This window comes from Mycobacterium sp. smrl_JER01, assembly GCF_048513595.2.
Taxonomy (GTDB): Bacteria; Actinomycetota; Actinomycetes; order Mycobacteriales; family Mycobacteriaceae; genus Mycobacterium.
This window is the reverse complement of the sequence record NZ_JBLXXK020000001.1, coordinates 4,914,900-5,026,241: the sequence shown is the minus strand read 5'-3', so window position 1 is coordinate 5,026,241 and position 111,342 is coordinate 4,914,900. Positions and strand designations below refer to the sequence as shown.

The 111,342-nt window shown below is 67.0% G+C and carries 115 protein-coding genes and 5 tRNA genes (2 of these 120 running past the window's edge); 64 read left to right on the top strand and 56 right to left on the bottom strand.

Annotated elements, in window-relative coordinates:
- Positions 1-74, bottom strand: partial view of a hypothetical protein gene (locus tag ACNUDN_RS23590; RefSeq protein ID WP_014817721.1) — the 5' portion only. It extends 91 nt beyond the left edge of the window; only the first 74 of its 165 coding nucleotides appear in the window; its start codon is at positions 72-74; the stop codon falls past the left edge of the window.
- A gap of 160 nt (positions 75-234) precedes the next feature.
- Between ACNUDN_RS23590 and ACNUDN_RS23585 the strand changes: the two genes are divergently transcribed.
- Complete coding sequence (locus ACNUDN_RS23585) at positions 235-1,077, top strand: SDR family oxidoreductase (protein WP_419124147.1); 843 nt, start codon at positions 235-237, stop codon at positions 1,075-1,077.
- 25 nt (positions 1,078-1,102) lie between these two features.
- Here the strand turns inward: ACNUDN_RS23585 and ACNUDN_RS23580 are convergent, their stop codons facing one another.
- Together ACNUDN_RS23580 and ACNUDN_RS23575 are read right to left on the bottom strand one after the other, a co-directional pair.
- Entirely contained in the window at positions 1,103-1,996 is an 894-nt protein-coding gene (locus tag ACNUDN_RS23580; protein ID WP_431960731.1) for an NAD(P)-dependent oxidoreductase, read from the bottom strand.
- A 78-nt stretch (positions 1,997-2,074) separates the two neighbouring features.
- Positions 2,075-3,196 (bottom strand): XdhC family protein, encoded by a 1,122-nt coding sequence (locus ACNUDN_RS23575; protein ID WP_419124146.1) that lies wholly within the window; start codon positions 3,194-3,196, stop codon positions 2,075-2,077.
- A gap of 28 nt (positions 3,197-3,224) precedes the next feature.
- Here ACNUDN_RS23575 and ACNUDN_RS23570 point away from each other — a divergent pair, with 28 nt between their 5' ends.
- Together ACNUDN_RS23570 and ACNUDN_RS23565 are read left to right on the top strand one after the other, a co-directional pair.
- Positions 3,225-3,890: a M15 family metallopeptidase gene (locus ACNUDN_RS23570; protein WP_419124145.1), complete on the top strand. Its 666-nt coding sequence runs from the start codon at positions 3,225-3,227 to the stop codon at positions 3,888-3,890.
- Between the two features lie 16 nt (positions 3,891-3,906).
- A complete protein-coding gene (locus ACNUDN_RS23565) occupies positions 3,907-4,800 on the top strand; it encodes a DKNYY domain-containing protein (protein ID WP_419124144.1) in 894 nt (297 codons plus the stop codon).
- A gap of 12 nt (positions 4,801-4,812) precedes the next feature.
- On the opposite strand, the gene ACNUDN_RS23560 is transcribed toward ACNUDN_RS23565, so the two are convergent.
- The 6 genes from ACNUDN_RS23560 to ACNUDN_RS23535 form a co-directional block, all read right to left on the bottom strand.
- Entirely contained in the window at positions 4,813-7,047 is a 2,235-nt protein-coding gene (locus tag ACNUDN_RS23560) for a DUF5005 domain-containing protein (RefSeq protein WP_419124143.1), read from the bottom strand.
- Positions 7,048-7,224: 177 nt separating this feature from the next.
- Positions 7,225-7,581 carry a hypothetical protein gene (locus ACNUDN_RS23555; protein ID WP_419124142.1) on the bottom strand — a complete coding sequence of 119 codons (357 nt, stop codon included), beginning with the start codon at positions 7,579-7,581 and terminating at the stop codon, positions 7,225-7,227.
- 90 nt (positions 7,582-7,671) lie between these two features.
- Positions 7,672-9,930: a maltose alpha-D-glucosyltransferase gene (treS, locus tag ACNUDN_RS23550; protein ID WP_419124141.1), complete on the bottom strand. Its 2,259-nt coding sequence runs from the start codon at positions 9,928-9,930 to the stop codon at positions 7,672-7,674.
- Between the two features lie 204 nt (positions 9,931-10,134).
- A complete protein-coding gene (locus ACNUDN_RS23545) occupies positions 10,135-10,542 on the bottom strand; it encodes an HNH endonuclease (RefSeq protein ID WP_419124140.1) in 408 nt (135 codons plus the stop codon).
- A 52-nt stretch (positions 10,543-10,594) separates the two neighbouring features.
- Positions 10,595-10,666, bottom strand: a tRNA-Thr gene (locus ACNUDN_RS23540).
- A 32-nt stretch (positions 10,667-10,698) separates the two neighbouring features.
- The gene (locus ACNUDN_RS23535) at positions 10,699-11,430 is read right to left on the bottom strand and encodes a hypothetical protein (RefSeq protein WP_419124139.1); all 732 of its coding nucleotides are present in this window, start codon (positions 11,428-11,430) and stop codon (positions 10,699-10,701) included.
- Between the two features lie 95 nt (positions 11,431-11,525).
- On the opposite strand from ACNUDN_RS23535, the gene ACNUDN_RS23530 reads away from it, so the two are divergent.
- Positions 11,526-12,242, top strand: coding sequence for a response regulator transcription factor (locus tag ACNUDN_RS23530; protein WP_419124138.1), 717 nt, complete (start codon positions 11,526-11,528; stop codon positions 12,240-12,242).
- A gap of 74 nt (positions 12,243-12,316) precedes the next feature.
- Positions 12,317-13,783: a sensor histidine kinase gene (locus ACNUDN_RS23525; RefSeq protein ID WP_419124137.1), complete on the top strand. Its 1,467-nt coding sequence runs from the start codon at positions 12,317-12,319 to the stop codon at positions 13,781-13,783.
- Here ACNUDN_RS23525 and ACNUDN_RS23520 read toward each other — a convergent pair.
- Complete coding sequence (locus ACNUDN_RS23520; protein WP_419124136.1) at positions 13,766-14,170, bottom strand: HIT family protein; 405 nt, start codon at positions 14,168-14,170, stop codon at positions 13,766-13,768. The genes ACNUDN_RS23525 and ACNUDN_RS23520 overlap by 18 nt on opposite strands.
- A gap of 87 nt (positions 14,171-14,257) precedes the next feature.
- On the opposite strand from ACNUDN_RS23520, the gene ACNUDN_RS23515 reads away from it, so the two are divergent.
- Positions 14,258-15,901: a long-chain-fatty-acid--CoA ligase gene (locus tag ACNUDN_RS23515; protein WP_419124135.1), complete on the top strand. Its 1,644-nt coding sequence runs from the start codon at positions 14,258-14,260 to the stop codon at positions 15,899-15,901.
- Positions 15,902-15,924: 23 nt separating this feature from the next.
- Here ACNUDN_RS23515 and ACNUDN_RS23510 read toward each other — a convergent pair whose 3' ends face one another.
- From ACNUDN_RS23510 to ACNUDN_RS23470, 9 genes are all read right to left on the bottom strand, one after another.
- Entirely contained in the window at positions 15,925-16,749 is an 825-nt protein-coding gene (locus tag ACNUDN_RS23510; protein WP_419125279.1) for an SDR family NAD(P)-dependent oxidoreductase, read from the bottom strand.
- Between the two features lie 25 nt (positions 16,750-16,774).
- Entirely contained in the window at positions 16,775-17,212 is a 438-nt protein-coding gene (locus tag ACNUDN_RS23505) for a nuclear transport factor 2 family protein (RefSeq protein ID WP_419124134.1), read from the bottom strand.
- 6 nt (positions 17,213-17,218) lie between these two features.
- Positions 17,219-18,352: an NDMA-dependent alcohol dehydrogenase gene (locus tag ACNUDN_RS23500; RefSeq protein WP_419124133.1), complete on the bottom strand. Its 1,134-nt coding sequence runs from the start codon at positions 18,350-18,352 to the stop codon at positions 17,219-17,221.
- A 93-nt stretch (positions 18,353-18,445) separates the two neighbouring features.
- Positions 18,446-18,985: a nuclear transport factor 2-like protein gene (locus ACNUDN_RS23495; RefSeq protein ID WP_419124132.1), complete on the bottom strand. Its 540-nt coding sequence runs from the start codon at positions 18,983-18,985 to the stop codon at positions 18,446-18,448.
- Positions 18,986-18,988: 3 nt separating this feature from the next.
- Positions 18,989-19,195 carry a ferredoxin gene (locus ACNUDN_RS23490; protein WP_419124131.1) on the bottom strand — a complete coding sequence of 69 codons (207 nt, stop codon included), beginning with the start codon at positions 19,193-19,195 and terminating at the stop codon, positions 18,989-18,991.
- Positions 19,196-19,200: 5 nt separating this feature from the next.
- The gene (gene cyp51, locus ACNUDN_RS23485; RefSeq protein WP_419124130.1) at positions 19,201-20,562 is read right to left on the bottom strand and encodes a lanosterol 14-alpha demethylase; all 1,362 of its coding nucleotides are present in this window, start codon (positions 20,560-20,562) and stop codon (positions 19,201-19,203) included.
- Positions 20,559-21,386 (bottom strand): SDR family oxidoreductase, encoded by an 828-nt coding sequence (locus ACNUDN_RS23480; protein ID WP_419124129.1) that lies wholly within the window; start codon positions 21,384-21,386, stop codon positions 20,559-20,561. Before ACNUDN_RS23480 ends, cyp51 begins: the two co-directional genes overlap by 4 nt.
- Positions 21,387-21,478: 92 nt before the next feature.
- The gene (locus ACNUDN_RS23475; protein ID WP_419124128.1) at positions 21,479-22,684 is read right to left on the bottom strand and encodes a cytochrome P450; all 1,206 of its coding nucleotides are present in this window, start codon (positions 22,682-22,684) and stop codon (positions 21,479-21,481) included.
- Positions 22,685-22,706: 22 nt separating this feature from the next.
- Positions 22,707-23,303 carry a TetR family transcriptional regulator gene (locus ACNUDN_RS23470; RefSeq protein ID WP_419124127.1) on the bottom strand — a complete coding sequence of 199 codons (597 nt, stop codon included), beginning with the start codon at positions 23,301-23,303 and terminating at the stop codon, positions 22,707-22,709.
- Positions 23,304-23,478: 175 nt separating this feature from the next.
- Here ACNUDN_RS23470 and ACNUDN_RS23465 point away from each other — a divergent pair, with 175 nt between their 5' ends.
- The 5 genes from ACNUDN_RS23465 to ACNUDN_RS23445 all read left to right on the top strand — a co-directional run bounded on the left by ACNUDN_RS23465 (position 23,479) and on the right by ACNUDN_RS23445 (position 28,459).
- Complete coding sequence (locus ACNUDN_RS23465) at positions 23,479-24,945, top strand: aldehyde dehydrogenase (protein ID WP_419124126.1); 1,467 nt, start codon at positions 23,479-23,481, stop codon at positions 24,943-24,945.
- 50 nt (positions 24,946-24,995) lie between these two features.
- Positions 24,996-25,757, top strand: a complete 762-nt coding sequence (locus tag ACNUDN_RS23460) for an SDR family oxidoreductase (protein WP_419124125.1) — start codon at positions 24,996-24,998, stop codon at positions 25,755-25,757.
- A gap of 159 nt (positions 25,758-25,916) precedes the next feature.
- Positions 25,917-26,795, top strand: a complete 879-nt coding sequence (locus ACNUDN_RS23455; protein WP_419124124.1) for an NAD(P)-dependent oxidoreductase — start codon at positions 25,917-25,919, stop codon at positions 26,793-26,795.
- A complete protein-coding gene (locus ACNUDN_RS23450) occupies positions 26,785-27,243 on the top strand; it encodes a carboxymuconolactone decarboxylase family protein (RefSeq protein WP_419124123.1) in 459 nt (152 codons plus the stop codon). Before ACNUDN_RS23455 ends, ACNUDN_RS23450 begins: the two co-directional genes overlap by 11 nt.
- The gene (locus ACNUDN_RS23445; protein WP_419125278.1) at positions 27,233-28,459 is read left to right on the top strand and encodes a hypothetical protein; all 1,227 of its coding nucleotides are present in this window, start codon (positions 27,233-27,235) and stop codon (positions 28,457-28,459) included. Before ACNUDN_RS23450 ends, ACNUDN_RS23445 begins: the two co-directional genes overlap by 11 nt.
- An 8-nt stretch (positions 28,460-28,467) precedes the next feature.
- Here ACNUDN_RS23445 and ACNUDN_RS23440 read toward each other — a convergent pair whose 3' ends face one another.
- Both ACNUDN_RS23440 and ACNUDN_RS23435 read right to left on the bottom strand, forming a co-directional pair.
- Entirely contained in the window at positions 28,468-29,061 is a 594-nt protein-coding gene (locus tag ACNUDN_RS23440) for a TetR/AcrR family transcriptional regulator (RefSeq protein ID WP_419124122.1), read from the bottom strand.
- A gap of 106 nt (positions 29,062-29,167) precedes the next feature.
- Positions 29,168-30,400 (bottom strand): cytochrome P450, encoded by a 1,233-nt coding sequence (locus ACNUDN_RS23435; protein WP_419124121.1) that lies wholly within the window; start codon positions 30,398-30,400, stop codon positions 29,168-29,170.
- 117 nt (positions 30,401-30,517) lie between these two features.
- On the opposite strand from ACNUDN_RS23435, the gene purD reads away from it, so the two are divergent.
- Positions 30,518-31,786 carry a phosphoribosylamine--glycine ligase gene (purD, locus tag ACNUDN_RS23430; RefSeq protein ID WP_419124120.1) on the top strand — a complete coding sequence of 423 codons (1,269 nt, stop codon included), beginning with the start codon at positions 30,518-30,520 and terminating at the stop codon, positions 31,784-31,786.
- 25 nt (positions 31,787-31,811) lie between these two features.
- Here purD and ACNUDN_RS23425 read toward each other — a convergent pair whose 3' ends face one another.
- Positions 31,812-32,642 carry an alpha/beta hydrolase gene (locus tag ACNUDN_RS23425; RefSeq protein WP_419124119.1) on the bottom strand — a complete coding sequence of 277 codons (831 nt, stop codon included), beginning with the start codon at positions 32,640-32,642 and terminating at the stop codon, positions 31,812-31,814.
- A gap of 104 nt (positions 32,643-32,746) precedes the next feature.
- On the opposite strand from ACNUDN_RS23425, the gene ACNUDN_RS23420 reads away from it, so the two are divergent.
- Both ACNUDN_RS23420 and ACNUDN_RS23415 read left to right on the top strand, forming a co-directional pair.
- Positions 32,747-33,346, top strand: coding sequence for a TetR/AcrR family transcriptional regulator (locus ACNUDN_RS23420; RefSeq protein WP_419124118.1), 600 nt, complete (start codon positions 32,747-32,749; stop codon positions 33,344-33,346).
- Positions 33,347-33,467: 121 nt separating this feature from the next.
- Positions 33,468-34,907, top strand: a complete 1,440-nt coding sequence (locus ACNUDN_RS23415; protein ID WP_419124117.1) for an APC family permease — start codon at positions 33,468-33,470, stop codon at positions 34,905-34,907.
- On the opposite strand, the gene relZ is transcribed toward ACNUDN_RS23415, so the two are convergent.
- Positions 34,904-36,625: a bifunctional ribonuclease/(p)ppGpp synthase gene (relZ, locus tag ACNUDN_RS23410; protein WP_419124116.1), complete on the bottom strand. Its 1,722-nt coding sequence runs from the start codon at positions 36,623-36,625 to the stop codon at positions 34,904-34,906. The genes ACNUDN_RS23415 and relZ overlap by 4 nt on opposite strands.
- Positions 36,626-36,657: 32 nt before the next feature.
- Here relZ and purB point away from each other — a divergent pair, with 32 nt between their 5' ends.
- Genes purB through ACNUDN_RS23390 form a run of 4 tightly spaced genes read left to right on the top strand, consistent with a single transcriptional unit; the run spans position 36,658 to position 40,401 of the window.
- Positions 36,658-38,076, top strand: a complete 1,419-nt coding sequence (gene purB / locus ACNUDN_RS23405) for an adenylosuccinate lyase (RefSeq protein WP_419124115.1) — start codon at positions 36,658-36,660, stop codon at positions 38,074-38,076.
- On the top strand, positions 38,076-39,317 hold the full coding sequence (locus tag ACNUDN_RS23400) for a cytochrome P450 (RefSeq protein ID WP_419124114.1): 1,242 nt from the start codon (positions 38,076-38,078) through the stop codon (positions 39,315-39,317). The genes purB and ACNUDN_RS23400 overlap by 1 nt, the downstream gene beginning before the upstream one ends.
- A gap of 11 nt (positions 39,318-39,328) precedes the next feature.
- Positions 39,329-39,901, top strand: a complete 573-nt coding sequence (locus ACNUDN_RS23395; protein WP_419124113.1) for a DUF1707 SHOCT-like domain-containing protein — start codon at positions 39,329-39,331, stop codon at positions 39,899-39,901.
- Positions 39,902-39,918: 17 nt separating this feature from the next.
- Positions 39,919-40,401, top strand: a complete 483-nt coding sequence (locus tag ACNUDN_RS23390) for a DinB family protein (RefSeq protein ID WP_419124112.1) — start codon at positions 39,919-39,921, stop codon at positions 40,399-40,401.
- 11 nt (positions 40,402-40,412) lie between these two features.
- Here ACNUDN_RS23390 and ACNUDN_RS23385 read toward each other — a convergent pair whose 3' ends face one another.
- Positions 40,413-41,045: a hypothetical protein gene (locus tag ACNUDN_RS23385; protein ID WP_419124111.1), complete on the bottom strand. Its 633-nt coding sequence runs from the start codon at positions 41,043-41,045 to the stop codon at positions 40,413-40,415.
- 52 nt (positions 41,046-41,097) lie between these two features.
- Between ACNUDN_RS23385 and ACNUDN_RS23380 the strand changes: the two genes are divergently transcribed.
- From ACNUDN_RS23380 to ACNUDN_RS23355, 6 genes are all read left to right on the top strand, one after another.
- A complete protein-coding gene (locus ACNUDN_RS23380; protein ID WP_419124110.1) occupies positions 41,098-42,003 on the top strand; it encodes a phosphoribosylaminoimidazolesuccinocarboxamide synthase in 906 nt (301 codons plus the stop codon).
- The gene (locus ACNUDN_RS23375; protein WP_419124109.1) at positions 42,000-44,135 is read left to right on the top strand and encodes a S9 family peptidase; all 2,136 of its coding nucleotides are present in this window, start codon (positions 42,000-42,002) and stop codon (positions 44,133-44,135) included. Before ACNUDN_RS23380 ends, ACNUDN_RS23375 begins: the two co-directional genes overlap by 4 nt.
- A gap of 56 nt (positions 44,136-44,191) precedes the next feature.
- Entirely contained in the window at positions 44,192-44,770 is a 579-nt protein-coding gene (locus ACNUDN_RS23370; protein ID WP_419124108.1) for a TetR/AcrR family transcriptional regulator, read from the top strand.
- Positions 44,767-45,264, top strand: coding sequence for a glutathione peroxidase (locus ACNUDN_RS23365; protein ID WP_419124107.1), 498 nt, complete (start codon positions 44,767-44,769; stop codon positions 45,262-45,264). The genes ACNUDN_RS23370 and ACNUDN_RS23365 overlap by 4 nt, the downstream gene beginning before the upstream one ends.
- A gap of 67 nt (positions 45,265-45,331) precedes the next feature.
- Positions 45,332-46,036, top strand: coding sequence for a DUF2334 domain-containing protein (locus tag ACNUDN_RS23360; RefSeq protein ID WP_419124106.1), 705 nt, complete (start codon positions 45,332-45,334; stop codon positions 46,034-46,036).
- A 26-nt stretch (positions 46,037-46,062) separates the two neighbouring features.
- Positions 46,063-47,730, top strand: coding sequence for an FAD-binding dehydrogenase (locus ACNUDN_RS23355; protein ID WP_419124105.1), 1,668 nt, complete (start codon positions 46,063-46,065; stop codon positions 47,728-47,730).
- 58 nt (positions 47,731-47,788) lie between these two features.
- Here the strand turns inward: ACNUDN_RS23355 and ACNUDN_RS23350 are convergent, their stop codons facing one another.
- On the bottom strand, positions 47,789-48,442 hold the full coding sequence (locus ACNUDN_RS23350) for an MBL fold metallo-hydrolase (protein WP_419124104.1): 654 nt from the start codon (positions 48,440-48,442) through the stop codon (positions 47,789-47,791).
- 75 nt (positions 48,443-48,517) lie between these two features.
- Between ACNUDN_RS23350 and ACNUDN_RS23345 the strand changes: the two genes are divergently transcribed.
- Genes ACNUDN_RS23345 through purQ form a run of 3 tightly spaced genes read left to right on the top strand, consistent with a single transcriptional unit; the run spans position 48,518 to position 50,127 of the window.
- Positions 48,518-49,177 carry an ATPase gene (locus ACNUDN_RS23345; protein ID WP_419124103.1) on the top strand — a complete coding sequence of 220 codons (660 nt, stop codon included), beginning with the start codon at positions 48,518-48,520 and terminating at the stop codon, positions 49,175-49,177.
- A 36-nt stretch (positions 49,178-49,213) separates the two neighbouring features.
- On the top strand, positions 49,214-49,456 hold the full coding sequence (gene purS, locus ACNUDN_RS23340; RefSeq protein WP_419124102.1) for a phosphoribosylformylglycinamidine synthase subunit PurS: 243 nt from the start codon (positions 49,214-49,216) through the stop codon (positions 49,454-49,456).
- On the top strand, positions 49,453-50,127 hold the full coding sequence (purQ, locus tag ACNUDN_RS23335) for a phosphoribosylformylglycinamidine synthase subunit PurQ (RefSeq protein ID WP_419124101.1): 675 nt from the start codon (positions 49,453-49,455) through the stop codon (positions 50,125-50,127). The genes purS and purQ overlap by 4 nt, the downstream gene beginning before the upstream one ends.
- Positions 50,128-50,218: 91 nt before the next feature.
- Here the strand turns inward: purQ and ACNUDN_RS23330 are convergent, their stop codons facing one another.
- The 4 genes from ACNUDN_RS23330 to ACNUDN_RS23315 form a co-directional block, all read right to left on the bottom strand.
- Positions 50,219-50,821, bottom strand: coding sequence for an acyl-CoA-like ligand-binding transcription factor (locus ACNUDN_RS23330; protein WP_419124100.1), 603 nt, complete (start codon positions 50,819-50,821; stop codon positions 50,219-50,221).
- A gap of 13 nt (positions 50,822-50,834) precedes the next feature.
- On the bottom strand, positions 50,835-52,016 hold the full coding sequence (locus ACNUDN_RS23325; protein WP_419124099.1) for an FAD-dependent monooxygenase: 1,182 nt from the start codon (positions 52,014-52,016) through the stop codon (positions 50,835-50,837).
- A 185-nt stretch (positions 52,017-52,201) separates the two neighbouring features.
- Positions 52,202-52,999, bottom strand: coding sequence for a family 1 encapsulin nanocompartment shell protein (locus ACNUDN_RS23320; protein WP_419124098.1), 798 nt, complete (start codon positions 52,997-52,999; stop codon positions 52,202-52,204).
- The gene (locus ACNUDN_RS23315) at positions 52,996-54,021 is read right to left on the bottom strand and encodes a Dyp-type peroxidase (RefSeq protein ID WP_419124097.1); all 1,026 of its coding nucleotides are present in this window, start codon (positions 54,019-54,021) and stop codon (positions 52,996-52,998) included. Before ACNUDN_RS23315 ends, ACNUDN_RS23320 begins: the two co-directional genes overlap by 4 nt.
- Before the next feature lie 50 nt (positions 54,022-54,071).
- On the opposite strand from ACNUDN_RS23315, the gene ACNUDN_RS23310 reads away from it, so the two are divergent.
- The 5 genes from ACNUDN_RS23310 to ACNUDN_RS23290 all read left to right on the top strand — a co-directional run bounded on the left by ACNUDN_RS23310 (position 54,072) and on the right by ACNUDN_RS23290 (position 60,640).
- Entirely contained in the window at positions 54,072-55,334 is a 1,263-nt protein-coding gene (locus tag ACNUDN_RS23310) for a M18 family aminopeptidase (RefSeq protein WP_419124096.1), read from the top strand.
- A 14-nt stretch (positions 55,335-55,348) separates the two neighbouring features.
- Complete coding sequence (locus ACNUDN_RS23305; RefSeq protein WP_419124095.1) at positions 55,349-55,696, top strand: VOC family protein; 348 nt, start codon at positions 55,349-55,351, stop codon at positions 55,694-55,696.
- Positions 55,697-55,930: 234 nt separating this feature from the next.
- Positions 55,931-58,231 (top strand): phosphoribosylformylglycinamidine synthase subunit PurL, encoded by a 2,301-nt coding sequence (purL, locus tag ACNUDN_RS23300; RefSeq protein ID WP_419125277.1) that lies wholly within the window; start codon positions 55,931-55,933, stop codon positions 58,229-58,231.
- 16 nt (positions 58,232-58,247) lie between these two features.
- A complete protein-coding gene (locus ACNUDN_RS23295; RefSeq protein WP_419124094.1) occupies positions 58,248-59,969 on the top strand; it encodes an alpha/beta hydrolase in 1,722 nt (573 codons plus the stop codon).
- Positions 59,969-60,640 carry an Rv0804 family intramembrane glutamic endopeptidase gene (locus ACNUDN_RS23290; protein WP_419124093.1) on the top strand — a complete coding sequence of 224 codons (672 nt, stop codon included), beginning with the start codon at positions 59,969-59,971 and terminating at the stop codon, positions 60,638-60,640. The genes ACNUDN_RS23295 and ACNUDN_RS23290 overlap by 1 nt, the downstream gene beginning before the upstream one ends.
- Here the strand turns inward: ACNUDN_RS23290 and ACNUDN_RS23285 are convergent.
- Positions 60,534-60,965: a PPOX class F420-dependent oxidoreductase gene (locus ACNUDN_RS23285; protein WP_419124092.1), complete on the bottom strand. Its 432-nt coding sequence runs from the start codon at positions 60,963-60,965 to the stop codon at positions 60,534-60,536. The genes ACNUDN_RS23290 and ACNUDN_RS23285 overlap by 107 nt on opposite strands.
- 56 nt (positions 60,966-61,021) lie before the next feature.
- The gene (locus tag ACNUDN_RS23280; protein ID WP_419124091.1) at positions 61,022-62,227 is read right to left on the bottom strand and encodes an MCE family protein; all 1,206 of its coding nucleotides are present in this window, start codon (positions 62,225-62,227) and stop codon (positions 61,022-61,024) included.
- 16 nt (positions 62,228-62,243) lie between these two features.
- On the opposite strand from ACNUDN_RS23280, the gene ACNUDN_RS23275 reads away from it, so the two are divergent.
- The gene (locus ACNUDN_RS23275; protein ID WP_419124090.1) at positions 62,244-62,636 is read left to right on the top strand and encodes a sterol carrier family protein; all 393 of its coding nucleotides are present in this window, start codon (positions 62,244-62,246) and stop codon (positions 62,634-62,636) included.
- Positions 62,637-62,769: 133 nt separating this feature from the next.
- Positions 62,770-64,302, top strand: coding sequence for an amidophosphoribosyltransferase (gene purF, locus ACNUDN_RS23270; RefSeq protein ID WP_419124089.1), 1,533 nt, complete (start codon positions 62,770-62,772; stop codon positions 64,300-64,302).
- A 3-nt stretch (positions 64,303-64,305) separates the two neighbouring features.
- On the opposite strand, the gene ACNUDN_RS23265 is transcribed toward purF, so the two are convergent.
- Complete coding sequence (locus ACNUDN_RS23265; RefSeq protein ID WP_419124088.1) at positions 64,306-65,286, bottom strand: NAD(P)H-binding protein; 981 nt, start codon at positions 65,284-65,286, stop codon at positions 64,306-64,308.
- Positions 65,287-65,401: 115 nt separating this feature from the next.
- Between ACNUDN_RS23265 and purM the strand changes: the two genes are divergently transcribed.
- The gene (purM, locus tag ACNUDN_RS23260; RefSeq protein WP_419124087.1) at positions 65,402-66,475 is read left to right on the top strand and encodes a phosphoribosylformylglycinamidine cyclo-ligase; all 1,074 of its coding nucleotides are present in this window, start codon (positions 65,402-65,404) and stop codon (positions 66,473-66,475) included.
- A gap of 24 nt (positions 66,476-66,499) precedes the next feature.
- Here the strand turns inward: purM and ACNUDN_RS23255 are convergent, their stop codons facing one another.
- Both ACNUDN_RS23255 and ygfZ read right to left on the bottom strand, forming a co-directional pair.
- Complete coding sequence (locus tag ACNUDN_RS23255; protein WP_419124086.1) at positions 66,500-66,685, bottom strand: DUF3073 domain-containing protein; 186 nt, start codon at positions 66,683-66,685, stop codon at positions 66,500-66,502.
- 145 nt (positions 66,686-66,830) lie between these two features.
- A complete protein-coding gene (gene ygfZ, locus ACNUDN_RS23250) occupies positions 66,831-67,919 on the bottom strand; it encodes a CAF17-like 4Fe-4S cluster assembly/insertion protein YgfZ (RefSeq protein ID WP_419124085.1) in 1,089 nt (362 codons plus the stop codon).
- Positions 67,920-67,970: 51 nt separating this feature from the next.
- Between ygfZ and ACNUDN_RS23245 the strand changes: the two genes are divergently transcribed.
- Both ACNUDN_RS23245 and ACNUDN_RS23240 read left to right on the top strand, forming a co-directional pair.
- Positions 67,971-68,852, top strand: a complete 882-nt coding sequence (locus tag ACNUDN_RS23245; RefSeq protein ID WP_419124084.1) for an aminodeoxychorismate lyase — start codon at positions 67,971-67,973, stop codon at positions 68,850-68,852.
- A 273-nt stretch (positions 68,853-69,125) separates the two neighbouring features.
- Positions 69,126-69,986 carry an ABC transporter substrate-binding protein gene (locus ACNUDN_RS23240; RefSeq protein WP_419124083.1) on the top strand — a complete coding sequence of 287 codons (861 nt, stop codon included), beginning with the start codon at positions 69,126-69,128 and terminating at the stop codon, positions 69,984-69,986.
- 23 nt (positions 69,987-70,009) lie between these two features.
- Here the strand turns inward: ACNUDN_RS23240 and ACNUDN_RS23235 are convergent, their stop codons facing one another.
- From ACNUDN_RS23235 to lmeA, 9 genes are all read right to left on the bottom strand, one after another.
- Positions 70,010-70,264, bottom strand: a complete 255-nt coding sequence (locus ACNUDN_RS23235; protein WP_419124082.1) for a hypothetical protein — start codon at positions 70,262-70,264, stop codon at positions 70,010-70,012.
- A gap of 8 nt (positions 70,265-70,272) precedes the next feature.
- Positions 70,273-70,902 (bottom strand): heme-binding beta-barrel domain-containing protein, encoded by a 630-nt coding sequence (locus tag ACNUDN_RS23230; protein WP_419124081.1) that lies wholly within the window; start codon positions 70,900-70,902, stop codon positions 70,273-70,275.
- A gap of 154 nt (positions 70,903-71,056) precedes the next feature.
- Positions 71,057-71,377: a DUF732 domain-containing protein gene (locus ACNUDN_RS23225; protein ID WP_419124080.1), complete on the bottom strand. Its 321-nt coding sequence runs from the start codon at positions 71,375-71,377 to the stop codon at positions 71,057-71,059.
- A gap of 252 nt (positions 71,378-71,629) precedes the next feature.
- Positions 71,630-71,932 carry a DUF1416 domain-containing protein gene (locus ACNUDN_RS23220; protein ID WP_029110402.1) on the bottom strand — a complete coding sequence of 101 codons (303 nt, stop codon included), beginning with the start codon at positions 71,930-71,932 and terminating at the stop codon, positions 71,630-71,632.
- A gap of 1 nt (position 71,933) precedes the next feature.
- Positions 71,934-72,767 (bottom strand): sulfurtransferase, encoded by an 834-nt coding sequence (locus ACNUDN_RS23215; protein WP_419124079.1) that lies wholly within the window; start codon positions 72,765-72,767, stop codon positions 71,934-71,936.
- 19 nt (positions 72,768-72,786) lie between these two features.
- Positions 72,787-73,266 (bottom strand): DUF4395 domain-containing protein, encoded by a 480-nt coding sequence (locus tag ACNUDN_RS23210; RefSeq protein WP_419124078.1) that lies wholly within the window; start codon positions 73,264-73,266, stop codon positions 72,787-72,789.
- An 88-nt stretch (positions 73,267-73,354) separates the two neighbouring features.
- The gene (locus ACNUDN_RS23205) at positions 73,355-73,447 is read right to left on the bottom strand and encodes an Ms5788A family Cys-rich leader peptide (protein ID WP_396888426.1); all 93 of its coding nucleotides are present in this window, start codon (positions 73,445-73,447) and stop codon (positions 73,355-73,357) included.
- 29 nt (positions 73,448-73,476) lie between these two features.
- Entirely contained in the window at positions 73,477-73,932 is a 456-nt protein-coding gene (locus ACNUDN_RS23200) for a thioredoxin family protein (RefSeq protein ID WP_419124077.1), read from the bottom strand.
- On the bottom strand, positions 73,929-74,723 hold the full coding sequence (lmeA, locus tag ACNUDN_RS23195) for a mannan chain length control protein LmeA (protein ID WP_431960707.1): 795 nt from the start codon (positions 74,721-74,723) through the stop codon (positions 73,929-73,931). The genes ACNUDN_RS23200 and lmeA overlap by 4 nt, the downstream gene beginning before the upstream one ends.
- Positions 74,724-74,901: 178 nt before the next feature.
- On the opposite strand from lmeA, the gene ACNUDN_RS23190 reads away from it, so the two are divergent.
- Complete coding sequence (locus ACNUDN_RS23190) at positions 74,902-75,702, top strand: winged helix-turn-helix transcriptional regulator (protein ID WP_419124076.1); 801 nt, start codon at positions 74,902-74,904, stop codon at positions 75,700-75,702.
- Positions 75,699-76,616 (top strand): mycothiol synthase, encoded by a 918-nt coding sequence (mshD, locus tag ACNUDN_RS23185; protein WP_419124075.1) that lies wholly within the window; start codon positions 75,699-75,701, stop codon positions 76,614-76,616. Before ACNUDN_RS23190 ends, mshD begins: the two co-directional genes overlap by 4 nt.
- Positions 76,617-76,729: 113 nt before the next feature.
- Here mshD and ACNUDN_RS23180 read toward each other — a convergent pair whose 3' ends face one another.
- A complete protein-coding gene (locus ACNUDN_RS23180) occupies positions 76,730-77,407 on the bottom strand; it encodes an arsenate reductase ArsC (protein ID WP_419124074.1) in 678 nt (225 codons plus the stop codon).
- 392 nt (positions 77,408-77,799) lie between these two features.
- Here ACNUDN_RS23180 and pstS point away from each other — a divergent pair, with 392 nt between their 5' ends.
- The 4 genes from pstS to pstB are packed head-to-tail and all read left to right on the top strand — an operon-like array spanning position 77,800 to position 81,673.
- Complete coding sequence (pstS, locus tag ACNUDN_RS23175; RefSeq protein ID WP_419124073.1) at positions 77,800-78,930, top strand: phosphate ABC transporter substrate-binding protein PstS; 1,131 nt, start codon at positions 77,800-77,802, stop codon at positions 78,928-78,930.
- A 13-nt stretch (positions 78,931-78,943) separates the two neighbouring features.
- Positions 78,944-79,996, top strand: coding sequence for a phosphate ABC transporter permease subunit PstC (gene pstC, locus ACNUDN_RS23170; protein ID WP_431960703.1), 1,053 nt, complete (start codon positions 78,944-78,946; stop codon positions 79,994-79,996).
- Positions 79,993-80,895 (top strand): phosphate ABC transporter permease PstA, encoded by a 903-nt coding sequence (gene pstA / locus ACNUDN_RS23165; RefSeq protein WP_419124071.1) that lies wholly within the window; start codon positions 79,993-79,995, stop codon positions 80,893-80,895. The genes pstC and pstA overlap by 4 nt, the downstream gene beginning before the upstream one ends.
- 7 nt (positions 80,896-80,902) lie before the next feature.
- A complete protein-coding gene (gene pstB, locus ACNUDN_RS23160; protein ID WP_419124070.1) occupies positions 80,903-81,673 on the top strand; it encodes a phosphate ABC transporter ATP-binding protein PstB in 771 nt (256 codons plus the stop codon).
- Between the two features lie 189 nt (positions 81,674-81,862).
- Here pstB and phoU read toward each other — a convergent pair whose 3' ends face one another.
- From phoU to ACNUDN_RS23135, 5 genes are all read right to left on the bottom strand, one after another.
- On the bottom strand, positions 81,863-82,531 hold the full coding sequence (gene phoU / locus ACNUDN_RS23155) for a phosphate signaling complex protein PhoU (RefSeq protein WP_419124069.1): 669 nt from the start codon (positions 82,529-82,531) through the stop codon (positions 81,863-81,865).
- A gap of 89 nt (positions 82,532-82,620) precedes the next feature.
- Positions 82,621-84,735: an LCP family protein gene (locus ACNUDN_RS23150; protein WP_419124068.1), complete on the bottom strand. Its 2,115-nt coding sequence runs from the start codon at positions 84,733-84,735 to the stop codon at positions 82,621-82,623.
- Between the two features lie 219 nt (positions 84,736-84,954).
- Positions 84,955-86,133, bottom strand: coding sequence for a tRNA dihydrouridine synthase DusB (gene dusB / locus ACNUDN_RS23145; protein WP_419125276.1), 1,179 nt, complete (start codon positions 86,131-86,133; stop codon positions 84,955-84,957).
- Positions 86,118-87,125: an acyl-ACP desaturase gene (locus ACNUDN_RS23140; protein ID WP_419124067.1), complete on the bottom strand. Its 1,008-nt coding sequence runs from the start codon at positions 87,123-87,125 to the stop codon at positions 86,118-86,120. Before ACNUDN_RS23140 ends, dusB begins: the two co-directional genes overlap by 16 nt.
- A gap of 106 nt (positions 87,126-87,231) precedes the next feature.
- The gene (locus ACNUDN_RS23135) at positions 87,232-87,813 is read right to left on the bottom strand and encodes a TetR/AcrR family transcriptional regulator (protein ID WP_419124066.1); all 582 of its coding nucleotides are present in this window, start codon (positions 87,811-87,813) and stop codon (positions 87,232-87,234) included.
- Positions 87,814-87,882: 69 nt separating this feature from the next.
- On the opposite strand from ACNUDN_RS23135, the gene ACNUDN_RS23130 reads away from it, so the two are divergent.
- From ACNUDN_RS23130 to ACNUDN_RS23115, 4 genes are all read left to right on the top strand, one after another.
- Positions 87,883-88,899, top strand: coding sequence for an oxygenase MpaB family protein (locus ACNUDN_RS23130; RefSeq protein WP_419124065.1), 1,017 nt, complete (start codon positions 87,883-87,885; stop codon positions 88,897-88,899).
- Positions 88,900-89,054: 155 nt separating this feature from the next.
- Positions 89,055-89,921, top strand: a complete 867-nt coding sequence (locus tag ACNUDN_RS23125) for an SPFH domain-containing protein (RefSeq protein ID WP_419124064.1) — start codon at positions 89,055-89,057, stop codon at positions 89,919-89,921.
- A gap of 35 nt (positions 89,922-89,956) precedes the next feature.
- A complete protein-coding gene (locus ACNUDN_RS23120; RefSeq protein ID WP_419124063.1) occupies positions 89,957-90,811 on the top strand; it encodes a serine/threonine-protein kinase in 855 nt (284 codons plus the stop codon).
- A gap of 167 nt (positions 90,812-90,978) precedes the next feature.
- Positions 90,979-91,671 carry a VldE C-terminal domain-containing protein gene (locus ACNUDN_RS23115; protein ID WP_419124062.1) on the top strand — a complete coding sequence of 231 codons (693 nt, stop codon included), beginning with the start codon at positions 90,979-90,981 and terminating at the stop codon, positions 91,669-91,671.
- Positions 91,672-91,694: 23 nt separating this feature from the next.
- Here the strand turns inward: ACNUDN_RS23115 and ACNUDN_RS23110 are convergent.
- Positions 91,695-91,767 (bottom strand) — tRNA-Lys (locus ACNUDN_RS23110).
- Between the two features lie 126 nt (positions 91,768-91,893).
- Here ACNUDN_RS23110 and ACNUDN_RS23105 point away from each other — a divergent pair.
- From ACNUDN_RS23105 to ACNUDN_RS23080, 6 genes are all read left to right on the top strand, one after another.
- A tRNA-Glu gene (locus ACNUDN_RS23105) sits at positions 91,894-91,966 on the top strand.
- 39 nt (positions 91,967-92,005) lie between these two features.
- A tRNA-Asp gene (locus tag ACNUDN_RS23100) sits at positions 92,006-92,082 on the top strand.
- Between the two features lie 41 nt (positions 92,083-92,123).
- A tRNA-Phe gene (locus tag ACNUDN_RS23095) sits at positions 92,124-92,197 on the top strand.
- A gap of 52 nt (positions 92,198-92,249) precedes the next feature.
- A complete protein-coding gene (locus tag ACNUDN_RS23090; RefSeq protein WP_419124061.1) occupies positions 92,250-92,807 on the top strand; it encodes a chorismate mutase in 558 nt (185 codons plus the stop codon).
- A 22-nt stretch (positions 92,808-92,829) separates the two neighbouring features.
- The gene (locus tag ACNUDN_RS23085) at positions 92,830-93,402 is read left to right on the top strand and encodes a TetR/AcrR family transcriptional regulator (RefSeq protein ID WP_419125275.1); all 573 of its coding nucleotides are present in this window, start codon (positions 92,830-92,832) and stop codon (positions 93,400-93,402) included.
- Positions 93,402-94,757, top strand: coding sequence for a cytochrome P450 (locus ACNUDN_RS23080; RefSeq protein WP_419124060.1), 1,356 nt, complete (start codon positions 93,402-93,404; stop codon positions 94,755-94,757). The genes ACNUDN_RS23085 and ACNUDN_RS23080 overlap by 1 nt, the downstream gene beginning before the upstream one ends.
- On the opposite strand, the gene ACNUDN_RS23075 is transcribed toward ACNUDN_RS23080, so the two are convergent.
- Positions 94,724-95,518: an MBL fold metallo-hydrolase gene (locus ACNUDN_RS23075; RefSeq protein WP_419124059.1), complete on the bottom strand. Its 795-nt coding sequence runs from the start codon at positions 95,516-95,518 to the stop codon at positions 94,724-94,726. The two genes, ACNUDN_RS23080 and ACNUDN_RS23075, sit on opposite strands and share 34 nt — an antisense overlap.
- Positions 95,519-95,739: 221 nt before the next feature.
- On the opposite strand from ACNUDN_RS23075, the gene ACNUDN_RS23070 reads away from it, so the two are divergent.
- A complete protein-coding gene (locus ACNUDN_RS23070) occupies positions 95,740-96,342 on the top strand; it encodes a TetR/AcrR family transcriptional regulator (protein ID WP_419124058.1) in 603 nt (200 codons plus the stop codon).
- Between the two features lie 63 nt (positions 96,343-96,405).
- Entirely contained in the window at positions 96,406-97,971 is a 1,566-nt protein-coding gene (locus ACNUDN_RS23065) for a phytoene desaturase family protein (protein WP_419124057.1), read from the top strand.
- A gap of 1 nt (position 97,972) precedes the next feature.
- On the opposite strand, the gene ACNUDN_RS23060 is transcribed toward ACNUDN_RS23065, so the two are convergent.
- Together ACNUDN_RS23060 and ACNUDN_RS23055 are read right to left on the bottom strand one after the other, a co-directional pair.
- Positions 97,973-98,134, bottom strand: coding sequence for a hypothetical protein (locus tag ACNUDN_RS23060; RefSeq protein ID WP_419124056.1), 162 nt, complete (start codon positions 98,132-98,134; stop codon positions 97,973-97,975).
- 33 nt (positions 98,135-98,167) lie between these two features.
- A complete protein-coding gene (locus ACNUDN_RS23055) occupies positions 98,168-98,533 on the bottom strand; it encodes a UBP-type zinc finger domain-containing protein (RefSeq protein WP_419124055.1) in 366 nt (121 codons plus the stop codon).
- Between the two features lie 70 nt (positions 98,534-98,603).
- Here ACNUDN_RS23055 and ACNUDN_RS23050 point away from each other — a divergent pair, with 70 nt between their 5' ends.
- The 4 genes from ACNUDN_RS23050 to ACNUDN_RS23035 all read left to right on the top strand — a co-directional run bounded on the left by ACNUDN_RS23050 (position 98,604) and on the right by ACNUDN_RS23035 (position 101,640).
- Positions 98,604-99,044 carry an SRPBCC family protein gene (locus tag ACNUDN_RS23050; RefSeq protein ID WP_419124054.1) on the top strand — a complete coding sequence of 147 codons (441 nt, stop codon included), beginning with the start codon at positions 98,604-98,606 and terminating at the stop codon, positions 99,042-99,044.
- Complete coding sequence (locus tag ACNUDN_RS23045; RefSeq protein WP_419124053.1) at positions 99,041-100,117, top strand: CaiB/BaiF CoA transferase family protein; 1,077 nt, start codon at positions 99,041-99,043, stop codon at positions 100,115-100,117. The genes ACNUDN_RS23050 and ACNUDN_RS23045 overlap by 4 nt, the downstream gene beginning before the upstream one ends.
- A 59-nt stretch (positions 100,118-100,176) precedes the next feature.
- On the top strand, positions 100,177-100,617 hold the full coding sequence (locus ACNUDN_RS23040) for an SRPBCC family protein (RefSeq protein ID WP_419124052.1): 441 nt from the start codon (positions 100,177-100,179) through the stop codon (positions 100,615-100,617).
- A 111-nt stretch (positions 100,618-100,728) separates the two neighbouring features.
- Complete coding sequence (locus ACNUDN_RS23035; RefSeq protein ID WP_419124051.1) at positions 100,729-101,640, top strand: LLM class F420-dependent oxidoreductase; 912 nt, start codon at positions 100,729-100,731, stop codon at positions 101,638-101,640.
- A gap of 16 nt (positions 101,641-101,656) precedes the next feature.
- On the opposite strand, the gene ACNUDN_RS23030 is transcribed toward ACNUDN_RS23035, so the two are convergent.
- The gene (locus tag ACNUDN_RS23030) at positions 101,657-102,835 is read right to left on the bottom strand and encodes a pyridoxal phosphate-dependent aminotransferase (RefSeq protein WP_419124050.1); all 1,179 of its coding nucleotides are present in this window, start codon (positions 102,833-102,835) and stop codon (positions 101,657-101,659) included.
- 198 nt (positions 102,836-103,033) lie between these two features.
- On the opposite strand from ACNUDN_RS23030, the gene ACNUDN_RS23025 reads away from it, so the two are divergent.
- Positions 103,034-104,056 (top strand): LacI family DNA-binding transcriptional regulator, encoded by a 1,023-nt coding sequence (locus ACNUDN_RS23025; protein WP_419124049.1) that lies wholly within the window; start codon positions 103,034-103,036, stop codon positions 104,054-104,056.
- Between the two features lie 21 nt (positions 104,057-104,077).
- On the top strand, positions 104,078-104,974 hold the full coding sequence (locus ACNUDN_RS23020; RefSeq protein WP_419124048.1) for a substrate-binding domain-containing protein: 897 nt from the start codon (positions 104,078-104,080) through the stop codon (positions 104,972-104,974).
- A gap of 26 nt (positions 104,975-105,000) precedes the next feature.
- Here ACNUDN_RS23020 and ACNUDN_RS23015 read toward each other — a convergent pair whose 3' ends face one another.
- Both ACNUDN_RS23015 and ACNUDN_RS23010 read right to left on the bottom strand, forming a co-directional pair.
- A complete protein-coding gene (locus ACNUDN_RS23015) occupies positions 105,001-106,128 on the bottom strand; it encodes an MFS transporter (RefSeq protein WP_419124047.1) in 1,128 nt (375 codons plus the stop codon).
- A 42-nt stretch (positions 106,129-106,170) separates the two neighbouring features.
- Entirely contained in the window at positions 106,171-107,682 is a 1,512-nt protein-coding gene (locus ACNUDN_RS23010; protein ID WP_419124046.1) for an aldehyde dehydrogenase family protein, read from the bottom strand.
- A gap of 252 nt (positions 107,683-107,934) precedes the next feature.
- On the opposite strand from ACNUDN_RS23010, the gene ACNUDN_RS23005 reads away from it, so the two are divergent.
- The 3 genes in view from ACNUDN_RS23005 to ACNUDN_RS22995 are tightly spaced (at most 37 nt apart) and all read left to right on the top strand, a layout consistent with a single transcriptional unit that may run on beyond the window.
- Positions 107,935-109,146 (top strand): amino acid ABC transporter substrate-binding protein, encoded by a 1,212-nt coding sequence (locus ACNUDN_RS23005; protein ID WP_419124045.1) that lies wholly within the window; start codon positions 107,935-107,937, stop codon positions 109,144-109,146.
- Between the two features lie 37 nt (positions 109,147-109,183).
- On the top strand, positions 109,184-110,065 hold the full coding sequence (locus ACNUDN_RS23000) for a branched-chain amino acid ABC transporter permease (RefSeq protein ID WP_419124044.1): 882 nt from the start codon (positions 109,184-109,186) through the stop codon (positions 110,063-110,065).
- Positions 110,062-111,342 carry the 5' portion of a branched-chain amino acid ABC transporter ATP-binding protein/permease gene (locus ACNUDN_RS22995; RefSeq protein WP_419124043.1) on the top strand. The gene runs 585 nt beyond the window's last position, so the window shows 1,281 of its 1,866 coding nt (coding positions 1-1,281); its start codon is at positions 110,062-110,064; its stop codon lies beyond the right edge, outside the window. The genes ACNUDN_RS23000 and ACNUDN_RS22995 overlap by 4 nt, the downstream gene beginning before the upstream one ends.

Here is a 111,342-nt window from a genome sequence, read left to right as displayed (position 1 = left end):
CGCGCCTGACGTTCGGTGCTGTCGGCGATCGGCTCGACGTCGCCGATCTCTGCGGGATCTGATTTTGCAGGCATGGAACAACTGTAGCCAACTGCCTGTTCGCTGCCGGTCCGCTGCCACCGGACCGGGCCAACCGGGCGCGCCGAAGGACTCCCGCCGCGACGAACCGTAACGTATAACTGGAACCTGTTCTAGTTAGACGTGCTTCCATATCCGGTGTCGGAGGGATTTCACATGCTGCTGTCGTTGGCGGATCGCACCTACCTGGTCACCGGCGGTGGCAGTGGGATCGGCAAGGGGGTTGCGGCCGCGGTGGTCGCCTCCGGCGGACACGTGATGCTGGCCGGCCGTAACGTCGACAAGCTGGCGGCCGCCGCCGAGGAACTCAAGTCGGTCTCGGGCAACGGTGCCGGGCAGATCAGCTATGAGCCGGGGGATGTGACCGACGAGGACCAGGCGGCGCGGTTGGTGCAGGCGGCGACCGCATGGCACGGACGACTCGACGGTGTGGTGCACAGTGCCGGCGGGTCGGAGACCATCGGGCCGCTCACCCAGATCGATTCCGCGGCCTGGCGCAATACCGTGGATCTCAACGTCAACGGCACCATGTACGTGCTCAAGCACGCGGCACGGGAGATGGTCCGCGGCGGCGGGGGATGCTTCATCGGCATTTCGTCGATCGCCTCGAGCAACACCCACCGCTGGTTCGGTGCCTACGGGCCGAGCAAGGCCGCGCTCGACCATTTGATGATGGTTGCCGCCGACGAACTCGGGCCGTCCTCGGTGCGGGTCAACGGCATCCGTCCAGGGCTCACCCGCACCGACATGGTGGCGCCGATCATGGAGTCACCCGCGATCAGCGAGGACTATGCCGCCTGCACGCCGCTGCCGCGGGTCGGCGAGGTCGCCGACATCGCGAATCTGGCGGTGTTCCTGCTCAGCGACGCGGCAAGCTTCATCACCGGCCAGATCGTCAACGTCGACGGTGGCCATGGCCTGCGGCGTGGACCCGACCTGTCCGGAATGCTGGAGCCGCTCTTCGGCGCCGACGGTCTGCGCGGGGTCGTGGCGCAGTAGCGTCGCACCCGCGGTTCCGACCGAATCAGGCCGGCTCGGGTTTCGGTCCGCCGGCTTCCCACGCGGCAAGTGCGCCCAGCGCCGACCAGTCCAGGTCACGGCCCCCGGAGGCGAGCAGGGTGAGGAAGCGGTCCCGAATCAGACTGGCGACCGGCAGCGGGACCTCGAGTTCTTCGCCGGCAGCCAGGACCAACCGGACGTCCTTGAGCCCGAGATGGGCGGCGAACCCGGCCGGCTCGAACTCCCTGCGCGCCAACAGTCCGCCGTAAGTCTGGTAGGCCGGGGCGGCGAACAACGTCGACGTCAACAGCTCCAGATAGGCCGACTTGTCCACGCCCGCCTCCTCGACCAAGGCCATCGCCTCACCGAGGGACTCGATGACCGATGCGATGAGGAAGTTGCCCGACAGTTTCACCAGGTTGGCCACCTTCGGCTGGTCCGAGACCACGAAGGTGCGCTGCCCGAGCGCGTCGAACACCACCTGCAGTGGCTGCACGGAATCGGCGGGACCCGCGGCGACGACGAACAGCGTGCCCGCGGCGGCGGCCTCGGGCCTGCCGAACACCGGAGCAGAGACGAAGACCTGCCCGGCGTCGGCGTGCGCGGCGGTCAGGCGTTCGGCAAGCGCCACGCTGATGGTGCCGGCCGAGACGTGCGTCGCCCCAGCAGGCAAAGACGCCACAATTCCCGCGTCGCCGAAGGTCACCGACTCGGTGGCCGCGTCGTCGGCGAGCATCGAGATCACCAGGTCTGCGTCACAGGCCGCGGCGACCGTCGTCGCGGGGGTCGCACCGCGCTCGGCGAGCGCGGTCACCTTGTCCGCCGACCTGTTGTAGGCGATGACCTCGTGACCGGCGGCCAACAGGTTGGCGGCCATGCCCGACCCCATGTTGCCCAGACCAATGAACCCGATTCTCATACGATTCCTCCCGTTCGTCGACACCGGAACTCAGCGATACCCGGGCAGGCGGTGCACAAGCCCGGCGAACATGACGCATCAGCTGTCGTGATGGATGCGACCGTCGGTCTGGGTCAGCGGGCTTCCGCCTCCGCCCCACCGCCGAGCGATGATCTCCGCGGCGATCGAGACCGCGGTTTCCTCGGGTGTCCGCGCGCCCAGATCCAGGCCGATCGGACTGGATAGCCCGGCCAGCTCACCGTCGGTCAGGCCGGCCTCGCGCAACCGGCGCAATCGGTCGTGGTGGGTGCGCCGCGACCCCATCACACCGATGTAGCCGACCTCGGGTAATCGCAGCGCGACGTCGAGGACCGGGACGTCGAACTTCGGGTCGTGGGTCAGCACGCAGATGGCGGTCCGGGAATCGATGTCACCGGACTCGGCCTGAGCGCGCAGGTAGCGGTCGGGCCAGTCCACCACGACCTCCTCGGCGGCGGGGAACCGTGCAGCGGTCGCGAACACCGGTCGGGCGTCGCACACCGTCACCCGGTAGCCCAGAAACGCAGCCTGGGTGGACAGGGCGGCGGCGAAGTCGATGGCGCCGAACACCAACATGCGCGGCCGAGGGGCGAAGCTGGAGACGAAGACCTCCATCCCGGACTCCTGGCGCTGGCCGTCCGGACCATAGGACAACACCGAGGACCTGCCGGCCAGGAGCAGTCCGCGGGCGTCGTCGGCGACCGTATCGTCGACCCGCGACGAGCCCAGCGACCCGTGCCGCGCATCGCGGTCGACGACCAGTCGCAGACCGAGTCGCTCGGGGTCCGGGTGGGCGATCACCGTGGCCACCGCGACCGCCCGGTGCGCGGCGAGGTCGTCGGCGATCTGCTGTAGCTGTGGGAACGTCGCGCGCGACACCGGCTCGGTGAAGATGTCGATGATGCCGCCGCAGGTCAGACCGACAGCGAACGCGTCGTCGTCACTGACCCCGTAGCGCTGCAGCTGAGGCGAACCATCGGCGACCACGGCGTTGGCGGCGTCGTAGACGGCGGCTTCCACGCAACCACCGGACACCGAACCGGTCACGGTGCCGTCCGGCGAGACCACCATCGCCGCACCCGGTGGGCGAGGTGCCGACCGCATCGTGCGCACCACGGTGGACAGTCCCGCCGTGCCACCGGCCTGCCACACCCGCAGCAGCTCCTCGAGGACGTCGCGCACCAGCGCAGTGTATGCCTACCCTGACCAGATGAACGTTGTCGCGCTGCGGTGCTTGATCATTGGGGCCCTGACCGCGGTGGCCGCGGTCGGGTCGTCGGCCACCGGCACGGCCTCACCGGTGCCGCCGCTGTCCGAGGCGGCGCGGGCGGCCGGGCTCGTCGATGTGCGCAGCGTCGTACCCGACGCGGTGATCGACCTGCGGTACGCGACTGAGGACAACTTCGTCGGTATTGCGCTCTACCCGGCGGCAGCGCGCTGTCTGGTGCACGAGTCGCTCGCGCCCGGCCTGCGCATCGCGGCAAACCTGCTGAGGCCAGGCGGCGAGCGCCTGGTGTTCTGGGACTGCTACCGCCCGCACGCGGTCCAGGTCAGGATGTTCGAGGCCGTACCCGACCCGGCCTGGGTCGCACGCCCGGGGCCGTATGCCCGCAGTCATGTCGCGGGACGCTCGGTGGACGTGACACTGGCCGGTGCCGGGGGTCTGCTCGACATGGGCACCGGATTCGACGATTTCTCGTCCCGCAGCCTGGCTTATGCCGTCGACGGAGTCAGCGCGGCCGCGCAGGCGAACCGGGCCAGGCTGCGTGATGCGATGACCGCGGGCGGGTTCACCGTCTATGACGGTGAATGGTGGCATTTCGACGGACCCGGCGCTGCGGTGGAACGCCCGATTCTCGATGTGCCGCTCGATTAGGTGCTTCGATGGACGCATGCGCAGAGCGACCACGGCGGCCAGAGCGGTGGCCCTGGCGGTGGCCGTCGCGCTCGCTGTTGTGCTGTCGGTCGGGTGCAGCCGCAGCGATGAGCCGAACTCATTGTTCGACGACCCTGGCTATCATGTCCGTGACGGCATCGTTTACTATCTGAACCCATTCCCGGGCAAAGCTTTTCGGGTCGACGACGCGGAGGCGTCGACATTCGAGGCGTTCGATCGTACCTACGCCCGTGACCGGGAGCAGGTGTTCATCAACGGGCACCTCCTGGAGGGGGCGAACGCCGAGTCCTTCGAGCTGCTGGATCGCCCCGGCTTCTCCAGGGATCACCGGCGCGTCTATCAACACGACACCCCGATCAGCGTCGACCCCGACAATTTCGAGCTGCTGGACAACAATCTGGCCAGAGACAGCACCAACGTGTACTGGACCGACGGCTCTGTATTGTCCGGTGATGCAGCGAATTTCGTGATCGTCTCGGATGCCGATCACTACCTCTACGCCAAGGACGCCAGCACGGTCTACGTCAACGGCAACCCGATCGCGGGTGCCGCACCGGCGACCTTCGAGGTGCTGCACGGCGCCTACTCGCGTGACGCCGACAGCGCGTTCTACTTCGACAGCCGCATCGACGGTGCTGACGTCGGCACATTCCGGACGCTGCAGGGGACATACGCCGTCGACGCCGAGCGGGCCTACTGGATGGGTAAGGCCGTCGACGGTGCCGATCCCGCGACGTTCGAGGTGCTCAACGTCAACTTCGAATGTTCCGCCGACCGTCACCGGGCGTTCTACCGTCAGCGCGTGATCGCCGATGCAGATCCCGCCACGTTCCCGGCCGGCCGTCAGGTCACGGGCTGCTCTGAGTCGATGATCTCGTTCGGCGACTGAGGGATCCGCCGGTCAGAGTTTCGTGAGATCGGTACGCATCAGCATGATGTTGTATTCCGACCACAACGAGAGGTTCCAGTACAGCTCCGAACCGGTGCCCTGCGTCGAGGGGGACCACGGATGCAGCATGGGGGCGTAGATCCCGCCGTTCTGCTGACCCATCAGCACCGTGGCATCCGACCAGGCGCCCTGCGGCGTGTCGGAGGTGCGCATGACGATGTTGTTGAACTGGTCGCCGTAGAGCACGATGTACTTCTGCAGATACTGGTTGTACTGCACCGACATCTCGCTCACGGTGTACCCCGGTTTGGTGGATCCGCACGCACCGCCGGTCTTACCGATGACCGCAGATGCCGAGGACGGACTGCCCTTGACCCACTTGGCTTCCGAACTACCGAACCATCCCGACGAGGCGGCCTTGTAATACTCGTACTTGGAGACGTCGAGAATGTTCTCGTTGGTGACCCGGGCCACGTAGGCTGCGCCCTGGCGCCCGTTCGGTGTGCCGTAGACGTACACGTAGCCGTCGTCGCCCTTGACGAACGCGGACTGTTGGAAGTTGCGGTTTCCGCTCAGGAACGAGTTGTAGCGCACGCTTTGCGGTGCGACGGTGAAGTTCTCGCCGTTGTCTGTCGAGTATGCGATGGCCGAGTAGTTGGTGTTCCAGCGTCCGGCCTGTCCCCACTTGGACACCGACATGAAGCTGACGTACTGGATGGTGCCGAACGGTGTCTCGTCGGTGACCTCGGTCTGCAGCGCGACGCCCGCGGTCGGGATGAGCGTGACCGAATTGGGCAGCCAGGAGGGCCGGTTGATGATCGGCCGGGCCTCCTTCGGGCCGGACAGCGGCGCACCGCCGAACATGTTGCCGTTGAACCACTCTCCGTCCGGGATCGTCATACCGTCGGACAGGTCGGTGTCCGAACTGCGGAACAGCGTGTTGTAGATCCACCTACCGCTCATGTTGGCTGAGCCGAACGTGTCGCCCACGGCGATGAGCACCTGGTTCTCGTTCCACGGGGTGCTCGGATCATCGACCATGCCGTTGTCCCACATGACGCCGACGTCGGTGCCGTACACGCCGAACCGGCCCAGCGTGTTGGCCAGGGTTGTGTCGCCGTACACCGTCTTTCCGGTGACCCAGCTGATGAACCGGGTCGACGGGCTGACCTGCGGGTTGAGCCAGGGGGAGTACGACGGGATCACCGCGGCGGCGGCGAGGTCGTCGCCGAGCGCGAGGCTGGTGGGTGTCACCGCAGTGGTGCGTGGTGCGTTGGTGGTGCTGCGCGCGGCAAACAGGTTGTCCAGCTCGCGGCGTGCGAACGCCAGCAGCGCCCACAGGAAAGGTGGCTGCGGGGCGTCGCCGGGCTTGGCGTCGGCCTTCTGGCGGGCCCAGTCCAACATGCTGGTGACGACGTTGACCACAGCGGTGATCAGGGTCGGTTTCCTGGCCGCAGCCGCCTCGTCCTGCGCAGTGGCGAGCATCGCTGCCACAGTGGGTGAGATCGGGGTGGTACCGGACCCGGCGAGCGTGGAGGCCGCGGCGAACACCGCAACCTTTGTGGGCTGCTGCGGGAGGGCCGCGGGGTCGTCGGGAGCCTGGTCGGTTCCGGCAGTGGTCGTTTCGCCGGCCGTTTCGCCGGTTGCTTCGGCGGGATCCGGCGCACGCGGGGTTGTCTGGGGCGGGGTTTCGGGCTCGGTTTCGGGCTGGGTCGGAGCGCCGTCGGTGTCGGTGCCCGCCTGGCTGTTGGTGTCGGTGCCCGCTGTCGGGTCCCCGTCCGGGTCCCCCTCTGCAGGATCCCCGTCGTTGGGATTCTCGACCGCAGGAGCTCCGGTGTCTGGATTCTCGACGTCGGTGTCCTCGGTGTCCTCGGTGTCCTCGGGGTCGGTCTCGGCGGCGTCGTCGGTGTCGTCGGTGTCGTCGGTGTCGGTTTCGGCGGGATCGTCACCGTCTGGATCGTCGCCGTCTGGATCGTCACCGTCTTTGGGATCGTCACCGTCGGTCTCCGAGGCGTCATCCTTCGAGGCGTCGTCCTTCGATCCGGTGTCATCGGTGTCGCGCTGCGTACCGGCAGCCTTCCGCGGATTCGTGGGACCTCGGTCCGACGTTGCTGAGTTCGACGATCCGGAAGTCGAGGAATCGCCGTCGTCCGCCCAGGCCACTCCCTGGCCGGCAAAGACCGCCGACCCGACGCCCAGCGCGACGGCGAGCGCGCCTACCCGACCGACATGCGCAGCGGCACCCATGAAACCCCTCAATCCAGCATTGAACCGTCCCCGTCGTGGTGATCATTGAATCGCATGACTATGGGACCAGCGAGCAAAAGGTTAAATCGTCACAGATTTCGTTTCGTTACCGTGACCATGTGCATTTCGCGGCCGCCAAGGCGATTGGGGTGCTCGGGGCAAACGTGAGGCTGCGCTTCAGTCGAGGTTCTCCAGTGCCTTTTCGTAGAGGCTGACCGCTTCGGCTATTCCTTCGCCGAGCCAGGCGTCAGCCACACCGACCTGATCGGCGACCATCTGCACGCGGGTGAGCCACAGCTCGAAGTCGTGGTCGCGGCGAAGTTCGTCGACCTGGCGTTTGGAGCCTCGGATCAGGATGAAGCCGCCGAGCTCGATGCTTTGCGGTTTGAGGACCACTCGGTCGAAGCCCTCGATGCGACCCTGCGCCTGCAGACCCGAGAGGTAGCTCCCCGTCTCGACCAGCAGATCGAGGGCATTGCGTTCGCGACCGCGCGTCGGTACACCCCATGCCACCCACAAACCCGCTTCGGCCATACACCCGACGCTACTGGACCGTCGATTGATCCGAGTCCACGAGACGCCCAACTCGCGACCAGGTGGGCAGCGGATCGCGGCGGCCTGGTGTCAGGCAGGCGCCTCGTCGGAGGTGTCCGGAGCCTCGACCAGCAGCGACAATCCCTGGTGCGCATAGAGTTCGACGCCGAAGCTGTGCAGATCGTCGACGGTCGCCAGTGCCTTGCCGGAGAACATGTCCGACACCTCGCTGCCGGGCGGCAACTGCAGGGAGCGCACGGTCCCCGCGACGTCCTCGTTGGCGAAGTTCAGCACGGTCAGCTGATATTTGCCCTCGTCGGCGAGCTGATGGACGAGAACGAGCATTCCGCGGTGCGACACCTCAGGGATGTCGACCTGCCGGCTGGTCGCGATGCCGTAGTGAGATCGGACCTTCAAGATGGCCTGCAGCTGACGCAGGAAGCTGGTGTCGTCGCCCAGCTGTTCCGGGATGGAGCCGTAGAGACTGCGTCCCCTCGGCATTCCCGCGGGCGACTGAGTCGCCTGCGGATTGACGCCCATCAGATCGTGGGCGGCGCGGTGTATCCAGCGAGTGTCACCGCCGCGCAGCAACTCGGTGATCTGCGACGGCGGGAGGGTCAACATGCCGCATACGTCCCAGCCGGACAGCGCGAAGACTCCGGGCTGCAGCGCGTTGAACATGGCCAACAGCAGGTGAGCCCTGCGGATACGGTCGATCTGCTCGTCGTCGGTGATCTCGTCCAGGGATGGCACACCGAGGACGGCGGCGATCACCGTCGCGGTGGTGCAGGCGATACCGTTCGTGGTGAACACCAGGTTGTAGGGCGCGTTCTCGCCCGTGAGTTTCTCGCTGAGGTCGCTGCGGACCGTCTCGCCGAGGACCTCTCCGGTGACCTCTTCGCCCTTGTAGGTGTACACATCGTCGCGGTGGCCGGTCGACCAGTGCACCAGCTCATAGGTCAGCTCGTCGTGATTCTGCAGCGCATGGACCAGCGACGCGGGGTCGACGCCGAGCTCGAGAGTGGTGCGCAAAGTCAGGCGTAGGAACTCGGTATCGGCGGTGGCCAGCGCGTGGTGGGCTGCGGGGCGGGTGATGAAGTCGTAAGACAGGTCGGCGCCGGCCTCGCCGATCTCGCGGATGTCGTCGATGGTCAGGTTGAGCTCCTGGAAGGTGAACCCACCCACCTTGCGGACCATGCTGGCGATCAGGTGGTTGGCCGCCTCCGACAGCGGATGGCCCTCCGACCACGCGGCGCTGTCCTCGGCCGCGGTCTTCTCCGCGCCCAGAAACCCGTTGGCGTCCAACCGGAGTCCGCCCGTTCCCAGATCGGCCAGCGAATGCAACGCATCCCCGATGACCAGGCGCATCCCGGCAAAGGACGGGTCGAGCCAGTTGATGGAGGGCTGACCGTCCTTGAAGTAGTGCAGGTACACCCAACGCCGTTCGACGCCGTCGATGCCCACGACAGGACGGGTCACGCTCCAGTTGGTCTCCTTGATTCCCTCGGCGTAGAAGATGACGCGTTGCAGCCGCCCGATGATGTAGCCGGCCTTGTCCAGCCACTCCTCGGTGGCGGGATCGATGTTGACCGAATCGGCGCCGGGTGGCACATCGGGCAGGTACTCCCAGTCGCGGGGGTCGATCTCGACCATGTGGTAGATGCCCGGATAGTCCGCGTACTTCATCTCGGCGAGCCGGAAATCGGCGCCCTTGCCGGTATGTCCGGGCACGATGTCGTCGATGATCGTGCCGCCGTACCAGTTCGCCGTGCCGCACATCGCGCGGAACTCGTCCTCGGTGCCGAACGCCGGATCGATCTCGGTGCTGATCCGGTCGAAGTGACCGTCGACACTCGGGGTCAGCTCCCAGCCCGAGATCCCACCGGCGCGCTTGACCGGCCCGGTGTGCACGGCCTCGATCCCGATCTCGGCGAACGCCTTCCACATGTCGGCGTCGGCCATCGCCTTCAGGAACGACTCGTTGGACCGGGTGATCAGTGACAACGGGTAGGCGGTGAACCACACCGAGGCGGTCTCGACGGCGCCGCGCGGGCTCGGTGTGGCGTACGGGTTTTGCCACATCGAGCCCTGCCCGGAGAACTGCTGGCTGATCTGGTTGGCGTCGGCCAGCATGGACTGACTTATCAGCCAGGACACGTAAGCCGGGTTGTCGCCGGTTGGGGAACCGTCGCGGGCCAGCGAGCGGCGGGTGAACGGCTGACGGACTCGCGGACGGAAGCGCAGCGACCGCGGTCGTGCCGGGTGCAGGTGTTCGTCGAACGTCAACTCGGGCGACTCTGAAGAATCACTGCCCTGGTCTTCGGGTTCCGACTCCACGGCTTGGGACAAAATTCCGCCTTCGCAAGGTTGGGTTCGTAGCGACCGCTATCGAGTATTGCCGTGTCGAGGCCGGGTTGAAACTGCGAGCGAGAATCCGGGGGGCGGTCGAACTCACCGTCGGCTTGTCTTGGAGCGGTAGCCGGGTGCGACGAACGAGGACCCGCGCGTATCGTGACCGTCTGTATCGGTGCGAATAAGTCAGTGGTACATCAGTCAGTGGGACAGTCCGTTGGTGTAGCGCTCCCGACGGTAAAACCGTCCCTTGCCACGGTTCCGGCTCTTGTACGTCGGCAGCTGTGAGTCACAGTTGGGGCAGATCAGACGCAAGTTTTCCCGCTGGTTGTTCGACGGGTTGCCATCGATGTGGTCCAGCACGAGCGCCAGTGGGAGCTCCATCCACACGGCGGCACCGTCACAGATCGCGCAGCGACCCGACTGAGCTTTCGCGAGGTGCTGCCTGATGTAATGCCCCCGACGGCCATCCACCCACGCCGCCTCGCCAGACTCCAGCCAACGTTGCGTACTGGCGTCGCGCCGCGCCGACGCCTGACACGCGTTACTGCAGTAGACCTTCTGGCTGCGTTTGGATAGCGCCGAACCGCAGGCGCAGCACTGCCTCATATTTGCGACGCTACGACCGGGCACCGACAGGTGGGCGCGCGCCCATCAGCGGAGCCCCCTGTCAGGATTGAACTGACGACCTGCCGCTTACAAGGCGGCTGCTCTACCACTGAGCTAAGGAGGCGTGTCCCGTCGGGACGGCCGAATCCTATCGGCTCAGTCCTCGGCTTCGATAATCCGCTGCGACGTCACCGGACGCGAGGTCGGACGGGGGCGCATGCGCCGCCCGGGTAGTGGGATGCGGTCGGCGATGTTGCTCAGTGGATTGACCACCTGGCTCAGCACGATCACGGCTTCGCGCAACGCTTCGATCGTCGGCTCCAGGGCTTCCAGTCCGGGTGCCAACCGGTTCAAAGTATCCGCAACCGTGGCGAGTTGCTCAAGCGGCCCGTGGCGGGCGGTCAGTGTGTCGACGACGCCCCCTTCGGCGAACAGCCGGTCGGCGACTCCGTCCTCGGCCAGCAGTCGGTCGACCAGACCGTCCTCGGCCAGCAACTGGTCGACCAGTCCACCGGGTTCGAGGGTGCGCATCAGCCCACCCTCGTCCTCGGTCAGCCGGTCGAGGACACCGCCCGGCGCGGTGAGGCGGTCGACGACTCCGCCGGGGCGCAACAGCCGGTCGAGCGGGCCGTCGGGTGCCAGCGCACGACCGAGCGGTTGATCCTCGTCCATCAACCGGGCCAGCCGATTGGCACGTTCGACTGCGTCCTGCACTCCGAGCATCGAGGCGAACGACGTCGGCTTCCGGACCCCTTCGGTGCTGTCGCCGAGCGTGCGATGGGCGACGTCCAGTGCGCCGGAGGCCATGCCCAGGCCGGCTTCGGCAACGGCCAGCCCCGCACGCACCGGCGCGAACGCGAGATCGGTCAGGGACTTGCCGAGGTTCATCCGCCCAGTCTATGGACACCGCAAGTCAAACTCACAGGAAGTGCACAGCTCGTGCGCAGCACATTTCCAAGCGAACCGGTGAACAGTTGGGGGCTATGGCCATGCCGGTACCGGAGAACATTCCCGAGGCGCGCGTGCTCGTCGTCGACGACGAGGCGAATATCGTCGAATTGCTCTCGGTGAGTCTGAAATTCCAGGGATTCGAGGTCCACACCGCATCCAACGGTGCCGCCGCACTGGACAAGGCGCGGGAGGTGCGACCGGACGCGATCATCCTCGACGTGATGATGCCCGGGATGGACGGTTTCGCCCTGTTGCGCCGCCTGCGGGCCGACGGCGTCGACGCTCCGGCGCTGTTCCTGACCGCCCGCGACTCGCTGCAGGACAAGATCGCCGGTCTGACCCTCGGCGGCGACGACTACGTGACGAAACCGTTCAGCCTCGAAGAGGTGGTCGCCAGGCTGCGGGTGATTCTGCGCCGGTCCGGCCGCGGAAACGAGGAGCCCCGCACATCGCGGCTGACCTTCGCCGACATCGAGCTCGACGAGGACACCCACGAGGTGTGGAAGGCCGGCGAGCCGGTGTCGCTGTCGCCGACCGAGTTCACCCTGCTGCGCTACTTCATCATCAACGCCGGCACCGTGCTGTCGAAGCCCAAGATCCTCGACCACGTGTGGCGCTACGATTTCGGCGGCGACGTCAACGTCGTCGAGTCGTATGTGTCCTACCTGCGCCGCAAGGTGGATACCGGCGATAAGCGCCTGCTGCACACGCTGCGCGGGGTGGGCTATGTCCTCCGGGAGCCGCGATGAGCCGAGGGTTGCGATGAGCGCGTGCGCGAAGAGCCATGTATGGGGATGAGCACTCGACCCTGAACAATGGCGGTATGCCGGGCCGCATGAGCCGGGGCGTACCGCTTCGGGTTGGACTTGTCGCCGCCACCCTCCTGCTGGTGGCGTGTGGTCTGCTGGCGTCGGGTATCGCGGTGACCACGATCATGCAGCACAGTTTGATGAACCGCGTCGACGACACTCTGCTCGACGCATCGCGCGGATGGGCGCAGGTGCCCCGACGGTTGTCGACCGTCGAGGTCGACGTCCCGAATCCGGCGCGGCCACCGTCGGATTTCTACGTGCGGGGCGTCGATCCCGACGGGCACGTCTGGATGACGATCAACGACCGCATCGCCGAACCGGCGTTGCCCCCGGACAACGACGTGGGCCCGGTCCCGGTGACCGTCGGCTCGGTCGACCACTCGGACGTGCACTGGCGCGCGATGACGGTCCGCGGTTTGCGCGACGAGCTCACCACGGTGGCCATCGATCTCTCGGACGTGAAGTCGACGGTGCGCTCGCTGGTCTACACCCAGGTGGGGATCGGCGCGGCGGTGTTGCTGGTGCTCGGGATCGCCGGTTACGCCGTGGTGCACCGCAGCCTGCGGCCGTTGTCGCAGGTGGAGCAGACCGCCGCCGCGATCGCGGCCGGGCAGCTGGACCGGCGCGTGCCCGAACGCGACCCTCGCACCGAGGTGGGCCGGCTGTCGCTGGCTCTCAACGGGATGTTGGCCCAGATCCAGCGTGCGATGGCGTCCTCGGAGTCGTCGGCCGAGCAGGCGCGCGGGTCTGAGGAGCGGATGCGGCGTTTCATCACCGATGCCAGTCACGAGTTGCGGACCCCGCTGACCACGATTCGCGGCTTCGCCGAGCTCTACCGGCAGGGCGCTGCTCGCGACGTCGAGATGCTGATGAGCCGCATCGAGAGTGAATCGCGGCGGATGGGCCTGCTCGTCGAGGACCTGCTGCTGCTGGCTCGGCTGGACGCACAGCGCCCGCTGGACCGGCACCGTGTCGACCTCTTGGCGCTGGCCACCGACGCGGTGCACGACGCGCAGTCGATCGCTCCGAAGCGCCGTATCCGGATGGAGGTGTTCGACGGCCCCGGCACACCGGAGGTGCTCGGGGACGAGGCCCGGTTGCGTCAGGTGCTGTCCAATCTTATGGCCAACGCGTTGCAGCACACCCCGGAGTCCGCCGCCGTCACCGTGCGCGTGGGCACCGATGACGACGCCGCGGTGTTGGAGGTCTGTGATGAGGGGGCCGGTATGGACCCGGAGGATGCCCAACGGGTCTTCGAGCGGTTCTATCGGGCTGATTCGTCGCGGGCGCGGGCGAGCGGCGGCACCGGTCTGGGGTTGTCGATCGTGGACTCGTTGGTTTACGCCCACGGTGGGCGGGTGAGCGTGACCACCGCACCCGGCCAGGGTTGTCGCTTCCGGGTCAGCCTTCCGAGGATCGCGGACTCCGGCCCCGATCCCGAGGTGCCGGCTCCGGTCGGCTCAGCGCAGATCGGCTAGCGCGGTCTTGATCTTGGCTTGCGCCTCGTCGAGGGATTCCGCCGACGGGTTCCTGTCGACATGGGCGAACCCGAAGTCCGACAGGTTGCGCGCGGGAAACACATGCACGTGCAGGTGGGGCACCTCCAGCCCGGCGATGATGACCCCGGATCGCTCGGTGTCGAACGCCCGGCACACGGCCTTGCCGATCAACTGGCAGACCTCCATCACCCGACCGAACCGCACCGGGTCGATGTCCTGCCAGTTGTCGATCTCCTCGCGCGGCACCACCAGCGTGTGGCCCTGCGTCATCGGTTCTATCGTCAGGAAAGCGACGACGTCGTCGTCCTCGTAGACGAATCGCCCGGGCAGTTCGCGGTTGATGATCTTGGTGAAGACGGTCGCCATGGGGACGAGCATTCCAGTCGATGGATTCGGCGCGCAACAACACCCGGAGTGCCGCGAGACGCGCCCGATTCGCTCTAACCTGGCGGGATGTTGGGATTGATGCAGGACCGACCTTTGATGATTTCGTCGTTGATCGAGCATGCGGCAACCTTCCACGGCGACACCGAGATCGTGTCCCGGTTGCCAGAGGGTCAGGTTCGGCGCACCACCTGGCGCGGCGTCAACGAGCACGCCAAGCAGGTCGCCAACGCGCTGGCCGAGCTGGGTATCGAGCCCGGCGACCGGGTAGCCACGCTGGCCTGGAACAGCGATCGCCACCTTGCGCTGTACTTCGGCGTCTCGGGGTCTGGGGCGGTCATGCACACCGTCAATCCCAGGCTGTTCACCGATCAGATCGTCTATATCGTCAACCACGCCGCGGATCGGGTGCTCTTCTTCGACATCACCTTCGCGCCGCTGGTGGCGCAGCTCGCTGACGAGCTCGGCACCGTGGAGCATTTCGTGGCGATGACCGATCGCGACCACATGCACCAGGTCGCCGGTATCCCAGCCGGGCGACTGCTGTGTTGGGACGACCTCATCGGCAGGCAATCCACCCACCATGACTGGCCGGAGTTCGACGAGCGCAGCGCGTCCTCGTTGTGTTACACCTCCGGCACCACCGGCAATCCCAAAGGCGTTCTCTACAGCCATCGTTCGACGATGCTGCACACGCTGATGAATGCCGGCCGCGACACCAACGACATCCACAGCGGTTCGCGCATCCTGCTGGTGGTGCCGATGTTCCACGCCAACGCCTGGGGCACGCCCTACACCGCTGCCATGGTGGGCGCGACCCTGGTGATGCCGGGACCGCATCTGGACGGCGAATCGGTGTACTCCCTGATGAAAGCCGAGCGGGTCAACCAGAGCCAGGGCGTGCCGACGGTATGGATGATGCTGTTCTCCTATCTCGACGACCATCCCGAGATCGACGCCCACGAGCTCGGACTGCGCACCGCGGGCACCGGTGGGGCGGCCCTTCCGTTGTCGATGATCGAGCGGTTCGACCGCGATTTCGGTGCCGAGGCGATTCAAGGCTGGGGGATGACCGAGACCAGCCCGCTGTGCGTGATCGGCAGACCGCTGCCCAAGCACGTCGGCCTGGACTTCGACGAGCTCGCCCAGATCAGGCTCAAACAGGGTCGCGGGATCTGGGGGGTGGAGCTCAAGATCGTGGACGAGAACGGTCACCGACTGCCCTGGGACGGAAAGGCTTTCGGTGAGGTCTGGGTACGCGGGCCGTGGATCGCCAGCGGCTATTATCAGGGCGAGGGTGGCGACAAACTGGACCCCGAGGGTTTCTTCCCGACCGGCGATGTCGCGACGATCGACCCTGACGGATACCTGCAGCTGGTCGACCGTGCCAAGGATGTCATCAAGTCCGGCGGTGAATGGGTCAGCTCCATCGATCTGGAGAACGCCGCCGTCGGGCATCCCGCCGTCGCCGAGGCTGCCGTGATCGGTGTACCACACCCGAAGTGGCAGGAACGTCCGCTGCTGATCGCAGTTCTGCGCAAGGGGCACAATGTGACCCGCGCGGAGATCCTGGAGTATCTGTCCGGCCGGGTTGCCAAATGGTGGCTTCCCGATGACGTGGTGTTCGTCGACGAGTTGCCGCACACCGCGACCGGGAAGGTACTCAAACTCAAATTGCGCGAACAATACCGGGATGCCAACCGGGAAGGCTGAATCCGTTGTGATGCAAGCCCGGGTCAGCCGACGCGCGCCGCGATCTCCTCGACGGTCCAGGGCGGCTCGTCGTGGTGACCCCGGTAGGCCACGATCGAGGGCGTCTGGCGGTCGAAGCGGCCGACGAAACCACCCGCGGCGATGAAGATCTGGCCCGTCACCGCAACGGCGAGATCACTGACCAGGTAGGCGTAGGTCGGGGCCGCGTACTGCGGAGGTGCGGCGTCCAGCGCCCCCTGCATGCTGATCTCGTCGAGTAGACCGCGGCGGTGGAGTTCGGTGATGTGGGCGAGGTAATCGGCGCCGGTGGACAGCCGGGTCCTCGCGCCCGGGCACACCACGTTGGCGCGGACACCGTGCTCCTTGAGTTCAGCCGCGATGGCCAGGGTCAGGCCGTTCACCGCGCCCTTGCCCGCCGGGTAGCCCGTCCCGCCGTAGTCACCCAGGAACGCGAAGGAACTGGTGTTGACGATCGCCCCCGATCGTTGCTGCACCATCCGTGGTGCCGCGGCGCGGCAGGTCTGGAACACGGTGCCCAGGTGGGAGTCCATCAGTTCGTGAAACTGCGCGGACGTGATGTCGAGGATCGACGAGCCGACCGGTTCGGCGGTACCCGCGCAGTTCACCAGGATGTCCACCCGGCCGAACTCACGTGCGCAGGTGTCGATCAGCGCATCGGCGACGTCCGGGTCGGCCGGGGATCCGGGAAACCCGACCGCTCCCGGAACGCGTTGGGCTGCTTGGCTGGTGACGTCGACGTCACGACCGTTGACCACCACACCGGCGCCGAGTGAGGCCAGCAGTTCGGCCACCGCCAGACCGACTCCGCGTGTGCCGCCGACGACGATCGCGCCGCGGCCGCTGAGCAGATCGCTAATCCGCGCTCTCCGGTTGCGAGAACGTCATCGCGTCCATGTTCCAGTACCCACGCAGGTTGGTGATCAGCCCGGCGTCGTTGACGCGGTAGGTGAACACTCCCCGTACCGTGGCCACGAAACCGTTGGGGAAGCTGGTCTCCAGCACCAGGATGTAGGCGATCTCCGTCGGACTGCTCGACGGGAACGTCGCCTCGCAGGTGATGCGCAGTTGATTGGGCCCGATGTTGGCGTCGTAGAACGCCGCCACGGCGTCCTTGCCCCGCACACCGGTGCCGTCAGGATTGGTGACGGCCTCGCCGATCGGATCCTCAAGGACCACGTCCTCGGCCATCAAGGCCAACCAGCCGTCCCTGTCGCCGGATTGCACGCAGCGCCACGACCCCTGCGACGCCACGACGACGGGCGAGGGCGCAACCGTTCCGGTGTCGCTCATCGCGGCCTACCTGTCGGCGTCGGTGTAGCGGATCACGCCACGGATGTTCTTGCCCTCCAGCATGTCCCGGTACCCGTCGTTGATCTGCTCCAGCTTGTACTGGCGGGTGACCATGTCGTCGAGATTGAGCCTGCCGGCCTTGTACATCGACAGCAGCTGCGGGATGTCGAAATGCGGGTTGCCGCCCCCGAAGATTGTGCCCTGCAGGTTCTTCTGCAGCAGCGTCAGCATCGACAGGTTCAGCGTGACGTCCGAGCTGGCCATGTTGGCGACGGCGGTGACCACGCAGGTGCCGCCCTTGGCGGTGATGTTGAGGTAGTTGTCGATCTCTTCGCCCTTGAGCTCACCGGTGGTGATGATGGTCTTGGACGCCATCCGGCCCTGGGTGATCTCGGCGACACCCATCATCGCGCTCATGATGTCGGGGTAGGCGTGGGTGGCGCCGAACTTCAACGCCTGATCGCGCTTCCACTCCACCGGATCGATCGCGAAGATATTGCGCGCGCCGGCGTTGAGGGCGCCCTGCAGCGCTCCCATACCGACACCGCCGATCCCGGCGATGACGACGTCGTCGCCGGGCCGGACATCGGCGCTGCGCACCGCCGAGCCGTACCCGGTGGTCACCCCGCAGCCGACCAGGCAGGCCACCTCGAACGGGATGGACGGATCGATCTTCACCACCGAGCTCTTGTGCACCACCATGTACGGGCTGAACGTGCCGAGCAGCGTCATCGGGATGACCGGCTGGCCGTCCTTGACGGCGTGGATGCGGTGGGTGTTGTCCGAGACCGCGGTGCCCTGCAGCAGCATCGCGCCTAGATCGCACAGGTTGCGCATGCCGGCCTGACAGGACGGGCAGGAGCCACACGACGGGATGAACGACAGCACGACGTGGTCACCGGGTTCGAGGCCCTCCACGCCGGGGCCGACCTCGGTGACGATGCCGGCGCCCTCATGGCCGCCGAGTACCGGGAAGCCGGCCATCGGGATGTCGCCGGTGACCAGGTGGTGGTCGGAATGGCACATGCCCGCGGCTTCCATCTGGATCTTGACCTCGTCTTTGACGGGGTCGCCGATCTCGATCTCCTCGATCGTCCACGGCTGATTGAATTCCCAGATCAGAGCGCCTTTGGTCTTCATTTCTCCTGCTTTCGACTAGAGCCTCTAGTGACCAGACTAGAGGCTCTAGTTAGCCACATCACAGGGCCCCCAAGCAACTGCTTGGTGGTGTGCCTACCAGATCGGTACCGGAGCTTGTCCGAGCGGGTAGTAACCGGGCAACCTCTCGCCTGCCAGCGATCGCTCGATGCGCTTCTGCATGGTAGGAGTGAGGTCGCCGGACTCGATCAACTTCATGAACGCCTTCTGCACATGGCCGAAGTCGAAGAAGTCGCGTTGCCACTCGATGAGCAGCTCGTCGTTCAGCCGGAACCAGCTGCCGCCGATGCCGTAGATCTCGTCGCGGGTGCCGTCGCTCTTGTTGGCGATCTGTTTCCAGAAACCCACAATCTCGTTCTGCTTCTCGTCGATGAGTACCTTCTGGTACTCGTAGACCCAGTTCTCCAGCCCCTCCATCTCCAGGCCCAGGGCGACGTCGCGAATCTCGTCCCTGTTGACGCACATGACGTCCTCCTTGGGCCCGATGTTCCAGCCGTAGGTGGCGTCCTGGGTATAGAACTCGGCCATCGGCTTCCAGTCGCCCGCTGCCTCGGCGTCTCGATTGGCCTGCAGCCAACGCTCGACCCAGTCCTCAAGTTGCGCGCGTGACGCCATTTCTCACTCCTTCTCGACGATGGTCAGTGCCCGGGTCGGGCACATCTCGACGGCCAACTCGACGGCTTCGCGGAGCTCGTCGGGGGGTTCGGGGTCGGTGATCTCGACGATGCCGCGCTTGGGCACGGTGAAGACGCCGGGAGCTTCCAGCTCGCACATCGCGTGGCCCTGGCACAGATCCTCGTCCACTTCCACGCGGTAGCACCCCATAGTCGTCAGTCCCTGACGCGCTTGCGATAGCGGACCTTCGCCGGCCGGGCCAACTGAACCACCATCTTGGAGTGGTCGTTACGGTAGCTCTCGGGCGGCTGAGACATCTCGAACTCGTACTCCCGCAACAGGACCGAGAAGATCGCCTTGATCTGCATCTGGGCGAAGGCAGCGCCGACGCAGCGGTGCTTGCCGGCGCCGAACGGGATCCACGTCCAACGGTTGATCAGGTCTTCCTGCCGAGGCTTGTTGTAGCGGTCCGGGTCGAAGTCGTCCGGGTTCGGGAAGTCCTCAGGGATGCGGTTGGAGATCGCCGGTGACGCCGCCACCATCTGGCCCTTGTGTATCGGGTGACCGGCCACCTCGAACTCGTCCTGGGCCACCCGCATCAAGATGATCAGCGGCGGATGCAGGCGCAGAGTCTCCTTGAGTGCGTTGTCGATCTTCGGGATCTGGCGCAGCGCATGGAAACTGACTTCCTGGCCGTCGGTGTAGAGGTCGTCGAGCTCGGCCTGCACCTGCGCGTAATAGTCGGGGTGGCGCAGCAGCTCGATCAGCGTCCAACTCGACGTGCCAGAGCTGGTGTGATGGCCCGCGAACATCAGCGAGATGAACATGCCGGTCACTTCGTTGGCCGAGAAGCGGGGGTTGCCCTGCTCGTCCTTGATCGAGACCAGGACATCGAGCAGGTCGCGGTCGCTCTTGTCGCTGGGCGGGTTGGCGATTCGGCCGTTCATCACCTCCTGGACCAGTTCCACCAGGCTGGCCCGGGCCTCGTCGCGGATGCGGAAACTCTCGATGGGCAGGTACGGGTCGACGTAACAGAGCGGATCGGTGCCGCGCTCGAGCAGGTGGTAGTAGTTCGCGAACCTGGAGTCGAGCTGATTGCGGAACTTCTGACCGATGAGGCAGGCCGTCGAGGTGTAGATGGTGAGCTCCGCGAAGAACTCCAACAGGTCGATCTCCCCGCTGTCATCCCAGTTCTCGATCATCCGCCGGACTTCGCTCTCGATGGTCGCGGCATGGCCCTTCATCTGCTCACCCCGCAGCGCGGTGTTGTGCAGCATCTCGGCGCGGCGTTCCGGGTCGGCGTCGAAGACCACGCCCTCGCCGAAGATCGGGGTCATGAACGGATAGGCCTCGGCCTGATTGAGTTCGCTGTCGCTGGAACGGAAGAAGAACTCGTTGGCCTCTGCGCCGGACAGCATCACCACCTGCTTGTCGGCGAGCTGAAACCAGCCGACATCCCCGCACTCTTCGCGGAGCCGTTGCATCAGGCCGATCGGGTCGGTGCGGAACTCTTCGAGGTGGCCGTGCTCCTCTTCCTCACCGCCGGACACCCGGGGGACAGTGGCAGTGGTGGTCATGGCTTCAGGTTCTCCTCGTTCAGGATCAACTTCTGTCGCTCGGCAGGCGCGCTGGTGAGTGGCGCTTCGGGCTGGAGCTCCATGTTCGCGATGTAGCCGCCGCGCGGAGTTTCGGCGACGAACGTGATGGCTCGGGCCAGGTCGTCGGCTCGTAGGAAGTAGTCGTGTCGTGCCTGTCCCCATTTGGCCCAATCCTCGAGGGCGGGTCCGATGAGGTCAGGGGGCAGGCTCCAGCCCATCGAGGTTTTCGTCGGACCCGGGTGCACGATCGACGCGCGGACACCGGTGCCCTCCAGTTCCATCTGGTAGTTGTTCACCATGGCAACCAACGCGGCCTTGGCCGCGCCGTAGGCGCCCATGTGCGGGCGTTGACGCAGCGCCACCTCGGATCCGACGAAGATGAGATCACCACGTCGGCGTTCGATCATGCCCGGCAGAACCGCCGAGGCCACCCGGTTGGCGCCGATGAGATGGATCTGGATCTGGGATTCGAACTGCTCGGTGCTGATCGCATCGAGCTTGCCGAAGTAGGTGTCTCCCGCCCCGGCGACCAGCACCTCGATGTCGCCGAGTGCCGAGGTAGCGAGTTCTACAGCAGTTTTGACGGAATCAGGGTCGGTGACGTCGAGGTGGACCGGGAGGGCCTCGCCGCCGTCGGCGCGGATCTTACCGACGATCTCCTCGAGCTTCTCGACCCGGCGGGCACCGAGTGCGACCGGGAAACCATTGCGGGCCAGCCTGATCGCGGTGGCCTCACCGATCCCGGAGGACGCGCCGGCGACCAGGGCGGGACGGCGGTCGGGCAGTGGGTCGAAACGAGGCATGCCTTGCCTTTCAGCGGATCGTGACGGAGTTCGGGTTCATCGGTGGTGCGGCCGGAGTTCGGGTTCATCGGTGGTACGGCCGGAATTCGGATTCATCGGTGGAACACCGAAATTGGAAGACGAGCGAATCCGCGGACGTTGCTGGAATGGACGCGGACGGCGTTGGCTTCGTCGACCTCGTATCCGCGGATACGTTTGAACAACTCGGCCAGGGCGACTCTGGCCTCCATGCGCGCGAGGTGTGCGCCGAGGCAGAAGTGCGCGCCGCTGCCGAAACTCATCAATTTGGAGCCGATGTCGCGTCCAATCAGGTAGTCGTCGGGGCGCTCGAAGACACGCTCGTCGCGGTGCGCCGAGCCGGGAAGCAACAGCAGCACATCCCCGTCGGGGATCACGGTGTCATACAGCGTCAGCTCGCCGACCACGGTGCGGGCCAGGATCTGGCTCGAGGTGTCGAAGCGCAGCGTCTCCTCGACCCACAACGGCACGCGGTCGAGCTCGTCGAAGACCGGCGCCAACTGGTCCGGATTGCGGTGCCCCCAGAACGCGGCATTGGCAAGCAGTTTGGTGGTTGTCTCGTTGCCGGCGATGACCATCAGGAACATGAAGCCGATGATTTCGTCATCGGTCAGCCGGTCGCCGTCGATCTCGGCTTCCAGCAACGCCGAAGTCAGGTCGTCGGTCAGCTTCTTGCGCCGCTCGGCGACCATCGCCTGGTAGTAGACGATCAGATTGAGTGATGCCTCGATCGCCGAGTCGGGTACGTCGGTGACGCCCTCCTCGCGGTGCATCACCGCATCCGCCCAGGCGCGCACCTGGACCCGGTCTGCTACCGGCACACCCATCAGTTCGGAGATGACGTCCATCGGCAGCTTGCCCGCGAACTCGTCGACGTAGTCCACCGTCTCGCCTTCGGCGCCGGCCAGCATGGCGTCGAGATGCTCGACCGCGATCTCGGTGACACGGGGCTCCAGTTCGCGGATGCGGCGCGGGGTGAAACCCTTCGACACCAGGGTGCGCAAACGGAGGTGGTCGGGGTCGTCCATGGCCAGGAACGACATCGTCTTGGAGGCATGTGGCCCGCGGGAGGCGGGGTCGAGCGAGACCCCGAACTTGTTGGACAGCGTGGTGCTGTTGCGGAACCCCTTGAGCACATCGGCGTGGCGCGACAGCGCCCAGAACCCGAGTTCGTCGTTACGGTACAGCGGCGCCTCGTCGCGCAGCCGCCGATAGTACGGGTATGGGTCTTCGTGGAACTGGTAGTCGTACGGGTCCAGCCGCACGTCACTGATCGTCATTCACATTCTCCGACAAACGAAGTCATTGATCATCTCCGACGATGAGGCCGACCACATAGCTGAGCCGGTCGGCGATCTGGTGATAGGTGAACGCGCCGCTGCCGGCATTGACCAGGGCGCCGAAGAACGTCATCTCCAATGCGGCCAGCGTTCGGGGATCGGGGTCGGGGCCCACGGCAGCGCGGATGCGGCGGTGGATCTCACCGCCGATCCGCTCACGCACCGCGCGTACGGCTTCGTCGTTGCCCGACAGCAGCGCGGTTGTGCAAGCCGCGGCTACCTCCGGTTCGTCGGCCACCATCAGCGCCATGCTGCGCAGGGTCTTCTCGACCCGCACGGCCCTGCTGTCATTGACGTCGGTGAAGTAGTCGACCTGCCCGATCAGGTTGAGGTAGATCTCGGCGATGAGGTGGTTCTTCGACGAGAAGTACGTGTACGCGGTGGCCGGAGCGACTTTGGCGCGCGCGGCGACCGCGCGCACCGTCAGATCGGCATACGACGACTCGCGCAGCATGTCCAGTCCCGCGGCGAGCACCTTGCGGAACGTCTCTTCCTGCCGTCGGTTGCGTGCCGGGTGCCCGGACGCATCGGCGACCGCGGCAGCGGTATGACTGGACACTTGTCCAAGTTATCTGACAGGACCGACCGCAGGCAAGCGATGTGGAGAAATCGCAGTTAAGAGGCCGATTTTGAGACTGACTGCAGTGGATTCCTTGCCTCCTTGCGAACTCTACGGCTATGGTTCGGGAGAACTCTGTCGGACACTTGTCCAGCAATCATGAACAGGAGGTCGGATGGCAGTCCTGGCCGATCGCGAAAGCCGCTTGCTCATCGACGGGAGCCTCGTCGCCGGGAGTGCAGGCACATTTCCCACCGTGAATCCCGCGACCGAGGAGACGCTCGGGATGGCCGCGGATGCGAGCGCCGAGGACATGAGCGCCGCGATCGGGGCGGCCCGCCGCAGCTTCGACGACACCAGTTGGGCTACCGACGTCGATCTTCGGGTGCGCTGTATCCGTCAGCTGCAGCAGGCGATGCGTGACCATGTCGACGAGCTCCGGGATCTGACCATCGCCGAGGTGGGCGCTCCACGGATGCTGACCGCGGCTGCCCAACTCGAGGGACCTGTCGAGGATCTGAGCTTCTGCGCCGACACGGCGGAGTCGTACCGGTGGACCACCGATCTCGGTATCGCGACACCGATGGGCATCAAGACGCATCGCACCGTGGCGCGCGAAGCCGTCGGCGTGGTCGGCGCGATCACCCCGTGGAACTTCCCGCATCAGATCAACCTCGCCAAGATCGGCCCGGCGCTGGCTGCCGGAAACACCTTGGTGCTCAAGCCCGCCCCCGACACCCCGTGGGCCGCGGCGGTGCTCGGCGAGTTGATCGTCGAGCACACCGACTTCCCGGCCGGCGTGATCAACATCGTGACTTCCAGCGACCACGCCGTGGGTGCGATGCTGTCGCGGGACCCACGGGTGGACATGGTGTCCTTCACGGGTTCGACAAACACCGGACGTGCGGTGATGGTTGACGGCGCCGCCACGCTCAAGAAGGTTTTCCTGGAACTCGGCGGGAAGTCGGCGTTTCTGGTCCTCGACGACGCGGACCTCGCGGGCGCCTGCTCGATGGCAGCGTTCACCGCGTCGATGCACGCCGGGCAGGGCTGCGCGATCACCACCCGCCTGGTGGTTCCCCGCAACCACTACGACGAGGCGGTCGCGGCGGCTGCAGCGACGATGGGCGGTCTGAAGCCCGGTGATCCCGACAACCCCGGCACCATCTGCGGACCGGTGATCTCGGCGCGCCAGCGCGACCGGATCCAGGGATACCTGGACAGCGCGATCGAGGAGGGCGGCACATTCGCCTGTGGCGGCGGGCGGCCCGCGGACCGCGACCGCGGATTCTTCATCGAGCCGACGGTCATCGCCGGTCTGGACAACAAGGCCAAGGTCGCGCGCGAGGAGATCTTCGGACCGGTGTTGACCGTCATCGCCCACGACGGCGACGACGATGCGGTACGGATCGCCAACGACTCCCCGTACGGCTTGTCGGGGACAGTCTTTTCCGCCGACCCGGAGCGGGCGGCGGGTATCGCCGCCCGGATGCGGGTGGGAACGGTCAACGTCAACGGTGGCGTCTGGTACTCCGCGGACATGCCGTTCGGCGGCTACAAGCAGTCGGGAATCGGTCGGGAGATGGGGCTCGCGGGGTTCGAGGAGTACCTGGAGATCAAGGCGATCGCTACTGCGGTGTGACACCCAGGCATCGCGTTGTGACACAAAGACATCGAGTTGAGGAGACACGAGTGGGTTTGTACGGCGATCAGTTCAGGGAGAAGGTGGCCATTGTCACCGGCGCCGGAGGCGGTATCGGGCAGGCGTACGCCGAGGCGCTCGCGAGGGAGGGTGCGGCCGTCGTCGTCGCCGACATCAACACCGAGGGCGCCCAGAAGGTCGCCGACGGGATCAGGGGCGAGGGCGGTGACGCGCTGGCTGTCCGCGTCGACGTCTCCGATCCGGAATCGGCGAAGGACATGTCTGCCCAGGCACTGTCGGAGTTCGGCGGTATCGACTACTTGGTCAACAATGCCGCGATCTTCGGCGGTATGAAACTGGACTTCCTGATCACCGTCGACTGGGACTACTACAAGAAATTCATGAGTGTGAACCTCGACGGCGCTCTGGTGTGCACCCGCGCGGTCTATCGCAAGATGGCAAAGCGCGGCGGTGGTGCCATCGTCAACCAGTCCTCGACGGCGGCTTGGCTGTATTCGAATTTCTACGGGCTGGCCAAGGTCGGGATCAACGGTCTGACCCAGCAGTTGGCCACCGAGCTCGGCGGCCAGAACATCCGCGTGAACGCCATCGCACCGGGGCCCATCGACACCGAGGCCAACCGGACCACCACCCCGCAGGAGATGGTCGCCGACATCGTCAAGGGAATTCCGTTGTCGCGCATGGGTCAACCCGAGGACCTGGTGGGTATGATGTTGTTCCTGTTGTCGGATCAGGCCAAGTGGATCACCGGGCAGATCTTCAACGTCGACGGCGGACAGATTATCCGCTGATGAGCGCTTGCGCGAAGAAGAGAAGATCCTGATGAGCGCTTGCGCGAAGAAGAGAAGATCCTGATGAGCGCTTGCGCGAAGAAGAGAAGATCCTGATGAGCGCTTGCGCGAAGAAGAGAAGATCCTGATGAGCGCTTGCGCGAAGAAGAGAAGATCCTGATGGCAGAGGACGTGCTGCTCGGCTACATCGGCCTGGGGAACCAGGGTGCCCCGATGGCCAAGCGGTTGGTGGACTGGCCCGGTGGGTTGATCGTGTTCGACGTCCGCGCCGAGGCGATGACTCCGCTGGCAGAGCTGGGCGCCGGCCTGGCCGACAGCATCGCTGATGTCGCCCGCGCCGACGTCATCAGCGTCACCGTGCTCGACGACGCGCAGGTTCGCGACGTCGTCGGCGAGCTGGCTGCGCACGCCACGCCGGGCACTGTCATCGCGATCCACTCCACGATCGAGCCCGATACCGCAGCGGAGCTGGCGGAACAGTTGCGGCCGAGGGGGCTTCACATCGTCGACGCACCGGTCAGCGGTGGCGCGGGTGCAGCCGGCAAAGGGGAGCTTGCCGTGATGGTCGGTGCCGACGAGCACGCCTACGCCCGGGTCAAACCGGTCTTCAAGCAGTGGGCGTCGATGGTGGTCCGGGCGGGTGAGCCGGGGGCGGGAACCCGGATGAAGCTGGCCCGCAACATGCTGACCTTCATCGGCTTCACCGCCGCCTGCGAGGCGATGCGCCTGGCCGAGGCTTCGGGCATCGACCTGCAGAAGCTGGGGCGGGTGGTGCGTCACAGCGACGCGCAGAGCGGCGGACCCGGGGCGATCATGGTGCGTGACGACATGAAACCCCTGGCGCCCGAACATTTTCTGTACGACATGTTCGTCCACACCCGTGCGCTCGCGGAGAAGGATCTGCGGCTCGCGCTCGGTCTGGGCGAAGCCACCGGGGTGGACTTGCCGCTGGCCGAGATAGCTCTGCGTGACCTGGCCGGTGGGCTCGGTGTGCCTCACGCGAACTCGACGACACAGGAGCAGACCGATGAGCACTGACGAGCGGCGCCGCAAGGGCCTGGAGAAGATGAACGAGGTCTATGGCTGGGAGATGCCCGACATCCAGGGCGATCCCTTCTACGACCTGACCGTCGAGCACCTGTTCGGCACCATCTGGACCCGCCCCGGGCTGTCGATGCGGGAGAAGCGGATGATGACCCTCACCGTGGTGACCGCACTGGGAAATTCCGAGCTGGCCGAGATCCAGACGAACGCGGCGCTGGCCAACGACGAGTTGACGGTCGAAGAGCTCAAGGAGATGGCGGTCTTTCTGACCCACTACCTCGGATTCCCGTTGGGCTCCAAGCTCGACGGAGTCGTCGCCAAGGTGGCCAAACAGCGTAGGAAGGCCGCCGAGCGGGGTGAGGGTGAGGACAAGAAGGCGAACGTGAACGCGGCCGTGCAGATGCACTCCGGAGGCAAGGTCCATGATCAGCGTGATGAGTAGGTATGCCGCGTGCTCGCGTGCGGAGTTGGCCGTCCTGGTCCCGGAGTTGCTCCTCATCGGCCAACTCATCGACCGATCGGGAATGGCGTGGTGTATCAGCAGCTTCGGCCGTGAGGAGATGTTGCAGATCGCGATCGAAGAGTGGGCGGGATCGAGCCCGCTCTACACGAAGCGGATGCAGAAGGCGCTCAAATACGAGGGCGTCGACGTCATCACGATTTTCAAAGGCCTGCAGCTCGACATCGGTGCGCCGCCGCAGTTCATGGATTTCCGGTATACCGTCCACGACCGCTGGCACGGCGAGTTTCATCTCGACCACTGCGGTGCGCTGCTCGACGTGGAACCGATGGGTGAGGATTACGTGCGCGGCATGTGCCACGACATCGAGGATCCGACGTTCGACGCGACCGCCCTGGCCACCAACCGGCGCTGCCAGGTTCGACCGATTCACCGACCGCCGCGGACACCGTCCGACCGGCACCCGCACTGTGCGTGGACGGTGATCATCGACGAGTCCTACCCCGAGGTGGCTTTCATCCCGCAACTCGACATCGTCGCCGCCAGCCACGCCTACAACACCGAACTGAGCCCGATCGATCCGGACGACACGGGGCGGGCCGACTATTCGGGGCCGCTATTGTCCGACGTCGACTTCGGCGCGTTCTCGCATTCGGCGCTGGTCCGTATCGCCGACGAGATATGTCTGCAGATGCACCTTCTCGTGCTGTCGTTCACCTTGGCGGTGCAAGCCAGGGCCAAGGATGACCCGGCGTTGGCCCGCAGCATCCGGACCAAACAGCTGATCGGTATCGCCGGTGTCGCAGCAGAGCGTATTCACAAGGCGCTCAACCTGTCCAAGGATGTCACGGGTGCGCTGCGGGTGCTCGAGCTGCACCCGTTGTTGAATCCAGCGGCGTATGTCCGGGCCGATGTCGATCCTGGGTTCGTGCATGTGCGCCCGTCGCCGGCGCACGAAGACGGTTCGTGGATCTCGCTGGTCACCCCTGCCGCCGACCTGCCGCTGCAGGCCATCGTCGGCGCGGTGGACCCGCGCCTGCGGGCCGAACTGTCGGGAACCGAGAATGACTGGACGGTGCGGGTGATCGAGACCGACACCCCGGCCAAGAAGTTGCCCGAGGTCGAGGTGACCGAGTTCAGCCGCGGAGCATCGTGGGAGTTCGAAGACCGGAAATCGTTGCCGCTGACCGTTGTCTAGCCGGGTGGTCAGCGCGGCAGAATGGCGTTGCCGACCCACCGGCGTAGGTAGGCACGCAGCTCCGCGCTCGGGCGTGGGGGTCTTCCGGGATCGAGGACAAACGACTGGATGACGCGCAGCAGATGTTCCGAGAGCTGGTTCAGTTCGGTCTCGTCGAAGCCCGCGGCGGCCCAGTCGACGTCGAGCCGGCCCACCATGTCACGCGCGAACCGCAGTGCGATGTCGGAGGTGACCGACTGCACATGCGCAGACCCGCCGGGCACCATGATCAGGCCGATGTACTTCTCCCGGGGCAGCCACTCCAGCGCGGTCGCCACGGCTTCGGTGACCGCGTCGCACGGATCGGTAAGGCCGGCGACATGCGCGGTCAGCCGTGCGAGGAAGCTGTCGACGGCATGCACGGCGCCGGCCACCAGCAGTGCTTCCGTGCTGGAGAAGTACCGGTACACGGTTTGACGGGTGACGCCGACGGTTCGCGCCACGTCGGAGATGCTGAAATCGGCACCGCGTTCCTCGATGGCCTTGCCCGCGGCGTCGAGAATTCGGGCGACCGCCTCTTCGTCGGAGGCCGGTTTGGCCCCGGACCAACCGTGGGTGCGCACGAACGCACTTTAGGCCACCGCCCGAAGCGCCGGTTGAGACTGCGCCCACGGCGGGCGTCACTCGAACTTCTCCGCCGTGGGCGCAGCCTCAACGCAGACCGCGAGGCTAACGGTAGGCGACTGGGAGGTCCTTCACGCCGTTGATCCACCCGGAGCGCAATCGCTGTGGCTCGGCCACCTTCGCGATGTCGGGGATCTGGTCGGCAAGCTCGTTGAACATCAGCTTGATCTCCATGCGTGCCAGGTTGGCCCCGATGCAGAAGTGGGCGCCGTTGCCGCCGAAGGCCAGGTGCGGGTTGGGATCTCGAAGGATGTCGAAGCTGAAGGGGTCCTCGAACACCGCCTCGTCGAAGTTCGCCGAACTGTAGAACAGCCCGGCGCGCTGTCCGGCGGAGATCGTCACGCCGCCCAATTCCACGTCTTCGAGCGCGGTGCGCTGGAAGCAGTGCACCGGGGTGGCCCATCGGATGATCTCGTCGACAGCGGTCTCTGGTCGTTCGCGTTTGAACAGCTCCCACTGCTCTGGATTGTCGAAGAACGCGTTCATGCCGTGTGTCATCGCGTTACGGGTGGTCTCGTTGCCGGCCACCGCGAGCAGGATCACGAAGAACGCGAACTCGACCTCTCCCAGCGATTCGCCGTCGATATCGGCCTGGATGAGCCGGGTAACGATGTCGTCGGCCGGGCAGCGCCGCCGCTCCTCGGCCATGTTGTAGGCGTAACCCATCAACTCGGCGTTGGCCGTCGTCGGATCCGAGTCGAAGTCGGGATCGTCGGTGTTCATGATCGCGTTCGTCCAATGGAACAGCCTCTCGCGGTCGGCTTCGGGAACCCCGATGAGATCGGCGATGGCCAGCAGCGGCAGCGTCATCGCGATGTCGTCGACGAAGTTCCCGCCGTCCTTGTGCGCGGCGGCGCGGACGATCTCACGGGCCGCGTCAGCCAGCTTGCTCTCCATCCCTGCGATCGCGCGCGGGGTGAACAATCGGGAGACGATCTTGCGCAGGCGGGTGTGCTCGGGGGCGTCGTGGTTGATCAACAAGGCCTTGGTCAGGTCGAGTTGCTCGGCGGTGACGCCCTCGGGTAACCGCATCACCGCGCCTTTGGCGTTCGTCGACCACTGCGCGCTGTTGCGGGAGATGGCCTTGACGTCCTCGTGGCGGGAGATCACCCAGTAGCCCCCGTCGTCGAAGATCGACTCGGCCTGCTCGTTCCACCACACCGGCGCGGTCTTGCGCAGTTCGGCGAACTCCGTCACAGGGATGCCTTTGACCAGCACGTCAGGGTCGGTGAAGTCGTATCCCTGGGGGAGTAGCGGGCAGCGCTGGGTCGAGGTCATGGCATTCGCCTTCCTGATGTGACGGGCGGCACTTTTTCCCGACCATACACCGAATTGGGACTGTGTATGGCCAATGGGATGGGGCGCAGCGCGCAGATGGCATTAGGGTGGGCACCTGTGCACGTCCTGGTAATCGGATCCGGAGCCCGTGAACACGCGCTGCTGCTCGCGCTGCGCCGAGACCCTGAGGTCGACGCGCTGTCGGTGGCGCCCGGCAACGCGGGGACCGCGGCGCTGGCAGATCAGTACGACGTCGATGTGACGTCGGGAGAGGCCGTCACCGCGCTGGCCCGCCGCCTCGGTGCGGATCTCGTCGTCATCGGCCCCGAGGTACCCCTGGTGCTGGGTGTCGCCGACGCCGTCCGCGCCGCCGGCATCGCCTGTTTCGGACCGAGCAAGGATGCGGCGCGCATCGAGGGTTCCAAGGCGTTCGCCAAAGACGTGATGAGCGCGGCCGGGGTGCGGACCGCGGGCAGTGAGATCGTCGACAACCCGGCTCACCTCGACGCAGCGCTGGACCGCTTCGGGCCGCCCGCAGGCCAGTCCGCCTGGGTGGTCAAGGACGACGGCCTGGCCGCGGGTAAGGGCGTGGTCGTCACGACCGACCGCTCAGCTGCCCGCGCGCACGCGGCCGGCCTGCTCGACGCCGGGCATCCCGTGCTGCTGGAGTCGTTCCTCGACGGGCCCGAAGTGTCGCTGTTCTGCGTCGTGGACGGCGAGACCGTGGTGCCACTGCTTCCGGCCCAGGATTTCAAGCGGGTGGGCGACGACGACAGCGGGCCCAACACCGGCGGTATGGGTGCCTACACACCTCTGCCGTGGTTGCCCGCGGAGACGACCGGTCAGATCGTCGACGAGATCGTCAAACCCGTTGCGGTCGAACTTGTCCGGCGCGGGAGCACGTTCTCAGGGTTGCTCTATGCGGGGCTTGCGATGACCTCCCGGGGTCCTGCGGTGGTGGAGTTCAACTGCCGCTTCGGTGACCCGGAAACCCAGGCCGTGCTCGCGCTGCTGGAATCGCCGCTGGGTCAACTGCTCCACGCTGCCGCGACCGGTCGACTGGCCCATCGGCCGCCGCTGCAATGGCAGGACGGCGCTGCCGTCGCAGTGGTGCTGGCGGCGGAGAACTATCCGGGCCGTCCCCGCGTGGGTGATGTGATCCACGGTGCGGACGCCGACGGAGTCCTGCACGCCGGGACCGCGCGTCGTGAGGACGGCAGCCTGGTGTCCTCGGGTGGCCGGGTGCTCTCGGTCGTGGGTACCGGTACCGATCTGGTGGCCGCCCGAGCCGCCGCCTACGCGACCATGACGGCGATCCGGTTGCCCGGCAGCCACTTCCGGCACGATATCGGGCTGGCGGCCGCGGAGGGCCGGATCTCGCTCTAGGGCGGCGAACCCCGACCCCGAGCGATCACGCAGTCAGCAGCGGTGCCGTCCAGCTCAGCTCCGCGGTCAGCTGCGATGACCAGAACGCCGAATTGTGTCCGCCGGGGGAGAAGCCGCCCGCCGGCGGCGCCGGAAGTTGGGCGATGAACTGCTCGGTGGCCGCCGCGAACGGGTCGTCGTAGCCGCAGTCGATGCGGAGGGGTATCCCGTCGAGTTCCGACAAGCCCCACACGCTGTTGGCCTGGTAATCGGCGGCGTCGTCGAACGCCCCCGGGGCTGCGGCGCCCGGTGAGGTCCACAGCGCGGGGCTGACCGCGCAGATCGCGGCGGTGCGGGCAGCGCCGAGCCGGGAGCCCAGCAGCATCGCGCCGTACCCGCCCATGGACCACCCGAGGAAGGCCACCCGCGAGGTGTCCAGCCCCTCGTCGCCCAACAGTGGCAGGAACTCCCCGAGCACCATCGCTGCCGAGTCATCCCCCGAGGCGCGCCGGTGCCAGTAGCCGTTGCCGCCGTCGACCGCGGCGATCGCGAACGGCGGCAGGCCGGCCCGCACCGCGTCGGCCAAAAACTGCTCGACGCCCATCGACATCACGGTGTGGGCCGAAGAATCCTTGCCGTGCAACAGGATCACCGGCCGCAGCGGTGCCGTCTGGCCCGGGGGACGGGCCACCACCCAAGTGCTGGTGACCCCACCGCGGGCCGCTGAGACGAACGAACCGGTGGCGTAGGTCGGCGCCGGAGGCGCCGCCGCGGCCGTTGCGACGCCGAGCATCGAGGCCCCGGCGGCGGCCAGGCCGGTGTGCAGCCCCAGTGTCAGCATGGCCCGGCGGGAGAGGGTCGGCATGCGCGTTATCATGCCATCGGCGCCATGCCCGCCCGGCTTCGCCCGACAGTCCCGGTAAAGCTGGGGATTCGCCGAAAGTCCGATGCCGATTGCCTGTGACTGGCAGGATCCTCTAGGTGACGGCAGCAGTCACTCCCAAAGGAGAACGTCGACGGTATGCGCTGGTCAGCGCTGCTGCCGACCTGCTCTGTGAAGGTGGCTTCGACGCTGTGCGGCATCGTGCCGTCGCGCGCCGAGCCGGGCTGCCGCTGGCGTCGACGACGTACTACTTTTCTTCGCTGGACGATCTGATCGCCAAAGCCGTCGAGTACGTGGGCGCACGCGAGAGCGAGCAGTTGTGGCATCGGGTGGCGACCTTGTCGCGACGTCGCCGGGGCGCCGAATCGACGGCCGACATTCTGGTGGACCTGCTCGTCGGAGATAACCCCGAGCGCGTCACCGAGCAGATGATCTCGCGGTACGAGCGCTACATCGCCTGCGCGCGACAGCCCGGTCTTCGCGACATCCAGCGGCGCATCCTGCGGCAGCGCAGCGAAGCGGTCGTCGAGGTGGTCGAACGGTCGGGCCGTTCAGTACGCGCCGAATTGGTCACGGCGCTGGTGTGCGCGGTGGACGGCGCGGTGGTCGCGGCGTTGGTCGGTGACGGTGACGGGCCTCGCGCGACGGCGAGGGCGACACTGATCGATGTCATCGACGTGCTGGCGCCGTTCAATTAGCGTTTGCTTTTCCCCGAAGATGGTCAATCCGGGCGGTGGCGCGGATTACCACGTTGACACTGCATTATTCGGCGCGCTGGATGATGATGGATGACTCGACCGGATCGGTGGGGAGGGCGTGATGTCGGAATCGGGGGCCAATTCGGGCACTTCGGAGCAACAACCGGAACTCAGGCGGGTGATGGGGCCGGGCCTGCTGCTGCTGTTCGTCGTCGGGGACATCCTCGGCACCGGTGTCTACGCACTGGTCGGTGACGTCGCAGGCGAGGTCGGTGGGGCGGCCTGGTTGCCGTTCCTCGTCGCCTTCGCGGTCGCGACGATCACCGCGTTCAGTTACCTGGAGCTGGTCACCAAGTACCCGCAGGCCGCCGGCGCCGCGTTGTACGCGCACAAGGCTTTCGGAATCCACTTCATCACCTTCCTGGTGGCTTTCATCGTGATGTGCTCCGGGATCACCTCGGCGTCAACGGCTTCCAGAGCGTTCGCGGCCAATTTCTTCACCGGGGTGGGAGTGCAGGACGCACCCAAGGCTGGGGTGCTGATCCTGGCCCTGGTCTTCATGGCGGCGCTGGCGGCGATCAATTACCGCGGCGTCGGCGAAAGCGTCAAACTCAACGTCGTCCTGACCATCGTCGAGATCACCGGCCTGCTCATCGTCATCCTCGTCGGCCTGTGGGCGTTCACCGGGGGTGGTGACGTCGACTTCAGCCGGGTGGTGGCGTTCGAGACCGCCGAGGACAAGAACACCTTCCTGGCGATCACCGCCGCGACCTCGTTGGCGTTCTTCGCGATGGTCGGTTTCGAAGACTCGGTGAACATGGCCGAGGAGACCAAGGATCCCGTCAGGACCTTCCCGAAGATCCTGTTGTCGGGGTTGTCCATTGCCGGCATCGTCTACATCCTCGTTTCCATCGTCGCGGTGGCGCTGGTGCCGGTCGGTCAGCTGGAGGCCAGCGACACCCCGCTCGTCGAGGTCGTCAGGGCCGGCGCCCCGGGTCTTCCGATCGACGCCATCCTGCCGTTCATGACGATGTTCGCGGTGTCGAACACCGCGCTGATCAACATGCTGATGGCCAGTCGCCTCATCTACGGGATGGCCCGCCAGCATGTGCTCCCGCCCGTGCTCGGCACCGTCCATCCAACGCGGCGCTCACCGTGGATCGCGATCATCTTCACCACGCTGATCGCGTTCGGACTGATCGCCTACGTGTCGACCGTGGCCAGCAGCAACGCGATATCCATCCTGGGCGGGACCACCAGCCTGCTGCTGCTCACGGTGTTCGCGGTCGTCAATGTGGCCGTTCTGGTGCTGCGACGCGATGTGCAGGCCGCGGGCGGGCATTTCCGGACGCCGACCGCGCTGCCCGTCATCGGCTTCGTCGTCTCCCTCTACCTGGTGCTGCCGTTCTCCGGCCGGCCCGCCCAGCAGTACATCGTCGCCGGCGGGCTCGTCGTGATCGGCATCGTGCTGTTCTTCATCACGCAGATGATCAACAAGCAGTTGGGAATTCGCGACGGCCACATCACCGATCCGACCCACCTGGGGGCAGGGCCGGGCTAGCCGAGCCCGTCGGCGAGACGCTGGAAGCGATTCTCCAACAAGGCAGTCCGGTGGGAATTGCCCTCCAGCATCACGTACTTCTCGCCGAACGCGGCCAGCAGGGCGTCATCGAGCCGGCGCACCGCACCGGCCGGGTAACGGTAGTCCATCGCGGTGTTGACCGCGTCGGTGTCGATACCGCCCAGCAGCGTGTCCAGGTCGTCGATCGAGTCGATGCCGAGGTCCAGCAGCAGTCCGGCGATCCACGAATAGTGGTCGGTCCGCGACCATCCGGCGTCGGGGAACCGGTTGCCGAGGTAGGTGGCCAGCACCGCGGTCGGGATCCGCGGTTCGTCGGTGGTCTCGGTGACCTCCGGCGTCGCGGTGCGCAGCCGCTCCCTGACCGCCGAGAACTCCCGGTCGGCCAACTCCAGCAGACCGGCGGCCAGGGTGAACCGGCGATCCAGATCGGGTGCGTGGGCGGCCGGTATCGAGCCCTTGTAACGGATCTCGTGCTCGAACTCCGCCCAGGCGTGCTGAAGCACGGTACGCACCTGGACCGACGCCGGTTGCTGCACACCCTCCACCCCGACCAGCAGATGCCGACTGGCGTACCCCCAGCGCCCCTCGCGCGCCGTCTCCAGTCCCATGTCACGATCGTCGAGCAGCCGCATCTCCTCGGCGAGCAGGTTGGCCACCGTCGTGACGTCCTCGCGGAGATAGGTGATGACACGCAGTCCGATCAGGTCGGTGATCTCCACCAGCGGCTCCCGGAACAGCGGCATGCCGTCCGCTCCCCGGCGGTCCGCCTTCGCCGCGAACGACTCGACGGTCTTGGTGCGCGCCGTGACGGACAGATAGTTGATACCCGCCTCGTCGAGGAGCCCGGTGACCAGCCCGAGGTAGTGGTCCGTCGCCGAGACCAGCGCCGGCCTGCGGGATTCGTACTCGGCCACAGCGGGCGAGGGAGCCGGCGACGACGAGGACGTCCGGCGCGCCCGGGGGTTCTTCTGCTTCCGGGCCGACGGCAGGGTGGGGGTGAGAATGTAGCCGGACGCGACATCGCCGTAGATCGTCACGTCCTGGGGCCGGTGGTACCAGTACAACCCGATGTAGGCGCACAGGACGGCGTCCACCGGGTCCTCGTCGCGGTCCAGGTGGCTGGGCTTGGTGGCGGCCTCCACCCGCTTGCGCAGTTCCACCCACCCGGCGCTGCGGTTCACGCGTAGCCGTGGGGTGGCATCGTCGAGGCCCTCGATGAGCGTCATCAGTCGGAGCAACTCACGCTGCCGGTCCTCGAACGGCCCCCGCTTGTACTTCACGGTCTTCTCGAGTTCGAACAGCACGACCGTCGCCGGGTGCGGGTACACCTCGATCGCCCGCCGCGGGGACGCCGAGGACGGATCCATGTCGAGTCCGAGCCGTGCCGCGATCCGGCCGGCCCGAGGCTGCTTAAACTCGGGGCGGTCGGTGAACGCCGGCCGGGCGCCCGCCTCGAAACGCTGGAAATCACGGTTGAACTGCGCCTCGGCCGGCCGATGTCCGGTCGGGTTCTTCACGATCAGCGGGGCGTCGATCGCGACCAGACACTCGTCGCCGACGAACGGGGCGACCGCCGCGGCGATGCTGTCATCGTCGTGCGCCGCCCCGATGTGAAGTAGCCGGCCGTCGGTGTCGACCACCGCGACACCGGTCTGGTTCTTCTCACCCCAGGCGAGGTCGAGCCCGACGAAATTCATGGCCCCTACTGTGCCTAATAAACTGTTCGCCCGTGAGTATCCCCAACGTCCTGGCCCACCGCTACGCCAGCGAGGAGATGGTGGCCATCTGGTCACCGGAAGCGAAGATCGTCGAGGAACGGCGATTGTGGCTGGCGGTGCTGAAAGCCCAGGCGGAACTCGGTGTGACCGTGCCCGACGGGGTGCTTGCCGACTACGAGCGGGTGCTGGAGAACGTGGATCTGGCCTCGATCGCCGCGCGGGAGCGGGTGCTGCGCCACGATGTGAAGGCCCGCATCGAGGAGTTCAACGCGCTGGCCGGGCACGAACATGTGCACAAGGGCATGACCAGCCGGGATCTCACCGAGAACGTCGAGCAGCTGCAGATCCGCCGATCGCTGGAGCTGGTGCACGCGCGCGGGGTTGCCGTCGTCGCGCGGCTGGCCGAACGGGCGGCGCTCTACCGCGACCTGGTGATGGCCGGCCGCAGCCACAACGTCGCCGCCCAGGCCACCACCCTGGGCAAGCGGTTCGCCTCGGCGGCCGAAGAGCTGCTGGTGGCGCTGCAGCGGGTCCGTGAACTCATCGACCGCTACCCCCTGCGGGGTATCAAGGGCCCGATGGGGACCTCCCAGGACATGCTCGACCTGTTCGACGGGAACACCGAGCGGCTCGCCGAGCTGGAGACCCGAGTCGCGGCCTATCTGGGATTCGCCGACATGTTCACCAGCGTCGGCCAGGTGTATCCCCGTTCGCTCGACCACGACGTGGTCTCCGCGTTGGTGCAGGTGGGCGCCGGACCGTCGTCGTTGGCGCACACCATCCGGTTGATGGCCGGCCACGAGCTGGTCACCGAGGGCTTCGCACCGGGGCAGGTCGGTTCGTCGGCGATGCCGCACAAGATGAACACCCGCTCGTGCGAGCGGGTCAACGGCCTGCAGGTGGTGCTGCGCGGCTACGCCTCGATGGCGGCCGAGCTCGCCGGTGCCCAGTGGAACGAAGGTGACGTGTTCTGCTCGGTGGTGCGCCGCGTGGCGCTGCCGGACGCGTTCTTCGCGCTCGACGGGCAGACCGAGACATTCCTGACCGTCCTCGACGAGTTCGGCGCCTACCCCGCGGTGATCCAGCGTGAACTCGATCGCTATCTGCCGTTCCTGGCCACCACCAGGATTCTCATCGCCGCCGTGCGCGCCGGCGTCGGACGCGAGACCGCCCACGAGGTCATCAAGGAGCATGCCGTCGCCGTGGCGCTGGCGATGCGGGAGAAGGGCGCCGAACCCAACCTGCTGGAACGGCTGGCCGCCGACCCGCGGCTGCCGCTGGACCGCGCCGCCCTGGACTCGGCGCTGGCCGACAAGCAGGCCTTCACCGGCGCGGCAGGGGACCAGGTCGACCGCGTCGTCGCCGCCGTCGAGGATCTGGTCGCGCGGTACCCCGACGCCGCCGCCTACACCTCCGGCGCGATCCTGTGATGCGGCCGGCCGGTCCGGCGGCAGCGTTGTCCGGAGTCGATCTGACCGATCTGGACAATTTCGCGTCCGGCTTCCCGCACCACCTCTTCGCGTTGCACCGCGAGCACGCGCCGGTGTTCTGGCATGAACCCACCGAGAACACCCCCGACGGGGAAGGGTTCTGGTCGGTCGCGACCTACGCCGAGACCATGGCGGTGTTCCGCGATCCGGAGACCTATTCGTCGGTGACAGGCGGTGAGCGTCCTTTCGGTGGCACCCTGCTACAGGACCTGCCGATTGCGGGTCAGCTGCTCAACATGATGGACGATCCACGGCATGCCGCGGTGCGCCGGCTGGTCAGCTCCGGTCTGACGCCGCGGATGATCCGCCGTGTCGAGGAGGATCTACGGGAGCGGGCCGGACGTCTGCTGGACGCGGTCGAGGCCGGGGTGCCGTGTGACTTCCTCACCGATATCGCCGCCGAAGTGCCGATGCAGATGATCTGCATCCTACTGGGAGTGCCTGAGTCCGAACGGCATTGGCTGTTCCAGGCGATCGAGCCGAGCTTCGACTTCGGCGGGGCGCGCAAGGCGTCCATCGCTCGGCTGTCGGTCGAGGAGGCCGGCTCGCGGATGTACGGCTACGGCCAGGAGCTCATTGCGGCCAAGCGCGCCGCTCCGGGCGACGACATGCTCTCGGTGGTTGTGAACTCCGCGGACCCGGAACTCTCCGACGTCGAGAGCTACCTTTTCTTCAACCTGCTGTTCAGCGCCGGCGCGGAAACCACCCGCAACGCCATTGCCGGCGGTCTGCTCGCACTGATCGAGCGCCCCGATGTGTACCGGGCGCTGCGCGCGGATCCCCAGCTGTTGCCGACGGCCATCGAGGAGATGGTGCGCTGGACGTCGCCGTCACCGTCGAAACGGCGCACCGCCACCCGGCGCGCCGATCTGGGCGGACACACCATCGAGCCCGGTCAGAAGGTCCTGGTGTGGGAGGGCTCGGCCAACCGCGACGACTCGGTGTTCGCGAACCCGGACAGCTTCGACATCACTCGTAAACCCAACCCACACTTGGGTTTCGGACAGGGCGTGCACTACTGCCTGGGAGCCAACCTGGCTCGGTTGGAGCTGCGGGTGATCTTCGAGGAGATCTTGCGTCGCTACCGTGGCGTCGAGCTCGCCCGACCGGTGGAGTGGGCCCGCAGCAATCGGCACACCGGCATCAGGCACCTGGTGGTCGAGCTGAACGCCGCAGCCTAAGCTCGAGCCACATGGACTCCGGACATCCAGACTTCAGGGCATCCGATGCCGATCGCGCGGCGGTGACGAAGATTCTCGAGCACGCGGTCGGGCAGGGCATGCTGACGCTGGACGAGTACACCGAGCGAGTGGACGTCGTGCTGGGAGCCCGAACCCGCGGCGAACTCGACACCGTGATCGCCGATCTGCCCCACGTCCGCCGGCTGCCCGCGCCTGCGCCGCCCGAGGTGCTGAGTAGCTGGATGTCCAGCATCTCGCGTAAAGGTCAGTGGACGGTCCCAGCCCGGCTGCAGTTGCGCACCCGAATGTGTTCCACGACGCTGGATTTCACCTCGGCAGTGCTGCCGGGTCCGGTGGTGCACATCGATATCGACGACTACCTCAGCTCGACCGTTCTGGTGTTGCCCGATGGCGCGACCGCGGATCTCAACGGTGTGACCAACGTCGGGTCGTCGACGACGCTGAAGGTGACGACGAGTCCCGCGTCGCGGCAACTGCACGTCGTCGTCGCGGGCCGGGTGCGCTTCGGGTCGGTGACCGCCCGGCACCCGTTCGGGACGGGCCTGCGGCGGATGTTCGGCTGAGCGGACCGGGAGAACCCATGGGCTCGAAGAGGCGTGACAATCGGCCGCCGAGCACCGGAGGCTGCGAGAAAGAAGTGCTGGTCGGGTTTCTCGAGTACCTACGGCACTGCGTACAGCTCAAGCTCGAGGGTGCCCCCGAACCGGACGTGCGAACGCCCGGCGTGCCGTCGGGAACCAACTGCCTGGGCTTGGTCAACCACCTCGCCCACGTCGAGCGTTTCATGTTCCTCGGGCAGGACGCAGACTGGCCGGCCACCTTCACGGCGACCGCCGATCAGACGGTCGCCTCGGTGAGCGCCGACTACCGCGACGCCGTGGCCAGAGCGAACGAGGCGATCGCCGCGTGTGTGGACCTGGCCCAGCCGTGCGCGCGTCCGGCCCGGGCGGGCGACCCGCCCTCCATGCGCTGGGCACTGACGCACATGATCGAGGAAACCGCGCGGCACGCCGGCCACCTCGACATCCTGCGCGAGCAGATCGACGGAGCAGCTGGCCGCTGAGCCGCCACGGGTCACTGCGCCCGCGTGATCGCCTTCGCCCGGATACCCGCGGAGCGCAGTTCGAGAGCCGCCAGTCCGCGGATTGCAACCGGATCCTGATTGCGCCAGGCCCCGACCGGGTCGGTGCTGATCGCGGCGAGCTTGGGCAGCGGGCGGTTGGCCAGCGCCCGCAGGGCCAGCAGTTGCTCGCCGGCCGCCGTGGAGGCGAGCGTCACCACCGTCCACTTGCGGCGGAAGAAACGTACCCGCAAGAACAGCCACGGCATCATCAACGCCAGGATCGGTGGGGCGGCGACAGCCAGCGCGAGCAGCCACGCCAGCCAGCTCGCCGTCACACCCAGGTTCTGTCCCGCCCCGGCGATCTCGCGCGCGGCGTCCCCGGCGGCGGTCAACGGGCCGCCGAGCGCTCCACCGATCAGCGGGACGTCACTGGCACTCTGTCCGGCCGAATCGAGGTTTCCCGCCACCCCGTTGGCCCCGCTCTCCACCTGATAGCCGAATTCGGCGATCGTCGCCACCGCCGAATGCACCGCGACACCCACCCACACCCAGACGACGGTCCAGGTGATCACCACGATGTCGCTGATCAGCTGCCATAACAGCCGCCCGGGAGTCGTGGCGTACGGGATCCACCGAGATCTCATGTGATCGATCACAGCACACGGGCGGTCTCTGGCGGCCCGATAGGCTGACCCGATGCGTCCCGCTCTGTCCGACTACCAGCACCTGGCCAGCGGTAAGGTCCGTGAGCTCTACCGCGTCGACGACGGGCACCTGTTGTTCGTCGCGACGGATCGCATTTCGGCCTACGACCACATCCTGGAATCGCAGATCCCGGACAAGGGGCGGGTGCTCACCGCGATGAGCGTGTTCTTCTTCGACTACCTCGACCGCGTAGCCGGGGTCCGCAACCACCTCGCCGGGCCGCCCGACGATCCGCGGATTCCCGATGCGGTGCTGGGCCGGGCACTCCTGGTGCAAACCCTGGAGATGCTGCCGGTCGAGGCGGTGGCCCGGGGCTACCTCACCGGATCAGGCCTGCTCGACTATCAACGGAATGGAACGGTGTGCGGGATCGCGCTGCCCGCCGGCCTGATGGAGGCCAGCAAGTTTGACGAGCCGTTGTTCACCCCGGCTACCAAGGCCGACCTGGGCGAGCACGATGTGAACATCACCTTCGACGACGTCAGCGAACTGATCGGAGCCGAGCGCGCCGACGAACTGCGCGACCTCACCTTGCGCACCTACAGTCAGGGTGCCGCGCACGCGCTGACCAAGGGGATCATCGTCGCCGACACCAAGTTCGAATTCGGTGTCGACGCACACGGCAGGCTGACCCTCGCCGACGAGGTGTTCACCCCGGACTCGTCGCGGTATTGGCGCGCCGAGGACTACCACGAAGGCCGAGTGCAGAACAGCTTCGACAAGCAGTTCGTCCGCAACTGGCTCACCGGCCCCGATTCCGGCTGGGACCGCCACGGTGACCAACCGCCGCCGCCGTTGCCGCCGGACATCGTCGATGCTACCCGGCAACGTTACATCGAAGCCTACGAACGTATTTCGGGTCTAGGCTTCGACGACTGGATCGGAGCAGCAGCATGAAGCCCGACGCCGCCGCCGGACCACGGCCTCCCGTTGCTCAGCGGGTCGACATGCGACGCGAACACCACGGCGACATCTTCGTCGACCCCTACGAGTGGCTGCGCGACAAGTCCAGCACCGACGTCGTCGACTACCTCGAGGCCGAGAACGCCTACACCGAGCACGTCACCGGGGGGCTGGCGCCGTTGCGGCAGCAGATCTTCGACGAGATCAAGGCCCGCACCAAGGAAACCGACCTGTCGGTGCCCACCCGCCGCGGTGACTGGTGGTATTACGGCCGCAGCTTCCAGGGCAAGCAGTACGGCGTGCAGTGCCGCTGCCCTGTCGCCGATCCCGACGATTGGACGCCACCGCAGCTCGACGAGAACACCGACATCCCGGGCGAGCAGGTGCTCCTCGACGAGAACGTCGAAGCCGAAGGGCACGAGTTCTTCTCGCTGGGCGCCGCCACGGTCAGCGTTGACGGCAACGTCCTGGCCTACTCGGTCGACGTCAGGGGTGACGAGCGGTACACGCTGCGGTTCAAGGATCTACGAACCGGCGAGCGCTTCGACGACGAGATCGCCGGCATCGGGGCGGGTGCCACCTGGGCCGCCGACAACCGCACCGTCTACTACGTCACCGTCGATGACGCGTGGCGCCCGGACACGGTATGGCGCCACCGGCTCGGCGCCGGCCTGCCTGCCGAACGCGTCTACTACGAGCCCGACGAGCGGTTCTGGGTCGCGGTCGGCCGCACCCGCAGCAACAAGTACGTGATCATCGCGGCGGGCAGCGCCGTGACATCGGAGCTGCGGTACGCCGACGCGACAGATCCGCAGGCCGAGTTCACCACAGTGTGGCCGCGCCGCGACTCGATCGAGTACTCCGTCGACCACATCGTTGTCGGCGGCCAGGACCGGTTCCTGATCCTGCACAACGAAGGAGCGGAGAACTTCACCCTGGTCGAGGCACCGGTCACCGACCCGACGGCCGTCCGGACGCTGATCGAACACCGCGCCGACGTCCGGCTGGATTCGGTGGACGCCTTCGACCGGCACCTGGTGCTGAGCTACCGTAAGGACGCGTTGCCCCGCATCCAGCTGTGGCCGGTCGACGACACCGGATACGGCCGCGCGCAAGACATCTCGTTCGACTCCGAACTGATGTCGGTGGGTCTGTCGGCCAATCCGAACTGGAGTGCACCCAAGCTGCGGATCGGCGCCACGTCATTCGTCACCCCGGTGCGCATCTACGATCTGGACCTGAGCACCGGTGAGCGCACCCTGTTGCGCGAACAGCCTGTGCTGGGCGACTACCGTCCCGAGGACTACGTCGAACGGCGCGACTGGGCGGTGGCTTCCGACGGTGCGCGGGTGCCGATCTCGATCATCCACCGGGCTGGGCTGCGGCACCCGGCGCCGGTGCTGCTGTACGGGTACGGCGCCTACGAAGCCTGTGAGGATCCGCGGTTCTCGATCGCACGGCTGTCGCTGCTCGACCGCGGGATGATCTTCGCAGTCGCCCATGTGCGCGGCGGTGGCGAGCTCGGCCGGCCCTGGTACGAGCACGGGAAGCTGCTGGAGAAGCGCAACACCTTCACCGATTTCATCGCGGTGGCAAGTCATCTCGTCGGGACCGACGTAACCCGACCGGAGAACATGGTGGCCTACGGCGGTAGCGCCGGTGGCCTGCTGATGGGCGCGGTGGCCAATATGGCTCCCGACCTGTTCGCCGGGATCCTGGCCACGGTGCCCTTTGTCGATCCGTTGACCACGATCCTGGATCCGTCGCTGCCGCTGACCGTCACCGAATGGGACGAGTGGGGCAATCCGCTCGAGGACGCCGACGTCTACCACTACATGAAATCCTACTCGCCCTACGAGAACGTCGAGTCGAAGGATTACCCGGCCATTCTGGCGATGACTTCGCTGAACGACACCAGGGTGTATTACGTCGAGCCGGCGAAATGGGTTGCCGCACTGCGGCATGCGCAGACCGATCCGGTCCGCGATGGCGCCAGGGTTCTGCTCAAGACCGAGATGAACGCCGGACATGGCGGCATCAGCGGGCGGTATGAGCGCTGGAAGGAGACCGCGTTTCAGTACGCCTGGCTGCTGGACGCCGCCCAGGCCGACCATCGCGGCGCGTGAAGCACCGACAGGATGGAATCTAGGCACTGTCAAGATTGGGTGGCTATGATGGCGCGATGAGGAGCAGGGGCACCTACCACCACGGTGATCTCAAAGCGACGATCCTGGCCTGCGCTGCCGATCTGGTGGCCGAACGCGGCGCCGACGGAGTCTCGCTGCGCGAGTTGGCGCGCGCCGCTGGGGTCTCACACGCGGCACCCGCGCACCACTTCACCGATCGCCGCGGATTGTTCACCGCGCTCGCTGCCGAAGGGTTCCGGATGCTCGCTACCGAACTCGGTCAGGCGCGGCCCGAGTTTCTCGACGCCGCGCTGGCCTACGTGCGGTTCGCCCTCGCCAACCCCGGTCACTACGAGGTGATGTTCGACAAGTCCCTCCACCACGCCGACGACCCGGCGCTGGTCGAGGCCCAAACCGCGGCGGCCTCCGAATTGTCCGCCGGCGTAGGGACATTGGACGACCCGCGGGCCGTGGAGGATCCGCAGGCCGCTGCGCTGGCCGCGTGGTCGCTGGTGCACGGCTTCTCGCTGCTGTGGCTCAACGGGGCGGTGGACACCACCGGTGACCCGGTGGCCACGGTGGGCCGCGTCGCCGGCATGCTGTTCGGCAGCGGACCGGTAACGTGCCCGCCATGACCGACACCCCGCTCACCGAAATCGCCGTGACGACACTCGATGGTCGCGCCACCACGTTGGCCGAGTTGGCCGACGGCGCGGCGTTGGTGGTGAACGTCGCCTCCAAGTGTGGCCTGACACCGCAGTACACCGCGCTTGAGCAACTCGCCAAGGATTACGGCGGGCGCGGACTGACCGTGATCGGGGTGCCCTGCAACCAGTTCATGGGCCAGGAACCCGGCACCGCCGAGGAGATTCGCACGTTCTGCTCCACCAACTACGGCGTGACATTCCCGCTGCTGGAGAAAGTCGAGGTCAACGGCCCCGGTCGGCACCCGCTCTACGCCGCGCTGACCCGTACCGCCGACGATTCGGGCGAAGCCGGTGACGTGCAGTGGAACTTCGAGAAGTTCTTGATCGCCCCCGACGGACGTGTCGTCAAGCGGTTCCGCCCGCGCACCGCTCCCGACGACGCCGCGGTGATCGCGGCGATCGAAACCGTCGTGCCGCGATAGCCCAACCGACACCTGCGTGCGCCGTGTCGTCCACCTTCGCGACATCTGATGTTGCGACACTGCGAGTGTGGCAGGACAGCTGATCGTCTCCATCTCCGGTGTCAGTGAGCGCACCCTGGCCGACGTCGTAGCGTTCCGGAGTGACCTCGACGAACGCGGCGTGCCCGCGTCGTTTCTGGTGGCCCCGCGCCTCAAAGGTGGTTACCGGCTCGACCACGACATACCCACTGTCGAGTGGCTCGGCGACCGGCGCGCCAACGGTGACGCTGTGGTTCTCCACGGGTACGACGAAGCCGCCACCAAACAGCGGCGAGGTGAGTTCGCGACGCTGCAGGCGCATGAGGCGAACCTGCGGCTGATGGCCGCTGACCGGGTCATGGAACATCTCGGACTACGCACCCGGTTGTTCGCCGCGCCGGGCTGGAACGTATCCCAGGGCGCATTGACAGCCTTGCCCCGCAACGGGTTCCGATTCGTGGCCGGTCTGTCCGGGATGACGGATCTGGTCCGCAGGCAGACGGTGCGCGCACGCGTGCTCGGCATCGGCGAAGGTTTCCTGGCCGAACCGTGGTGGTGCCGCACCCTGGTGTTGGCCGCCGAGCGCACCGCGCGCAGACAAGGCGTCGTGCGGGTTGCGGTGGCGGCCCGCCACCTGCGCCGGCCGGGGCCGCGCCAGGCCATGCTCGATGCCGTCGACTTGGCGCTCCTGCACTCCTGCGCGCCGACGGTGTACGAATGGCGACCCCAACCTGCGCTGACTGACGCCGCATAGGGCCATCCGCTCGATACATTGACGTCATGGCTGATGTCTCCTCTGGCGCCGGCACGCGTGCCGCCGACGTGATCGTGGTGGGTGCCGGATTGGCGGGTCTGGTCGCGGCGGGCGAACTGGTGCAACGCGGCCGGCGGGTGCTGATCGTCGACCAGGAGAACGAGGCCAACATCGGCGGTCAGGCCTTCTGGTCCTTCGGCGGGCTGTTCTTCGTCGACAGCCCCGAACAGCGGCGGATGGGCATCCGGGACAGCTACGAACTCGCGCTGCAGGACTGGCTCGGGTCGGCCGCCTTCGACCGACCCGAGGACCACTGGCCCCGGCAGTGGGCGCACGCCTACGTCGACTTCGCCGCAGGCGAGAAGCGCAGTTGGCTGCGCGACCTCGGCCTGGAGACGTTTCCCCTGGTGGGCTGGGCCGAACGTGGTGGTTACGGCGCCAACGGCCACGGCAACTCGGTGCCGCGGTTCCATATCACCTGGGGGACCGGGCCCGCCCTGGTCGACATCTTCGCGCGCCGGGTCGTGGGTGCGCCCGGGGTGCGATTCGCATATCGGCACCGGGTGGACGGACTGATCGTCGAGGGCGGCACGGTGGTCGGCGTGCGGGGATCGGTGCTGGAGCCGTCGTCCGCGCCGCGCGGCGCGGAGTCGTCGCGAAACGTGGTCGAGGACTTCGAATTCCGGGCGCAGGCGGTCATCGTGGCCAGCGGCGGTATCGGAGGCAACCACGACCTGGTACGCAAGTACTGGCCCAAACGGATGGGCCGGGTGCCCGAACAACTTCTCAGCGGAGTGCCCGCCCATGTGGACGGCCGGATGCTGGAGATCTCGGCGACTGCCGGCGCCGACGTGATCAACAGTGACCGGATGTGGCACTACACCGAGGGGATCACCAACTACGACCCGATCTGGCCGCGCCACGGCATCCGCATCCTGCCGGGACCGTCGTCGCTGTGGCTCGACGCCCACGGTCAGCGACTACCGGTGCCGCTGTACCCGGGTTTCGACACACTCGGCACCCTGGAGTACATCGCCCAAACCGGTCAGGACTACACGTGGTACCTGTTGAACTCGCGGATCATCGCCAAGGAATTCGGGCTTTCGGGCCAGGAGCAGAACCCCGACCTCACCGGCCGCAGCATTCGCGGGGTGCTCGAGCGCGGCCGCAAGGGTCCCGCACCGGTGCATGCCTTCGTGGACAAGGGCGTCGACTTCGTCTCTGCGACCACATTGCGTGAGCTGGTGACCAAGATGAACGGCATCCCCGATGTGGTGCCGCTTGACTTCGACGTCGTGGAAGCCGAGGTCACCGCACGCGATCGCGAGGTGAGCAATCGCTTCACCAAGGACGGTCAGATCACCGCGATCCGCGCCGCGCGTGCCTACCTGCCCGACCGGCTCAGCCGGGTGGTGGCACCGCACCGGTTGACCGATCCGAAGGCCGGTCCGCTGATCGCGGTCAAACTGCACATCCTGACCCGAAAGTCGTTGGGCGGCCTGCACACCGATCTCGACTCGCGGGTGTTGCGGGGCGACGGCACGATCTTGCCGGGACTTTACGCCGCGGGGGAGGCCGCCGGGTTCGGCGGTGGCGGGGTGCACGGTTACCGCTCGCTGGAGGGCACCTTTCTCGGCGGATGCGTGTTTTCCGGGCGGGCCGCGGGCCGCGCTGCCGCCGGCGCGGTCGGCTGACCGGGCGGATTCACCGCGCGAGGTGACACCGGCGGTGCGTGAGCGCGCCGGATCCCCGTTAGAAGCCGGTGGCCGACTCCTGTTCGAGGATGCGGAAGTCGGTATCGGTCATCTCGGTGAGTCGGCCGTAGAAGATCGGGCGGCCGACCGGGTCGATGATCGCCTGGTGAATCGGCACCGCGTGGCTCGGTGCGACGGCACGCAGATAATCCACCGCCTCGGAGATCTTCAGCCACGGTGCGGCCGCCGGGGTGGCCAGCACGTCGACCGGTTCACCGGGAACGAACAACGCATCGCCGGGGTGCATGAGACGGGCAGGATGCTCGCCGTCGCCGACGAGATAGGAGATGTTGTCGATGACGGGGATCTCGGGATGGATGACCGCGTGGGTGCCGCCGGCGCCGCGCACCGTGAGGTGCCCGATCGCCACCTGGTCGCCGACGTTGACGGCCTGCCAGGACCCGCCGAGCTGAGCCGCGGTCTGCGGGTCGGCGTACAGGGCGGCCTGCGGATTGGCCTCGACCAGGCCGGGCAGCCGCGCGGTATCGGCGTGGTCGGGATGCTGATGGGTGATCAGGATCGCGTCCAGCCCCGTGATCCCCTCGAAGCCGTGCGAGAAGTTGCCCGGATCGAACAGCACCGTGGTCTGCCCGCCGGCGCCGTCGTCGAAGCTCGCCAGTAGGCAGGAATGACCGAAATGTGTGAGCTGCATGCCTATATTGTTGCGGTCAGGGGCCAGGTGGGGGTGTAGGTGTACGCACGTGTGGTGTCGGCACTGGCAGTGGCTGTGACAGTGGTTGTGGCCGGGGTGTTGTCCGGTCTTGCGTTCACGCCCGGGTTGGGTCGAGCGGCGCCGGGGGTCTGCCCGCCGGTCTGCGATGTGATCCCCGACTCGGCGTGGATCGAGGCCGGTTCGGTCCCGCTGTTTCCGGTCTACCGCTGGCCGCAGCCGGCATCGGTCGCGGCACCGGCGAGCACACCACGCTTCGCGTTCGAACAGTGGTGCGCCAGTCCCGGCCGGGACGCCGATCCGCGCGACTACGCCGTCGCAGCCCAGGCCCGCGTCGACAGCCCGCCCGGACACTGGAATCTGCACGCGCAGGTACTGCACTGGCGCGGTGACACCGTCACCGGCGGGCGGACCGCGCTGCAGACGCTGGAATGGGCACGGATGGCACTGGCGGCGTGCCAGCTGACCGCGCCGGAGGTGTCCCCGTCGATCACCACCAGCACCGCCATGGACCTGGTGGCCGTGATCAGCGACGGTGGCCGCCGCGTCATGCGTTCCTACCTGCTCGTGGACCCGGCCAGCAGCTCCCTGGTGGAGCTGACCCTGTGGTCGAGTTCGCCGCCCGCCGTGGAGTGGCGCGGCGTGGCGTCCGACACAGCGGTGCTCGATGCGATGGCGTTTCCGCTGTGTGCGGCCTACCTGGGCTCGTGCCGGTGACACGAGGCGGGTGTCGCCGCAGGTAGAGTGATCGCCGTGGCAAAAGTGGTGGTACACGTCATGCCGAAGACCGAGATCCTCGATCCGCAGGGGCAGGCGATCGTCGGAGCGTTGGGCCGGCTCGGGTTCGCGGGTATCTCGGATGTGCGGCAGGGCAAGCGTTTCGAACTGGAAGTCGACGGCGACATCGGCGACGACAAGCTCGCCGAGATCGCCGAATCGCTGCTCGCCAACACCGTGATCGAGGACTGGACGGTCACCCGGGAAACGCAGTCATGACCGCCAAGGTGGGTGTCATCACATTCCCGGGCACGCTCGACGACATCGACGCGGCCCGGGCGGTGCGGCTGGCTGGGGCCGAACCGGTCAGTCTCTGGCACGCCGACGCCGACCTGAAGGGTGTCGACGCCGTCGTCGTCCCCGGCGGATTCTCCTACGGCGACTACCTGCGCGCCGGCGCCATCGCGAAGTTCGCACCGGTGATGGGCGAGGTGGTGGCGGCCGCCGGACGCGGGATGCCGGTGTTGGGCATCTGCAACGGATTCCAGGTGCTCTGCGAGGCGGGCCTGCTCCCCGGTGCGCTGACCCGCAACGCCGGTTTGCACTTCATCTGCCGAGACACCTGGCTTGAGGTCGCGTCGAACACCACAGCCTGGACCACCCGTTACGAGCAGGGTGCCGACCTGTTGATTCCGCTGAAGTCCGGCGAGGGCCGCTATGTCGCCGGACAGGCTGTGCTCGACGAGCTTGAGGGCGAGGGCCGAGTGGTGTTCCGCTACCGCGAAAACCTCAACGGTTCGATGCGCGGCATCGCCGGCATCAGCTCGGCCGACGGTCGCGTGGTGGGCCTGATGCCACACCCCGAGCACGCCACCGAGGCGCTGACCGGGCCGTCCGACGACGGGCTCGGCATCTTCTACTCCGCTCTCGACGCGGTTTTGGTGTCCTGAGGGCCGCTTTACCGGCGTTGCATGACGAGCGCGCAGCTGCGTCGGCCGGCAATGCGTGGCGCCCCGTTCTGATGTCCCGTTCCGGGCCCGGTTAGCGGTCCGGTGTGGTCAACCGAAAATGCGCCATGGCGTCGTCGAGTGCGCCACGCAGCGTTCCGGTGCCGGTTCCGTCCAGCCAGAACTGCACCGCGGTGTGAATCGCCGCGATGACGGTCGCAGCGGCCAGGCGTGGCCCGATGTCGACGACCGGGTCGGTTCCGAGTCGGTGTCCGATCTCCTCGGCGACGATGCGCTCCACCTCGATATCGGACTTGCGTTCCTCGGCCAACAGCGAGGGTTCTGATCTGATCAATCGGGTGCGCGCCATCCAGGTGCGGTCCGGTTCGTCTGCGAAAAGGGCTACGGCAGCGGCATGCAGGGCGTCATGCAGCGGTTCGTCGATGGGGCGGGCACGAAGCGCGGCGCAGAGGAGATCCGCCCGGATTGCTGCCATGCCGACGATCGCGGCCTCTTTGCTCGGGAAGTAGTTGTTGAACGTACGCGGCGACACGCCCGCTTCGGCGGCGATGTCTTCGGTGCGGACCGCGGCGACACCGCGTTCAACGGCGAGGCGCAGCGCGGCAGCGCCAAGACTCGCCCGCGTGTCGCGTTTCTTTCGCTCACGCAGTCCGAGTGTGCCGTCATCTGTGCTCAATGCCGACCCTGCCTCACTCGACTCGTTGAAAAGCATAGTTCTGCAGCGCTTGTGAACCATCCGACTGTAGTCGCGACAGCAGTCGTGGCAGCGGACTCGACACCAGGAGATTCCGTGCGCAGATGCCGAACCGGGTCCGGGGAACGGTGAGATAGGTGAACAAATGACCTTGCTTGCTGGATACCAACGGGCGCTGCGCTGCCTCGTAACGCGCCAACGCCTGGTGCGGTGAGTTGCCACTGGCGAGTTCCCCGGCAAGACGGTAGGCGCCGGTGAGAGCCAGTAGTGCCCCCGCACCGGATGCCGGTGACGCGCAGTAGGCGGCGTCGCCGACCAGGACGATGCGACCGGTGGACCACGCGGGCATCGTGATCTGGTCCAACGAGTCGAAGTAGAAGTCCGGTGCGGCGTCGGCGGCGTCGAGCAGCGCGGGCACGTGCCAGCGCAGGTCCCGGAACGCTTCGCGCAGCAGCCGCCGTTGCTGTCCGGTGTCACGGTAGTCGTAGTCGATCGCGCGGTCGGCGTGGAAAATGAAGTTGATCAGGCCCATTCCCGGCGCTCCTCGATCGACCGCAGCAGACCTTCCCGGCTCGTTGTAGAACGTCGTCCAGTGTTGTTCGCCGACGTGCAGTCCCGTGCTGGCCACGGCGTAGTAGTGCTGCTTGAAAACCCGGAAGTTCTGCTCCGGTCCGAAGGCCAGACGGCGCACGCGGGAGTGTATTCCGTCTGCACCGACCACCAGGTCGAAGCGGCGCGGTGCTGTCCGGGCGAAGGTGACGTCCACTCCGGTGGTCTCTGGGGTGAGTGTGGTGACCGTATCGCCGAAGATGTAGTCGACGTCGGACGCAGTTGCCTCATGCAGCAGGTGCGCCAGATCGCCTCGCGTGATCTCGATGTCTTCCGACCCGACCATCCTCTCGAGGTTGTCGGTGGCGATACGGGCGCGTTGCCGATCGTGGCGGTCGACGAATCGCAGGCCCCGGTTGACCAGTGCCCTTGCTCGCACACCGGCGCTCAGTCCCATGCGCTCGATCACCGCCAACGCCTCGCCGCGGATATCTACCCCGTTGCCGCCCTGTCGGAGTTCGGGGGCCTGTTCGACGACGGTGACGTCGAAGCCGGCGCGATTGAGCCAGAACGCCGTCGCTGGGCCGGCGATGCTGGCACCGACGATGAGTATGTGGGGTCGGGGCATGTTCCCATGCTGACAGAAAAATGCGCATCGCGCAAAATTGCGTAATGCGCATGTTTGCAGCGGAGCGAGGGTGCGTGAACTCGCCGCTTCGCGCGGCGGGTTGCCCGCAGACACGCACGCTCGCGAGTGTGGGGTGCTCGCGAGTGTGGGGTGCTCGCGAATGTGGGGTGCCCGCGAATGTGGGGTCAGGGGCTGAGCGCGACCGAGGCTTCGGCGGTGTAGCACAGGAACGTCATCGTCTCCTGCAGGTACAGCTGCACGGTCTCGGCGTCGTGCGACAGATACCCGATGCACACATCGGTGCCCAGCTGCAGGTCGAAATCGCCTCCGCGGGTTGATAACACGAAAGCGCCGTCGATCGCCGGCGCCCAGATGATGTCACCGTCGACGAGCCGATTCAGGTGCTCGCGGATCGGATAACCGTGTGCGGTGGTCTCGCTGACCTTGGTGTAGACATCGGCCGACAGCAGCACGCTGTAGGGACCGTCGACGCCGGCCAGCCGCAACTCCGACAGCGCCTGGCTGATGACATCGGGGATCTCACGCGGATCCTCGGGCAGGGCCAGGCTCGGGCACGAGCTGGCCTTGCGGATACCGCCGATCCGAGCCGCGTCGTAACCCTCGAAGATGGCCCGGTCCTCCGCGAACGCCAACTTCTTGGCGGCCTCCTTGACCGGATCCCAGTCCGAGTCCTGCGAGCCGCGTTCGACATCGTCGACATCGATGCGCCTGACGGAGAACGGAACTCGCAACCGAACCAACGGTCGTGCGTCGCGCAGGTGGGCGACGACCCCGTCGCCGGGGGAGGCGACGTCGAGCAGATGGCCCGTGCTCACGGCCGCAGTGACCGGGCCGCCGGGCTCGCTGACGTCGACCACCCGGCGTCCGGCGATGTGACGCTTGAACGTCCGGGTGGCCTCCTGTTCGATCTCCGCCCACGCGGCGTCGGTGATGGGGGCCAACTCCCGGTACAGGTTGTTCATTGCGATTGTCCTTTCAGGCTGCCGATCGCCAGAGAGCCGGGGTAGCGAGTTGCTACGGTGTGGTTTTGACGCCCAACGCCCGGCATCTCGGGTGGATCGTCGAGGAAATCGATGGTCGGAACGAAGAACAGCGTGCCGGTTTCCGCGGTCGAGAAATCCAGGATCCGGTCGGTGTTGCCCGGCGGATCGCCGAGGAACATGTTGCGCAGCATCCGTTCTGTCACCGCAGGATCGGCAGAGTAGGCGATGTAATAGGTGCCCGACTCCCCGCGCTCTCCACGGCGCTGTCCACCCAGCGTGCCGAACGGCATGTTGGCCCGCACGATCTGGAGCTCATTGCCGTCGGCATCCTCGATGGTGTTGAGCGCGACGTGCGAATCGGCCGGTTTGACATCGTCGTCGAGCTCGATGTCCTCCAGCTTGGTGCGGCCGATCACCAGCTCCTGTTCGTTGACGCTCAACGCATTCCACGCATCCATATCGTGGGAGTAGCGCTGCACGTGCACGTAACTGGCGCCGGCGAAGGCAGGATCGTCATCGATCTGGACGGCGGCGACCGCATCCGGGCCGTCCGGGTTCTCGGTGCCGTCGACGAAACCGAGCAGGTCGCGCTGCTCGAAGAACTTGAAGCCGTGCACCTCGTCGACGACGGTCACCGCCCCGCTCATCGATGCCAGGATGCGGCCGCCGAGTTCGAAGCACACGTCCAGTGACCCGCCGCGGATGTGCAGCAGCAGATCGCCGCTGGTGGACGGTGCGTGATGGCGGTCGCCGGTGAGCTCGACGAACTCATGCAGCTTCGCCGGCCGGGGACCGGAAAACAGCCGATCCCACGCCGTCGAGCCGATTCCGGCAACCAGGGTCAGGTGGGCGTCCGGGACGCGGAATCCGACCGCGCGGACCAACCCGCTCAACCCGGTCAGTGCGTCGTGGACGACCGACTCGCCACCCTCGTCGATGGTGGCCACCAGAAAGATCGCCGCCGGTGTCAGCGGTGTCAAGACGGGCTGTGGACGCGGCACATCTGGACCCTAGCGTCAAGATCAACGGGTTGACCGGTCAAGATGGAAAGATGCCAGCTAGCCCCCATGGCCTCTGTGAGTTCATCGACGCATCGCCGTCGCCCTTCCACGTATGCCGCACCGCGGCGGACCGGTTGAACGCCGCCGGCTTCACCGAACTCGCCGAAAGCGATCCGTGGCCTGCCGGCGGCGCCCATTTCGCGGTGCGCGCGGGATCGCTGATCGCCTGGCGATCCCACCCCGCGTCGGTGACCGCGCCGTTCCGGATCGTGGGCGCCCACACCGACAGTCCGAACCTGCGGGTCAAACAGCATCCGGACCGCTTCATCTCGGGTTGGCAGGTGGTGGCACTGCAGCCGTACGGCGGTGCCTGGCTCAACTCGTGGCTCGACCGCGACCTCGGGATCAGCGGACGGCTGTCCGTCCGGGAGGGCAACGCGATCCGGCATGCGCTGGTGCGGATCGACGAACCGATCCTGCGGGTTCCGCAGCTGGCCATTCACCTCGCCGAAGACCGCAAGGCTGTCGAACTGAACCCCCAGCGCCACGTCAACGCCGTGTGGGGCACCGGCACCGGCGCCCGGTCCTTCCTGGACCACGTGGCCGGCGCGGCCGGCGCCGACGGCGCCGACGTGCTCGGCTTCGATCTGATGACCCACGATCTGAGCCCGTCCCGGCTGGCCGGAGTGGACAACGACCTGGTCAGCGCGCCACGCCTGGACAACCAGGCGACCTGCTACGCGGGCCTGGAAGCGTTCTTGGACGCCGACCCCGATGCCGGCGCAGTGCCCGTGCTGGTGCTGTTCGACCACGAGGAGGTCGGCTCACAGTCCGACCACGGCGCCCAGTCCGAGCTGCTGCTGACCGTGCTGGAACGCATCACGCTGGCCGCCGGCGGCAGCCGGGAGGACTTCCTGCGGCGGCTGCCCGACTCGATGGTGGCGTCGGGGGATATGGCGCACGCCACCCACCCGAACTATCCCGAGCGTCACGAGCCGGGCCACCTGATCGAGGTCAACGCCGGCCCGGTGCTCAAGGTGCAGCCCAATCTGCGCTACGCCACCGACGGGCGCACCGCTGCGGCATTCGCGCTGGCCTGCGCACAGGCCGGGGTGAATCTGCAGCGCTATGAGCACCGTGCCGACCTCCCGTGCGGGTCCACCATCGGACCGATGACCGCGGCGAACACCGGCATACCGACCGTCGACGTGGGTGCCGCCCAGCTGGCGATGCATTCCGCGCGCGAGGTGATGGGCGCTGCCGATGTCGCCGGGTACGCCGCTGCATTACAGGCGTTTTTGTCACCGGCCTGATCTAAGGTCGGGCCATGGCACTGAATGTGGAGATGATCACCTTCGATTGTGTGCAGCCGGACAGCTTGGCCGAGTGGTGGGCCAAAGCCGCCGGCGGTGACGTGAATGCCGTCGCGCCAGGTGAATTCGTGATGGTGGTCCAGGAGGGACGGCCGACGCTGGGATTCCAGCGGGTGCCCGATCCCACCCCCGGCAAGAACAAGGTCCATCTGGACTTCCACGCCGCCGACAAAGAGGCCGAGGTGGCCCGGCTGATCGAACTCGGCGCCGCCGAGACGGGGCGCAACAGCTTCGGGCCGGAGTTCGAATGGGTGGTCCTGGCCGACCCCGAGGGCAACGCCTTCTGCGTGGCCGGAGGCTGAGGACGGCAGCACCTCGCCGGTCCCGAGCGGTCCAGGACGGTACCGGCCGACGCCAATCAATGACGCAGATCAACGACGCAGATCGCCGAACTCTGACGACCGCCCCGAGCCGACGGATGATTCTCGTCACAGTTCGGTGCTGAGCAGCGTGATACTGCACGGTGTGGGCGCGCCCACGACTGCGGCACGGTTGCCGCAGTCTTCGCCAACTAGACTGACGCGGTGAGTTCTGGGTTGACCCAACAGGTAGACACCGTCGAGCAGGCCGCCGCCACCCCCGACCAACCCCAGCCCTACCGGGAGCTCGGGCTCAAGGACGACGAGTACCAGCGGATCCGCGAGATCCTCGGCCGCCGCCCCACCGACGCCGAGCTGGCGATGTACTCGGTGATGTGGAGCGAGCACTGCTCCTACAAATCCTCCAAGGTGCACCTGCGCTACTTCGGCGAGACCACCACCGCGAAGATGCGCGAGGCGATGCTCGCCGGCATCGGCGAGAACGCCGGCGTCGTCGACATCGGCGACGGGTGGGCAGCCACCTTCAAGGTGGAGTCGCACAACCACCCGTCCTACATCGAGCCCTACCAGGGGGCGGCGACCGGCGTCGGCGGCATCGTGCGCGACATCATGGCGATGGGTGCACGCCCGGTGGCGGTGATGGATCAACTGCGGTTCGGTGCCGCGGACGCGCCCGACACCCGCCGCGTCCTCGACGGTGTGGTCCGCGGGGTCGGCGGCTACGGGAACTCGCTCGGACTGCCCAACATCGGCGGCGAGACCATCTTCGATGCCAGCTACGCGGGCAACCCCCTGGTCAACGCGTTGTGTGTCGGTGTGTTGCGCAAAGAAGACCTGAAGCTGGCGTTCGCGTCGGGTGCGGGCAACAAGATCATCCTGTTCGGCGCGCGCACCGGCCTCGACGGCATCGGCGGGGTCTCGGTGCTGGCCTCGGAGACCTTCGGTGGCGATGAGTCGGAGGCCGGCGCCGGCCGCAAGAAACTGCCCAGCGTGCAGGTCGGTGATCCGTTCACCGAGAAGGTGCTCATCGAATGCTGCCTCGAGCTCTACGCCGGCGATCTCGTGGTTGGTATCCAGGATCTTGGCGGAGCCGGATTATCTTGTGCGACATCTGAACTCGCATCTGCCGGGGACGGCGGGATGCGGGTCGAGCTGGAGACGGTCCCGCTGCGGGCGGCGAACATGACCCCCGCGGAGATCCTGTCCAGTGAGTCGCAGGAGCGCATGTGCGCGGTCGTCACCCCCGACAACGTCGACGCCTTCATGGCGGTGTGCCGCAAATGGGATGTGCTGGCGACCGTGATCGGTGAGGTCACCGACAGTGGGCGACTCGAAATCACCTGGCACGGTGACACCGTCGTCGACGTGCCGCCGCGCACGGTCGCCCATGAAGGCCCCGTCTACGAGCGGCCCGTGCAGCGCCCGGACAGCCAGGACGCGCTGATCGCCGACACCGCGGCATCGCTGCCGCGCCCGGCGACCGGCGACGAGTTGCGCGCAACGCTGCTGGCCATGGTTGGCAGCCCGCACCTGTGCAGCCGGGCGTTCATCACCGAGCAGTACGACCGCTACGTGCGTGGCAACACCGTGCTGGCCGAGCACGCCGACGGTGGCGTGCTGCGTGTCGATGAGCAGACCGGCCGCGGCATCGCGATCTCCACCGACGCCTCCGGCCGCTACACCGCGCTCGATCCGTACACCGGTGCCCAGCTTGCGCTCGCCGAGGCGTACCGCAACGTCGCCGTCACCGGCGCGACCCCGGTCGCGGTCACCAACTGCCTGAATTTCGGTTCGCCCGAGGATCCCGGCGTCATGTGGCAGTTCTCCCAAGCTGTCCGAGGTCTCGCCGACGGTGCTGCCGCGCTTGGTATCCCGGTCACCGGCGGCAACGTCAGCTTCTACAACCAGACCGGAACCACGCCGATCCTGCCGACTCCGGTGGTCGGCGTGCTCGGTGTCATCGACGACGTCCGCCGCCGCATCCCCACCGGTTTCGGCGCCGAGCCGGGGGAGACGCTGATCCTGCTCGGCGATACCCGCGACGAGTTCGACGGCTCGATCTGGGCCGAGGTCAGTGCCGGTCACCTCGGCGGTGTGCCGCCGAGGGTCGATCTGGAACGCGAGCAGCTGCTGGCCGAGGTCCTGACCGCCGCATCGCGCGACGGTCTGGTCTCGGCTGCCCATGACCTGTCCGAGGGCGGTTTGATCCAGGCCGTCGTCGAGGCGGCGCTGGCCGGCGAAACCGGTTGCCGCATCGTGCTTCCCGAGAATGTGGACCCGTTCGTGGCGCTGTTCTCGGAATCGTCGGGTCGCGTCCTGGTGGCGGTGCCCCGAACCGAGGAGAGTCGCTTCACCGCGATGTGCGAAGCGCGTGGCCTGCCCGCGGCCCGGATCGGTGTCGTGGACCACGGCGCCGGCGGTGCCGGGCCGGCCATTGAGGTCCAGGGCCTGTTCACGGTGACCCTTGAGGAGTTGCGGCGCACGTCGGAAGGCGTGCTGCCCGGGTTGTTCGGGTGACGCCCGGGTTGCTCAGGTGAACAGGGGCGACACCGACCACCACCCCGCCTATCTGTGGGCGTGGCGCCTGCTGCGCCTCGACTTCACCGGTGTGGCATTCGGGGCGCTGTTCTTCTGTCTGTCCCTGACACCGTCGTTGCTGCCCAGGGATTGGCTCTTCCAGGGACTGATCGGCGGTCTGAATGCCGCGATCGGATACGGCATCGGCGTGTTCATCGCGAAGATGTTCCGCCGCTTCTGGGTCAGGAACCGTGGCTGGTGGGCGCCCCGGCGGGGGCTGTCCTCGGCGGTGAAAGCGGCAACGGTGGTCATCTCCGCCGGTGCGTGCCTGCTGATGGTCATTCCGGCGGCAGCGTGGCAGCGCCAGGTGTCGGAGCTGATGGGCATGGAGGGGCCCAGCACGGCGAGCTACCTGCGCACCCTGGTGCTGGCCGCCGCGGTCGGCGGTGTCTGCGTCGCAGCGTCCCGGGTGTTGCTCGACGTGATCAAGACCATGGCCCGGTTGCTCATCCGGCGCTGGCGACTCTCGGACGAGATCGCCCTGTTCATCGGTACCGCCGTCACCGTGGCACTGGTCGTCGCCCTGGTCAACGGCGTGCTGCTGCGCGGCTTCCTGGCCGGCGCCAACCGGGTGTTCCAACCCCAGAACACCATCACGGCAAGCGGCGTGGTGCAGCCCGATGCACCCCAAAGGTCGGGCAGTCCAGAGTCTTTCGCCCAATGGGACACCCTCGGCTACCAGGGGCGCAGCTTCGTGGCCGGCGGCCCGGACGTCGAGGAATTGGCCCGGATCAACGGCAGGCCGGCCAGGGAACCGGTCCGGGTGTACGTCGGTCTGCAGACCGCCGATACCGACGAAGCGCGAATGGCGGTGCTGCTCAGTGAACTCGAACGCACCCGTGCCTTCGACCGGGAAGTACTCGTCATCGCGCCCACGACCGGAACCGGTTGGATCAATCCGATCGCGGCGAGGTCGCTGGAGATGATGTACAACGGCGACACCGCGATCGTGGCCTCGCAGTACTCGTATCTGCCCAGCTGGATTTCGTTCATCGGCGATCAACAGAAGTCGATGCAGTCGGGCCGGTTGATGATCGACGCCGTACACGACCGGTGGGTCAAGCTCCCACCCGAGCGGCGCCCACGGTTGGTGCTGTTCGGCGAGAGCCTGGGCTCGATGGCCGGCCAAGGTGCCTTCGACTGGCTTCCCGACATCTCGCGGATGGGGTTCTCCTCGGTGCTGTGGGTCGGGCCCCCCAACGCCAGCCCGCTGTGGCGCGGCATCACCGTGCGCCGCGACCCCGGAACGCCGGAAGTCGAACCGCGTTACGACAATGGGCGCACGGTGCGATTCTCCCAGGGTAACGATGCGGCCCAGATCGCCGCGGACGCGGCACCGCCATGGGACGGCACCCGCGTGCTGTTTCTCCAGCACGCGTCCGACCCGATCGTCTGGTGGTCGGAAGACTTGCTGTTCACCCGTCCGGACTGGCTGTCCGAGCCGCCGGGACGCGACCGCACCGCGTCGATGCGGTGGTATCCGATCATCACGTTCTGGCAGGTCGCGGCCGACATGACCAACGCGGCCTCGGTGCCCGCAGGACACGGTCACAACTACGGCGACTTCATTCTCGACGGTTGGGCGGGTGTCGCTGCACCGCAGGGGTGGACCCGCGCGGACACCGACCGGATTCGCTCCGCACTGCAACAGACTGAATCCGAGGACGGCGACCCGTGATGAATGCCCGCCTTCGGGCGGCGACGCTCGCCGCGGTGCTGCTCGGCTGGAGTCAGGTCGCGCCCCGGTTCCCTCAGCGCTGGAATCCGTTGCCACATACCGTGTTCGGCGCGGCCATCGCTGTGATTACGCGTACTCCGATGGGCCTGCGACCGCCGGCGTTGTGGCACGGGCTGCGCTGGGGGAGCGCCGCCGCGGTGCCGATCACCCTCACCGTGGCCGCGTCTACCGCCTCGGGGCCGGTGCGTGCCGGGATGGCCGGGCGTGCCCTGCCCGCTGCGGCTATGCCCTGGCTGTTGCTCCGGATCCCGCTGGGCACGGTGTGGTCCGAAGAGGTGGCTTTCCGCTCCGCGCTGGGCATGACCGCTCGAAAGGCCTTCGGGATCAAGGCCGGACGAGTATTCGCAGCGACGGTGTTTGGACTTTCGCACGTCCCCGATGCCCGGGCGGCCCGCGAGCCGGTCCTGCGCACGGTGCTGGCCACCGGTGCTGCCGGTTGGCTGTTCGCCTGGCTGTACGACAGGTCGGGCAGCCTGGCCGCGCCGATGCTCACCCACCTGGCTGTCAATGAAGCGGGAGCGGTTGCGGCATTGGCGGTTCAGCGTCGACATTCCGAACGTGCGCGATCAACTGATGCGGCTCGGTCTCCTGGTCGTCGATCCCGAAACTGATCACCCGCCGCGGGATGATGCGGATGATGGCGGCTCCTTCGGACTCGGCTTGGATTGCGGTGCCGCGAATCTCGAGGCATCGCACGCGCCACGGATCACGCGAGGTCACATCGTCGACGACGAAGGCGACCCGGTCGTTGTGGGCGATGTTGCGGTACTTGCGGCTCTTCGACATCTCATACCCGCCGATGTCGATGGTGCCCAGCCTGTCGTTGTATTGGAAACCTACCGGGCTGTTCTGCGGGGTGCCGTCCGGCTGAACAGTCGCGAGTCTGCCCAGATCCGCCCGCTGCATGTACTCGATCTCGAATGTGGTGAACGTCATGCCGCCACGGTAAAACCTCAATGACCGTTGAGGTCAAGGGGCGAGGGGGGTCAGGGTCAGGGATTGATCGTCGGTTCGCCGATCTGCCTGCCCCACACGTACTCCACCAGCATCGGCTGGCCGATCCCGATGTGGTTGTACGGCGCCAGGCTGAACCCGGTGTCCATCACCAGGTACGGGTTGGGCCACAGTTCCCGGGTGACCTTCTGCCAGCAACCGGGCCTACCCCCTGGTCCGCCGCGGGCGTTCACCCTCGGCAGGTTGTCGGGATAGACGTACGGATTGCCCGCACCCATCGCGGTGCCCGCCGAGCGCAGCGAGAACCCGTTGTCACCGCCGAGCACCCGGGCCAGCTCAGGAGCTACATCGTGGTAATTGCGGAAGGTGCAGAAAATCATGCCGCGGTAATCGTCGAGCAGCCGAGACGTCGGCACCAGGTCGGCTGCGCCGCGGGTGAGATAGGGGCCGCCGCGAACGAAAGCCTCGGTGGCCGGTTCGGCGAAACCTATCGACGCCATCAGTACGGCGTCGACGTCGCCGGCAAGGGCGGTCAGGGTTCCGGCGGTTCGCACGGCACCGTCCAGCCCGTCGAACAGGTCCGGCGCCGCGTCGGCATAGACATCGGCCAATGCGGTCACGCTGCGGAGGTCGTCGCGCACCAGCGGCATCCGCGGGTTCAGCTCGTCGAGGATCTGGTTGCCGTGGGTGAGCGAGCGCCCCAGCCGGTCGCCGAGGCCGGTCAGCGCCTGGGCGGTCGCGCTCAGCGTCTGATTGAGTTTGATCGGGTCGAGTTGTTCAGAGATGGACATGACCGTCTGGAACAGCGTGTTGAACTCGGTGGTGACTCTGCCGGCCTGAACCACCGATCCTCGCGAAAGCCGTTGTGGGACCGGATCCTCCGGCGAACTGAAGGACACATACTTGTTGCCGAACACCGTGGTGGCGCGGATCTCGGCCAGCACGTTCTGCGGAATCAGGCTCAGGTAGTCGGGCTCGACCGCGAGCGTCACCCGAGCTGCGGGGACAGTGTCGTCACCGCTGTGGGCGATCCCGGTCACCCGCCCGATCTCGACGCCGTTGAAGGTGACCTTGGCCCCGCGCTCCACCACCAGCCCGGCCCGCTCCGAGACCAGCGTCACCTCGGCCGCCGGGACGAAGGCCCCGCGGAACTGCAGGAACAACAGACTGCCCGCGGCCAGACAGACGACCAGGAACACGGCACCCGCCAACCGGTAGGGCGGTGCGTCCCGGTCTTCAGACACTTTGAGAACCTAGATCATGGCCGCCCGCCGTACCGCCGATCCGGCAAAGACCCGAGCCGCTGTGGCCGCGCTCGCGGACTGGCTGCGTGACGCCGCCAGCCCGGAGCCGAGCCGGGCCGACCTCGGCGAGGCGGTCCGCGCCACGGCCAGGACACTGGCTGCGCTGGCTCCCGGCGCTGCCGTCGAGGTGCGGGTGCCGCCGTTCGTGGCGGTCCAGTGCATTGAGGGGCCGCGGCACACCCGCGGGAATCCTCCCAACGTGGTCGAAACCGACGCGCGCACCTGGCTGTTGCTGGCCACCGGGTTGCTCTCGGTCGCCGACGCCGCGGCCGGCGGCGCACTGACGATGTCGGGCGCGCGAGCAGCTGAGATCGCCGGCACACTGCCGCTGGTCGCGTTGCCCGGCTGATGGAATGCACGGGCAGCGAATCCTGGTTGTTCCCAGCGACAAATCGGAGCACACCGTCGCCTGATTCCGCGTTTCGCAAATGTTCACCGTAGACTGGCGACGTCACCCACAGCCCCCAGGGAGCAGCCTGATCGTGACCGCCGAGCAGCTCGAGAGCGAGCCCAGAGAAGAGTGCGGAGTATTCGGGGTCTGGGCACCCGGCGAAGAGGTGGCCAAGCTCACCTATTACGGCCTGTATGCGTTGCAGCACAGGGGACAGGAAGCCGCGGGCATTGCCGTCGCCGACGGGTCACAGGTGCTGGTCTTCAAGGATCTCGGGCTGGTCAGCCAGGTCTTCGACGAACAGACGCTGGCCGCGATGCCGGGGCACGTCGCCGTCGGGCATTGCCGCTACTCCACCACGGGTTCCACCACCTGGGAGAACGCGCAGCCGGTGTTCCGCAACACCGCGGCAGGCACCGGTGTGGCGCTGGGGCACAACGGCAATCTGGTCAACACCACCGAACTGGCAGCCCGGGCCCGCGACGAAGGTCTGATGAGCAGTCGAGGGGCCGCGACGGCCACGACCGATTCTGACATCCTGGGGGCGTTGCTCGCGCACGGCGCGGCGGACTCGTCACTGGAACAAGCCGCGTTGGAGCTGCTGCCGACCGTGCGCGGCGCCTTCTGCCTGACGTTCATGGACGAGAACACCCTGTACGCCGCCCGCGACCCCTACGGGGTGCGGCCGCTGTCGCTGGGCCGCCTGGACCGCGGCTGGGTGGTCGCCTCCGAAACCGCCGCGCTGGACATCGTCGGCGCCTCGTTCGTCCGCGACATCGAACCCGGAGAGCTGCTCGCGATCGACGCCGACGGGGTGCGCTCCAGCCGGTTCGCCCCGCCGTCACCCAAAGGGTGCGTGTTCGAGTACGTCTACCTGGCCCGCCCGGACAGCACGATCGCCGGCCGCTCGGTCCATGCCACCCGTGTCGACATCGGTCGCCGGTTGGCGCGGGAGAAGCCCGTGGATGCCGATCTGGTGATCGGTGTCCCGGAATCGGGCACGCCCGCCGCGGTCGGTTACGCGCAGGAATCCGGGATCCCGTTCGGTCAGGGCCTGATGAAGAACGCCTACGTCGGCCGCACCTTCATCCAGCCGTCCCAGACCATCCGCCAGCTCGGGATCCGGCTCAAGCTCAACCCGCTCAAAGAGGTCATCCGCGGTAAGCGCCTGATCGTCGTGGACGACTCGATCGTGCGCGGCAACACTCAGCGGGCCCTGATCAGGATGCTGCGCGAGGCCGGCGCGCTGGAGGTACACGTACGCATCGCCTCGCCGCCGGTGAAATGGCCGTGCTTCTACGGCATCGACTTCGCGACCCCGGCGGAGCTCATCGCCAACGCCTCCAACGCCGAGGCCGACGAGACCGAGATGCTCGACGCGGTCCGGCATGCCATCGGCGCGGACTCGTTGGGCTACATCTCCCAGCACGGGATGATCGCCGCCACCGAACAACCCGCTTCCCGGCTGTGCTCGGCCTGCTTCGACGGCAACTATCCGATCGAGCTGCCCGGAGAAACCGCGCTCGGCAAGAACGTCATCGAGCACATGCTCGCCACCGCGGCCCGGACCGGGATCCCGCTACAGGCCGACAACGACAACGCATCCGCGCTGCGGCGGCCCTGACGATCAGCGCGGTTCGGTGGAACTGAACCGCAGCAGGTGCCGGCGCTTGACCGCCGACAGGCTGCCTTCCGCCTGCAGCGCCTTGGCCACCGAATCCCGGTAACCGGTCAACCCGCCGGGCGGCGGCGGGATCACCGTATCGATGTCGTGTTCGTGCGCGACGGCGTCGCACTCCAGTGACTCGACCAGGGGCCGCGCCAGTCCCGACGGGATCGGCGTCACCAGACCCACCCACCAACTGGCGATGGTCGGGGTCAGAAACGGCAGTACCACCATCACCCGGCGGCGCAGCCCGGCGACGTCGGCGTAGCCCTGCATCGCGTCGCCGTACTCCATCACGTCGGGGCCGCCGACGTCCCAGGTGCGTGATTCGGGCAGCTCCGCGGTGGCGGACTCGGCGAGGTAATAGAGCACATCTGCGATGGCGATCGGCTGGATCCTGTTGTGCACCCACTTCGGTGTGGTCATCACCGGCAGCCGATCGGTGAGGTGGCGGACCATCTCGAATGACGCCGACCCCGACCCGATGACGATGCCCGCCTGCAACACCATCGTCTCGATACCCGATTCCAGCAGAATCTCGCCGACCTCGACCCGGGAGGCCAGGTGGCGGGACAGTTGCGTGCCCGCGGGGTGCAGCCCGCCGAGATAGACGAACCGCCGGACACCGGCCTTCCGGGCAGCGGCCACCACGTTGCGCGCCGACCGGGCCTCCTCGGCCACGAAATCCTTCGACGTGCCCATGGAGTGCACCAGGTAGTAGACGACGTCGACCCCGTCGAAAGCCGCGGTCAGCGAGTCCTCGTCGGTCAGATCGCCGCGCACCACCTCCACGCGGTCGCGCCAGGCGGCGTCATCGAGCTTCGCGGGCGTGCGGGCCATTGCCCGCACGGTGTGGCCGCGCTCGAGTAGCTCAGGGACCAGTCGGCCGCCGATATAGCCGGTGGCACCGGTCACCAGGCAGCGGACAGGCTCAGCAGGCATGGCGCGGGGATGACCACTTCTGGAGTCCGGCAAACCCATCGACGCTCACCACCGTCGGCTCGTCAACCGATACTGGCAGCGAACAGCGGGGTCCACGCGGGTAATCTTGCACACGATGACCGAGCGCGCCGAACAACACGGCATTTCCTACGCGTCGGCAGGCGTGGACATCGAAGCCGGTGACCGCGCCGTCGAACTTTTCAAGCCGCTTGCCAAGAAGGCCACCAGGCCCGAGGTGCGAGGCGGCCTGGGTGGTTTTGCCGGCCTGTTCGCCCTGCGCGGCGACTACCGCGAGCCGCTGCTGGCCTCGTCGACCGACGGGGTCGGGACCAAGCTGGCCGTCGCCCAGGCGATGGACAAGCACGACACCGTCGGCATCGACCTGGTCGCCATGGTGGTCGACGACCTGGTGGTCTGCGGGGCTGAGCCACTGTTCCTGCAGGACTACATCGCGGTCGGTCGCACCGTTCCCGAGCGGGTCGCCGAGCTGGTGTCCGGCATCGCCGACGGTTGTGTGCTGGCCGGCTGCGCCCTGCTGGGCGGTGAGACCGCCGAACATCCGGGGCTGATGGCTCCCGACCATTACGACATCTCAGCCACCGGCATCGGCGTGGTGGAGGCCGACGACGTGCTGGGTCCCGATCGGGTGCGGCCGGGCGACGTAGTCATCGCGATGGCCTCGACGGGGCTGCATTCCAACGGCTACTCGCTGGCCCGCCACGTGTTGTTGGAGATCGACCACATGAACCTCGCCGGTCACGTCGAGGAGTTCGGTCGCACCCTGGGTGAGGAGCTGCTGGAACCGACCCGCATCTACGCCAAGGACTGCCTCGCGCTGGCCGCGGAGACACAGGTACGGACCTTCTGCCACGTCACCGGTGGCGGACTGGCCGGCAACCTGGAACGGGTGGTCCCGCCTGGTCTGGTCGCCGAACTGGATCGGGGCACGTGGACGCCGGCACCTGTCTTCGGCATGATCGCCCAGCGCGGCCGCATCGAGCGCGCCGAGATGGAGAAGACCTTCAACATGGGGGTCGGAATGGTGGCCGTCGTCGCGCCGGAGGACACCGATCGCGCGCTGGCCGTACTGACCGCCCGTCACCTGGACTGCTGGACCCTCGGGACTATCGAGAAGGGCAGCAAGGAGGGGCCACGAGCAGAGCTCGTGGGCCAGCACCCCAGGTTCTGACGCCCCCGTGGGAGGCCGGTCGGCTCAGCGCCGCCAGTCGTCCTCGTCGGCCCAGCCGTCGTCGGACGCCGCATCGCTGCCATTGCGGCGATCGTCGTCAGGAGCGTTCGACAGCTCGCGCTGAAGCCGCTCGAAATCGGTCTGCGGTGAGCTGTACTTCAGCTCACGTGCAACCTTGGTCTGCTTTGCCTTTGCCCGGCCGCGGCCCATGGGGGAACCCCCTCGCGCAATAACGGAGCGGCCTAATTGCTAGGCGGCTCCGATCTGAGTGTGTTAATTGTCCTGCCGTCACTTTACCGTGCCGCGAGCCGCAGCGCTGGCAGGCCCTTGTGGGAGCGCCGTTTCCTGCCCGCGATCAGCGTGCGCTGCCCCCGCGCAACCGCTCCACGGCCAACCGTCCCGCGCCGACGACGTCGACCGCGGGCAGCGAGTCCGGATCGATCGCCGCTGACACCTCGACCTCGCCTCCGGTGGTCAGGGCGGTGTCGGCGGGCAGCCCGCGCTTGACCAGCGCCAGTGCGATCACCCCCTGGTCGACGTGGTCCACGACGGTGCCCAGCCGGCCCACCGCGCGACCGGCGGCAAGTAGCGGGTCGCCGGTGACGGGCCGGTCGGCCGCGCCGTCGAGGTGCAGCAGCACCAGCATGCGCGGCGGTTTGCCCAGGTTGTGAACCCGGGCCACCGTCTCCTGGCCTCGGTAGCAGCCCTTGTCGAGGTGCACAGCACCGACGCCGGGTCCGCCGATCCAGCCGACCTCGTGCGGAATGGTGCGCTCGTCGGTGTCCACGCCGAGGCGTGGGCGCTGCGCGGCGACACGGTGGGCCTCGTAGGCCCACACCCCGGCCGGTCGCAGCCCGGCCGTGGCCAGCCTGTCCCGCCACGCGGTCAGATCTGCTCGCGGAACCACCAGGTCGACCTCGATCGAGGAGCTCGGCAGCCGCCGGACGAAACCACCGTCCGGACGCGCCACCGCGGCGCCCTCATCGGGAAGCGCGGGCACCCCGAGCGCGTCGAGGACGGCAGGATCCCCGACGGCGGGACCGAGCAGCGACAACACCCCGAGGTCGGCAGGCTCGATCACGACGTCGGCCCAGAACACCATCCTGCGCAGGAACGCCAGCAGCGGCTCACCGCGCCACGGCTCGGTGTCCAGGACCGTGCGCCCGTCGAGATGAGTCTGCAGCCAGTGATCTTCGACACGACCCTGACCGTCCAGGCTCAGATTCTCGGTCACCACACCGTCGGCGAGCTGGCTGACGTGCTGGCTGGAGATGGTGTGCAGCCACGAGTTCCGTTCGGCCCCGGTCAGCGTCAACACTGCGCGATGCGATCGGTCGACAACGACCGCGCCCTCGGCGGCCGCCCGCTGCTCACCGAGCGGGTCGCCGTAGTGCCAGATGGCTCCGGCGTCGGGTCCTGGGTCAGGGGCGGGTACAGCGGACATGTCCCAACTCTACGAGCAAGGCGCGCGCACTCGCGGCTACGCTGAGGCCCCATGGCTGACCATCCGGGCGTCGTCGTCACCCTCGACGGACAGCTGCACGATCCGCAGGCTCCGCTGCTGCACGCCGACGACCTGGCGGCGGTGCGCGGCGACGGGATCTTCGAGACGCTGCTGGTGCGTGACGGCCGCGCGTGCCTGCTCGACGCGCACCTGAATCGGCTGGCCCACTCCGCGCGGCTGATCGACCTGCCCGAGCCGGATGCAGCACAGTGGCGGACGGCGGTGACGGTGGCGGTCGACGACTGGCTTTCCTCGGGCGGGGAAGAAGGTGTGCTGCGACTCGTCTACAGCCGCGGGCGAGAGCACGGCGTGTCGCCGACCGCGTACGCCACCATCGGGCCGGTGCCCGGGCGGGTGGCCCAGGTGCGGCGATCCGGGGTCGCGGCAATGACCCTGCATCGCAGCCTGCCGGCAACAGGAGTCGACGAGATGCCCTGGTTGCTCGCCGGGGCCAAGACGCTGTCCTACGCGGTCAACATGGCGGCCCTGCGTCACGCCGAGCGGCACGGCGCCGGTGACGTCATCTTCCTCAGCACCGACGGACACATCCTGGAGGGGCCGCGCTCCACCGTGGTCATCGCCACTTCCACGGCCGATGGCACGACCTGTCTGCTCACCCCGCCGCCGTGGTATCCGATTCTGCGGGGGACCACCCAGCAGGCCCTGTTCGAGGTGGCGCGCAACAAGGGTTACGACTGCGACTACCAGACCCTGACGACCGCTGATCTGCTTGCGGCGCAGGGTGTTTGGTTGGTGTCCAGTATCACCTTGGCCGCGCGGGTGCACACCCTGGACGGCGCTCCGCTGGCGGCCGCCCCGCTCGCCGATGAGGTTGCCGCTCTGATCGACGTGGCGATTCTCAGCGATCGCTGAGCGCTAAATCGCTTGTCGCCCTGTCGAAGCGCGGGTACGGTCGCGGGTACACAGGGAAGGAGGTGGTCCGACAAATTGAGTGACTTATGGACATGTGAGGTGGCTGCGAGCTAGCAGCGCCGGGAGAGCGCTTGACGCAGCTGTGCGCGCTGGCGAATTCCCCGCAGTCACCCGGCCCCCGAGCCCCTCGGTCTTGTCCGACCAGGAACAACGGCTCGGGGGCCGCTCCATGTCGGGAGCTGCACAATCTGCACGGTCTGCGATGATTCGGCTATGTCTTGCTCTTCCATCGCGGGGTGGAAGACGGCGGCCATCGGCCTCGTCGCGTTGACCGTCCCGGCATGCGCGGCACCGACCGCGCTCACCGTGCCGACCCTGGATGCGGGCACGTGCAGCAAGCACGTGCTCGACACCCTCTACCCGGGCATCCTGACCTTCGGTGCGGATCAGCCCGTCTATCCGCCCTGGTACCTGGGAAACGATCCCGCCAACGGTGACGGCTTCGAATCCGCGCTCGCCTATGCCATCGCCGACCGACTGGACTTCGCGGTCGAGGACGTGCGCTGGGTGCGGGTTCCGTTCAATGCGGCCCTCGGTTCCGGCGCCAAATCGTTCGACGCGAACCTGTCCCAGTTTTCGATCACCGAACAGCGGCGCGCGGCGGTGGACTTTTCGACACCTTATTTCGACGTGACGCAGGCCGTGGTCGCGGTGCGCCGATCGCCTGCTGCCGCGGTCACCACGTTGGACGGACTGCGCGGTCTGCGGCTCGGTACGCAAATCGGCACCACGAGTCACACCGCTGCGACCGAGCTGGCCGGACGCCACCCGGTGCAGGCCTACCACACCAATGTCGACGCGAAAATGGCGCTGCTGGACGATGAGATCGACGCGTTGGTCGTCGATCTACCCACTGCTCTGACGATGGCGGCCGAGCTGCGCGACGGTGTGCTCGTCGGGCAGCTGCCGGCCCGGGGCGGCCAGGTCGAACAGTTCGGCGTGGTGATGGCGCACGGCAGCCCGCTGACCCGGTGCGTGTCGTGGGCGGTCGATACCCTACGCGCGGACGGGACGCTGGACAGGCTGGAACGGCGTTGGCTGGCCGGCGGCGGCAACGCGGCCGTCCTGGGATAGCCCGGCGCCCGGTGGATCCGGGCTCAGTCGGAGGGGCCTGGCGCCAACGACGAGCACTCCGACATGGCCGCCTCCCAGTCCGCGGCAGCCACCCCGGGAGGAGGTCCGGACGCCGGTCCCGGTGGTGCCGGTACCCCGTGCTGGCCGAGGCAGTATGCGAAGGAGCCGTGTCCCACGCTGGGTACTGCGGAGGTCGGCGACTCCTCGGCAGGCGGGGTGGATGCCGAGCAGGCTGCCACCAGCGCGCCCGCAACCGCCAGAATCGCGGCAAGCTTCATGCGATGCACTAGCCGGCGAACCTCGCCAGTCGGGCGGACAGATGCGGTACCAGGCCGCCGTCGGCGTCCACCCGTTCCTCGACGTATGCGAGGTCACCGCCTTCGATGATCCCGTACAGCCGTTTCGCGCCACCGACGAGCATCCCGGACTTGCTGCGGGCCAACGCGTCGGTCACCAGCTCCCAGGATGACTGGTTCAGCGGACGCCCGTAGAACAATTCGATGTAGCCGGCGGAGTGAGCCAACAGCAATTCGATGGCCTGCGATTCCTCCGGATCACCCGGATCGCTGACGAATCGCCAGAAACCCGTTTCGCGCAGACCGGGCCGGTCGTACTCACCGTCGCTGTCCAGGCGCCAGGAGCGCGCTTCCCAGTTCAGGTAGTCACCGCCGTCGTGGGACACCACGATCTGCTGTCCGAACCGGTAATCGCCGTGTGCCCCACGACCTTCGCCTTCGCCCCGCCACACGCCGACCAGCGGCAGCAGCGCGAGCAGCGCATCGTCGAGGTTTGCGCCTTCACGCAGGTTCGCGGTGTCGGCGGGAAGGGGCAGGTCGCCGAACACCGGAATGTTGCGCGTAGCGGTGACCCGGGCGCGCTCGGCCGCAGCCGCAACCGCCTCGTCGCCTGAACTCACGACTCGTCGGTGACGAGCCGATACAACGCGTACAGCGCGAACCACGTGATCACCACGACGGCCACAACCAGCAGAAGCTCGAAAAACAGCACCACGGGCCAAAGTCTAACCGCCGGGAGAATTCATCTCCCGGCGGCCGTCGAGCAGCGGACGGTCAGCTGACCTTCCATTCGAATTCGGGGCAGAACGCACCGGTCGCGGCGCCGATGAAATAGCCGGCCTGGTAGTCCGACCAGTTGGTGACGCTGGTCAGGTCGGCAACCTCCTGCTCGAAGGACGCGCCGCTGTTCCAGTCCTGACAGACCGCGTAACCGGTCTCGATGACCTGCGCGGTCTTGTCCGGCGGCCAGGTGATTCCGCCGCCGGAGATCACCGTGAGGAAGTCACCTTCGGGATCGGCGAGCGCTGCGGGAGCACCCGCCAGGGCAACTGCGGCCAGCGCCGCCGAGGCGACGCAGGCAATCGTGATCTTCATTGTCGGTCCTATGTCGTTGTCGCGCTGGGGCCGCGAGGTCGGTCACGCGGCATGCCGCGTGAGGTGGTGGTGGGCCCGCGCCCGACGGCGCGGGGACCACCATATATTCCCTGATCACAGCTAATCTCGCAGCTCTTTGGCAGCAAGTTCACTGCAACACCCGGTGACCGGACTGTGAATACCCGGCGGCTCCGTCACGCCCCCGTGGGATGGCGTGACTCCGTCACGCCCCGGTGGGATTGCGTGACTCCGTCACGCGACCTTGACGTCGACCTCGTGGATCCCCGCCCCCGACGGCGCGACACTGGCGTCACCGTTACCCGCAGGGGACAGGGCGCGCAGCGTCCAGGTACCGGGCGCGGCGAAGAACCGGAAGTCACCGGTCGCCGACGCGACGACCTCGGCGGTGAACTCGTCCGAGCTGTCCAGCAGGCGCACGAAAGCCCCGCCCACAGCCTGACCCGAGCCATCGACCACGCGGCCGGTGATGACGGTTTCCTTCTCCAGGTCGACGCCGGCGGGCAACGTCAGTCCTTGCTTCGGTGCAGAGCACATATCAACTTCCCAACTCGATCGGGGCACCCACCAGGGAGCCGTATTCTGTCCAACTGCCGTCGTAGTTCTTGACGTTCTTGTGTCCCAACAACTCCTGCAGCACGAACCAGGTGTGCGACGAACGCTCCCCGATGCGGCAGTAGGCGATGGTCTCCTTCTCGCCGTCCAGTCCGGCCTCGGCGTACAGCTTGGCCAGCTCCTCGTCGGACTTGAAGGTGCCGTCCTCGTTGGCCGCCTTGCTCCACGGAACGTTGATGGCGCTGGGGATATGCCCGGCCCGCTGGCTCTGCTCCTGCGGCAGGTGAGCCGGGGCGAGGATCTTGCCGGAGAACTCGTCGGGAGAGCGGACGTCGACCAGGTTCTTCTCTCCGATCGCAGCAATCACCTCGTCACGGAAGGCGCGGATGCTGGTGTCGGGCTCCTTGGCGGTGTAGCTGGTCTGCGGACGCTGCACGGCGTCCTTCGACAGCGGGCGCGCGTCGAGTTCCCACTTCTTGCGGCCCCCGTCGAGCAGCTTGACGTCCTGATGGCCGTAGAGCTTGAAGTACCAGTAGGCGTACGCGGCGAACCAGTTGTTGTTACCGCCGTAGAGGATGACGGTGTCGTCCTCGGCGATGCCCTTCTCCGAGAGCAGCTTGGAGAACTGCTGCTGATCGACGAAGTCACGCTTGACCTGATCCTGAAGCTCGGTTTTCCAGTCCAGCCGGATCGCGCCGGGGATGTGACCGGTGTCGTAGGCGCTGGTGTCCTCGTCGACCTCGACGAAGACGGTGTTGGGCGCCTCGAGATTGCTCTCGGCCCAGTCAACTGTGACCAGGACGTCGGAGCGTGCCATTGGGGAGTCCTTTCGATTGCTATCGGGTGGGGGTCAAGCGGGCGAGAAGCGGATAGAGCTGGCAGCCCAGACAGATACCGAAGGCTGCGTTGAGCAGTGCCGCCACCAGTGCGAAACCGGTGGCGATCAGGCCCAGCGGTGTGAGACCGCCGGCAAAACCGAGGGCACCGACCATGGCGAAGACGAACCCGACCAGCTGGGCGAACCTCAGCGGTGCGACCGGTTCGCGTTCGGTGGCCGGACCCAGGCGCGGAGCGACGAGCGTGGCGAAGATCAACCCGTACGGATGACGTCGTGGTCCCCAGACGGCGCCGATGGCGAACACCGCCGCCTGCGCCGTGAGGATGGCCGCGGCCGCGGCCGGGCTTCGGGCGGACACCAGCAGGATCACGACCAGGACGACAGTGGTGACCCATGCGACGAACCGCGGGCCGCGCGCATCGACCTGCTGCGATGCGCGACGGTCAGCGTCGTTCGGCCGCTCTGTGATGTTCGACATGAAGGTGCTCCTGCTGTTCGGTAGGGCTGGACGCGGCAGGCCGACACGGCCGGTCGCAGAGTGCGGCGCAGAACGAGAACGCGGCTACTCAGCAGCTACGACAACAACAGCAACAACCCGCAACGCGGCACAGATCGACTGCGCGGCGCTTGGTGAGCACAAGCTCGAGGCGGGCTGACACGGCTGACAGCTTACCCAAAGAGACGGTGATCAGGCCAACAGTGGCTCAAGTGCGGAACGCAGGTCAGCTGCCGTGGGCACCCCCGGCGCGCGGTAACGCCGGCGCCCGTCCCGGTCGAAGATGAAGGTCGTCGGTAACGAGAGGACCGAAAGCGTCCGTGCCGCCTCGGGATTGGCGTCGATGTCGATCTCGACGTGCGCCACCTCGGGCAACTCCCCGCACACCTGGTCGACGACGCGGCGCACCCCCTCGCAGGGTCCGCACCAGGGCGCGCTGAAGTGCACAACCGTCGGCCCGGTCCGGGACAGGCCCAGCGCCGCGATGACCGCTTCGTGGACCTCTTGGCGGTCGTCGTCGCCGAGTTCGGACGACTCGGCGGCACCCTTGAGCAGCCCCGAGCGCACGGTCAGCAGCCGGCCGATCACGAACGCCAGCCCGAAGGCGGCGACGAGCACCGTGATGACGGCAATCCACGACGAGCTCATGACAGTCTGAACTCGTCGAGGTCGATGGTTAGTCCTTCGGCAATGCCTTCGATGATGATGTCGGAGCCCCGCGCTCCCTCGGTGGTCGGCGCGATCCCGAACGGCAACTTCTGGCCGGGCAGCGTCGTGGAGAACGCCGCCAGCACCGCGGCCAGCCTCTCCTCGGGCACCGCCCGGTCCGCCGTCCCCGGCTCGGTCAACACACCGGTCGCCGTCACCACCAACGTCGTCGACTCCGGCCCGGTGACCGAGAGGTCGACGGCGATGCTCACCCGCTCGTCGAAACCCGCCTTGTTCGGGGTGCCGGTCAGCACCACGCCCTGATTGCTGGAGATGCCCGATTCCGTGACGCCCCCGGTGGAGTCCTCGGTCTCCCTGGTGGGCGCCTCGATCAACAGGTCCGGAATTCCCATGTAGCGGCCCATGTGGGTGGAGTCGATGATGATCCGACTCTCCAGCTTCTCGACGGTCAGGGTGGCATCCGGGGGCACCAGCCACGAATCGCCGAGACCCACCGAATGCATGGTCGCCTCCAGCGACGCCTTCCCGACCACGCCGTGATCAACGCCACTGGCCTTGATCTCCACCTCGTCGTAGTGGTGGCGCCGCGCCTGCGTGATGAACGGAAATCCCAGGATCGCCACCGACGGGTCCCAGTCCAGGTTCGCGGCGGTCCGGACGCTTCTGGCCAGGCGATACTCGGAGTAGATCGCCGCCCCGAAGTCGACGCCGACCGCGCCGAGGACGACGACGAGGAGGGCGGCGAGGGCACCGGTCACGAGCTTGCGCACCCCGACATTGTTGCCGACGTCGCCGCGGAGAGCGGTTCCGCACGGCTTACCGGCAGGTTGCACGCTATCGTTAGGTAACCATCGGCTGGGTAACGGCCGTGTGTCAGGCATGAATCTGGAAAGTCACCACGCGACATCGTTGTCCTGGAGAGAACTCCACAGCCGTTGGAGGGGTCAGTTGGATCTGTTACTACTGACGGTCGATCCGCACCCCGAATCGGTCCTGCCTTCGCTGTCCCTGCTCGCGCACAATGTCCGGACCGCGCCCACCGAGGTCTCGTCTTTGCTGGAAGCGGGTACCGCGGATGTCGCGATCGTCGACGCGCGCACCGATTTGGCCGCCGCCCGCGGATTGTGTCGACTGCTGGGGACGACGGGCACCTCGGTCCCGGTTGTGGCGGTGGTCAACGAGGGCGGCCTGGTGGCGGTCAGCGTCGAATGGGGTCTCGACGAGATCCTGCTGCCCAGCACCGGTCCGGCCGAGATCGATGCTCGGTTGCGGCTGCTGGTCGGCCGCCGCGGCGGTGTGGCCAACCAGGAGAACGTCGGCAAGATCAGTCTCGGTGAGCTCGTCATCGACGAAGGCACCTATACCGCGCGGCTGCGGGGACGGCCGCTCGACCTCACCTACAAGGAATTCGAACTGCTGAAGTACCTGGCCCAGCACGCCGGCCGGGTGTTCACGCGCGCCCAGCTCCTTCAGGAAGTGTGGGGTTACGACTTCTTCGGCGGCACCCGGACGGTCGACGTCCACGTCCGGCGCCTGCGCGCCAAGCTCGGCCCCGAGTACGAATCGCTGATCGGCACGGTCCGCAACGTGGGCTACAAGGCGGTCCGGCCCGCCCGTGGCCGGGCGCCCGCCGCCGAGGCGGATCTCGCCGAGGAACTCGACGGCGACGATCCGTACGAGGACGGTGTCGGTGCGTTCGACGCCGAGAGTGTCCCGCAGGCGCTGGGCGACGCGCTGCGCAGTCAGTGACGCCCCCGGTCTCGGTCGGCTGGCAGCACGACCTGCCCGACGCCGACCAGCGACGCATACGTGAACTGATCTCCGAGGCCACCACCGCCGACGGCATCGCACCCGTGGGGGATCAGGTGCTGCGGGAACTCGGACAACAACGCACCCGCCATCTCGTCGCTGTCGAAGACGGCACCCTGCAGGCCTACCTAAACCTCGCTCCGCCCGGCGAGGAGGCGCCACCGATCGCCGAACTCGTGGTGCGTCCCGGGGCCCGTCGTCGAGGCATCGGCGCGCAGCTGATCCGCACCGCGCTGTCGGAGGGCGGAACCGACACCCGGGTCTGGGCGCACGGCAACCTGGAGCCGGCGCGGGCGACGGCAGCGTCGCTGGGTCTGGTGGTGGCGCGCGAACTCCTGCAGATGCGCCGGTCGCTCGCCGACTTGCCCTCGACACCGGCGCTGCCAGGCGTGACGTTGCGCACATACACCGGTCCCGCCGACGACGCCGAACTGCTCCGGGTGAACAACGCCGCCTTCTCGTGGCACCCCGAACAAAGCGGGTGGACAGTCGCCGATGTCGCCGAACGTCGATCCGAACCGTGGTTCGACCCCGCCGGGCTGTTCCTGGCCTTCGACGACCGGACCGCCGAGTTGCTCGGATTCCATTGGACGAAAAGGCATTCTGCGGATCTCGGGGAGGTCTACGTGGTCGGGGTGGATCCCGCCGCCCAGGGACGCGGGCTCGGCGCCGCGCTCACGCTGGTCGGTCTGCACCACCTTGCCGAGCGGCTGTCCGGCGCCGGCCGGCAGCCCGCGGTGATGCTCTACGTGGAGGCGGACAACACCGCCGCGGTGAAGACGTACCGACGGCTGGGTTTCGAAGTGGCCAATACCGACGTCGCCTACGCGTCCGGCACACCGGCCCACCTCTGAGCGCGCTTGCGGGCTGGGTGTCATCGATGACGTTGTCGATCGAAGCACTGCGACGGGGCGGTGCCGCACCCGCCCGCTTGATCGATGCCGCAACAGCGGGAACGTGTCAGCGCTTACGCACTCACCGGGACGCCGAGTTCAGCCAGTAGATGGCGAACGCGTCGCTCGATCTCATCCCGAATGGGTCTCACGTCGTCAACGCTCTGGCCGGCCGGATCGTCGAGCTTCCATTCCTCGTAGCGGAGGCCGGGAAACACCGGACAGGCGTCACCACATCCCATCGTGATGACCACGTCCGCAGCACGGACGATCTCGTCGGTCCAGGGTTTCGGATACTCGCGCGAGATATCGATGCCACGCTCGGCCATCGCCTCTGCCGCTGCAGAATTCACTGCGTCGCTCGGCTCAGATCCGCCCGACCAGGCCACCGCGGCCTCTCCGGCCAGCTTGGTGAAAAACCCCATCGCCATCTGTGATCGCCCCGCGTTGTGGGTGCACAGGAACAACACGGTCGGCTTGCCGTCATGATGCTTGCCCTCTACCCGGGCCAGGGCTCCGAGTTGTTGTCGTGCAAATCGCTCCGCAAGCAAGGGCAGAAAGTTGAAGACGCTTGCTCGTCCGGCGAACTGGTCATATGACGAGTGCAGGAAGCGTTCGATGGTTTCGACGCCGAAAGTCCCGCCATACTCCTTCTCCAGCTGGGCAGCCGCGGATTTCAGCGCCAGGTGTTGGTCGAGGGAGAGGTCGTGGCGTAGCTGGGGGTGTGTACCGGGGTCGGTGCTGTCGGTCATGTGTTCTCCTTGTCAGCACATCACGAGGGGGACAAACGTCCGACCCGTTTCGGTGAGGCCGCGAACTGCGGCGGCCTCGCGCTCGGCGCTTGTCGTGCGGGTCGGGTGCCCGGGGATCGCCGAGAAAATCTGCGAGAGCAGCGGGAATGGCCGCTCGAGGCCGCTGGCAACGTGTCGCCCAGTAGACATCGACTTCATGAATACTCAGGAAACGCGGTCTCGTCAATCGCCAGATGGGCTGCTCGTCGCTGCCCTCCCCTTTTCGGTTCATCTCTCGTTTACCGCCCGTAGGCCATCGATTCACGGGCTGCCCCTAGGTTCACAGCCGAGCAGGGAAAGATCTGCTCGGCGTGAAATGCGTCTTTCCCCACATCTGCACTTGAAGGAGCTTCGTGAAGGCCAAACGGACTGGTGCCGCGCTGAGCATATTGGCCGCGGGCACCCTGCTGCTCTCGGCATGCGGCAGTGACAACAACACCGCCGCATCCGGGTCAGAAGGCGGCGGGTCGGAGGCGGCCGGTGACTGCGGCGGCAAGAAATCGCTGAAGGCCAGTGGTTCGTCCGCACAAGCCAACGCGATGACGCGGTTCATCAACGCCTACGAGACGGACTGCCCCGGGTACACCCTGAACTACACCTCTAGCGGATCCGGCGCGGGTGTCTCGGAGTTCCTCGGCGGCCAGACCGACTTCGGCGGCTCGGATTCACCGCTCAACGCGGAGAAGGGTGAGGTCGACCGGGCCATGGAACGCTGCGGCGGCAACCCGGCGTGGAACCTTCCCGCCGTGTTCGGACCCATCGCCATCACCTACAACGTCGACGGCGTCGACACCCTCGCGCTCGACGGTCCAACCCTGGCCAAGATCGTCAACGGCACCGTCACCACCTGGGACGCCCCGGAGATCGCGGCGTTGAACGAGGGCGTGACGCTGCCCGCGCAGCCGATCAACGTGATCTTCCGCAGCGATGAGTCGGGTACCACCGACAACTTCCAGCAGTACCTTGACGCGGCCTCCGACGGCGCGTGGGGCAAGGGCGCGGGCAAGTCCTTCGCTGGCGGCGTCGGTGAAGGTGCCAAGGGCAACGAAGGCACCTCGGCGGCCATCGCGAGCACCCCGGGTTCGATCACCTACAACGAGTGGTCGTTCGCCAAGGCCCAGAACCTGTCCATCGCCCAGATCATCACCTCGGCCGGACCGGACCCGGTCGAGCTGAGCACGGAAACCGCCGGTAAGGCGATCGACGGGGTGAAGTTCAAGGGCGAGGGCAACGACCTGGTGCTCGACACCACGTCGTTCTACATGCCGACTGAACCGGGTTCGTACCCGATCGTGCTCGCAGCGTACGAGATCGTGTGCTCGGAGTACCCGGACCCCGAGGTCGCTACCGCGGTCAAGGCCTTTATGCACTCGGCTCTCGGCAACGGCCAGAGCGGACTCGAGGACAACGGCTACATTCCGGTGCCCGAGGGGTTCAAGACCCGCCTGACCGAAGCCGTCGACGCCATCAACTCGACGACGTAGTAGCCACCAACCCATGGCTATGACTCCAGACTCGACCGCGGGGGGCTCGTCGGCTAAGCCGGCGAGCCCCCCGCAGGTCGGGGATACTCCCGAGAAGCAAAAACCCAGACCCGGGAAGGGATCAGCATTGAGGCAGGGCGGCGGACGTTGGGGCGACACCGTCTTCAAGTCCATCGCGATCGCCGCCGGGGCCACCATCATCGGCGCTATCGCGCTGATGGCGCTGTTCCTCATCATCAAGGCGATTCCGTCGCTGCAGGCCAACCAGGCGAACTTCCTGTTCAGCACCGAGTTCCTCACCAGCGACTCCAACAACCTGCGCTTCGGTATCCGTGATCTCTTCATGGTTACGGTGCTCAGTTCGATGTTCGCCCTGGTCATCGCCGTACCCGTCGCGATCGGCATCGCGGCGTTCCTGACCAACTACGCGCCCAAGCAGTTGGCGCGGCCCTTCGCAATGCTGGTCGATCTGCTGGCGGCAGTGCCGTCCATCGTGTTCGGTCTGTGGGGCATTTTCGTGCTCGCCCCCTGGCTGACGCCGGTGGCTACTTTCCTCAATGAGAATTTGGGCTGGTTCTTCCTGTTCTCGGACGGCAACGTGTCCCTGGCGGGCGGCGGAACCATCTTCACCGCCGGAATCGTGCTCGCGGTGATGATCCTGCCGATCATCACCTCGGTCACCCGTGAGGTTTTTGCCCTCACTCCGCGCGGTCACGTGGAGGCCGCTCAGGCACTCGGCGCGACCAAGTGGGAAGTCATCCGAATGACGGTGTTCCCGTACGGCCGCAGCGGCATGATCGCCGCGTCGATGCTGGGCCTGGGTCGCGCGCTCGGAGAGACGATCGCCATCCTGATCATCCTGCGCACCGCGGCGCAGGCCGGGTCCTGGTCGCTGTTCGATGGCGGCTACACGTTCGCATCCAAGATCGCCTCGGCGGCAGCTGAATTCAGCGCTCCGCTGCCCACAGGTGCTTACATCGCCGCCGGTTTCGTGCTCTTCGCGCTGACGTTCGTGGTCAACGCGCTGGCTCGCGCAGCGGCAGGCGGAAGGGTTAGTGGAGGATGACGGCAACACTCGACCAGGCGGTGAAGGGGCCCACCTTCCACCCGGTCAGCGCCAACCGCAAGTTCAAGAACGCTCTTGCGACAACACTGTTCACCGCGGCGTTCGTGCTCGCGATGATCCCGTTGGTCTGGCTCATCTACACGGTCCTGGCCAGGGGCATCACCGCGATCACCTCGTCGACGTGGTGGACGAACTCACTGTCCGGGGTGCTGCCCGAGCAGATGGCCGGCGGTGTCTACCACGCGATCTACGGCACGCTCATCCAGGCGGCGATCGCTGCGGTGCTGTCGGTGCCGTTGGGGGTGATGGCCGCCGTCTACCTTGTCGAGTACGGCCGCGGCCGGTTCGCCAAGGTCACCACGTTCATGGTGGACATCCTCGCGGGCGTGCCATCGATTGTGGCTGCACTCTTCATCTTCGCGCTGTGGATCTCGACGTTGGGCTTCGAGCAAAGCGCTTTCGCCGTGTCGCTGGCCCTGGTGTTGCTGATGCTGCCCGTCGTCGTGCGCAACACCGAGGAAATGCTGAAACTGGTCCCGGATGAGTTGCGGGAAGCGTCCTATGCCCTGGGCATCCCGAAGTGGAAGACCATCGTGCGGGTCGTTGTCCCCACCGCCTTGCCGGGCATGATCAGTGGCATCCTGCTGGCGCTGGCCAGGGTGATGGGCGAGACGGCTCCGGTGCTGGTGCTGGTGGGTTACAGCCGGTCCATCAACATGGATGCCTTCGAGGGCAACATGGCGTCACTGCCCCTGTTGATCTTCACCGAATTGGTCAACCCGGAAGCCGCGGGCGTGCTGCGGGTCTGGGGCGCTGCGCTCACCCTGATCTTGATCATCGCGGCGCTGTACATCGCCGCTGCCTTCATCAACCGATACCTGACGCGGAACAGAGTTTAGGAGCCTCATGGCCAAGCGGCTGGATCTCAAGGATCTCAACATCTACTACGGTTCGTTCCACGCCGTCGCCGACGTGAGTCTGTCGGTCGCACCGCGCAGCGTCACGGCATTCATCGGCCCGTCGGGCTGCGGTAAGTCGACGGTGCTGCGCACGCTGAACCGGATGCACGAGGTGCTGCCGGGTGCCCGGGTGGAGGGTTCGGTGCTGCTGGACGGTGAGGACATCTACGCTTCCGGCATCGACCCGGTGAGTGTCCGCAAGACGATCGGCATGGTGTTCCAGCGTCCGAACCCGTTCCCCACCATGTCGATTCGCGACAACGTGGTTGCCGGGCTGAAGCTCCAGGGGGCGCGCAAGAACCTCGACGAGGTCGCCGAGCGATCTCTGAAGGGCGCCAACCTGTGGAACGAGGTCAAGGACCGGTTGGACAAGCCCGGCGGCGGTCTGTCGGGTGGGCAGCAGCAGCGGCTGTGCATCGCCCGCGCCATCGCCGTGCAGCCGGACGTGCTGCTGATGGACGAGCCCTGCTCGGCGCTCGATCCCATCTCGACGCTGGCGATCGAGGACCTGATCTCGGAACTGAAGCAGGACTACACGATCGTCATCGTCACGCACAACATGCAGCAGGCAGCGCGAGTCAGCGATCAGACGGCGTTCTTCAATCTCGAGGCCACCGGCAAACCCGGCCGCCTCGTCGAGATCGACGAAACCGAGAAGATCTTCTCCAACCCGACGCAGAAGGCCACCGAGGACTACATCTCCGGACGTTTCGGCTGATCTGGCGGGCCGATACGGCCGGTGCCAGGCGGGGCCACCCGCATCAGAGGTAGATCGAAGTCGCCCCGTTCCGCGAAGGAGCGGGGCGACGTCGTGTTCGCGGTGAACATGCGCCGGGGGAGCCGCGTCAGCGCACACGAATGAGCCCCCCCGGGACGACCCGGGGGGCTCATCGACAACTGAGGGGTGTCAGCGGGGGGCGGTGATCTCGGCCTCCTCGGGCGAATGCCCGGTCACCTGGAAGATGACCCGGCGGGCCACCTCGACGGCGTGGTCGGCGAAGCGCTCGTAGAAGCGGCCCAACAGGGTCACGTCGACGGCCGCGGCAACACCGTGCTTCCATTCCCGGTCCATCAGCACCGTGAACAGGTGTCGGTGCAGGTCGTCCATCGCGTCATCTTCTTCGCGGATCCGGGCGGCCTTCTCCGGATCCCGTGTGCGCAGCACCTCCTGGGCGCTGTGACCGAGTTCGACCGCAACCCGGCCCATCTCGGCAAAATAGCCGTTGACCTCTTCGGGCAGCGCGTGCTGGGGGTGCCGACGGCGGGCGATCTTGGCGACATGCAGCGCCAGCGCACCCATCCGGTCCACATCGGCGACGATCTGGATGGAGCTCACGATCGCGCGCAGGTCGCCGGCCACCGGAGCCTGCAGCGCGAGCAGGACGAAGGCCTCTTCCTCGGCGCGGACGCTCAGGGCCGCGATCTGCTCGTGATCGGTGATGACCTGTTCGGCCAGCGCGAGATCGGCCTGCAGAAGGGCCTGAGTGGCCCGTTCCATCGCGACCCCGGCCAGCCCGCACATTTCTCCGAGCCGGTTGGACAGCGCGTCTAACTGCTCGTGGTAGGCGGTACGCATGCACCAACCCTACCGGGGCGGCATCGGCACCGTCACGAGCGGACGGTGAACGAAAGGTGAATGCCACCTGCCCAAACGATGGTCGGTGACTACTCGCAGCTGGTGTCCGCGGCGTTGGTCACGGTGAGGTCCTCGGGCAGGGCGGTGGGCGGTGCCTTGGTGCCGCGGATCAACTGCACCTGAACCGGTGATCCGCTGGGGGAGGGGGCGGTGACCGCGGTGAAGTCGCTGCCCAGCACCACCTGAACCACATCGGCCATGCCGGAGACGCGTTCGATGGTCGCATCGTCGAATGCCGACGCGACGGTCGCGGCAGCTTGTTCGTTGCCGGCCGAGAAGAACACCGTGGTGCGCGCCAGTGGTCCCGGGTAGTCGTCCGGTGTGGTCACGTTGAAACCGTGGGCCTGCAGGGCCCCGGCCGCGGTGGCGCCCAGACCGGTCCGGGCCGTGGAGTTGGACACCTGGACGGTGACACTCTCCGGATCGGTGGCGATGGCGTCGACGATCTCGTCACCGGGTTGGTCCTGGGCGGCGTCGGCGCTGGCCAGCGCTTCGGGACTGCCGGGGACCGGGCTGTTGTCGGCGTTGTGTTCCTCGGGCAGCGGGTCGTCGTTGATGATGGCGTCGAAGAGGGCCCGCATGTCCTCGGTACGGGGGATCTCGTTACCCCACTCGTCGGCGTAACCGACCGTCGGCACGGTGACGAAGGTGATCCGGCCCGCGGTGACGCCCTGCACTGACTGGCCGAGGTCGACCAGATCCTTGGTGTCGACGTTGTCCACGTAGCTGTCGCCGATGAACATGTTGACCACGTTGTTCAGTTTGGAGAGCGAGAAGAACGTCTCCTTCGAGATCAGCGAACGCAGCAGCGACGACAGGAACAGCTGCTGACGTTTGATGCGTCCGTAGTCGCCGTTGGTCTCGGTGGTGACCTGCCGGGCACGGACATAGTTCAGGGCGGTGTGACCGTCGACGGTCTGACGTCCCGCCGTTGCCAGCACGGTACCGAGTTCGTAGTCCTCGATCGGCGTGGTGCTGCACACCTCCACGCCGCCGAGCGCATCGACCATCTTGGAGAAACCGGTGAAATCGACTGCCATGAAACGGTTCACGTGCAGGCCGGACAACTTCTGGATGACCTTCACCAGGCACTTCGGTCCACCGACGGCGAAGGCCGAGTTGAGTTTGTATTCGGTGTAGACCTCATCCTTGCCGTACATCGGCGAGTCCGGGTCCATGATGGGTCCGTATTCGCGGGTCTCGGGGTCCCACGGCTCGCACTTCATCGGTTCGATCTCGAGGTCGCGGGGGAACGACACGGCAACCACCCGTTTGCGGTTGGCCGGGATGTTCACCAGCATCACGGTGTCCGATCGGGCGCCTGCGGCGTCCTCGGTGGTTCCCGCGCCGATATCGCTGTTGGCGCCGATGCGACTGTCGGTGCCGACGATGAGGAAGTTCTCGTCGCCGAACTGCGCATTCGGATCGAGGATGTCCCGCGAATCCGGATCCAGTGCCGAAACCCGGTTGAGCAGGTTGTTCTTGGCGGACTGCCATTGCCAGGCGCCACCGGTGAGGACCAGCGCGAGCACCGCGACCAATGCGGCAGCGACGCGTCCGGCGACGGTGAGACGCCCCGACCGGCGCGCCCGCGGCTTCGGCGGGGTGTGCACCGGGGGGCGCGGAGCGGCCAGATCCGGCAGCTCGTCGTCGGCCAGGGCGATGGGCGGCAGGACCGCGGTGACCGCGTCGTCGGCCTCGATGTCCCCGATGCCCCTGATGTCCCCGATGTCCCTGAAATCCGCCGGGCCCACGACGTCGACGTCCGGGTAGGGGACGTCGGAAGGGTAGGGGTAGGGCTGGGCCTCTGGTTCCGGTTCGGGTTCCGGGTCGGCCCGGTGGCGCCGAGGTTCAGGCGCCGGCGCCTCGCCGTGGATCTTGGCGATCAGGTCCGCGACGGTGATCGGGGCGGCCGGCTCGGGGGCGTGGTTCGCCGGGGAGGACGTCGGGGACGACTCGGCATCGGCGCGTGCCGGCTGCTCTGTCGGCGCGTCGACGGCCCGTTCCCACGGCGCGGCGCCTGGCTTCGGGCGCCGGGATCGGGTAAGCCAGTCACCGTCGGGTCTGTCGCCGGTGCGGTCCCCGCCGGCTGGTTGCGGACGGCCGGAAGCGGCAGCGGCATCTTCCGTGTCGCCGTCGCTCATATTCCTACCGGCCTTCCAGCGTTCACGGCCTCCCGCGCGGCGCGCATCGTTGCGCGCCGGCACGAGGATCGCCGAGTGCCTGCTCAATGTCTAAAGCACTGGGCCCGGCTCCGCCACCGGAGACAGGCAGTTTGAGTCCTCATCGTACTGAGACATTCTGAGAGACATCCAGCCCGAGGGCGGTGTCGGAACCGTCTCAGAACCGTCTCGGCGCCGGGGTCAGCCCCCCGAGTGCATCACATCGGCGCCGGCGGGCACCGTGCAGTCCTCGGGATCGTCGAGCCAACCGTCGGGCAGCGTCACCGATGCGGCGGAGCCCTGCCGGCCTCGCGGACCGTTGCCCGCCGACGGGAACGGCACGTCGGGATCGAGCTCGGCAAGCAGATCATCGAGTTCGGCGATGGTCTTGACCAGCGCCAAAGACCTGCGCAGGTCCGCGCCGGCCGGGAAACCGTGCAGATACCACGCGACGTGTTTGCGCATGTCCCGCATTCCTTTGTCCTCTCCGAAGTGGGCAGCGAGCAGCTCACCGTGTCTGCGGATGATCTGCGCCACCTCACCGAGGGTCGGCGGGGTCGCCGGTGCCGTTCCGCCGAAGGCGGCGGACAACTCGGCGAACAGCCAGGGCCGCCCCAGGCAGCCCCGGCCGATCACGACGCCGTCGCAGCCCGTCGCGGCCATCATGGCCAGCGCGTCACGAGCGTCGAAGATATCACCATTGCCCAGCACCGGAACATTCGTGACGTGGGCCTTCAGCGCGGCGATCTGCTCCCAGTCGGCGCTTCCCGAATAGCGTTGGGCGGCGGTGCGTGCGTGCAGCGCGACCGCGGCGGCGCCTTCCTCGGCGGCGATGCGTCCGGCGTCGAGGTGGGTGTGATGAGCGTCATCGATTCCGATGCGGAATTTCACCGTGACGGGGATGCCGGTGCCCTCCGTGGCCGACACAGCCGCCGCCACGATCTGACCGAAGAGCCGTCGCTTGTAGGGCAGCGCCGCTCCACCCCCGCGGCGGGTCACCTTGGGCACCGGGCAGCCGAAGTTCATGTCGATGTGGTCGGCCAGGTTCTCGTCGACGATCATCTTGGCTGCGGCGTAGGTGTTGACCGGGTCCACGGTGTAGAGCTGCAGCGAACGCGGCGACTCCTCCGGTGCGAACGTCGTCATGTGCATGGTGATCGGATGCCGCTCGACCAGTGCCCGCGCGGTGACCATCTCGCACACGTAGAGGCCGCTGACGGTGCCGGCGCGGCTCAGCTCCAGCTCGCGGCACAGGGTGCGGAACGCGACATTGGTCACTCCGGCCATCGGCGCGAGGACGACCGGGCTGCGCAACGCGATCGGCCCGATCCGCAACGGGGATCGGGCCGGTCCGGGGGGAGCAGTTACGACGTTGATGATCCGACCAGCAGGTTCTTGGCGGCCTTCTTCTCGGCCATCTGACGCAGCCGCTCCTCGCGGCGCTGCTTGGCGATCTCGAACTTGTCGACCGCTTCCTGCAGTTCGTCGACGAGTGCCCCCAGGTCGTCACGCATGCGCGCGCTCTCGCCGTTGAAGTCCTCGCGTTCGAAGATGCGCCACTTCTTGAGCACCGGCATCACGATGTCGTCGAGGTGGATCCGCGGGTCGTACACCCCGCCGGAGGCGATGGTGACCGCGCGCCGACGGAAATCCGGGATGGTGTATCCGGGCATCTTGAAGTTGCGCAGCACCTTGTGCAGCGATTTCATCGCCTGATCGGGGGCGATCTCGAACCCGGCCTCGGACACGTCGCGGTAGAAGATCATGTGCAGGTTCTCGTCGGCAGAGACGCGCTGCAACAGCTGATCGGCGATCGGGTCCTCGCACGCCTTGCCGGTATTACGGTGCGATACCCGGGTGGCCAGTTCCTGGAAGGTCACATAGATCACCGAATCGAACAGGCTCTCGGCGAAAAGGTCAGCCTCGACCTGCTGGTTCTGGCCGGGGGAGAAGCCGCGGGTCATCTGCTCGAGGCGCAGCATCTCCAACTCGACCGGGTCGACGTTGCGGGTGACGACGAGGTAGTCGCGCAGCGCGATACCGTGCCGGTTCTCCTCGGCGGTCCAGCGGTTCACCCAGAAGCCCCACGGGCCGTCCATGGTGAAGTTCATCGCGATCTCGCGGTGGTAGGCGGGCAGGTTGTCCTCGGTCAGGAGGTTGACCAGCATCGCGACCCGGGCGACTTCGGAGAGCTTGGACTGCTCGGGGTCCCAGTCCTGGCCGCCGAGCGCGTAGTAGTTCTTGCCGTCGGACCACGGGATGAAGTCGTGTGGGTTCCAGTCTTTCTTCATCCGCATATGGCGGTTGACCAGAGGCTCCACGACGGGCTCGAGTTCGGTCAGCAGTTGCAGGTCGGTCAGGTCTTTCGACACGACACCTCCCAGTTATCTGTACCTGATGGTTGCACTCAATATATCTGTGTAACTCGGTGACATTCAAGTCGCCGCGCCGCGACCCACGCCGAGGTGACGTGCGCTTTCAGGTCACGGCCCTGCTGAGCAGTAACTCAGCGCAGTGGTCGATGAACTGTTCTCGGGTCGCATCCAATCTGCCGTCCAGATAGGCGGTGAACAGTGCAGTGAGTGCCCCGATCAGTCCGGTGGCAACCATCGCCTGGGCGGTCGGGTCACTGATCTGGGTGAGGTTGCGTTGCAGCAGGCTGATGAAGTTCGGCATCCACCGGGCCCCCGACCGGGCCAGCACGGGTTCGGCCTCGGGGGCCAGCAGCAGCACCCGGCCGCGGGCGGGATCGTCGATCATCAACGCCACGAAGCGTTCGACGGCGTCACGCATACTCTTCGACTTCATCAGCGTCGACATCGCCGACGTGCACACATCGTCGTAGACCGCGGCGACGTACTCGTCGCGGTCGGGAAAGCTCTCGTAGAAGTAGCGCTCGGTGAGTCCGGCGGCCCGGCAGACGGCGCGCACCGTCAGGTGGGGTCCACCCGGGCGGCCGAGCAACTCGACGCCCGCGGCGATCAGTTCGTCGCGGCGAAGCGCCTGACGGTCCTGCAACGGCACGCCCGACCATCTACCGCGTCGTTGACCCGGCGGCACGGCCCTCCTAAGCTTGGTGACAACGTCTGTAGTCAAAATCGTGGCGCGACAACGGCAGGAAGAGCACCAGTGACTCAAGATACGTCCGCGGCGGGCCCGGTCACCAGCGGTTCCACCCCAGATCGCGATGTCGTGGCGGCAGGCTGTCCGGTCGCCGGTGGCTACGACGGTCTGCCGGCCCCGCTCGGCCCGGACTCCCTGACGTGGAAGTACTTCGGACAGTGGACCGGGATGCTGCAGGGGCCCTGGGCCGGTTCGATGCAGAACATGCATCCACAGCTGGGCGCGGCGGTGGAACAGCACTCGATCTTCTTCATGGAGCGCATGCAGCGGCTCTTCCGGTCGGTCTATCCGATCGGCGGTGTGGTGTTCGACGGACACCGCGCCCCCACGACGGGGGCCCAGGTCCGCGACTACCACATCGGCATCAACGGGGTCGACGACCAGGGCCGCCGCTACAGCGCACTGAACCCGGACGTTTTCTACTGGGCGCACGCGACGTTCTTCAAGTCCACGCTGCTGGCCGCCGAATGGCTCGGGGGAGGTCTCACCGAACAGCAGCGGCGGCAACTCTTCGACGAGCACATCACCTGGTACCGGATGTACGGGATGAGCATGCGACCGGTCCCGAAAACGTGGGAGGACTTCCAGCAGTACTGGGATCACATGTGTCACAACGTGTTGGAGAACAACTGGGCCGCTCGCGAAGTGCTCGATCTGTCCTCGATGCCCAAGCATCCGTCGCTGGCGTGGATGCCGGACTGGTTGTGGCGCCTCAATGTGGCGGGGATGCAACGCTTCTTCAACTTCACCACGGTCGGCCTGTTCGATCCGCCGGTGCGTGAGCTGATGGGCTACCGCTGGACGCCCCGGCAGGAGCGGCTGCACAAGCTGTTCGGCCGGGTGGTCTATCGACTCACGCGGGTGCTGCCGAAACGGCTGCTGATGCATCCGCGCAAGCGCTCGGCATGGGATCGCGCCACCGGCCGCCTCCCGGCCGATGCCCCGTTGGTCGAGACACCGGCGCGCAACCTGCCTCCGGTGGAATATCGAGACGACCCGCACTACTACAGCCCGAAAGTGTGACCGCCGCGCTGGGTTCACCTTTCACCTGACCTCCGGCGCGTCCGGCGCCGAGACTGAGGCCGGACTCCGGCCGACATACCGGTCGACGTGTGGTCGCGGGGGTGCGCTCTTCGTAGGATTCGGCGACACCCTGCCGCAAAAGAGAGGTCGACGCCGTGCCGTGGGAGATCTTCGCTGTCATCGTGCTGCTGTTGGTCACCGCGTTCGCGCTGCTGTCCCGCGTGACGGCCAAGGAGGAAGTCGGCCGGACCCGCGGCACGCGCGTCGCGGTCATCGCCGGCGCCCTGACGGTCGTCGTGCTGATCCTGGGGTCCACCACGATCGTCTCCACGCGCAACATCGGGGTCGTCACGACCCTGGGCCGACCGAGCGGCACCCTCGGCAACGGCCTGCACCTCAAGGCGCCGTGGCAGTCGGTGACCGAGATGGACGGCGCCATCCAGATCGACAACCACACCGGTGAGCACGCCACCATGGTCAGACTCGGCAACAACTCCACCGCATACGTCGACAACAGCGTGCGGTGGCGCATTCAGCCGGCCGCCGCCGACGCGCTGTTCCTCGACTATCGCGACTTCGACAACGTCCGGGAGAACCTGGTCACCCGGGAGCTGCGGGCCGCGCTCAACGAGGTGTTCTCCGACTTCGACCCGCTCGCGCCGGAGAACGTGGAGGGCACCGACATCCAGGCACTCGGTGACGATGTCGCGGAGAACCTGCGGGCAAAGGTCGGCGATCAGGTCGACATCATCAATGTCATCATCCCGCTGGTGAGCTATGACGAGGCCACCCAAGGCCGGATCAACGCCCTCAACGCCGAGCGGGCCAACACGCGGGTGGCCGAACAGCGGGCCAAGACCGCCGAGGCCGAGGCACGCGCCAACGAGATCCTGGCGGGCTCGGTGTCGGACAACCCGAACGTGCTGGTCAGCAAGTGTCTGGACGCCGCCAGAGAAGCCTCGATCAGCCCGCTGGGCTGCTGGCCGAACACCTCCGTGGTGCCCACCGTGCCTGCTCGCTAGGTTTGTGCATCGCTGCGACCGGCTAGCTTGGAAACATGCAGGCGCCGGAGCTGATTGGCGGTCGCTACGAATTGCGGGGTGTCCTGGGCCGCGGCGGGATGGCCGAGGTCCGCGACGCCTGGGACAACCGGCTGGGGCGGCCGGTGGCGGTCAAGCTGCTCTATCCATCGATGAACACCCAGCCCGACACCAGGCGCCGCTTCGCCACCGAGGCGCGCGCGGCTGCGGCGCTGAACCATCCCCATGTGGTTGCCGTGCACGACACCGGTGTGCACGCCGGCAGGCAGTACATCGTGCTCGAACGCCTGCCCGGCCAGAGCCTGGCGGATGTGCTGGCCCGCTATGGGCCGATGCCCGCCGCGCAGGTGCGCGCCATCTTGGGCGACGTGCTGTCGGCGCTGCGCGCGGCGCACGCGAGCGGTGTGCTGCACCGTGACATCAAACCGGCGAACATCCTGTTCACCAGCGCCGGCGGGGTGAAGATCACCGACTTCGGGGTCGCCAAGAGCGCCGACACACCTCAGACCCTGACCAACCGGGTCTTCGGGACGATGGCTTACCTGCCGGCCGATCGCATCGCCGGCCGCCCGGCGACCCCGAGCGATGATCTGTACGCGCTCGGAGTGGTCGCCTACGAGGCGCTGACCGCCCGCCGGGCCTTCCCGCAGGAGAACCTCGCGGCGCTGGCCGACGCGATCGCCGTCGGGCGTCTGCCACCGCTGAGCTCGCTACGGCCCGGCCTGGACGCCGCGTTGACGATGACGGTGGAGCGGTCGATGGCGCGCGATCCACGGTGGCGGTTCACCAGCGCCGATCACATGGCGGCGTGCCTCGCCGGGCCCGGGGCGCTGCGCGTCGGGAGGCGAAAGCGGCGACCGCGGTGGTGGTGAACTTTCTCCCTTCCGGCGCCGTTGCGGTCATCACCTCAGATTTCGGCCTGACCAGCAGATATAGCGACGCTAACCGACTGGTCGCGGTCAGGTAACGATCCGCGCGCCGAGTTCAATTTTCATGATCAATGCTGTATGTTGCCCGGTTCTTCGTTATCTTGCAGGGCGTGGGCAGGCATTCCATCGCCACCAAGCGGCGTAACCCCTCGGTGTACTTTGCCTCGGTACTCGCCCCGGCGGCGGTTCTCCTCGCGGTCAAGGGCGATGTGGGTCCGGCGCCGGTCCCTGTCGCGGAGGAAACCCTCGCCGCACCCGCTCCCGCGCCGGTAGAGCAGTCCGTCCCGTGCTGCGTCGAGATCGTGGCCGCGCCGTCGCCGGCGCCGGGTCCGGCGCGCGTGATCGACGACGGGGCTGCCGACGTCGCCCAGGTCGAGCAGGCATCGCTGGTGTCCGCATCGCGCTGGCGGGTCGTCAGCCGCACCCTGCCGGCCGGTGTCGCGCCGGAAGCGGGTCTGCAGGTGCGCACCATCCTCACCGCGCGCAGCATCAGCGCCGTCTTCCCGGAGATCAACAACATCGGCGGCGTCCGTCAGGACGCGCTGCGCTGGCATCCCGACGGCCTGGCGCTGGATGTGATGATCGAGAACCCGACCTCGCAGGCCGGTATCGCACTGGGCAACCAGATCGTCGCCTACGTACTGGAGAACGCCGCGCGCTTCGGCATCCAGGACGCCATCTGGCGGGGCGTGTATTACACCCCCGGCGGAGCCCGGGCCGGCGGCTACGGCCACTACGACCACGTGCACATCACCACCACCGGCGGTGGCTACCCGGACGGTGACGAGCTCTACCTCCGCTGACGAGGTAGGTGCTCGTGTGTCTGTGCCCCCACCAGGGCTCGAACCTGGGACCTGCGGATTAAAAGTCCGTAGCTCTACCAACTGAGCTATAGGGGCTTGGGTGTGTAACCCCGAAAAGGATACGGCACCCTGCTCGTTTGAGGATTTGGGTGTCCGTACCCTAAGCTATCGAAGCTCCCAACGACATGGACGTTGCGAGTGCCCCGGAGGAATTCGGAATAGGCCCCCATCGTCTAGTGGCCTAGGACGCCGCCCTTTCACGGCGGTAGCACGGGTTCGAATCCCGTTGGGGGTACGCGCGACGACCACTACGGTGGGAGGAGCAGCACAGTAAGGCCCTGTGGCGCAGTTGGTTAGCGCGCCGCCCTGTCACGGCGGAGGTCGCGGGTTCGAGTCCCGTCAGGGTCGCCATTGCGGCGAGGCACTTGCCAGGCAAGTGATCGGTGCCGTCCGGCCAGGTAGCTCAGTTGGTACGAGCGTCCGCCTGAAAAGCGGAAGGTCGCCGGTTCGATCCCGGCCCTGGCCACCTTCACACCCCGGCTTGGCCGGGGCTGCCGCACCGGTGGATGATGATCCCGATGATTCGCCTCCTGACCCCGGCCCTCGCGGCGGCGTTGCTGATGTCGCTGTTTGCGCCGGCCGTCGCGGCGCAACCACACACCACCTTGGTGGACCTGGTCGATGCCGCCACCCGGCGCCTGCAGGTCGCCGAGCCCATCGCGGCCAACAAATTCCACACCGGCGGGTTGATCGAGGACCCGGCCCGCGAGCAGCAGGTCCTCGACGCGGTGTCCGCCGAGGCGACGGCGCTGAACCTCGATCCTGGCTATGTGTCGGCGGCGTTCCGTGACCAGATCGACGCCACGGTGGCGATCGAGTACACCCGGCTGGCGCAGTGGAAGTTCGACCCCGCGTCCGCGCCGGTCGACGTCCCCGATCTGGCGTCCTCGCGCGTAATCATCGATGCGCTCAACCGCGAGATGGTCACGCTGATGGCCGACGAGTGGGACAAGCTGAACGCACCGGCGTGCCGTGCCGAACTCGACGAGGCCAAAGCGGCGGTCGCAGCGCAGCGCGGTCTCGACCCGCTCTACCGCCAGGCTCTCGACCACGCCACGCGCAGCTATTGCCGCTGAGCGTGCGAGCATGGCCGGTGATATGAGCGACTTCCGCCAACGGCTGCTCGATGCGCTGGAGACCTCGATCGCCGACGACGGCTACGCCAAGACCACGGTCGCCGGCATCGTGCGCCGGGCCAAGACGTCACGCCGGACCTTCTACGAGCATTTCGCGGACCGCGAGGCGTGTTTCGTCGCGTTGCTCACCGACGCGAACGCCGACCAGATCAGGCAGATCTCGGAGGCGGTCGATCCGAGCGCGCCGTGGCAGAAGCAGGTGCGCCAGGCGATCGAGGCCTGGATCTCGTCGGCGGAGGCACGTTCGGCGCTGATGCTGAGCTGGATCCGCGACGTGCCTTCACTCGGGGTCGCGGCGCGCGGACTGCAGCGTGACGCGATGGAACACTTCATCGAGATGGTCGGAACGCTGGGCGCCAGCGACGAGTTCCGTGCCGCCGGCGTCGGCCCGGTCTCACGTCGCCGGATCATCATGCTGCTCGGCGGGCTGCGCGAGCTGACCGCCATCACCGTCGAGGAGGGTGGCACGATGAGCGACGTCGTCGACGAGGCCGTGGAGGCCTCGATAGCCCTGTTGTCTCCGCCCGGGCAGTGATGGCCGCGCCCACGTCGGAACCGGTGAGGTTGCCGCCCGGCCCTGTAATCCCCAAAGCCGCACTGTCGCTTGCCTTTTTCACTGCCCGCAGGCGTGCTCTGTCGGCCCTTGCGGCGCGCCACGGTGACACCTTCACCGTGGACCTGCCGATCTTCGGACCCACGGTGGTGGTCGGCGACCCGACGATGGCTCGCGAGTTGTTCGCCGCAGGAAGCGATCTGGTGGCCCGCGCGTCCAACCTCGGCACCGTGCTCGGGCCGGGCTCGACGTTCAGCCTCGACGGGGACGCTCACCGGGTCAGGCGCCGGCTGCTGCTGCCGGCCTTTCACGGCGGGAGAATGCCGGCCTACGAAGCCATCGTCGCCGACGAGGTCGCCCGCGAGACGGCGTCGTGGCCGCAGGGGCGGGAGTTTCGCACTCTCGAACCGATGATGCGTATCACCCTCAATGCCATCCTGCGGGCCGTGTTCGGGGCTCGGGGCGCCGCTCTCGACGAGCTACGCGAGTTACTCCCGCCCATGGTGCCGTTGGCGTCGTTGATGGTGGTTCTTCCGGCCGGGTTGCGCCGCGACCTCGGCCCGTGGAGTCCGTGGGGCCGGGTGCAGCGATCCCGTCGTCGCTACGACGACATCATCGCAGGCCTTGTGGCCGAGGCCCGTTCGGCTGAGGTCGGCGGCGAGCGTCGGGATGTGCTGTCGCTGCTGGTGGACGCGCGCTACCAGGACGGCTCGTTGATCACCGATGCGCATATCGCCGACGAGCTGCTGACCCTGCTGGCGGCCGGGCACGAGACCACGGCGACCACGCTGGCGTGGACGCTCGAACGACTGCGCAGGCATCCGCAGTTGGTGTCCCGATTGACCGCCGAGGTCGACGCCGGTGGTAGCGAGCTCACTCAGGCCACCATCTGGGAGGTGCAACGCACCAGGCCGGTCATCGAGGCGATGTTCCGGGTGACCACACAGCGGATCAGGCTGGGCGGCTGGGTAATTCCTGCCGGGCATGGCGTGATGCCCAGCATCACCCTCATGCACGATTCGCCACGGCATTTCGCAGACCCGCATCGGTTCGATCCCGACCGCTTTCTCGGCGCCAGTCCCGATTCGCTGAACTGGATACCGTATGGCGGCGGGGTGCGCAGGTGCGTCGGTGCCGCGTTCGCCAATATGGAGATGACCGTGACGCTTCGAAACATTCTGCGCGAGTTCACCTTCGGTGCAACGAGCAGTGCTGCGGAGCGGCGCCGTTCGCGTGGGATCGCGACGGCGCCACATCTGGGCGGGCGCGTGGTGGTGTACCGGCGGCGCGCTTCGCGCGCGCATCAGACCAGCGCGGTGCCCTTCGCCCGCTCATAGAGCGACACGTCGTGCGAGCACAGGATCATCAGATCTGGATCCTGGCGCCGGTAGAGTTCGGTGAGGCGGCGGTGATTCTGCTTGACCTTCGCGCGGTCGGAGGCGAAGAGCATCTCCAGGCGGGCGGTCCACATCGGCACCTTCGACGGGGCCCCGATCGTCCCTGGGTGGTAGAAGGAATCACCGCCGTGCAGCAGCCAACGGTGCCCGGCGTCCACGGCAACGCATGCGTGTCCCCGGGTGTGGCCGGGCAATGAAATCAGCACGAAACCCGGACCGATCTCGGTCAGCTCTTTGGCGGCGGCGAAACCTCGCCACGCCTCGCCGTCGGCGTGGTGTTCGACGAACTTGGGTCCGTGGGCCCACTGCCACGGGCGGAAGCGGATACGATCCTTCAGCGCGCGAGACCGCATGGCGCCGAACGCTTCTGCGGCTGTGACGTGGACCTGCGCGTCGGGGAAGTCGCTCAGGCCACCGACGTGGTCGGCATCGAAGTGCGTCACCACGATGTGACGGACGTCGGAACCCTGGAAGCCCAGTGCCTCGATCTGGCTAAGCGCGGTCTCGTTGGGATCGAATTTCGGCCGGATCAGCCGGCTCCGGAAAGAGCCGAACCGACCCGGATGAGCACAGTCCCGTGTGCCGAACCCGCTGTCGACGAGGACCAGGCCCGCGTCGGATTCGACGAGCAACACGTGGCACACCATGGTCCCGATTCCCGGCGGTCGCAGCGTTCCGCAGTTGAGATGATGAACCTTCACACGCCCCCCGGCTGTGTCTGTTGTGTAGGCCGGCTACTGATGCCCGGGAGCCCCCGGAGAGCGGAACGGCCGGCCGGCGTCGGCGCACCGGGCCGACTGTGGATCTTCCGTGCCGGACATCTCGCTCCTCTTGCGAAGTACCGCAACCTTGTGGACTGACAAGTCAAGGCCACGGGTGCAGAGCCGTCAAGCCGCGTTTGCCGCTGGGGTAGGTTACGCACATGGTCCGGCCTGCTCAGACGGCGCGCAGCGAGCGCACCCGGGAGGCGCTGCGGCAGGCCGCGGTGGTGCGGTTCCTGGCGCAGGGCGTGGAGGACACCTCCGCCGAGCAGATCGCCGCCGACGCCGGGGTGTCCCTACGCACTTTCTACCGGCACTTTGCCTCCAAACACGATCTGCTGTTCGCTGATTACGATGCGGGGTTGCACTGGTTCCGCGCCGCGCTGGCGGCCCGTGCGCCCGAGGAGTCGATATTCGAGTCCGTCCAGTCGGCGATCATGGCCTCGCCCTACGACGACTGGGCGGTCACCAAGATCGCCGCGATGCGTGCCGAGGAACTCGACCGGGGTCGCATCGCTCGCCACATCAGACAGGTGGAAGCGGATTTCGCAGAGGCGATCGAGCAGCACATGGCCGGGGCGGCGCCGCCGCTGCGCAGTGGCGACCGGATGCGCATCACGGTGACGGCCCGCTGTATCGCCGCCGCGGTGTTCGGTGCCCTGGAGGTGTGGATGCTGGGTGAGGACCGGTCGCTGCCCGAGTTGGACCGGCTGTGCCGGCAGGCGCTGCAGCTGTTGCGCGCCGGCATTGAGGACGGCGGATAGTTCAACACCACCAATGTTTCGTCAATATTGACAAAACTTGGGTCCGCGTGTCAGCCTCAGCCGATGACGGACTTCGACGCGATCGTCGTGGGCGCCGGCCACAACGGCCTGACCGCCGCGGCGCTGTTGCAGCGGGCGGGACTGCGCACCGTGTGCCTGGACGCCAAGCTCTATCCCGGTGGGATGGCCTCGACCGTCGAGTTGTTCGACGGCTTCAAGTTCGAGATCGCCGGGTCGGTGCAGGTACCGACATCGGCGAAGGTGAGTGACGCGCTCGGGTTGGGCGAACTACCGACGGTCGATCTCGAGGTGATGTCGGTGCAGCTGCGCGGGATCGGCGACGATCCCGTCATCTACTACACCGACCCGATGAAGCTCCTGACCCATCTCAACGAAGTGCACGGGGCCGAGGCGGTCAACGGTATGGCCGGACTGATGGCGTGGTGCCAGGCTCCGACCCGGGCCCTGGGTCGATTCGACGCGGACGTGCCGCCGAGGTCACTGGACGAGATGTTCGCCTGCGCGACCAACGAATTCGAGCGTCAGGCGATCAGCGACATGTTGTTCGGATCGGTCACCGATGTGCTCGACCGCTACCTGCCCGACCGCGAGAAACACGGTGCGCTACGCGGCATGCTCGCCTTCCTCGCGGTCAACACCACCTACCGGGGACCGGCGACGCCGGGTAGTGCGGCCGCGCTGGCATTCGGCCTGGCCGTCCCCGATGAGAACGCCACGTTGATCAAGAAGTTCCGTGGCGGTATGGGTGCGCTCACCGACCATGTACTGCAGATGTTCACCACCGCGGGCGGGGAACTGCGACTGCGCAGCAAGGTCGACGAGATCTCCGTCAGCGCGGGTCGGGTGACCGGGGTCCGACTCGACGACGGGTCCACTCTGACCGCTCCCATCGTGGTTTCCGGCCTTGCTCCCGACCTCACCGTGAACACGCTGATCGAGAGCAGCGCGATCCCCGCCGAGATCCGGGAGCGGTTCGCCCGCATCGACCACAGGGGCAGCTATCTGCAGATGCACTTCGCGCTGGACGCCGCGCCCACTTTCGCCGAGCCCTACGAGGTGCTCAACGATCCCGAATACCAGTCCGCGATCGGGATTTTCACCACCCCCGAGGAGCTGCAGCAGCAGTGGGAGGACTCGAAGCGCGGCATCGTGCCCGCCGATCCTGCGATCGCGCTGCAGATACCGTCGGCGAACGATCCCGACCTCGCGCCGCCGGGCAAGCATGCGGTGTCGGCCTTCTCGCTGTGGTTCCCGTTGTCAGAGGAGCGGGCCGGATACGGCCAGCTGAAGGCCGAGATGGGCCAGCGCGTGATCGACAAGATCACCCGACTGGCGCCGGATTTCGAGAGCCTGATGCTGCGCCACACCACGTTCACTCCCAAACACATGGGCACCATGTTCGGGGCCCCCGGCGGCGACTACTGCCACGGACTCATCCACCCCGACCAGATGGGGCCGAACCGTCCGGGGCCCAGAGGGTATGTCGATCAGCCACTTCCGGTCGACGGTGTGTATCTGGCCAGCGCCGGCTGCCACGGGGGGCCCGGCATCACCTTCATCCCCGGCTACAACGCCGCGCAACAGGTGCTCGCCGACGGCAGGTGGTAGATTAGGTCGCCGGGCCGCTCTCGGTGGCTCCACCTTCGTCGGCCCAGTCCACGCGCTCGTCGGCGCCCTTCGACGGGTCGCTGATCACGTCGTCTTGAGCCTCGGTGGGGCCCGCATCGGTTTCGGTGGTCTTCGGCTTGTCGGTTGATCTGTCGGTGCTCACCACGCAGGTTTACCCGGCATGGGGGTGGTTCACTCAGCCCCGGCGGGCCTGCAGGCGGGCCATCCAGTCCGAGGGCACCCGTCCCCGCGGGCCGGGGACCGTCTGGTCGACCGGTCGGCTGTGCGGCGGGGCCAGCTCGGGTCCGTCGTAGTACTGGTCCGTGGCGTAGTTCCAGAACCAGTCCTCGCCGGGTTCGAACGATCGGATGATCGGGTGCCCGGTACCGCGCCAGTGCGCCGAGGCATGCCTCTGGGGCGAATCGTCGCAGCAGCCGATGTGACCGCACTCGGCGCAGCGGCGCAGATGCACCCACCACCCGCCCGCCGCGTCGCATTCGACGCATCCGGTGCCGCTCGGGGGAACCGTGGGGTCGACGTGTCCGTCCCGGATGTCGCTCACAATTGTGAGCCTACGACTCCACTGCGGTGATCTCGATCCGAACCGCAACACGGTGGTCTATCGTCGCGCCATGGCAACCAAGGATTCCCGCGAGGTCGTGATCGAGGCAACACCGGAGCAAATTCTCGACGTCATCGCCGACGTCGAATCGACCCCCACCTGGTCGCCTCAGTACCAGAAAGCCGAAGTGCTGGAACGTTACGAGAACGGTCGGCCCAAGCAGGTCAGGATGACGGTCAAGGCTGCCGGGCTGACCGACGAGCAGGTGATCGAATACACCTGGGGCGACAACGAAGTCACGTGGACACTGGTTTCGGCGACCCAGCTCAAAGCCCAGGACGCCGGTTACACCCTCACCCCCGACGGGGACAAGACCAAGGTGAAGTTCGACATCGCGATCGATCTGGCGGTGCCGTTACCGGGGTTCATCATCAAACGCACGATGAAGGGCGGGGTCGAAACCGCGACCGACGGTCTGCGCAAGCAGGTCCTCAAGGTCATCAAGGGGTGACCGGCGGTCCCCTGGCCGGGGTCCGGATCGTCGAGCTCGGCGGCATCGGCCCCGGCCCGCACGCCGCGATGATGTTGGCCGATCTGGGTGCCGACGTGGTGCGGGTCCGGCGGCCCGGTGGACTTCAGATGCCCGCCGAGAACGTCGACCTGATGCATCGCGGAAAGCGGGTGGTGGACCTCGATCTCAAGACCCACCGGCAGGTGTTGCTCGACCTGGTGAGCAAAGCCGACGTGCTCATCGACGGCTTCCGTCCCGGCACGTGCGAGCGGCTCGGCATCGGTCCGCAGGACTGCGAAAGCGTCAACGCGCGGTTGATCTTCGCCCGGATCACGGGCTGGGGCCAGCACGGGCCGTTGGCGGCCATCGCCGGGCACGACATCAACTACCTGTCGCAGACCGGTGTGTTGTCGGCGATCGGTTACCGGGACCGCCCACCGGTGGCGCCGTTGAATCTGGTCGCCGACTTCGGTGGTGGATCGATGCTGGTGGTGATCGGCATCATCGCCGCGCTCTACGAGCGCGAGACCTCAGGGCGGGGCCAGGTGATCGACGCGGCGATGGTCGACGGGGTGAGCATGCTGGCCCAGCTGGCCTGGACCATGAAGGCGGTCGGCACGCTGCGCGATGAGAGGGAGTCGTTCCTGCTCGACGGCGGTGCGCCGTTCTACCGCACCTATGAAACCGCCGACGGCGGGTTCATGGCGGTCGGTGCGATCGAACCGCAGTTCTATGCCCAGCTGCTCGCCGGTATCGGCTTGGCCGACGAGGACCTACCGCAGCAGATGGACCGGTCGTCGTTTCCGGCGATGCACGTGCTGTTTGCGGAGCGATTCGCGAGCAAGACGCGTGACGAGTGGTGCGCAATCTTCGCGGGCTCCGATGCGTGCGTGACGCCGGTGTTGACGTGGAGTGAAGCCGCCGCCAGCGAGCATCTGCGCGCGCGGGGGACGCTGGTGACCGCTCACGGGGTCGATCAGGCGGCGCCGGCGCCGAGGTTCTCCCGTACGCCGTCGGCGGCAGTGGGCGTCCCGCCCCAGCAGACGACGCCGATCGATCGGATCGGTTGGTAAACGACGTTAGCTGCAGAATCCTCTGCGAGAGGCCGATTGCGTCACTAGGATTTGCCAGTATGGCGGTGCGAGCTTCCAGTGAAGTGGTGATCGAGGCCCCGCCGGAGGCGATTCTGGACGCCCTGGCCGATATCGAGGCGGTGGCCTCGTGGTCGAACCTGCACAAAGACGCCGAAGTCGTGGATCGCCATCCCGACGGTCGTCCGCACCACGTCAGGGCGACGGTCAAAATCATGGGGCTCACCGACCGCGAGTATCTGGAGTACCACTGGGGTGAAGACTGGGTGGTGTGGGACGCCGAGCGCACGTCACGGCAGCGTTGCCAGCACGGCGAGTACAACCTGACCCCGGTCGGTGAGCGGCGAACCAGGGTGCGTTTCGACCTGATCCTCGATCTGGCCGCGCCGTATCCACGCTTTCTGGTCAAGCGCGCCAAGAAGATGGTGCTCGACGTCGCGTTACAGAATCTGCGTCAACGGGTGCTGGCCGCTACCCGGTAGCTCGGTGCCCCGACATACCGCAGTCGACGCCACGCACCGAGGGTTTCCCTCACGCAGAGTAGATCTGCGCAGACCGGAATACCGCGGCACGGCCGCTGTGTTGGGGGCGATATGGCCAACGGAATCGTCCTCTTCGGAAACCCGCACGCCGACAACGCGGTCGACGACTATGTGGGGCAGGCCAGCCGGGCCCGGGAGCTGGGCGTCGAGCAGGTGTGGGTAGCCCAGCAGTTCGACCACGACGCGATCTCGTTGGCCGGTCTGATCGGTGCGGCGGTGCCCGGATTGGGAGTCGGGACGTCGGTGGTTCCGTTCAATCCGCGACACCCGCTGACCCTGGCGTCGCAGGCGCAGACGGCGCAGGCGGCCGCACATGGGAACTTCAGCCTGGGCCTGGGGTTGGGTGCCCACGAGCCCGAACGCACTTCTTTCGGCATGTCGTGGCCGAACACCATCGGGCGTCTCCGCGAATACCTGACCATTCTTCGGACCGTCTTCGACACCGGGGAGGTGGATTTCCACGGCGCAGAGTTCACCGCTGCGCCGAACTGGCCGGTCCGCCTGGCCGGCGGCTCTCCGCTGCCGGTGTATGTCGCCGCAATGGGGCCCAAGGCTTTACGGGTGGCCGGGGAGCTGGCCGACGGCACCATGCCCTATCTGGCGGGGCCGAGGACCATCGAGGAGTTCATCGAGCCGACGATCGCGAGGGCCGCCGCCGACGCCGGCAGGCCCAAGCCGCGCATCGTCGCGTTCGTGCCGGTGCATGTGTCGCCCGACGCCGAGGCGGCTAGGGCATTGGCCGAGAGCCAACTGGAGTTCTACGCGGCCATTCCCTCCTACCAGAAGGTGATCGCGCGCGAAGGAGTGGACAGTCTGGCCGATCTGGCAGCGCTGGGCGACGCCGAGTCGGTGCGTCGCACGCTGCGGCGCTACCTCGACGCCGGGGCCGACGACGTCGTTGTCAGCGCGCTGGAGCGTGATCGGGTGGCAGAGGAACAATGGGAGTTGGTCGCATCGCTGTGACCGCGTGATCGAACACTCACGAACCCGCACGCGGTAGCGCCCGCAGCCGCCGGATCGCCTCGTCGAGGGTGTCGTCACGCTTACAGAAAGCGAAGCGCACCAGGTGATTCCATTCCCCGGCGGGTGCGGCGGCGGGATCGCAGAACGCGGTCATCGGGATCGCCGCCACACCGACCTTCTCGGGTAGCTCCGCGCAGAACCTCGCACTGTCGCCGAAACCGAGCGGGCGCGGGTCCGCACACAGAAAGTACGTCCCGTGGCTGTGATGAACGTCGAAACCAATGTCGATCAACGCCGAGGCCAGCCGATCGCGTCGGGACTGGAATGTCGCACACAGCGCGTCCACCCACGCGTCCCCGGTGTCGAGGGCCTGGGCGACCGCAGGTTGGAACGGCGCACCGCCCACGTAGCTGAGGTACTGCTTGGCCGCGCGCACGCCAGCGATGAGATCACCTGGCCCGCAGGCCCATCCGATCTTCCACCCGGTGACATTGAACATCTTTCCTGCGCTGGAGATGGTGATGGTGCGCTCGGCCATACCGGGATAGTCGGCCAGCGGGCGGTGCGTGTGACCGTCGAAGACCAGGTGCTCGTAGACCTCGTCGGTGATGACCAGCAGGTCCGCGGACACGGCGAGTTCGGCCAGGCCGCGCAGTTCGGCGTCAGAGGCCACCGACCCGGTCGGGTTATGCGGCGTGTTGACGATCAGGGCTCTGGTCTTGGGCGTCACCGCTGCCCGCAGACCCTCGATGTCGATCGCGAACCCGCGATCATCCTGGCGCATCGGAACCGCGCGCCGGTGGCATCCCGCCATCGCGATGACGGGGGAGTACGAGTCGTAGAACGGTTCGATCAGCAGCACCTCCGAGCCAGGCTCGACGAGACCCAGCACCGACGCGGCGATGGCCTCGGTGGCACCGACGGTGACCAGCACTTCGGTATCGGGGTCATATACCGAGCCGTAGCGGCGCCTGCGCTGGTCGGCGATGGCCGTACGCAGCGACGCGATCCCCAGCCCGGGCGGGTACTGATTGACGCCGTCGGCGATGGCGCTCTCGGCGGCTCTCAGCATTGCGGGTGGACCGTCCTCATCAGGGAAACCCTGGCCGAGATTGACCGCTCCCACCCTGGCGGCCAGCGCCGACATCTCGGCGAAGATCGTCACCGCGTAGGGCTGCAGCCGCTGTACCGTCACGGCGTCCAAGCCTATCCGGGCCCGCGCGCCGGGTTGACCGGTCCGCGGCGCCGGCCGCGCCGAGGCCGAATTCCCGGGTAGAGTTGCCGGCGGTGCTGCGAACGATTGCAGTGCGCTGTCTACCGCCGTATGCAGGGCTGTAATCTGGCTGCCAGTCCGCTCGGCGGACTCAGCGACCGGGTAGGGGAAACAGCGAGCATGCCGCGACGAGTGACCATCGACGACGTGGCTCGCCTGGCCGAGGTGCACAAGGCGACGGTGTCACGCGCCCTCAACGCCCAGACCCGGGGCCAGGTCAACGCCGAAACGCTCAAACGCGTGAAGCGGGCCGCCCGGCAGCTCGGTTACGTGCCCAACGCCATGGCGCGCAGTCTGCGGACCAGTAGGTCGATGACCATCGGGGTCATCATTCCCGATCTGATGAACCCGATCTTCCCTCCGATCATTCGAGGCATCGAGCATGTGCTGCAGGCTCAGGGTTACACGGTGCTGATCGCCAACACCGACTCCCACGATGACGTGGAAATCTCGGTCTTCGAGTCGCTGCTGCAGCGCCGGGTCGACGGTTTCATCCTGGCCACCGGCAGACTCGATGATCAGCCGGTGGTCGAGGAGGCGGCCGCCGCCGACGTGCCGGTCGTCCTGGTCAACCGTGGCTCCGGCATTGGCGGCTACCCGTTGGTGTCGGGGGACAACGCCGGCGGAATCGATTTGGCCATAGCACATCTCGTCGAGCTTGGGCACCGCCACATCGTGCACGCCGCCGGCCCGCTGAACTTCTCCACCACCCGCGCCCGTGCCGAGGCGTTCGAGGTGGCCGCCACGAAGGCGGGCGTCGAGCACGACACCATTCATGCCGCAGCGTTGACCATCGAGGCCGGTGTCGAGATCGCCGAGCAGTTGGTGCAGCGCGGTGGTGCGGCGCCGACCGCTCTGGTGGCGGGTAATGATCTGGTCGCGCTCGGGCTGATCCGGCGGCTGCGCGCAGCGGGATTGCGTTGCCCGGAGGACATTTCGGTGGTGGGCTTCAATGATATGCCGTTCGCCGAGGACTTCTGGCCGCCCTTGACGACCGTGCACATGCCGCTGCGCGAGATCGGGGCCGAAGCGGCCCGACTGTTGCTGCGGGGGATCGACACCGGTGAACAGGATGCAGCGACGTTGACCTTGCCGGTGTCACTCATCGTGCGCGGTTCCACCGGACCATGTAACCGGATCTGACCGAACGACAGCGGGAGCGTTGTGGATCAGCTGACCCTGGGGGTGTTCAGTCCTTCGGTGCTGCTCGAGGTGGCCCGGTCCTCCGGACGACTGGCCGAGGCCGGTCTGACCGTGAACGAGGTGCCGGTGCCATCCTCGCCGGCGCAGTTCGACGTGCTGCGCACCGGTGGCTACGACGCGGTGTTCACCAGCCCCGACAATGCGCTCGCGTACCGTTTTCTGCCCGGAAATCCGCTGGGGGCGATGCTGGACGTCGAGATCGTCGCCGGCGTGGACCGCGGCCTCGGTTTGTGCCTGTGCGCCCGCGGCGGGGCCGGCGATCCACAGAGGCTGACCGGCGGGATACTCGGTGTGGATGTGCCCAACTCGGGCTTCGCCTTCGTCGGGTACGCGCTGCTGAACCGGATCGGACTGAGCAGGGACGATTTCGGGATCGTGCCGCTCGGATCGACGCCCAGGCGCGCCGACGCGTTGAGTTCTGGCGGCTGTGACGTCACGGTGCTCAATGCGGGCAACGAACTGACTGCGCTGGCGCGCGGTGGTGTCCGCCTCGCCGATGTCACGGTGCTGGGCCCCTACCTCGGTACGGTCGTCGCCCGGATGCGACAGGCGCCGGGAGCCGCGGCGGTGGACCGGCTGGTGGAGGTGCTCGGTGCCACGGCGCGGGCGATCCGGGCCGGTGCCGCAGACACCGCGGAGGCCGCGGCCCGGGTCCTCGGGCTGGCGCCGGAGGACGCCGCCGCGCATGTCTCGGTGTTGTGCGATCCGGCGCGCGGGTTGATCGACGACGGCGTGGTCGACGTCGCCGCGTTGACCACGTTGGTGCAGCTGCGCCGGCAGTTCCTGCCCGCGCCGGAACTGGAGCACATCAGCGACCGGTTCGACGAGCTGGTGCGGCCCGCGGCCCTGGTCGGGTAGCCGGGCGCGACCAATTCCCGCCGAAACTATTCGCGGACGACGTATCTGGCTCTTGCGACAGTGGACGCCAGCGCGTAGAACACTGCGGCTGTAGCGGTGGCGCCGAACAGGATCTCGAAATGGTCAGAGCCGGCAGCGATGTTGCCGTACGCCGCACCGGCCGACGCGCCGACGAACAACGCCACCGAGAACAGCGACATGCCGATCGGTCGGCTGTCGGCGGCCGCATCGGTCATCCAGGTCTGCATTGTGGTGTGCCCGGTCGCCCACGCCAGGCCGAGGAGTACCGCCGCAGTCACCACGGCGCCGAACGAGATGTTCATCGCGACGACGGTATAGGCGGCGACGATGGCGACACCGGCAGCCATCATCAGCACCCACGCCGGCCAGCGTCCGAGGATGAGTTTCATCAGCTGGCTGACGATCACCACCGACGCCCCGAATGCCGCGGTGGCCAGACCGGCGGCGAGCACGCTCGCTCCACTCGCCTGTAGCGCGACGGCGAGATAGTTGAACACTCCGATCAGCAGGGCGCCCTCGATGACGGTGAGCAGGAGCACCGCGACGGCCCACCGGTTGGCGGTCAGCCGTCGCAGCGACGGGACCAGTGCTTCTTGTTGACCGTGAGCCGGTTCGGACAACCTGAGCAGGCCCACAGCCAGCGCGACTGAGACCGCCGCAACGACGACGTAAACCCAACGCCAGCTCCACCATTGGGCGACGGCACCGGCGCTGAGGGTGCCGGTTGCCAGCCCGAGCGAGATGGCCGCCGCGAGGTTGGCGGTGGCTACGGCGCGTTGACGCACCGACAGGGTGTCGCCGTAGTAGATCAGGGCGGTGGTGATCGTCGCCGAGAACGCGGCACCGGCGACGGCCCGGGTGAGGCCGTAACTGAATGCGTCGTAGGACATGGCGCTGCCGAGGTTGGCCAACCCGGCCAGGGCTGTCGACACCACGAGCACCCGGACCCGCCCGAACCGGACCGCAAGCGTGCTCCAGAACAGCTGAAACGCCGCGTAGGACACCGCGTACAACGTCAACGAATGTCCGATGGAATCGACGGTGACCCCGAGGTCATCGGCGATCACAGGAACCAGTGGCGGCATCACCGAACGGTCGATCATCGACACGAACGCGGCGATGATCAGAATCATCGGAGCACCGCGGGCTCCGGGTGCCGCTTCACCAGCCGTCGGTCAGCGACGCGGGGGCCACACCGGCACCTCGCCGCGCCCGGAACGGAACCGGACCGCCTTGGATCGCACGAACTCGTGCAGGGTCTCCGCAGCGTTCTCGCGGCCGAAGCCGCTGCCCTTGATGCCGCCGAAGGGCGATCCCAAAAATGAACGCCGCATGTAGTTGTTGACGAAGACCATGCCGGCCTCCAGTCGTTGGGCGACCTGCCAGGCGTACGCCTCGTCACGGGTGATCATCGCCGCGGTCAATCCGTAAGCGGTGCCGTTGGCGATCTCGACCGCCTCGTCGACGGTCGCATAGCGCATGATCAGCGCGACAGGTCCGAAGATCTCCTGCTGTCCGACAGTGGATTCCGGTGTGACGTCGGCAAGCACGGTCGGGGGGACCCAGTATCCGGAAGCCAGGCGTGGGTCGGTGGGGACCTCGCCCTGCCCGATGATCCGGGCCCCTTCGTCGAGTGCGGTCTGCAGGTATCCCAGTACCCGATCGCGCTGCCGGGCGTCGACCATGGGGCCGATGTCGGTCCGGGGGTCGAGGCCGTCGCCGACCACCAGAGCGGTCGCGGCTGTGGTGAAGCGCTCGGTGAAGATGTCGTAGATGTCGTCGTGGACGAGGATGCGGGCGGTGGACGTGCAGGCCTCGCCCTGGTTGTAGAACATGCCTTCGATCGAAACCTGCACGGCCACATCGAGATCAGCGTCGGGGAAGACGATCAGCGCGTTCTTGCCGCCGAGTTCCATGGTGGCGTAGGTGAGATTCTGAGCCGCCGTTTCCAGGACCCGGCGGCCGGTGGCCGTAGCGCCGGTGAAGCTGATCCGTTCCACCTGAGGGTGACCCGCCAGCGCTGCACCGGCCGCCAGCCCGGGAACGGCGTTGAGCACCCCGGGTGGCAGGACCTCGTTCGCGATCTCCACCAGGCGCAGCACGGTCAGCGGTGCTTGCTCACCGGGTTTGATCACCACGGTGTTACCGGTGATCAACGCCGGGGCGCCCTTTTTGGCGAAGTGGATGGGGGGCCAGTTGAACGGCAGTATGGCCGCGACCACCCCGTACGGTTCGTAGAGCACGCGGGTTTCGATGGGGCCCTGGTCGATGATCTCGCCGGGCAGGCTGTCGCCCAGCCCCGCGAAGAAGTCGAAACAGTTGGAACTGAACGACACATCGTTGGCCAGTGCATCACGTTTGGGTTTGCCGTTCTCGCGGGACACCAGCTCGGCCAGCTCGTCGGCGTGGACGCGGATGCGATCGGCGACCTGCTTGAGGTAGGCGCCCCGTTGCCGCCCCGACAAGGCCCGCCACCTCGGGAGCGCCGACCGCGCCGACGCCACCGCCAGGTCCACCAGCTCGGCATCGCCGTCGACCACTGTCGCCAGCGGAGTCGCCGTCGCAGGTTCGATGACCTCGAACGTCGCCCGGTCGCCGATCGGGACGAAGTGGCCGTCGACGAACGCGCCCCAACGGCTCCGGGGTAGCGTGCCGATGGCGGTGACCTGGGATTCTTCGACGGTCATGAGCACCTCTCCCGGGTTTGTGGTCAGCGATGTGCTGCAATCGATTGCGGCCGACTATAGCCCTAGGCGGTGGGCCGGGGAAGCCGTCCCGTGTGTCGGCACATCCAGTCGTGGGATTTTCCAAGACATCTGTCGCGAGGAGGGTGTTGACACCCCCGGTGGCCTGTGTGACGATTCACTGCAATCGATTGCATGTGAGCTGCGCAACATCGTGGTCTCGTCGGGGCAATCGGTCTGACAGAGAGGTTGGACATGCGAATCACCACTGCTTTACGCGCGTTGGCGGCGGCAGCCGCCATCGCGCTGACCGCCGCGGGCTGCTCCGCTGATGGCGGTTCGGACGGCGACACCATCCGCATCGGTGCATCGCTTCCGCTGACAGGGGAGTTCAGCCAGGGCGGACTCGACACCAGGCGCGGTTACGAGACCTGGGTCGAGATGACCAACGAGGCCGGCGGACTGCTGGGCAAGCAGGTCGAGATCATCGTCAAAGACGATGCCACTCAGCAGGAGACCGCCGTCAGCAACTACAACAATCTGATCTCGCAGGACCGGGTCAACCTACTCCTCGGCAGCCAGTCCTCACTGCTGAACATTCCCGCATCGGCGATTGCCGAGAAGAACAAGATGCTGTTCGTCTGCCCGTCCTGTGGCTCTCCGGACATGTTCAACCGAGGCTTCTCCTACATCTTCTTCTCCCAGCAGGCCATCGCCACCGACCAGGCCAAGGTGTTCGCGAACTGGATCGCCAACCTGCCTCCTGAGCAACGGCCCAAGACCGCGGCCTACCCAGCGCTGGACGACCCGTTCACCGGGCCGGTGGTCGAGGGCGCCGAGAGAATATTGTCCGCGGCCGGCATCCAGACCGTCTACAAGGACAAGTACCCGGCCACCACCAAGAACTTCGACTCGGTGGTCAACGCCATGCGTGACGCCGGCGCCGAGATCGTGGTCCAGGGCGCGCAATTCGAGGACGGCGTCAACATGATCCGATCGATGAACCGCGCCAACTACCAACCCGCGATCCTCTACCAGAGCAGCTCACCGACCTATGGACAGCAGTATCTGGACGCGGTGGGCTCGGACAATGCCGAGGGCGTGTTCTTCTCGTCGAGCTACAGCCCACTGTCGGACACCACCCAGAATGCCGAGTTCGTCAAGCGCTATGAGGAGAAGTTCGGGCAGAGTCCGCCGGAGGATGCCGCCGATGGTTTCGCCGCCGGGCAGGTGCTGTCCGCCGCCGTCAACGCCGTCGGATCCATCGACGATCAGGCAGCGCTGGCGGACTGGTTGCACAGCAACAGTGTCGACACCCTGCTGGGCACCCTGAGTTGGAACGAAGACGGCAGCCCCATGGGTGACTTCCTGGTCGGCCAGTGGCAGTCCGGAGTGTCGCAGGTCGTGCTTCCCGCTGACGTCGCCACCTCCGACCAGATCATGCGCTGGCATGGCGGAGCCCTCTGAATCCGGCCCGGCCGGATACTCCTAAGGAGCCGCACCCATGAATTCCCTTGTTCAAACGCTGATTCTCGGCCTGCTGGTCGGCGCTCTGTACGCGCTGATGGCGTCCGGACTCACCCTGATCTTCGGGGTGATGCGGGTGATCAACCTAGCCCACGGCGCCTTCGCCGTGCTGGCTGCGTTTCTCACCTACACGCTGTGGCGCAGTCTCGGACTCGACCCACTACTGTCCATTCCGATCGTCATGGTCGTGATGTTCGGATTCGGCTGGCTGGTGTACGTGCTGGTGATCCGGCACGTGCGTGGTGCCCACGTCACCATGACGGTGCTGGCCACCTTCGGAATCGCGTTGATGCTCGAGGGAATCATGGGATTCATCTGGGGCAACACCTCATCCACGGTGGTGGTGTCCTACACCGATGCCTCCTTGACCCTCGGCTCGATCTACATCCCGCAGGCGATGCTCATCGCCGCCGTGATCGCGGTCGCGGTGATGGGCGGTCTCTACCTGCTGCTCAATCACACCTGGGCCGGACGGGCCATCCGCGCGGCATCATCGAACGAGAGCGGCGCACTGCTGGTCGGGGTCAGTGTGGCAACCATCGCCGCGCTCACCTTCGCCATCGGTGTGGCCACCCTCGGCGCCGGCGGCGCGATGCTCTCGACCATCTATCCGTTCCTGCCCGGCACCCACTACCAGTGGATCGCCAGGCTGCTGGCGATCGTCGTGCTCGGCGGTCTGGGCAGCCTGCCCGGCGCCATCCTCGGCGCGCTGGTGATCGGCGTCGGTGAGATGGCGGCTACCGCGTACGTCGGCGCCGCCTGGCCGGTCGCCGTTCCGTTCCTGGTGATCATCGTCGTGCTGATCACCCGCCCACAGGGCCTCCTCGGCACACGCCTCAGAGAGGACGCGGTCGCATGAGTGATTCCGACACCAAATCCCGTCTGCTCGACCCTGCCGTGCACAAATGGGCGAGTCGCACGGTCATCACGGTCGCGGCTGTCGTGATCCTGCTGTTCCCGTTGTCGCCCAGCATGTCTGCGCAGAACATCGTCATCTTGTCCCTGGTGCTGGCCATCGGCGCCAGCGGGCTGAACGTCATCACCGGTTTCACCGGATACCTTTCGCTGAGCCAGGGCGCATTCATCGGTATCGGTGCCTACGTGGGAGCCATCCTGGCCACCCGTTTTCCGGAGGTGGAGCCGTTGCTGTGGGCGCCGGTGGCCGGCGTCGTCGCCGCGATCGTCGCGATGCTGCTCGGCCTGGTCACCTACCGGTCCCGCGGACCCGCGTTCGTCATCATCACGGTGGCCTTCCTGTTTCTCATCCAGTTCGTCGCGATCGAATGGGTCTCGGTCACCAACGGCACGGCGGGGATGACTCTGCCGCTGCCGGGCTGGCCGAACTCCTGGGGCAACTGGCCGTTCCATCTGTCGCTGGTTGTCCTGCTCGGGCTCTCGCTGCTGATGACATGGTGGATCCGCCGGACCAAGTTCGGGATGGGCTTGATCGCCATCCGTGAGGACGAAGGCAAGGCCGGCACCATCGGGGTCAACGCCCCGGTCTACAAGCTGTTGGCGTTCGGGCTGTCCGCGCTGTTCGTCGGGATGGCCGGTTCGGTGTACGGGTACTACCTGTCCTTCGTCGACCCGATCGGCATGTTCTCGATCATCACCAGCGCGCTCATCGTGCTGGCGGTGATTCTGGGCGGACGCGGCACGCTGTGGGGTCCGGTACTGGGCGCCTTCATCATCCAGCCGGTCAACATCTACGCCAACCAGGCTTTCGGCGGCGGAAACGCCAGATTGGTCCTCTTCGGCGGACTCCTGGTGCTTTTGGTGATCGTGCTGCCCAAGGGCATCCTGCCGACGCTGGCATTGCAGATCGAGAAGGCCAGAGCCAAAGGCACCGTGGGGCTTTCCGGCGCCCGACTCAATCCGCTGGACCGCCCCCTGGTGCGCACCGAGATCCGTGGACCCGAGCCCACCGGCGACATCCTGCTGGAGGTTCGAGGCCTACACAAGAGCTTCGGTGGCAACCACGCGGTCAACGACTGCAGCTTCACCGTTCCCGAAGGATCGATCACGGCGCTGATCGGACCCAACGGGTCGGGCAAGACCACCGTGTTCAACCTGATCTCGGGCACCATGACGCCGGACAAAGGCGAGATCCTGCTCGGTGCAGAACACCTGGAGAAG

Bases quoted from the DNA above. Each gene is read 5' to 3' on its own strand.
- ACNUDN_RS23310 (WP_419124096.1), top strand. From the start codon at position 54,072: ATGCCAGCTAGCCCCCATGGCCTCTGTGAGTTCATCGACGCATCGCCG.
- ACNUDN_RS23570 (WP_419124145.1), top strand. From the start codon at position 3,225: ATGAACGTTGTCGCGCTGCGGTGCTTGATCATTGGGGCCCTGACCGCG.
- ACNUDN_RS23490 (WP_419124131.1), bottom strand. From the start codon at position 19,195: ATGGGGTGCTACCGCGTGGAAGTGGACGAGGATCTGTGCCAGGGCCAC.
- ACNUDN_RS23000 (WP_419124044.1), top strand. From the start codon at position 109,184: ATGAATTCCCTTGTTCAAACGCTGATTCTCGGCCTGCTGGTCGGCGCT.
- ACNUDN_RS23150 (WP_419124068.1), bottom strand. From the start codon at position 84,735: ATGAGCGACGGCGACACGGAAGATGCCGCTGCCGCTTCCGGCCGTCCG.
- ACNUDN_RS23375 (WP_419124109.1), top strand. From the start codon at position 42,000: ATGAAGCCCGACGCCGCCGCCGGACCACGGCCTCCCGTTGCTCAGCGG.
- ACNUDN_RS23350 (WP_419124104.1), bottom strand. From the start codon at position 48,442: ATGCAGCTCACACATTTCGGTCATTCCTGCCTACTGGCGAGCTTCGAC.
- phoU (WP_419124069.1), bottom strand. From the start codon at position 82,531: ATGCGTACCGCCTACCACGAGCAGTTAGACGCGCTGTCCAACCGGCTC.
- ACNUDN_RS23235 (WP_419124082.1), bottom strand. From the start codon at position 70,264: ATGAAGCTTGCCGCGATTCTGGCGGTTGCGGGCGCGCTGGTGGCAGCC.
- ACNUDN_RS23545 (WP_419124140.1), bottom strand. From the start codon at position 10,542: ATGAGGCAGTGCTGCGCCTGCGGTTCGGCGCTATCCAAACGCAGCCAG.
- ACNUDN_RS23475 (WP_419124128.1), bottom strand. From the start codon at position 22,684: ATGACGATCAGTGACGTGCGGCTGGACCCGTACGACTACCAGTTCCAC.
- ACNUDN_RS23025 (WP_419124049.1), top strand. From the start codon at position 103,034: ATGCCGCGACGAGTGACCATCGACGACGTGGCTCGCCTGGCCGAGGTG.
- ACNUDN_RS23080 (WP_419124060.1), top strand. From the start codon at position 93,402: ATGGCCGCGCCCACGTCGGAACCGGTGAGGTTGCCGCCCGGCCCTGTA.
- ACNUDN_RS23070 (WP_419124058.1), top strand. From the start codon at position 95,740: ATGGTCCGGCCTGCTCAGACGGCGCGCAGCGAGCGCACCCGGGAGGCG.
- ACNUDN_RS23200 (WP_419124077.1), bottom strand. From the start codon at position 73,932: ATGAGCTCGTCGTGGATTGCCGTCATCACGGTGCTCGTCGCCGCCTTC.
- ACNUDN_RS23120 (WP_419124063.1), top strand. From the start codon at position 89,957: ATGCAGGCGCCGGAGCTGATTGGCGGTCGCTACGAATTGCGGGGTGTC.
- ACNUDN_RS23210 (WP_419124078.1), bottom strand. From the start codon at position 73,266: ATGTCGAACATCACAGAGCGGCCGAACGACGCTGACCGTCGCGCATCG.
- ACNUDN_RS23500 (WP_419124133.1), bottom strand. From the start codon at position 18,352: ATGAAGACCAAAGGCGCTCTGATCTGGGAATTCAATCAGCCGTGGACG.
- ACNUDN_RS23010 (WP_419124046.1), bottom strand. From the start codon at position 107,682: ATGACCGTCGAAGAATCCCAGGTCACCGCCATCGGCACGCTACCCCGG.
- ACNUDN_RS23520 (WP_419124136.1), bottom strand. From the start codon at position 14,170: ATGGCGACCGTCTTCACCAAGATCATCAACCGCGAACTGCCCGGGCGA.
- ACNUDN_RS23085 (WP_419125275.1), top strand. From the start codon at position 92,830: ATGAGCGACTTCCGCCAACGGCTGCTCGATGCGCTGGAGACCTCGATC.
- ACNUDN_RS23265 (WP_419124088.1), bottom strand. From the start codon at position 65,286: ATGCCTGCTGAGCCTGTCCGCTGCCTGGTGACCGGTGCCACCGGCTAT.
- ACNUDN_RS23585 (WP_419124147.1), top strand. From the start codon at position 235: ATGCTGCTGTCGTTGGCGGATCGCACCTACCTGGTCACCGGCGGTGGC.
- ACNUDN_RS23480 (WP_419124129.1), bottom strand. From the start codon at position 21,386: ATGCCTCGTTTCGACCCACTGCCCGACCGCCGTCCCGCCCTGGTCGCC.
- ACNUDN_RS23325 (WP_419124099.1), bottom strand. From the start codon at position 52,016: ATGCCCCGACCCCACATACTCATCGTCGGTGCCAGCATCGCCGGCCCA.
- ACNUDN_RS23255 (WP_419124086.1), bottom strand. From the start codon at position 66,685: ATGGGCCGCGGCCGGGCAAAGGCAAAGCAGACCAAGGTTGCACGTGAG.
- ACNUDN_RS23505 (WP_419124134.1), bottom strand. From the start codon at position 17,212: ATGAGCGACACCGGAACGGTTGCGCCCTCGCCCGTCGTCGTGGCGTCG.
- ACNUDN_RS23435 (WP_419124121.1), bottom strand. From the start codon at position 30,400: ATGACCTCGACCCAGCGCTGCCCGCTACTCCCCCAGGGATACGACTTC.
- ACNUDN_RS23005 (WP_419124045.1), top strand. From the start codon at position 107,935: ATGCGAATCACCACTGCTTTACGCGCGTTGGCGGCGGCAGCCGCCATC.
- ACNUDN_RS23015 (WP_419124047.1), bottom strand. From the start codon at position 106,128: ATGATTCTGATCATCGCCGCGTTCGTGTCGATGATCGACCGTTCGGTG.
- ACNUDN_RS23180 (WP_419124074.1), bottom strand. From the start codon at position 77,407: ATGACCGACAGCACCGACCCCGGTACACACCCCCAGCTACGCCACGAC.
- purQ (WP_419124101.1), top strand. From the start codon at position 49,453: ATGACCGCCAAGGTGGGTGTCATCACATTCCCGGGCACGCTCGACGAC.
- ACNUDN_RS23285 (WP_419124092.1), bottom strand. From the start codon at position 60,965: ATGACGTTCACCACATTCGAGATCGAGTACATGCAGCGGGCGGATCTG.
- ACNUDN_RS23320 (WP_419124098.1), bottom strand. From the start codon at position 52,999: ATGAACAACCTGTACCGGGAGTTGGCCCCCATCACCGACGCCGCGTGG.
- ACNUDN_RS23580 (WP_431960731.1), bottom strand. From the start codon at position 1,996: ATGAGAATCGGGTTCATTGGTCTGGGCAACATGGGGTCGGGCATGGCC.
- ACNUDN_RS23530 (WP_419124138.1), top strand. From the start codon at position 11,526: ATGGCCATGCCGGTACCGGAGAACATTCCCGAGGCGCGCGTGCTCGTC.
- ACNUDN_RS23065 (WP_419124057.1), top strand. From the start codon at position 96,406: ATGACGGACTTCGACGCGATCGTCGTGGGCGCCGGCCACAACGGCCTG.
- ACNUDN_RS23565 (WP_419124144.1), top strand. From the start codon at position 3,907: ATGCGCAGAGCGACCACGGCGGCCAGAGCGGTGGCCCTGGCGGTGGCC.
- ACNUDN_RS23425 (WP_419124119.1), bottom strand. From the start codon at position 32,642: ATGATAACGCGCATGCCGACCCTCTCCCGCCGGGCCATGCTGACACTG.
- ACNUDN_RS23390 (WP_419124112.1), top strand. From the start codon at position 39,919: ATGGGCTCGAAGAGGCGTGACAATCGGCCGCCGAGCACCGGAGGCTGC.
- ygfZ (WP_419124085.1), bottom strand. From the start codon at position 67,919: ATGTCCGCTGTACCCGCCCCTGACCCAGGACCCGACGCCGGAGCCATC.
- ACNUDN_RS23215 (WP_419124079.1), bottom strand. From the start codon at position 72,767: ATGGCACGCTCCGACGTCCTGGTCACAGTTGACTGGGCCGAGAGCAAT.
- ACNUDN_RS23240 (WP_419124083.1), top strand. From the start codon at position 69,126: ATGTCTTGCTCTTCCATCGCGGGGTGGAAGACGGCGGCCATCGGCCTC.
- ACNUDN_RS23370 (WP_419124108.1), top strand. From the start codon at position 44,192: ATGAGGAGCAGGGGCACCTACCACCACGGTGATCTCAAAGCGACGATC.
- ACNUDN_RS23415 (WP_419124117.1), top strand. From the start codon at position 33,468: ATGTCGGAATCGGGGGCCAATTCGGGCACTTCGGAGCAACAACCGGAA.
- ACNUDN_RS23400 (WP_419124114.1), top strand. From the start codon at position 38,076: ATGCGGCCGGCCGGTCCGGCGGCAGCGTTGTCCGGAGTCGATCTGACC.
- pstC (WP_431960703.1), top strand. From the start codon at position 78,944: ATGGCTATGACTCCAGACTCGACCGCGGGGGGCTCGTCGGCTAAGCCG.
- pstB (WP_419124070.1), top strand. From the start codon at position 80,903: ATGGCCAAGCGGCTGGATCTCAAGGATCTCAACATCTACTACGGTTCG.
- ACNUDN_RS23560 (WP_419124143.1), bottom strand. From the start codon at position 7,047: ATGGGTGCCGCTGCGCATGTCGGTCGGGTAGGCGCGCTCGCCGTCGCG.
- ACNUDN_RS23555 (WP_419124142.1), bottom strand. From the start codon at position 7,581: ATGGCCGAAGCGGGTTTGTGGGTGGCATGGGGTGTACCGACGCGCGGT.
- ACNUDN_RS23035 (WP_419124051.1), top strand. From the start codon at position 100,729: ATGGCCAACGGAATCGTCCTCTTCGGAAACCCGCACGCCGACAACGCG.
- ACNUDN_RS23365 (WP_419124107.1), top strand. From the start codon at position 44,767: ATGACCGACACCCCGCTCACCGAAATCGCCGTGACGACACTCGATGGT.
- ACNUDN_RS23395 (WP_419124113.1), top strand. From the start codon at position 39,329: ATGGACTCCGGACATCCAGACTTCAGGGCATCCGATGCCGATCGCGCG.
- ACNUDN_RS23385 (WP_419124111.1), bottom strand. From the start codon at position 41,045: ATGAGATCTCGGTGGATCCCGTACGCCACGACTCCCGGGCGGCTGTTA.
- ACNUDN_RS23525 (WP_419124137.1), top strand. From the start codon at position 12,317: ATGCCGGGCCGCATGAGCCGGGGCGTACCGCTTCGGGTTGGACTTGTC.
- ACNUDN_RS23305 (WP_419124095.1), top strand. From the start codon at position 55,349: ATGGCACTGAATGTGGAGATGATCACCTTCGATTGTGTGCAGCCGGAC.
- ACNUDN_RS23450 (WP_419124123.1), top strand. From the start codon at position 26,785: ATGAGCACTGACGAGCGGCGCCGCAAGGGCCTGGAGAAGATGAACGAG.
- relZ (WP_419124116.1), bottom strand. From the start codon at position 36,625: ATGAATTTCGTCGGGCTCGACCTCGCCTGGGGTGAGAAGAACCAGACC.
- purM (WP_419124087.1), top strand. From the start codon at position 65,402: ATGACCGAGCGCGCCGAACAACACGGCATTTCCTACGCGTCGGCAGGC.
- ACNUDN_RS23040 (WP_419124052.1), top strand. From the start codon at position 100,177: ATGGCGGTGCGAGCTTCCAGTGAAGTGGTGATCGAGGCCCCGCCGGAG.
- ACNUDN_RS23380 (WP_419124110.1), top strand. From the start codon at position 41,098: ATGCGTCCCGCTCTGTCCGACTACCAGCACCTGGCCAGCGGTAAGGTC.
- ACNUDN_RS23495 (WP_419124132.1), bottom strand. From the start codon at position 18,985: ATGGCGTCACGCGCGCAACTTGAGGACTGGGTCGAGCGTTGGCTGCAG.
- ACNUDN_RS23455 (WP_419124124.1), top strand. From the start codon at position 25,917: ATGGCAGAGGACGTGCTGCTCGGCTACATCGGCCTGGGGAACCAGGGT.
- ACNUDN_RS23050 (WP_419124054.1), top strand. From the start codon at position 98,604: ATGGCAACCAAGGATTCCCGCGAGGTCGTGATCGAGGCAACACCGGAG.
- ACNUDN_RS23355 (WP_419124105.1), top strand. From the start codon at position 46,063: ATGGCTGATGTCTCCTCTGGCGCCGGCACGCGTGCCGCCGACGTGATC.
- ACNUDN_RS23275 (WP_419124090.1), top strand. From the start codon at position 62,244: ATGGCCGCCCGCCGTACCGCCGATCCGGCAAAGACCCGAGCCGCTGTG.
- pstA (WP_419124071.1), top strand. From the start codon at position 79,993: ATGACGGCAACACTCGACCAGGCGGTGAAGGGGCCCACCTTCCACCCG.
- ACNUDN_RS23245 (WP_419124084.1), top strand. From the start codon at position 67,971: ATGGCTGACCATCCGGGCGTCGTCGTCACCCTCGACGGACAGCTGCAC.
- ACNUDN_RS23290 (WP_419124093.1), top strand. From the start codon at position 59,969: ATGAATGCCCGCCTTCGGGCGGCGACGCTCGCCGCGGTGCTGCTCGGC.
- ACNUDN_RS23220 (WP_029110402.1), bottom strand. From the start codon at position 71,932: ATGTGCTCTGCACCGAAGCAAGGACTGACGTTGCCCGCCGGCGTCGAC.
- ACNUDN_RS23465 (WP_419124126.1), top strand. From the start codon at position 23,479: ATGGCAGTCCTGGCCGATCGCGAAAGCCGCTTGCTCATCGACGGGAGC.
- ACNUDN_RS23515 (WP_419124135.1), top strand. From the start codon at position 14,258: ATGTTGGGATTGATGCAGGACCGACCTTTGATGATTTCGTCGTTGATC.
- cyp51 (WP_419124130.1), bottom strand. From the start codon at position 20,562: ATGACCACCACTGCCACTGTCCCCCGGGTGTCCGGCGGTGAGGAAGAG.
- ACNUDN_RS23535 (WP_419124139.1), bottom strand. From the start codon at position 11,430: ATGAACCTCGGCAAGTCCCTGACCGATCTCGCGTTCGCGCCGGTGCGT.
- ACNUDN_RS23225 (WP_419124080.1), bottom strand. From the start codon at position 71,377: ATGAAGATCACGATTGCCTGCGTCGCCTCGGCGGCGCTGGCCGCAGTT.
- ACNUDN_RS23090 (WP_419124061.1), top strand. From the start codon at position 92,250: ATGATTCGCCTCCTGACCCCGGCCCTCGCGGCGGCGTTGCTGATGTCG.